At 72.2% G+C, this 112815-nt stretch carries 103 protein-coding genes and 1 riboswitch (1 of these 104 only partly in view); of the genes, 42 read left to right on the plus strand and 61 right to left on the minus strand.

Annotation, left to right across the window (positions count from 1 at the left end):
- Positions 1–166: 166 nt before the first annotated feature.
- The 6 genes from ACBJ59_RS40330 to ACBJ59_RS40355 form a co-directional block, all read right to left on the minus strand.
- Positions 167–2407, minus strand: coding sequence for a DUF5682 family protein (locus ACBJ59_RS40330; protein WP_375115390.1), 2241 nt, complete (start codon positions 2405–2407; stop codon positions 167–169).
- Positions 2404–3468 (minus strand): AAA family ATPase, encoded by a 1065-nt coding sequence (locus tag ACBJ59_RS40335; protein ID WP_375115391.1) that lies wholly within the window; start codon positions 3466–3468, stop codon positions 2404–2406. Before ACBJ59_RS40335 ends, ACBJ59_RS40330 begins: the two co-directional genes overlap by 4 nt.
- Complete coding sequence (locus tag ACBJ59_RS40340) at positions 3465–4868, minus strand: DUF5691 domain-containing protein (protein ID WP_375115392.1); 1404 nt, start codon at positions 4866–4868, stop codon at positions 3465–3467. The genes ACBJ59_RS40335 and ACBJ59_RS40340 overlap by 4 nt, the downstream gene beginning before the upstream one ends.
- The gene (locus tag ACBJ59_RS40345) at positions 4865–6697 is read right to left on the minus strand and encodes an SWIM zinc finger family protein (protein WP_375115393.1); all 1833 of its coding nucleotides are present in this window, start codon (positions 6695–6697) and stop codon (positions 4865–4867) included. Before ACBJ59_RS40345 ends, ACBJ59_RS40340 begins: the two co-directional genes overlap by 4 nt.
- An 87-nt stretch (positions 6698–6784) precedes the next feature.
- Positions 6785–8422, minus strand: coding sequence for a discoidin domain-containing protein (locus ACBJ59_RS40350; RefSeq protein WP_375115394.1), 1638 nt, complete (start codon positions 8420–8422; stop codon positions 6785–6787).
- Positions 8422–9999 carry an alkaline phosphatase D family protein gene (locus ACBJ59_RS40355; protein WP_375115395.1) on the minus strand — a complete coding sequence of 526 codons (1578 nt, stop codon included), beginning with the start codon at positions 9997–9999 and terminating at the stop codon, positions 8422–8424. Before ACBJ59_RS40355 ends, ACBJ59_RS40350 begins: the two co-directional genes overlap by 1 nt.
- Before the next feature lie 133 nt (positions 10000–10132).
- Between ACBJ59_RS40355 and ACBJ59_RS40360 the strand changes: the two genes are divergently transcribed.
- The 5 genes from ACBJ59_RS40360 (at position 10133) to ACBJ59_RS40380 (ending at position 14955) form a co-directional block, all read left to right on the plus strand.
- Complete coding sequence (locus ACBJ59_RS40360; protein WP_375115396.1) at positions 10133–10678, plus strand: cupin domain-containing protein; 546 nt, start codon at positions 10133–10135, stop codon at positions 10676–10678.
- 39 nt (positions 10679–10717) lie between these two features.
- Positions 10718–11374: a dsRBD fold-containing protein gene (locus ACBJ59_RS40365; protein ID WP_375115397.1), complete on the plus strand. Its 657-nt coding sequence runs from the start codon at positions 10718–10720 to the stop codon at positions 11372–11374.
- A gap of 72 nt (positions 11375–11446) precedes the next feature.
- Positions 11447–12355 carry an alpha/beta fold hydrolase gene (locus tag ACBJ59_RS40370; protein WP_375115398.1) on the plus strand — a complete coding sequence of 303 codons (909 nt, stop codon included), beginning with the start codon at positions 11447–11449 and terminating at the stop codon, positions 12353–12355.
- A gap of 155 nt (positions 12356–12510) precedes the next feature.
- On the plus strand, positions 12511–13383 hold the full coding sequence (locus ACBJ59_RS40375; protein WP_375115399.1) for a UTP--glucose-1-phosphate uridylyltransferase: 873 nt from the start codon (positions 12511–12513) through the stop codon (positions 13381–13383).
- Positions 13384–13416: 33 nt separating this feature from the next.
- Positions 13417–14955 carry an aldehyde dehydrogenase family protein gene (locus ACBJ59_RS40380; RefSeq protein ID WP_375115400.1) on the plus strand — a complete coding sequence of 513 codons (1539 nt, stop codon included), beginning with the start codon at positions 13417–13419 and terminating at the stop codon, positions 14953–14955.
- A 45-nt stretch (positions 14956–15000) separates the two neighbouring features.
- Here the strand turns inward: ACBJ59_RS40380 and glnII are convergent, their stop codons facing one another.
- Both glnII and ACBJ59_RS40390 read right to left on the minus strand, forming a co-directional pair.
- Positions 15001–16020 (minus strand): glutamine synthetase, encoded by a 1020-nt coding sequence (glnII, locus tag ACBJ59_RS40385; protein ID WP_375115401.1) that lies wholly within the window; start codon positions 16018–16020, stop codon positions 15001–15003.
- 88 nt (positions 16021–16108) lie between these two features.
- A complete protein-coding gene (locus ACBJ59_RS40390) occupies positions 16109–16585 on the minus strand; it encodes a hypothetical protein (RefSeq protein ID WP_375115402.1) in 477 nt (158 codons plus the stop codon).
- A gap of 70 nt (positions 16586–16655) precedes the next feature.
- Here ACBJ59_RS40390 and ACBJ59_RS40395 point away from each other — a divergent pair, with 70 nt between their 5' ends.
- Entirely contained in the window at positions 16656–18131 is a 1476-nt protein-coding gene (locus ACBJ59_RS40395) for an LLM class flavin-dependent oxidoreductase (protein WP_375115403.1), read from the plus strand.
- 173 nt (positions 18132–18304) lie between these two features.
- The gene (locus ACBJ59_RS40400) at positions 18305–19477 is read left to right on the plus strand and encodes a TerC family protein (RefSeq protein ID WP_375115404.1); all 1173 of its coding nucleotides are present in this window, start codon (positions 18305–18307) and stop codon (positions 19475–19477) included.
- A gap of 123 nt (positions 19478–19600) precedes the next feature.
- On the opposite strand, the gene ACBJ59_RS40405 is transcribed toward ACBJ59_RS40400, so the two are convergent.
- Together ACBJ59_RS40405 and ACBJ59_RS40410 are read right to left on the minus strand one after the other, a co-directional pair.
- Complete coding sequence (locus tag ACBJ59_RS40405) at positions 19601–22747, minus strand: AAA family ATPase (protein ID WP_375115405.1); 3147 nt, start codon at positions 22745–22747, stop codon at positions 19601–19603.
- Between the two features lie 10 nt (positions 22748–22757).
- Positions 22758–23435: a hypothetical protein gene (locus ACBJ59_RS40410; RefSeq protein ID WP_364117442.1), complete on the minus strand. Its 678-nt coding sequence runs from the start codon at positions 23433–23435 to the stop codon at positions 22758–22760.
- Between the two features lie 247 nt (positions 23436–23682).
- Between ACBJ59_RS40410 and ACBJ59_RS40415 the strand changes: the two genes are divergently transcribed.
- Positions 23683–24018, plus strand: coding sequence for a carboxymuconolactone decarboxylase family protein (locus tag ACBJ59_RS40415; RefSeq protein WP_375115406.1), 336 nt, complete (start codon positions 23683–23685; stop codon positions 24016–24018).
- On the opposite strand, the gene ACBJ59_RS40420 is transcribed toward ACBJ59_RS40415, so the two are convergent.
- On the minus strand, positions 23978–25162 hold the full coding sequence (locus ACBJ59_RS40420; protein WP_375115407.1) for a PQQ-dependent sugar dehydrogenase: 1185 nt from the start codon (positions 25160–25162) through the stop codon (positions 23978–23980). The genes ACBJ59_RS40415 and ACBJ59_RS40420 overlap by 41 nt on opposite strands.
- A gap of 26 nt (positions 25163–25188) precedes the next feature.
- On the opposite strand from ACBJ59_RS40420, the gene ACBJ59_RS40425 reads away from it, so the two are divergent.
- Positions 25189–25947 carry an SDR family NAD(P)-dependent oxidoreductase gene (locus tag ACBJ59_RS40425; RefSeq protein ID WP_375115408.1) on the plus strand — a complete coding sequence of 253 codons (759 nt, stop codon included), beginning with the start codon at positions 25189–25191 and terminating at the stop codon, positions 25945–25947.
- Positions 25948–26052: 105 nt separating this feature from the next.
- Here the strand turns inward: ACBJ59_RS40425 and ACBJ59_RS40430 are convergent, their stop codons facing one another.
- Positions 26053–27264: an ABC transporter ATP-binding protein gene (locus tag ACBJ59_RS40430; RefSeq protein WP_375115409.1), complete on the minus strand. Its 1212-nt coding sequence runs from the start codon at positions 27262–27264 to the stop codon at positions 26053–26055.
- A gap of 178 nt (positions 27265–27442) precedes the next feature.
- On the opposite strand from ACBJ59_RS40430, the gene ACBJ59_RS40435 reads away from it, so the two are divergent.
- Positions 27443–28504, plus strand: a complete 1062-nt coding sequence (locus tag ACBJ59_RS40435; RefSeq protein WP_375115410.1) for a LacI family DNA-binding transcriptional regulator — start codon at positions 27443–27445, stop codon at positions 28502–28504.
- A 152-nt stretch (positions 28505–28656) separates the two neighbouring features.
- Here ACBJ59_RS40435 and ACBJ59_RS40440 read toward each other — a convergent pair whose 3' ends face one another.
- Complete coding sequence (locus ACBJ59_RS40440) at positions 28657–29229, minus strand: TetR/AcrR family transcriptional regulator (protein WP_375115411.1); 573 nt, start codon at positions 29227–29229, stop codon at positions 28657–28659.
- 135 nt (positions 29230–29364) lie between these two features.
- Between ACBJ59_RS40440 and ACBJ59_RS40445 the strand changes: the two genes are divergently transcribed.
- Positions 29365–30546 (plus strand): serine hydrolase domain-containing protein, encoded by a 1182-nt coding sequence (locus tag ACBJ59_RS40445; protein WP_375115412.1) that lies wholly within the window; start codon positions 29365–29367, stop codon positions 30544–30546.
- On the opposite strand, the gene ACBJ59_RS40450 is transcribed toward ACBJ59_RS40445, so the two are convergent.
- Positions 30528–31655 carry a hypothetical protein gene (locus ACBJ59_RS40450; protein ID WP_375115413.1) on the minus strand — a complete coding sequence of 376 codons (1128 nt, stop codon included), beginning with the start codon at positions 31653–31655 and terminating at the stop codon, positions 30528–30530. The genes ACBJ59_RS40445 and ACBJ59_RS40450 overlap by 19 nt on opposite strands.
- Positions 31656–31789: 134 nt before the next feature.
- Here ACBJ59_RS40450 and ACBJ59_RS40455 point away from each other — a divergent pair, with 134 nt between their 5' ends.
- Positions 31790–34483, plus strand: a complete 2694-nt coding sequence (locus ACBJ59_RS40455) for a LuxR C-terminal-related transcriptional regulator (RefSeq protein ID WP_375115414.1) — start codon at positions 31790–31792, stop codon at positions 34481–34483.
- A gap of 3 nt (positions 34484–34486) precedes the next feature.
- A complete protein-coding gene (locus ACBJ59_RS40460) occupies positions 34487–35362 on the plus strand; it encodes an alpha/beta fold hydrolase (RefSeq protein WP_375115415.1) in 876 nt (291 codons plus the stop codon).
- A 5-nt stretch (positions 35363–35367) separates the two neighbouring features.
- Here the strand turns inward: ACBJ59_RS40460 and ACBJ59_RS40465 are convergent, their stop codons facing one another.
- The gene (locus ACBJ59_RS40465) at positions 35368–35853 is read right to left on the minus strand and encodes a glutathione peroxidase (protein ID WP_364117422.1); all 486 of its coding nucleotides are present in this window, start codon (positions 35851–35853) and stop codon (positions 35368–35370) included.
- Between the two features lie 187 nt (positions 35854–36040).
- Here ACBJ59_RS40465 and ACBJ59_RS40470 point away from each other — a divergent pair, with 187 nt between their 5' ends.
- On the plus strand, positions 36041–36436 hold the full coding sequence (locus ACBJ59_RS40470) for a transglycosylase SLT domain-containing protein (RefSeq protein WP_375115416.1): 396 nt from the start codon (positions 36041–36043) through the stop codon (positions 36434–36436).
- Between the two features lie 334 nt (positions 36437–36770).
- On the plus strand, positions 36771–37238 hold the full coding sequence (locus tag ACBJ59_RS40475; RefSeq protein ID WP_375115417.1) for a transglycosylase SLT domain-containing protein: 468 nt from the start codon (positions 36771–36773) through the stop codon (positions 37236–37238).
- Between the two features lie 27 nt (positions 37239–37265).
- Here the strand turns inward: ACBJ59_RS40475 and ACBJ59_RS40480 are convergent, their stop codons facing one another.
- Entirely contained in the window at positions 37266–37913 is a 648-nt protein-coding gene (locus tag ACBJ59_RS40480) for a TetR/AcrR family transcriptional regulator C-terminal domain-containing protein (RefSeq protein WP_364117416.1), read from the minus strand.
- 84 nt (positions 37914–37997) lie between these two features.
- Between ACBJ59_RS40480 and ACBJ59_RS40485 the strand changes: the two genes are divergently transcribed.
- On the plus strand, positions 37998–39113 hold the full coding sequence (locus ACBJ59_RS40485) for a ferritin-like domain-containing protein (RefSeq protein WP_375115418.1): 1116 nt from the start codon (positions 37998–38000) through the stop codon (positions 39111–39113).
- Positions 39114–39147: 34 nt separating this feature from the next.
- Positions 39148–42231: an NACHT domain-containing protein gene (locus ACBJ59_RS40490; RefSeq protein ID WP_375115419.1), complete on the plus strand. Its 3084-nt coding sequence runs from the start codon at positions 39148–39150 to the stop codon at positions 42229–42231.
- Here the strand turns inward: ACBJ59_RS40490 and ACBJ59_RS40495 are convergent.
- Entirely contained in the window at positions 42127–43440 is a 1314-nt protein-coding gene (locus ACBJ59_RS40495) for a sensor histidine kinase (RefSeq protein ID WP_375115420.1), read from the minus strand. The two genes, ACBJ59_RS40490 and ACBJ59_RS40495, sit on opposite strands and share 105 nt — an antisense overlap.
- Positions 43441–43493: 53 nt before the next feature.
- The gene (locus ACBJ59_RS40500; RefSeq protein ID WP_375115421.1) at positions 43494–43967 is read right to left on the minus strand and encodes a nucleoside deaminase; all 474 of its coding nucleotides are present in this window, start codon (positions 43965–43967) and stop codon (positions 43494–43496) included.
- 135 nt (positions 43968–44102) lie between these two features.
- Between ACBJ59_RS40500 and ACBJ59_RS40505 the strand changes: the two genes are divergently transcribed.
- Together ACBJ59_RS40505 and ACBJ59_RS40510 are read left to right on the plus strand one after the other, a co-directional pair.
- Complete coding sequence (locus ACBJ59_RS40505) at positions 44103–45887, plus strand: ABC transporter ATP-binding protein (RefSeq protein WP_375115422.1); 1785 nt, start codon at positions 44103–44105, stop codon at positions 45885–45887.
- Entirely contained in the window at positions 45884–47734 is a 1851-nt protein-coding gene (locus ACBJ59_RS40510; protein WP_375115423.1) for an ABC transporter ATP-binding protein, read from the plus strand. The genes ACBJ59_RS40505 and ACBJ59_RS40510 overlap by 4 nt, the downstream gene beginning before the upstream one ends.
- On the opposite strand, the gene ACBJ59_RS40515 is transcribed toward ACBJ59_RS40510, so the two are convergent.
- The 6 genes from ACBJ59_RS40515 to ACBJ59_RS40540 form a co-directional block, all read right to left on the minus strand.
- Positions 47731–48168 carry a hypothetical protein gene (locus ACBJ59_RS40515; RefSeq protein ID WP_375115424.1) on the minus strand — a complete coding sequence of 146 codons (438 nt, stop codon included), beginning with the start codon at positions 48166–48168 and terminating at the stop codon, positions 47731–47733. The genes ACBJ59_RS40510 and ACBJ59_RS40515 overlap by 4 nt on opposite strands.
- A 126-nt stretch (positions 48169–48294) precedes the next feature.
- Positions 48295–48597 carry a hypothetical protein gene (locus ACBJ59_RS40520; RefSeq protein ID WP_375115425.1) on the minus strand — a complete coding sequence of 101 codons (303 nt, stop codon included), beginning with the start codon at positions 48595–48597 and terminating at the stop codon, positions 48295–48297.
- Between the two features lie 56 nt (positions 48598–48653).
- Positions 48654–48989 carry a DUF202 domain-containing protein gene (locus ACBJ59_RS40525; RefSeq protein ID WP_375115426.1) on the minus strand — a complete coding sequence of 112 codons (336 nt, stop codon included), beginning with the start codon at positions 48987–48989 and terminating at the stop codon, positions 48654–48656.
- 14 nt (positions 48990–49003) lie between these two features.
- On the minus strand, positions 49004–49330 hold the full coding sequence (locus ACBJ59_RS40530; protein WP_364138601.1) for a DUF202 domain-containing protein: 327 nt from the start codon (positions 49328–49330) through the stop codon (positions 49004–49006).
- Between the two features lie 59 nt (positions 49331–49389).
- Positions 49390–49776 (minus strand): hypothetical protein, encoded by a 387-nt coding sequence (locus ACBJ59_RS40535; protein WP_364138598.1) that lies wholly within the window; start codon positions 49774–49776, stop codon positions 49390–49392.
- 38 nt (positions 49777–49814) lie between these two features.
- Entirely contained in the window at positions 49815–50774 is a 960-nt protein-coding gene (locus ACBJ59_RS40540) for an alpha/beta fold hydrolase (RefSeq protein ID WP_375115427.1), read from the minus strand.
- A 141-nt stretch (positions 50775–50915) separates the two neighbouring features.
- On the opposite strand from ACBJ59_RS40540, the gene ACBJ59_RS40545 reads away from it, so the two are divergent.
- From ACBJ59_RS40545 to ACBJ59_RS40560, 4 genes are all read left to right on the plus strand, one after another.
- On the plus strand, positions 50916–51503 hold the full coding sequence (locus ACBJ59_RS40545) for a winged helix-turn-helix domain-containing protein (protein ID WP_375115428.1): 588 nt from the start codon (positions 50916–50918) through the stop codon (positions 51501–51503).
- Positions 51504–51613: 110 nt separating this feature from the next.
- Positions 51614–52807: an MFS transporter gene (locus ACBJ59_RS40550; RefSeq protein WP_375115429.1), complete on the plus strand. Its 1194-nt coding sequence runs from the start codon at positions 51614–51616 to the stop codon at positions 52805–52807.
- A gap of 120 nt (positions 52808–52927) precedes the next feature.
- The gene (gene bla / locus ACBJ59_RS40555) at positions 52928–53911 is read left to right on the plus strand and encodes a class A beta-lactamase (protein WP_375115430.1); all 984 of its coding nucleotides are present in this window, start codon (positions 52928–52930) and stop codon (positions 53909–53911) included.
- Positions 53911–56049, plus strand: a complete 2139-nt coding sequence (locus tag ACBJ59_RS40560; protein WP_375115431.1) for a transglycosylase domain-containing protein — start codon at positions 53911–53913, stop codon at positions 56047–56049. The genes bla and ACBJ59_RS40560 overlap by 1 nt, the downstream gene beginning before the upstream one ends.
- A gap of 41 nt (positions 56050–56090) precedes the next feature.
- On the opposite strand, the gene ACBJ59_RS40565 is transcribed toward ACBJ59_RS40560, so the two are convergent.
- The 6 genes from ACBJ59_RS40565 to ACBJ59_RS40590 form a co-directional block, all read right to left on the minus strand.
- Complete coding sequence (locus ACBJ59_RS40565) at positions 56091–56558, minus strand: Ohr family peroxiredoxin (protein ID WP_375115432.1); 468 nt, start codon at positions 56556–56558, stop codon at positions 56091–56093.
- Positions 56559–56696: 138 nt separating this feature from the next.
- On the minus strand, positions 56697–59432 hold the full coding sequence (locus ACBJ59_RS40570) for a cation-translocating P-type ATPase (RefSeq protein ID WP_375115433.1): 2736 nt from the start codon (positions 59430–59432) through the stop codon (positions 56697–56699).
- Positions 59433–59649: 217 nt separating this feature from the next.
- The gene (locus tag ACBJ59_RS40575; RefSeq protein ID WP_375115434.1) at positions 59650–59808 is read right to left on the minus strand and encodes a hypothetical protein; all 159 of its coding nucleotides are present in this window, start codon (positions 59806–59808) and stop codon (positions 59650–59652) included.
- Entirely contained in the window at positions 59783–59935 is a 153-nt protein-coding gene (locus tag ACBJ59_RS40580; protein ID WP_375115435.1) for a hypothetical protein, read from the minus strand. The genes ACBJ59_RS40575 and ACBJ59_RS40580 overlap by 26 nt, the downstream gene beginning before the upstream one ends.
- Positions 59920–60108 carry a hypothetical protein gene (locus ACBJ59_RS40585; RefSeq protein ID WP_375115436.1) on the minus strand — a complete coding sequence of 63 codons (189 nt, stop codon included), beginning with the start codon at positions 60106–60108 and terminating at the stop codon, positions 59920–59922. The genes ACBJ59_RS40580 and ACBJ59_RS40585 overlap by 16 nt, the downstream gene beginning before the upstream one ends.
- Before the next feature lie 25 nt (positions 60109–60133).
- On the minus strand, positions 60134–61126 hold the full coding sequence (locus ACBJ59_RS40590) for a zinc-binding alcohol dehydrogenase family protein (protein WP_375115437.1): 993 nt from the start codon (positions 61124–61126) through the stop codon (positions 60134–60136).
- 127 nt (positions 61127–61253) lie between these two features.
- Here ACBJ59_RS40590 and ACBJ59_RS40595 point away from each other — a divergent pair, with 127 nt between their 5' ends.
- Entirely contained in the window at positions 61254–61838 is a 585-nt protein-coding gene (locus ACBJ59_RS40595) for a short chain dehydrogenase (RefSeq protein ID WP_375115438.1), read from the plus strand.
- A gap of 80 nt (positions 61839–61918) precedes the next feature.
- On the opposite strand, the gene ACBJ59_RS40600 is transcribed toward ACBJ59_RS40595, so the two are convergent.
- From ACBJ59_RS40600 to ACBJ59_RS40630, 7 genes are all read right to left on the minus strand, one after another.
- Positions 61919–64690, minus strand: coding sequence for an AAA family ATPase (locus ACBJ59_RS40600; RefSeq protein WP_375115439.1), 2772 nt, complete (start codon positions 64688–64690; stop codon positions 61919–61921).
- 341 nt (positions 64691–65031) lie between these two features.
- Positions 65032–66324, minus strand: a complete 1293-nt coding sequence (locus ACBJ59_RS40605; protein ID WP_375115440.1) for an ABC transporter substrate-binding protein — start codon at positions 66322–66324, stop codon at positions 65032–65034.
- A gap of 10 nt (positions 66325–66334) precedes the next feature.
- A complete protein-coding gene (locus ACBJ59_RS40610) occupies positions 66335–67501 on the minus strand; it encodes a branched-chain amino acid ABC transporter permease (protein ID WP_375115441.1) in 1167 nt (388 codons plus the stop codon).
- Positions 67498–68385 (minus strand): branched-chain amino acid ABC transporter permease, encoded by an 888-nt coding sequence (locus tag ACBJ59_RS40615; RefSeq protein WP_364132415.1) that lies wholly within the window; start codon positions 68383–68385, stop codon positions 67498–67500. Before ACBJ59_RS40615 ends, ACBJ59_RS40610 begins: the two co-directional genes overlap by 4 nt.
- Positions 68382–70232 (minus strand): AMP-dependent synthetase/ligase, encoded by a 1851-nt coding sequence (locus ACBJ59_RS40620; RefSeq protein WP_375115442.1) that lies wholly within the window; start codon positions 70230–70232, stop codon positions 68382–68384. Before ACBJ59_RS40620 ends, ACBJ59_RS40615 begins: the two co-directional genes overlap by 4 nt.
- Complete coding sequence (locus ACBJ59_RS40625) at positions 70229–70969, minus strand: ABC transporter ATP-binding protein (protein WP_375115443.1); 741 nt, start codon at positions 70967–70969, stop codon at positions 70229–70231. The genes ACBJ59_RS40620 and ACBJ59_RS40625 overlap by 4 nt, the downstream gene beginning before the upstream one ends.
- Before the next feature lie 11 nt (positions 70970–70980).
- Positions 70981–71700 (minus strand): ABC transporter ATP-binding protein, encoded by a 720-nt coding sequence (locus ACBJ59_RS40630; RefSeq protein WP_375115667.1) that lies wholly within the window; start codon positions 71698–71700, stop codon positions 70981–70983.
- 168 nt (positions 71701–71868) lie between these two features.
- Here ACBJ59_RS40630 and ACBJ59_RS40635 point away from each other — a divergent pair, with 168 nt between their 5' ends.
- The gene (locus ACBJ59_RS40635) at positions 71869–72126 is read left to right on the plus strand and encodes a UBP-type zinc finger domain-containing protein (protein WP_375115444.1); all 258 of its coding nucleotides are present in this window, start codon (positions 71869–71871) and stop codon (positions 72124–72126) included.
- A 31-nt stretch (positions 72127–72157) separates the two neighbouring features.
- Here the strand turns inward: ACBJ59_RS40635 and ACBJ59_RS40640 are convergent, their stop codons facing one another.
- Both ACBJ59_RS40640 and ACBJ59_RS40645 read right to left on the minus strand, forming a co-directional pair.
- A complete protein-coding gene (locus ACBJ59_RS40640) occupies positions 72158–73738 on the minus strand; it encodes a Na+/H+ antiporter (RefSeq protein ID WP_375115445.1) in 1581 nt (526 codons plus the stop codon).
- A 100-nt stretch (positions 73739–73838) separates the two neighbouring features.
- Positions 73839–74906 (minus strand): hypothetical protein, encoded by a 1068-nt coding sequence (locus tag ACBJ59_RS40645; RefSeq protein ID WP_375115446.1) that lies wholly within the window; start codon positions 74904–74906, stop codon positions 73839–73841.
- 364 nt (positions 74907–75270) lie between these two features.
- Between ACBJ59_RS40645 and ACBJ59_RS40650 the strand changes: the two genes are divergently transcribed.
- Positions 75271–77265, plus strand: coding sequence for an ATP-dependent DNA helicase (locus tag ACBJ59_RS40650; protein ID WP_375115447.1), 1995 nt, complete (start codon positions 75271–75273; stop codon positions 77263–77265).
- 353 nt (positions 77266–77618) lie between these two features.
- On the opposite strand, the gene ACBJ59_RS40655 is transcribed toward ACBJ59_RS40650, so the two are convergent.
- Genes ACBJ59_RS40655 through ACBJ59_RS40680 form a run of 6 tightly spaced genes read right to left on the minus strand, consistent with a single transcriptional unit; the run spans position 77619 to position 82172 of the window.
- Positions 77619–78374, minus strand: a complete 756-nt coding sequence (locus ACBJ59_RS40655) for an SGNH/GDSL hydrolase family protein (RefSeq protein ID WP_375115448.1) — start codon at positions 78372–78374, stop codon at positions 77619–77621.
- Positions 78371–78805, minus strand: coding sequence for a type II 3-dehydroquinate dehydratase (gene aroQ / locus ACBJ59_RS40660; protein ID WP_375115449.1), 435 nt, complete (start codon positions 78803–78805; stop codon positions 78371–78373). Before aroQ ends, ACBJ59_RS40655 begins: the two co-directional genes overlap by 4 nt.
- Positions 78802–79872, minus strand: coding sequence for a 3-dehydroquinate synthase (gene aroB, locus ACBJ59_RS40665; RefSeq protein ID WP_375115450.1), 1071 nt, complete (start codon positions 79870–79872; stop codon positions 78802–78804). Before aroB ends, aroQ begins: the two co-directional genes overlap by 4 nt.
- A complete protein-coding gene (locus tag ACBJ59_RS40670; protein ID WP_364132435.1) occupies positions 79869–80372 on the minus strand; it encodes a shikimate kinase in 504 nt (167 codons plus the stop codon). Before ACBJ59_RS40670 ends, aroB begins: the two co-directional genes overlap by 4 nt.
- On the minus strand, positions 80369–81550 hold the full coding sequence (gene aroC / locus ACBJ59_RS40675) for a chorismate synthase (protein ID WP_375115451.1): 1182 nt from the start codon (positions 81548–81550) through the stop codon (positions 80369–80371). Before aroC ends, ACBJ59_RS40670 begins: the two co-directional genes overlap by 4 nt.
- A gap of 43 nt (positions 81551–81593) precedes the next feature.
- Positions 81594–82172: a prepilin peptidase gene (locus ACBJ59_RS40680; RefSeq protein ID WP_375115452.1), complete on the minus strand. Its 579-nt coding sequence runs from the start codon at positions 82170–82172 to the stop codon at positions 81594–81596.
- Positions 82173–82283: 111 nt separating this feature from the next.
- Here ACBJ59_RS40680 and ACBJ59_RS40685 point away from each other — a divergent pair, with 111 nt between their 5' ends.
- Positions 82284–83273 carry a hypothetical protein gene (locus ACBJ59_RS40685; RefSeq protein WP_375115453.1) on the plus strand — a complete coding sequence of 330 codons (990 nt, stop codon included), beginning with the start codon at positions 82284–82286 and terminating at the stop codon, positions 83271–83273.
- A 32-nt stretch (positions 83274–83305) separates the two neighbouring features.
- On the opposite strand, the gene ACBJ59_RS40690 is transcribed toward ACBJ59_RS40685, so the two are convergent.
- Positions 83306–83851: an SseB family protein gene (locus ACBJ59_RS40690; protein WP_375115454.1), complete on the minus strand. Its 546-nt coding sequence runs from the start codon at positions 83849–83851 to the stop codon at positions 83306–83308.
- Between the two features lie 96 nt (positions 83852–83947).
- Here ACBJ59_RS40690 and ACBJ59_RS40695 point away from each other — a divergent pair, with 96 nt between their 5' ends.
- Positions 83948–84559: a nucleotidyltransferase family protein gene (locus ACBJ59_RS40695; RefSeq protein WP_375115455.1), complete on the plus strand. Its 612-nt coding sequence runs from the start codon at positions 83948–83950 to the stop codon at positions 84557–84559.
- Positions 84560–84590: 31 nt separating this feature from the next.
- On the opposite strand, the gene ACBJ59_RS40700 is transcribed toward ACBJ59_RS40695, so the two are convergent.
- On the minus strand, positions 84591–85682 hold the full coding sequence (locus tag ACBJ59_RS40700; protein ID WP_375115456.1) for a ring-opening amidohydrolase: 1092 nt from the start codon (positions 85680–85682) through the stop codon (positions 84591–84593).
- A 97-nt stretch (positions 85683–85779) separates the two neighbouring features.
- On the minus strand, positions 85780–85905 hold the full coding sequence (locus ACBJ59_RS40705; protein ID WP_375115457.1) for a hypothetical protein: 126 nt from the start codon (positions 85903–85905) through the stop codon (positions 85780–85782).
- A gap of 43 nt (positions 85906–85948) precedes the next feature.
- Here ACBJ59_RS40705 and ACBJ59_RS40710 point away from each other — a divergent pair, with 43 nt between their 5' ends.
- From ACBJ59_RS40710 to ACBJ59_RS40720, 3 genes are all read left to right on the plus strand, one after another.
- On the plus strand, positions 85949–86617 hold the full coding sequence (locus ACBJ59_RS40710; RefSeq protein WP_375115458.1) for an alpha/beta fold hydrolase: 669 nt from the start codon (positions 85949–85951) through the stop codon (positions 86615–86617).
- A 346-nt stretch (positions 86618–86963) separates the two neighbouring features.
- On the plus strand, positions 86964–88070 hold the full coding sequence (locus ACBJ59_RS40715) for an aromatic acid exporter family protein (protein WP_375115459.1): 1107 nt from the start codon (positions 86964–86966) through the stop codon (positions 88068–88070).
- A gap of 212 nt (positions 88071–88282) precedes the next feature.
- Positions 88283–88678 carry an Atu4866 domain-containing protein gene (locus tag ACBJ59_RS40720; RefSeq protein ID WP_375115460.1) on the plus strand — a complete coding sequence of 132 codons (396 nt, stop codon included), beginning with the start codon at positions 88283–88285 and terminating at the stop codon, positions 88676–88678.
- 30 nt (positions 88679–88708) lie between these two features.
- Here the strand turns inward: ACBJ59_RS40720 and ACBJ59_RS40725 are convergent, their stop codons facing one another.
- Both ACBJ59_RS40725 and ACBJ59_RS40730 read right to left on the minus strand, forming a co-directional pair.
- A complete protein-coding gene (locus tag ACBJ59_RS40725; protein WP_375115461.1) occupies positions 88709–89485 on the minus strand; it encodes a DUF899 family protein in 777 nt (258 codons plus the stop codon).
- 48 nt (positions 89486–89533) lie between these two features.
- The gene (locus ACBJ59_RS40730; protein WP_375115462.1) at positions 89534–90769 is read right to left on the minus strand and encodes an MFS transporter; all 1236 of its coding nucleotides are present in this window, start codon (positions 90767–90769) and stop codon (positions 89534–89536) included.
- Between the two features lie 116 nt (positions 90770–90885).
- Between ACBJ59_RS40730 and ACBJ59_RS40735 the strand changes: the two genes are divergently transcribed.
- The gene (locus tag ACBJ59_RS40735) at positions 90886–91473 is read left to right on the plus strand and encodes a TetR/AcrR family transcriptional regulator (protein ID WP_375115463.1); all 588 of its coding nucleotides are present in this window, start codon (positions 90886–90888) and stop codon (positions 91471–91473) included.
- Between the two features lie 268 nt (positions 91474–91741).
- Here ACBJ59_RS40735 and ACBJ59_RS40740 read toward each other — a convergent pair whose 3' ends face one another.
- On the minus strand, positions 91742–91987 hold the full coding sequence (locus ACBJ59_RS40740; RefSeq protein WP_375115464.1) for an aldo/keto reductase: 246 nt from the start codon (positions 91985–91987) through the stop codon (positions 91742–91744).
- On the opposite strand from ACBJ59_RS40740, the gene ACBJ59_RS40745 reads away from it, so the two are divergent.
- Positions 91986–92378, plus strand: coding sequence for a hypothetical protein (locus tag ACBJ59_RS40745; protein WP_375115465.1), 393 nt, complete (start codon positions 91986–91988; stop codon positions 92376–92378). The genes ACBJ59_RS40740 and ACBJ59_RS40745 overlap by 2 nt on opposite strands.
- Here the strand turns inward: ACBJ59_RS40745 and ACBJ59_RS40750 are convergent.
- The gene (locus ACBJ59_RS40750) at positions 92350–93516 is read right to left on the minus strand and encodes a pyridoxal phosphate-dependent aminotransferase (protein WP_375115466.1); all 1167 of its coding nucleotides are present in this window, start codon (positions 93514–93516) and stop codon (positions 92350–92352) included. The two genes, ACBJ59_RS40745 and ACBJ59_RS40750, sit on opposite strands and share 29 nt — an antisense overlap.
- Positions 93517–93542: 26 nt before the next feature.
- Between ACBJ59_RS40750 and ACBJ59_RS40755 the strand changes: the two genes are divergently transcribed.
- The 7 genes from ACBJ59_RS40755 to ACBJ59_RS40785 are packed head-to-tail and all read left to right on the plus strand — an operon-like array spanning position 93543 to position 100270.
- Entirely contained in the window at positions 93543–95264 is a 1722-nt protein-coding gene (locus ACBJ59_RS40755) for an alpha/beta hydrolase (protein ID WP_375115467.1), read from the plus strand.
- The gene (locus tag ACBJ59_RS40760) at positions 95261–96187 is read left to right on the plus strand and encodes a DUF418 domain-containing protein (protein WP_375115468.1); all 927 of its coding nucleotides are present in this window, start codon (positions 95261–95263) and stop codon (positions 96185–96187) included. The genes ACBJ59_RS40755 and ACBJ59_RS40760 overlap by 4 nt, the downstream gene beginning before the upstream one ends.
- Entirely contained in the window at positions 96147–96923 is a 777-nt protein-coding gene (locus ACBJ59_RS40765; protein ID WP_375115469.1) for a carbon-nitrogen hydrolase family protein, read from the plus strand. Before ACBJ59_RS40760 ends, ACBJ59_RS40765 begins: the two co-directional genes overlap by 41 nt.
- A gap of 45 nt (positions 96924–96968) precedes the next feature.
- Positions 96969–97415: a hypothetical protein gene (locus tag ACBJ59_RS40770; RefSeq protein ID WP_364132465.1), complete on the plus strand. Its 447-nt coding sequence runs from the start codon at positions 96969–96971 to the stop codon at positions 97413–97415.
- On the plus strand, positions 97412–97807 hold the full coding sequence (locus ACBJ59_RS40775) for a hypothetical protein (RefSeq protein WP_375115470.1): 396 nt from the start codon (positions 97412–97414) through the stop codon (positions 97805–97807). The genes ACBJ59_RS40770 and ACBJ59_RS40775 overlap by 4 nt, the downstream gene beginning before the upstream one ends.
- Positions 97808–97841: 34 nt before the next feature.
- Positions 97842–98339 (plus strand): sigma-70 family RNA polymerase sigma factor, encoded by a 498-nt coding sequence (locus ACBJ59_RS40780; RefSeq protein ID WP_375115471.1) that lies wholly within the window; start codon positions 97842–97844, stop codon positions 98337–98339.
- Positions 98336–100270, plus strand: coding sequence for a hypothetical protein (locus tag ACBJ59_RS40785; RefSeq protein ID WP_375115472.1), 1935 nt, complete (start codon positions 98336–98338; stop codon positions 100268–100270). Before ACBJ59_RS40780 ends, ACBJ59_RS40785 begins: the two co-directional genes overlap by 4 nt.
- Here the strand turns inward: ACBJ59_RS40785 and ACBJ59_RS40790 are convergent.
- Positions 100254–101753 carry a carboxyl transferase domain-containing protein gene (locus ACBJ59_RS40790; protein ID WP_375115473.1) on the minus strand — a complete coding sequence of 500 codons (1500 nt, stop codon included), beginning with the start codon at positions 101751–101753 and terminating at the stop codon, positions 100254–100256. The genes ACBJ59_RS40785 and ACBJ59_RS40790 overlap by 17 nt on opposite strands.
- A gap of 74 nt (positions 101754–101827) precedes the next feature.
- Positions 101828–102985 (minus strand): CaiB/BaiF CoA transferase family protein, encoded by a 1158-nt coding sequence (locus ACBJ59_RS40795; protein ID WP_375115474.1) that lies wholly within the window; start codon positions 102983–102985, stop codon positions 101828–101830.
- Positions 102986–103063: 78 nt separating this feature from the next.
- Between ACBJ59_RS40795 and ACBJ59_RS40800 the strand changes: the two genes are divergently transcribed.
- Positions 103064–103594 carry a uridine kinase gene (locus ACBJ59_RS40800; RefSeq protein ID WP_375115475.1) on the plus strand — a complete coding sequence of 177 codons (531 nt, stop codon included), beginning with the start codon at positions 103064–103066 and terminating at the stop codon, positions 103592–103594.
- Here ACBJ59_RS40800 and ACBJ59_RS40805 read toward each other — a convergent pair.
- The 5 genes from ACBJ59_RS40805 to ACBJ59_RS40825 are packed head-to-tail and all read right to left on the minus strand — an operon-like array spanning position 103584 to position 108216.
- Positions 103584–104261: a histidine phosphatase family protein gene (locus ACBJ59_RS40805; protein ID WP_375115476.1), complete on the minus strand. Its 678-nt coding sequence runs from the start codon at positions 104259–104261 to the stop codon at positions 103584–103586. The genes ACBJ59_RS40800 and ACBJ59_RS40805 overlap by 11 nt on opposite strands.
- Before the next feature lie 10 nt (positions 104262–104271).
- Positions 104272–105027 (minus strand): ABC transporter ATP-binding protein, encoded by a 756-nt coding sequence (locus tag ACBJ59_RS40810; protein ID WP_375115477.1) that lies wholly within the window; start codon positions 105025–105027, stop codon positions 104272–104274.
- Positions 105024–106088 (minus strand): ABC transporter permease, encoded by a 1065-nt coding sequence (locus ACBJ59_RS40815; RefSeq protein ID WP_375115478.1) that lies wholly within the window; start codon positions 106086–106088, stop codon positions 105024–105026. Before ACBJ59_RS40815 ends, ACBJ59_RS40810 begins: the two co-directional genes overlap by 4 nt.
- On the minus strand, positions 106085–107080 hold the full coding sequence (locus tag ACBJ59_RS40820; protein ID WP_375115479.1) for an ABC transporter substrate-binding protein: 996 nt from the start codon (positions 107078–107080) through the stop codon (positions 106085–106087). Before ACBJ59_RS40820 ends, ACBJ59_RS40815 begins: the two co-directional genes overlap by 4 nt.
- Positions 107077–108216: an agmatinase family protein gene (locus ACBJ59_RS40825; protein ID WP_375115480.1), complete on the minus strand. Its 1140-nt coding sequence runs from the start codon at positions 108214–108216 to the stop codon at positions 107077–107079. Before ACBJ59_RS40825 ends, ACBJ59_RS40820 begins: the two co-directional genes overlap by 4 nt.
- 51 nt (positions 108217–108267) lie before the next feature.
- Positions 108268–108377: riboswitch (guanidine-I (ykkC/yxkD leader) on the minus strand.
- A 116-nt stretch (positions 108378–108493) separates the two neighbouring features.
- Between ACBJ59_RS40825 and ACBJ59_RS40830 the strand changes: the two genes are divergently transcribed.
- Entirely contained in the window at positions 108494–109354 is an 861-nt protein-coding gene (locus ACBJ59_RS40830) for an NAD(P)-dependent oxidoreductase (RefSeq protein WP_375115481.1), read from the plus strand.
- On the opposite strand, the gene ACBJ59_RS40835 is transcribed toward ACBJ59_RS40830, so the two are convergent.
- The gene (locus tag ACBJ59_RS40835; protein WP_375115482.1) at positions 109351–111159 is read right to left on the minus strand and encodes a hydantoinase B/oxoprolinase family protein; all 1809 of its coding nucleotides are present in this window, start codon (positions 111157–111159) and stop codon (positions 109351–109353) included. The two genes, ACBJ59_RS40830 and ACBJ59_RS40835, sit on opposite strands and share 4 nt — an antisense overlap.
- Positions 111152–112815 carry the 3' portion of a hydantoinase/oxoprolinase family protein gene (locus ACBJ59_RS40840; protein WP_375115483.1) on the minus strand. 337 nt of this gene lie beyond the right edge of the window, so 1664 of the gene's 2001 nt are visible here — the last part of the coding sequence; its start codon lies beyond the right edge, outside the window; its stop codon occupies positions 111152–111154. The genes ACBJ59_RS40835 and ACBJ59_RS40840 overlap by 8 nt, the downstream gene beginning before the upstream one ends.

The raw sequence follows: 112815 nt of genomic DNA on the forward strand, positions 1-112815 counted from the left end.
CCCTCCCGCCCCCCGCTCCGCGTGCCGTCTGGCCCGCCCTGGTCGTAGACGGCGGCCAGCGCCGCGTCCATCTGCGCGTCCACTCCCTCCAGCCCGCACCCGGTGCCGTCGGCGGACCCGCCGCCGAGCACCAGCCGCCAGCGCCGCATCCGCTCGTCCGCCACGCTCATCCGCCCGCCCTTCCGATGATCGACAGGACCGTCGCGACGGCCGCCGCCGCGCGCCGCTCGTCCACGTCCGGCTCCGCTGCCCCGTCGTCGTGGCCGGCCGAGCGCAGCCGCTCGCCGACGGCCCGGCGCTCCGGCGCGGCGAACGCCCCGAACGTACGGCGCAGCAGCGGGAGCACGTCGGTGAACTGCTCGCCGGACAGCCCGGTCAGCCACCCGTCGACCAGGCCCAGCAGGCGCGGGTCGTGCACCAGCAGCAGCCCGCCCCCGGCCAGGAACCCCTCCACCCACGCCGCCGCCCGCGCCGGCGCCTGCCCCCGGGACATGGCCCTGGACATGCGGTCACCGGCGTCGTCGAGCTCGCCGGAGTCCAGCAGGATCCTGGTGAACCGGCCCTCGATCAGCCCGTGCAGGTCCCGCCGGTCGCTGATGCCGCGCAACGTGCCCAGCCACCGGCTGCGCGGCGACGCCTCCTCCCGCACGCCGTCGGACAGCAGGGCGACGGCGGAGTGCACCGCGTCGACGTGCTTGAGCAGGTCGGCCGCCGCGTCGTCGTCCAGCCCCGTCACCGCCACCGGCAGGCCGACGCGGATCCGCTCCAGCATCGAGCGCACGATCACCGCCAGCCCCTCCGCCGGCGTGCCGCGCACGTCGCCGTACCGGTGGGCGCGCACCATCGCGGGCAGCGCCGCCATCAGGTGCGTGACGTCGGTGTCGAGCGCGGCCTTGGCCGACAGCGCCGCCAGCACCTCGGGCAGCGCCAGCGGCAGCTCGGCCAGCAGGCACTGCTCCACCAGCGACGTCAGGTCCGCCAGCGCCGCGGACTCGGCCGCCGCCAGGTCCCCGGCCCGCTGCGCGGCCGCGGCGGCCACGGTGGTGCCGAGCGCGGCGTGCTCGATGAGCGCCAGGTCGTGCTCGGGCCGCCACCGCAGCGTCCACGTCTCCCTGAACGTGCCCTTCCCCCGGGCCTGCCCCGGCGTGCCCCAGCCCACCCCGAGCAGCCGCAGCCGGTGCAGCAGGTGGCTGCGGTCGAGGTCGAGGGGCTTGCGCAGGTCGAGGTCGATCTCCCGGTCGAGCGCCTCGGGCTTGAGCTTCAGCCGCCGCTGCTGCTCGCGCAGGTCCCGCTGGAGCGGCACCATCGGGGTGCCGTCGGAGACGTGGCCGAGCCGGTCGCCGACGACCATGCGCCGCTGGATCAGCTCCACCGCCAGGTCGTCGCCCTCGCACAATACGGCTCTGGCCGCCTCGGTGACCTCGCCCAGACCGGCCAGCGGCCGGCCGCGCAGGGTGGCCAGGCTCTCGGCCAGGCGTACGGACTCGATGACGTGCGCGGACGACACGGGCAACCCCTCGTCGCGCAGCACCGCGGCGGCCCCGGCCAGCCAGCGCTCCACGGGCCGGTCGGGGGCGTCGAACAGGTGGTGGTACCAGCCGGGCGAGGTGATCCCCGCGCCGTACCCGCTCCACGAGGCCAGCCGCCCGTACGTCCACGGCACCCACGTCAGCTCCGCCTTCACCTTCGGCAGGCCGCGCAGGAGGGCGTTGTCGGCCGTGACGGGCGGCAGCGGCCCGGCCAGCGCGGGCACGTGCCAGGCGCCGCAGATCACCGCGATCCGCCCGAAGCCCTGCTTGAGCGCCGCGCGCAGGGTCTTACGCATGTACGCCTCGCGCCTGGCCTCCCGGCCGTCCGGCTCGTGACCCTCGCGCACGGCGGCCATGGCCTCGGCGATCACCTCGAACGGCGTGTCACCGCCCCGGTGCTCGACGACGTCCTCCCACCAGCGCTCCGGATCGTCGTACCCGGCCGCGCCGGCGAGCGCCCCGATGGGATCGACCCGCAGCCCGGAAGGCTCTTCACCGTCCTCGGCACGCCCGCCGGCAGCGTCGTCGCCGTCCTCGGCCCGCGGGCCGGCGGCATCGTCGCCGTCATCGGCCAGGGAATGGGCGGCGGGCAGGTCGCAGAAGCGCACGGGGACGCCGGCCGACGTGGCGTACATGATCGCCTGCCACTCCGGCGAGAACGCGGCGAACGGCCAGAACGCGGCCTTGGTCGGCTCCCCCGGCACGTGCGCGAGCAGCGCGACCGGCGGCTCCAGCTCGGGCGCGAGCCAGACCAGGCCGTCGGCCTCGGGCGGGCCCTCGATGAGGATCACGTCGGGGCGCAGGCGTTCGAGCTCCCGGCGCACCGCCCGCGCCGAGCCGGGGCCGTGGTGGCGTACGCCCAGGACGGAGACGCTCATGACTCTTCGCGGCAGGCGCGGTAGAAGTCGCGCCAGTCGGAGCGCTCGCGGACCACGGTCTCCAGGTATTCGCGCCACACCACCCGGTCCGACACCGGCTCCTGCACCACCGCGCCGACGATCCCGGCGGCCACGTCGGAGGGCCGCAGCACGCCGTCGCCGAAGTGCGCGGCCAGCGCGATGCCGCTGGTCAGGACCGAGATGGCCTCGGCCGTGGACAGGGTGCCGCTGGGCGACTTGACCTTGGTGCGGCCGTCCTCGGTGACGCCGGTGCGCAGCTCTCTGAACACCGTCACCACGCGCCGGATCTCCGCCATCCCCGTCGTCGTCTCCGGCAGCGCCAGCGCGCGGCCCAGCTGGGCGACCCGGCGCGCGACGATGTCCACCTCCTCCTCGGCGGTGGCCGGGACCGGCAGCACGACGGTGTTGAAGCGGCGGCGCAGCGCGCTGGACAGCTCGTTGACGCCCCGGTCGCGGTCGTTGGCCGTGGCGATCACGTTGAACCCGCGCTCGGCCTGGACCTCGCGGTTGAGCTCGGGGATCGGCAGCGTCTTCTCCGACAGCACGGTGATCAGGGCGTCCTGTACGTCGGACGGCATGCGGGTGAGCTCCTCGACCCGGGCTATGCGGCCCTCGGCCATGGCCCGCATCACCGGCGACGGGGTCAGCGCCTCGATCGAGGGGCCCTCGGCCAGGAGCCTGGCGTAGTTCCAGCCGTACCGGATGGCCTCCTCGGCGGTGCCGGCCGTGCCCTGCACGAGCAGCGTCGAGTCGCCGCTGATGGCGGCGGCCAGGTGCTCCGACAGCCACGTCTTCGCGGTGCCGGGCACGCCGAGCAGCAGCAGCGCGCGGTCGGTGGCCAGGGTGGCGACGGCGACCTCGACGATGCGCCGCGCGCCCACGTATTTGGGGGTGATGCGCTCGCCGTCGCCCAGGATGTACGTGGTCACGGCCCACGGCGACAACTTCCAGCCCGGCGGCCTGGGCCGGTCGTCGTCCTTGGCCAGGAGTGCCAGCTCCTCGGCGTACTGGTCTTCCGCGTGCGGGCGCAGAACGGTCATAGGGAAAGCTCCTTGTACATGTCAGCACGAAAACGCAGCAGGGCGGCGACCTGCTGGATGGGCTCGACCGGCGAGTAGCTCTCGGCCAGCGGGAACAGGGCGGGGTCGATGTGCTCGCCCGCCAGCTTGACCAGCTCGCCGAGGTTCCACGGCTGCGTGGTGGCCACCTTCACGATCTTGCGGAGGACGGCCGTGGCCAGGCCCTCACGCCAGTGGGACGACACGCCGCCGAGCACCATGATCAACTGGCTGTCCAGGTCGTGGTTCCGCACGAACCTCGCGGCCAGCTCCTGCTGCTCCTCCGGGGGCAACGACTCGAGCAGGTCGGCGATCGGGTCCCAGTCGAACATCGCCCGCGCCCACTCGGGGTCCTTCTGCAGCACGGCGGCGCGTACCCAGGCCGCCTTCACCTCGGCGTCCCAGTCGGGGATCTTCAGCTTGAGCAGCAGGGCGGGCGGTCGGTCCCACACCGACAGCGGGGCGCGGGCGATGATCTGCTGCAGCCACCAGGCGCGCTCGCCGATGCCCCGGGGCGGCTTCGGGCGCACGCCGTCGCGTTCCATCGCCTTGTCACAGGCCGTGGGGGCCTCGACGGCGATGACGTCACCGGTGCCCTCCCGCCGGATCGTCACGCAGGCGCGTACCCGCTCGGCCATGCGTTGCGACATGCGCGACCCGGGCAGGCGGGTGAGGAGGTTGGCGGCGGTCTGGCGTACTTCCCTGCGGCGGTCGTCGAGCGCCTCCTCCAGGAACGGCTCGTCCGCCATGCTGAGCCCCTCGGCCAGCACCTCCGCGAACTCGGCCCGGTCGTCGGGCGTCTCGCGCTCCCACGTGCTCTCCAGCAGCCGCCGGGCCTGGGCCGGGTCGGCCGCCCTGAGCGCGCGCAGGTGCGCCCGCCGGTCGGCGGCACCGCCCAGCTCCCACGTCTCGCCCGTGGGCTCCTCCAGCAGGTAGTCCCAGGCGGGGTTGAGCCCGGCCAGCCAGCGGCCGCGCTGCCCGGCCAGGACGCCGAGATGCACCCTGATCGAACGGTCGCGCCGGCCGCGTTCGAGCAGCTCGGGCAGCACGAAGGCGGGCACCCTGCGGCCGGTGGCGGCAGCCGCGGCCAGCCATTCGGGGAGCAGCCGCTCGTGCTCGCCGCCCAGGATCCGGCCGAGCCGCTCGGCCGCCCGCCGCCCCACCGCCGCCCGCTCCTCGGCGGGCGCGCTCCCCTGCCCTCCAGCCCCGGCCTCGACCTCCTCGGCGGACGCGCTCCGCTGCGCCCCCGTCCCGGCCACGCGCCGTCCCGCCCGCCGCCTCGCCACCTCGACGGCGGCCGCCTCCAGCAGGTCACCTCCCTGGTACGGCCGCCGGTCGGTGCCGACGAGCGCCGTGGACGCCAGCTCGTCCCAGCCGGTCACAGAATCACCGCCGTTCCTTCGTCGTCCCAGGTGGTCAGGGGTCGCACGCCTTGGGGGGTCCATTCGACCGCCACGGTGACCGGGTGCCCTCCGGAGACGGCGATCAGCCGCCAGGGGTCCTGGCAGCGGGGATGCAGCGGCAGGCCACCGACGGAGGTCCGGTCGGGGACCACGCCGGCCAGCACGAGCGGCCAGGACTCGGTCCACGGATCCTCGGCCAGCGCCCGCGCCACCTCGTCAAGCCCTTCCTCCGGCGACACCCCGGGCGGCACGGCACGCGGTACGGCGGGGGCCCGTACGCCGGAAGGCAGCCCGGCGGCGACTCGCCCCTCGGGCGATGACGCGACGGGAGCCGACCCCGCGCCGGCGCCTCGCCCCTCGGAGGCCGACGCGGCGGGAGACGGGACTCCGCCCGGCGTCGCCGGGACCTGCGCGGTAGGAGGCAGCGCGGAGGTGGGAGGCAGTCCGGTGGCGGCTTGTCCCTCGGGAGGCGCCGCACCCGGAGACGGCGCACCCTGGGACCCCACTGCCCGTGACGGCGCGGCCGGGGACGGCGCGGCTGGGGGGCCCGTTGGCGGGGACGGGTCGGGGGTGGGTGGGGGCCAGGGGGCGGTGCCGTGGCGGGTTGCGACCAGGGCGCGCAAGGGGGCGGCGCCCGGGTAGAACGTGAGGTCGGCGTCGATCGTGGTGCCCGTCACCAGCGAGGCGTCCAGCGGCTGCCCCTGTGGTGCGAACGACAGGATGAGGGCGGGCCTGCCGGTGCGGCGGCCCCGCAGCCAGACGCGGCGCGCCGTCAGCCGGTCCTGCGCCTCGTCGCGCCTGCCCAGGACGTCCCAGTGGTCGCGCACCGGCGGCCCGGCCAGCACCTCTTCCCTGGTGACGGGGAACCCGGCGCGGATGAGGACGGTCTGTGCGAGGGGCTTCGGCAGCTCGGCCCGCCGCCGGTAGGCGATGGCAAGCAGGTTGATCAGGGCGTATTCCTCCAGCAGCCGCCCCGGCCAGCCCTCCTCGGCCCGCACCCGGGACAGCCGGGACACGACGCCCGCCACTCCCGGGGCCTGGGCGTCGATGAGGCGCTTGGCCAGGCCGTCCCAGTCGTGCTCGGCCGCTCCCGCCAGCCCTTGGCGCACCTGGTCGGCCAGCCACCGCTCCAGCTCGGCCAGCCCGGCGGCGACCCGCGAGTGACGTACGGACTCGCCCCGACCGCCTGCCGAGGTCCCGTTCGCCCCGATCGCGGTCCCGGGCCCAACGCCTCGTCCCGGCACACCCGGGCCCGGCACTTCCGCGCCGAGCGCGCCCAGGTCCGACGGGTCGGTGCCCGAGGTGTCCGGGCCCGGCGCGCCCGTCTCGCCGAGGGTGGCCCGGCCGGCCGCGTCGCCGGGCCCGGCGTCCCCAGCTTCGGCTCCCCCTGCCCGGGCGGCGTCTCCGGCTTCGAGGGCGGCGGCCTCGGTGGCCTTGACGCGCGCGGCTTCGAGGCGGGCGGCCGACTTCTCGGCGCGCTCGGCCCGCCCTTCCAGCCACTCCGTCACCCACTGCGGCGCCGCCTCCTGGACCGGGACCGCGTCGGCGGACCACAGGAGCAGCAGCCCGAGCGCATGCTTGCACGGGAACTTCCGGCTCGGGCAGCTGCACCGGTATGCGGGCTCGGTCAGGTCGACGCACGCCAGGTAGGGCTTGGCGCCGCTGCCCTTGCACTCGCCGTACAGCACCGTGCCTGTCGTGCCGCGTAACGACCACTTCCCTGGCGCTGCCACCCCCTGCGCCGCCTTCTGGGACGGCGCGTCGGGGGCGAGGGCGAGGACCTGGTCGCGGCTCCACCGTTCCGTCACCTGCCGCAGACTAGCCAGCCCGACCGACAGTTCGCGGCCGGTCAGGGGAGATCGGCCGGCTGTTCCGACGCGACTGGTTCCGACGGGTCAGCCGGCGGTCACCTCCGCCGCCGACAGGTACGAGCCGCCGCTGGCCCTGGTGCCCTCCAGCCGCACGTAACGGGCGTCCACGGCGGGGAACGTGGCCGTCTTCAGCCGGGCGTCGCCCGCCCACGTGCCGCCCGCGACCTCCGTGAAGGTCTGGCCGTCCGTGCTGACGTAGACCTTGTAGTCCAGGATCGTGCCGTTCAGGTTGCCGTCGAAGCGCGGCTGGTAGCCGACGTTGCCGACCTGCTTGACCTCCCCCAGGTTGAGGGTGATCGACTGTGGGAGCGGGGTGGGCGGCGAGTACTCCGAGTGCCAGAACGTGGCGATGTCCCCGTCCACGGCGCGCTCGGGGCCGAAGCCGGCGTGGAAGCTGCTGGCGTACACCTTCGGCTCCGTGCACGTCTCCGTGACCGTGACCGGCACCTCCGTGCTCTCGTCCCCGACGCGCACGGTGATCACGTGCTCCCCGGGCGGGGTGTCCCTGGGGGTGGTGATCTTGATGGTGGCGGTGGTGGCCTGACCGGCGGGCGCGTCGAGGGACGCGGTGGCGGGGGTCGCGGTGAGCGGCTTGGCGGCCGTCACCGTGAGCGGCCTGGAGAGCGCGTCGCCGGTGTTGTTGACGATCCTCGCCGCCACCTCCGCCTGGCGTACGGCCAGCTCGCAGTGGTCCAGCGCGATCCGGCTCGGCGTCACCGTCTGCTGGACCGGCTGCCCGGCGGCCAGCAGCGCCCAGCCGAACGGGACGTCGGCGTAGTACGCCGAGCGGCAGTCCGGCGGCGCCGAGCGGGGCTGGCCGGCGTCGAAGTGCGGCTTGCACGAGGCGCGGTCGGGCAGGTCGGCGTCGTACGCCGTGTCCAGCCCGGCCGCGAGCACCTGCCCGCGGGCGAACAGGTAGCCGCTGTGGCTGCGGCTCTGCGCGTCGGCCTTGTCGAACAGCGCGTCACTGTACGCCTTCGGCCCGGTGAGATCCGCCCAGAACGCCTGGGGCGCGCACCCGACGGTCTGGTCGGTGCTCGGCACGGCGCAGCGGGCCGCGCGGAAGTCGCCCCCCAGCACCGTGACCTGCGCCTGGGGGAACTTGGCGGCCGCCAGGGCCGTGTACGCGGCCGTCGCCGTGGCCGGGTCGCCACCCGGGTGGACGGCGAGCAGCGGCACCTGGAGGCTGCCGTCGCGCTTGGCCGCCCCCGTGTACGCCTGGTCCTCGTCCTGCACGCGCTCGTACCCGGTGGGCCGGGCCGCGGTCATGGTGTCGGCGTTCAGGATGATCGCGGTCTCGCGTACGGAGCCGTCCGCCTGGAACGCCGAGCGCTCCCCCGCCACCTCGACCCGGTAGCGGTACCCCAGGGCCCTGCTCAGGCTGGTGGCCAGGCGGCGGGCGCCGGGGCCGAGGAGCTCGTTGAGCACCAGGGCGTCTGGGGCGGCGGGCAGCCTGGCGGCCAGCCGGGCGGCGAAGTTGTCCAGGTCGGTGGTGTCGGCGGCGTCGGCGGGGCGTACCGAGTCCTGGAGATCGGCCTGCACCACGAGCACCTGACCGGCGGGGGTCCTGGGCAGCTCGGGGGCGGTGGTGGAGCCGGCCGCGGGCACGGCGCCCAGGGGGATGAGGGCGAAGGCGGCGGCGAAGTGGAGAGATTTCTTCATCACGCGTCCTGGAGGGCGGGCCGGCCCGACTCGACGACGAACGACTTGCGTACGGAGGCGGTGCCGTCGGGCGTGGTGACCTTGTCCACGACCACGTAGTCGGCCCGCATGGTGTCCTTGGCGACGCGGCAGCGGATGTAGCCGCGCTGGTTGTTGAAGAACTTCAGGTGCGGGTTGGCCGCCAGCCACTCGGCCCCGCCGGCGGTCGTGTCGGAGCCGTTGCCGCCGGAGGTGATCGAGGTGCCGAGGAACTCGACGCCCACGGTCGGGGAGCCGGGGTCGGCGAAGTCGGCCTTGAGCTCGGCGGCGCAGTTGACGTGCGCGTCGCCGGTGATCACGACCGGGTTGGCGACCTTCCGCTGGGTGATGCCGGCCCACAGGCGGTCGCGCTCGGCCGCGTACCCGTCCCAGGTGTCGGGGTTGAGCTGCTGCAGCCCGGGGTCGGTGAGCCGGTCGAGCTGGAACATCATCACCTGGTTGGCCAGCACGTTCCACGTGCTGCGGGAGCGGCCCAGGCCGTCCAGCAGCCAGGCGGCCTGCTGCTCGCCGAGCATGGTGCGGCTCGGGTCGAGGCGGGCGGTGACGTCGGCGGGGCTGCGGAACTGCCGCTCGTCCAGGACGTGGAACGTGGCCAGCCGGCCGTACCGGATGCGCTGGTACATCGGCATGTCCGGCCCCACGGGCAGGGCCGAGGGGCGCATCGGCTGGTTCTCGAAGCAGGCGCGGAAGGCGGCGGCGCGGCGGCGCAGGAAGTTCTCCGGGGTGCCGCCGGTGGGCGACAGGTCGGCGCCCCAGTTGTCCTCGACGTCGTGGTCGTCCAGCGCGAAGAACCAGGGCGCGACCGCGCGGGCGGCCTGCAGGTCCGGGTCGGAGTTGACCAGGGCGTAACGCAGGCGGTACTGCGAGAGGGTCATGGTGGGCGCGTTGTGCGCGGCCGACAGCGACGTCTTGCGCTGGCCGCCCGTGGCGCCGATCGCCAGCTCGTAGATGTAGTCGCCCAGATGGCCGATCAGGTCGAGGTCCTGGGCCGCCATGTCGCGGTAGGCGGTGTAGAACCCGCTCTCCCACTGCTGGCAGGAGGCGTACGCGAAGGAGACCTCGGTGTTCCAGCGGGGGTCGGGCGCGGTCTTCGTACGGCCGGTGTGGCTGGTCTCGTCGCCCACCGTGAAGCGGTACCAGTACTCGCGGCCGGGACGCAGCCCGTTCACCTCGACGTGGACGGCGTGGGCGAGCTCGGGACGGGCGGTGGCCACGCCCTTGCGCACCACGCGGCGCATGCCGTCGTCCTCGGCGATCTCCCACCGGACCGGCACGGGGACGCGCGGCATGCCGCCCATCCCGTCGTCGGCCAGCGGTTGCGTGGCGAGCCTGGTCCACAGCACGACGCCGTCGGGGCGGGGGTCGCCGGAGGAGACGCCTAACGTGAACGGGTTCGCGGACAGCGCGGGCGCCGGGTCGCTCACGCCGCCGGGCACCTGGCCCAGGGCGATGAGCCCGGCCACGCCGGTGGCGTACGTGAGCATCTGGCGCCGGGATGCCCTGCTGTCGAGCAGCGAACGCCATTGATCGGGTTTCACCTGGTCTTGCCTCATTCGTCGGTCTGGTTGCCGGTGAAAAAATATTAAAATATGAGAAATCGTCCGGCAGGTGAACGCGCGGGGTCATCGGCGGAAGCAGGACCTGTCCGAAATATCCACATAGACTCACCTCGTGGAGTTGCGGATCTACCCTGACGGCCCGTCCATCCAGGTGGCCGACGAGGCGGCGGCCCTGGCCGGCCCGCTCGACGGCCAGCTCGTCCTCGACGGCAACCGCTTCCTGCGCCGGGACGTCAAGGGCGCACCGGTCGCGTTCGTGGAGCGACCGCCGATCGCCGAGGCACTCGACCTGCTCCCCCACCCCGAGGGCGGCTGGTTCCGGGAGACGTGGCGGTCGCCGGTGACGTTCACGCCCGACGGGTACCCGGGCGCGCGGGCCAGCGCCACCGCCATCTACTTCCTGCTGCACCCTGGCGAGGAGTCGGTGCCGCACATGGTCAGGTCGGCGGAGATCTGGCTGTGGCACCGCGGCGGACCGCTCGACCTGACGATCGGGGACGAGACGGTCGTCCTGGGGCCGGACGTGGAGCACGGGCAGGTGCCGCAGGCCGTCGTGCCGGGCGGCGCGTGGCAGTCGGCGCGCCCCGCGGGCGACGAGGCGGTGCTGGTGAGCTGCCTGGTCTCGCCGGGCTTCGACTTCGCCGACTTCACCGCCTAGCGTCCGGGTTCACCTGCTCCACCACCTGGCGTTCGAGGCATGACGCGGCCGGCCCTCTTCGACCTCGATCGGACACTGCTCGACCTGGACGCGGCGTTCGTTTTGTGGGCGGGCGAGTTCGCCGAGCGGCACCGGCTGACGGAGGGGGCGGTGGAGCGGCTGGAGGGCTTCCACGCGCGGATGCCGCACCTCGCGGAGCTCTACGCCGGGGTGCCGGAGGCGCTGACCTGGTTGCGCGCGGCGGGATGGCGGGTGGGCGTCGTCACCAACGGCCCGGCGCGGCGGCAGCTCGCGAAGATCCGGCGGACCGGGCTGGACGACCGGACCGCGAGATCCCCGCAGGCCCGCCCCCTGAGCCCCAATCGGTGGAAGGTTTACCGGCGCCCGGCCGGGCAGCCCGCTAGGGGTGGAGGAGGTGTGGTCATGGAGGCCAAGGAATGGACCGTGCGGATCTCTCTCGCCGAGGACGGCGACGACACCGCCGCCCGGGCGACGCTGACGATGGGGAACGGCGACCGCGTGACCGGGACCGGCCGGGCGCGCCGCAATCCCGCCGATCCGGCGGTGCCGGAGATCGGGGACGAGCTGGCCGCCTCCCGCGCGCTGGCGGACCTGGCGGAGCGGCTGGCGGTCATCACAAAACACGATATTTCGGAAACAACCGCCGAATCCCCAGCCCCCACCCGCTCGTGGTAACGCCATTATACCACGAAATGCGAATTAACGCATTTCGCCGCTAAATGGCAAGATTTCGCTATATTGATGGCCATGGGTGCCGCAGAAGAGAAATTCATCAAGTCCGGGAAACTGCGCCTGTGGACCGAACGGTTCGGCGACCGGAGAGACCCCGTGGTGCTGCTCGTCATGGGCACCTCCACCTCCGGCCTCGGCTGGCCGGACGACCTCGTGGACACCCTCGTGGCCGGCGGCCGGCAGGTGATCCGCTTCGACCACCGCGACACCGGCCGCTCCGACTGCGTCGACTTCACCACCGACCCGTACACGCTCGCGGACCTGGCCGCCGACTCCCTCGCCGTGCTCGACGCGTACGACACCCCCTCCGCCCACGTCGCCGGCGCCTCCCTCGGCGGCGCGGTCGGCCAGTGGCTGGCCGCGCACCGCCCCGAGCGGGTCACCACGCTGACCGCGATCATGGCCAGCCCGATGGGCACCGACGCGGGCCCCATCTGGGTACGCGCCATGTCCGGCCAGGCCCCGGACCCGGACGACCTGCCACCGCCCGCGCCCGGCTTCCTGGAGCACCTCATGCGCGCGGCGGCCGTGCCGAGGACCACCCGCGAGGAGAACGTCGCGGCGAACATGGAGACGTGGCGGGTGCTGAACGGCGAGGTCCTGCCCTTCGACGAGGCGGCGGCCCGGCGGCTGGTCGAGGAGTCCTACGACCGTGCCGGCAACCCCGCCGCCGCGACCAACCACGACCTGGCCGGGCGCGCGATGACCGCGGACCGGCGAGCCCCGCTGTCCTCGATCAAGGCCCCCACGCTGGTGATCCACGGCACGGCGGACCCGCTGCTCCCGACGCCGCACGGCGCGGCGCTGGCGGCCCGGATTCCCGGCGCGCGACTGGAGACTATCGAGGGCATGGGCCATTCTTTCCTGTCTCCGGGGCTGCCCCGCCGGGTCGCCGAGCTCATTCTCCGGCACACGGCACAATAACGTTCCGAGCCTGCCCAGATATCGCCCGGACCATGAAAGAGGGAACGTCTCTCTGGCAATTGCCGCAATGCGGTCGTAGGGCCGGACGACGCCTGGGGTAACGTCGGCTCTCTCCGGTCGGTCACCCGACTCGCCGCACGCACGAGGAGAGACGCATGGTCCGCAAAGCCGTGATCCCGGTGGCCGGCCTGGGCACCCGGCTGCTCCCCCTGACGAAGGCGCTGCCGAAGGAGATGCTGCCGATCGGCGACAAGCCCGTGATCGAGCACACCATCAGGGAGCTCGTGGACTCCGGGATCGACGAGATCACCATCGTGACCTCGGCCCGCAAGGAGCTCGTGCAGCGGCACTTCGCCCCGGACGCCGACCTGGAGCAGCAGTTGCGCGACGCCGGCAAGGACGACCTCGCCGACGCGGTGGCCGAGCTGTCGTCCCTGGCGCACATCACGTACCTGTACCAGAACGGCCCGTACGGCAACGGCACGCCCGTGCTGAACGCCGCCCGCGTCATCGGCGACGAGCCGTTCATGGTGCTGTGGGGCGATGACGTGTTCGTGGCCGAGGTGCCCCGCGCCAGGCAGCTCAAGGCCGCCTACGAGGCGACGGGCGCGCCCGTGCTCGCCCTGCTGCCGATGGCGGTCGAGGACGCCTCCCGCTACGGCGTGCCGATCGTCGAGGAGGACCTCGGCGGGGGCCGCCTGCGCATCTCGGGCCTGATCGAGAAGCCGCGCCCGGAGGAGGCCCCCTCCCGGTACGCCGCCATCGGCGGCTACGTCGTCACTCCGGGAGTCGTCGCCGAGCTGGAGGCCGCCACCCGCCGCTGGCAGGCCGACCCCGAGGGCGAGATCTACCTCACCGACGCCCTGCACCGCCACGCCGCCGCCGGGAACCCGGTGTACGGCCAGGTCATCGACGGCACCTGGTGGGACACCGGCTCGCCGCTCAACTACCTCAAGGCGCAGTTCGCCGCGGCGCTGGCCGATCCGGTCCACGGCCCGGAGCTGCGCAAACTGGCCCTGGAGAGCTAGCGTCTACCGCAGAAGCACATGAGGAGGGCACCGGTGAGCCGACAGATCGTTTCCATCGTGGGTGGCAAGGACGCGGAGTCCGCGGCCACGTACGAATCAGTCAACCCCGCCCGCACGGGCGAGGTCGTGGCGCAGGTGGGCCTGGCCGACGCCGGCACGTTCGCCGCCGCCTGCCGCACCGCCAAGGAGGCGCAGCGCGAGTGGGCCAAGGTGCCGGCGCCGGTGCGCGGCCGGGTGATCGCCTCCATCGGGCGGCTGGTCGAGGCCAACGCCGAGCGGCTGGCCCGGCTGGTGACCGAGGAGATCGGCAAGCCGTACGCCGAGTCGCTCGGCGAGGTGCGGGAGATCGTGGACACGTGCGACTTCTTCCTGGGCGAGGGCCGCAGGCTCTACGGGCAGACGGTCCCGTCGGAGATGCCGGACAAGAACCTGTTCACGTTCCGGAACCCGATCGGCGTGGCGGCGGTCATCACCGCGGGCAACTTCCCGGTGGCCGTCCCGTCGTGGTACCTGGTCCCCGCCCTGCTGTGCGGCAACGCCGTCGTCTGGAAGCCCGCCGAGTACGCCGCCGCCTCCGCGCACGCGATGTTCCGGCTGTTCACGGCGGCGGGCCTGCCCGACGGCATGCTGAACATCGTCTTCGCCGACGGCGCGGAGACGTTCGCGGGCCTGGAGCTGGCCCTGGGCGAGGGCAGCGTGCAGAAGGTCGGCTTCACCGGCTCCAGCGAGGTGGGCCGGAAGGTCGGTGAGCTGACCGGCCGCCACCTGCAGTCGGCCTGCCTGGAGCTGGGCGGCAAGAACCCGATGGTGATCATGCCGGACGCCGATCTCGACCTGGCCGTCGAGGGCGCGCTGTTCTCCGGCTTCGGCACGGCCGGCCAGCGCTGTACGAGCCTGGGCACGGTCATCGTGCACGAGAGCGTCCACGACGCCTTCGTGGAGCGGTTCGCGCGCGCCGTGGGCGACGCCCGGATCGGCGACCCCGAGCAGGACGTGCTGGCCGGGCCGCTGCTCGACCGGAAGTTCGCCGACCGCTACGAGGAATACCTGACCTGGATCCAGCCCCACCACAAGGTCGTCACGGGCGGCCGGGGCCGGATCACGAAGGACAACCCGCGCGGCGACTTCGACGGCGGCGAGGGCCTCTACTACCACCCGGTCGTGGTGGACGGCGTCCGTCCCGGCGACCGGCTGTTCATGGAGGAGACGTTTGGCCCATTGGTGGGCGTGACCGCGTTCCGCACCCTGGACGAGGCCATCGAGCTGGCCAACCTGCCCGGTTACGGCCTGTCGAGCTCCATCTACACCACCGACCCCAAGCACGCCTTCCGCTTCCGCGAGGGCATCTCGGCCGGCATGGTCAGCGTCAACAACTCCACCTCCGGCGCCGAGGCCCACCTGCCGTTCGGCGGGAACGGCAAGTCGGGCAACGGCAGCCGGCAGTCCGGGATGTGGGTGCTCGACCAGTTCACCCGCTGGCAGGCGATGAACTGGGACCACTCCGGGCGCCTGCAGAAGGCGCAGATGGACGTGGCGGAAATCACCCCCGATCTGGACTTCCGCCTCGCATGAGAAAACGGGGCTCCTTCGCGCGAAGGGGCCCCGTCCTCCGGAGGATCAGACCTGGCCGGCCTTCTCCAGGGCCGAGCAGCAGGTGTTCACCAGCAGGCGGGTGACCACGTACGGGTCGACGTTGGCGTTCGGGCGGCGGTCCTCGATGTAGCCCTTCTTGTCCACCTCGACCTGCCACGGGATGCGCACGGAGGCGCCGCGGTCGGACACGCCGTAGCTGTACTTGTTCCACGGGGCGGTCTCGTGGGCGCCGGTCAGGCGGCTCTCGATGTCGGCGCCGTACTGGGAGACGTGCTCCATCGGCTTGTCGCCCTCGCCGAGCGCCTCGCAGGCGGTGATGATGGCCTCGTAGCCCTCACGCATGGCCTTGGTGGAGAAGTTGGTGTGCGCGCCGGCGCCGTTCCAGTCGCCGCGGGCGGGCTTGGCGTCGAGGGTGGCCTCGACACCGAACTCCTCGGCGGTCCGGTAGAGGAGGTAGCGGGCGAGCCACAGGTGGTCGGCGACCTCGATCGGGCCGGCCGGGCCGACCTGGAACTCCCACTGGCCGGGCATGACCTCGGCGTTGATGCCGGAGATCGCCAGACCGGCGGCGAGGCAGCGGTCGAGGTGCAGCTCGACGATCTCGCGGCCGAACACGGCCTCGGCGCCCACGCCGCAGTAGTAGTGACCCTGCGGGGCGGGGAAGCCGCCCTCGGGGAAGCCGAGCGGGCGGCTGCCCTTGAAGAAGGTGTACTCCTGCTCGATGCCGAACCAGGACTCCTGGGCGGCGTACTGCTCGGCGATCGGGCGCAGCAGGGCGCGGGTGTTGCTGACGTGCGGGTCGCCGTTGATCTCCTCGACCTCGCACAGGACCAGCTTGTTGTCACCACCGCGGATCGGGTCGGGACACGTGAGCACCGGACGGAGCACCCGGTCCGACGAGTGGCCCTCGGCCTGGTTGGTGCTGGACCCGTCGAAGCCCCAGACCGGAGGCTCGGCCCCGTCGGCAAGGATCTTGGTCTTCGAGCGCAGCAGAGCCGTGGGCTCGGTGCCGTCGATCCAGATGTACTCAGCCTTGTAGCTCACGGCGGTCCTTTCGGGGTTCTTCTCAGCCACGCCGAGTCTTACGGACGGCCGTTTCCCGGTTTTTGCCCGAATGTGAACGCCGTGTTAATCAGGAGGTTTCTCGCACAGTGCCGTCACCCTCAATGGTGAGCTCGGCGTTGGGGCCGCCCTCCCCGCATTCGGGGCCGTTGGGGTAGCGGCCCTTCGGGGTGACGCTGACCGTACGCTCCAGCACCGGGTCGTCTCCGCCGCCCCGTAGCGTAAGACGTACCTCGACGGGCCGGTCGGGCAGCCCCTCCACATCGCCGAACCCGTGCTTCTCCCCGGTCGGCACGCCCGTCACCGCGCAGGTGTCGCCCGAGCAGGTCTCCCGGCCCGCCCGCGAGGACGGATAGAGCTCGGCACGCGCCTGCTTGCAGGCGCCGTCCCAGCACACCTCCAGCTCGACGGAGCCCGACCGGGCCGCGAGCGGCCCCTTGACGTGCACCCCCACGCCCACCGGGGTGCCGATCAACGTGCACGGCACGCTCGGCGAGCAGCCGGTGAGGAGCAGGAGGGCGGGGACGAGCCAGACGAGTCGGCGCACAACCGGTAAGACGCGGGGCAGGCGCCGCCGGTTCGGAGGGCCGTGCGAACATCGAGTCAGGGGGATTCTCATGCACGATCTGTGGTTCGGCGCGTTCCTGTCACCTGAGGCCGCCGGGCGCGACCGGCTGCTGCGCCACGTCACGCTGGCCGACCGGCTCGGGCTCGATCTGATCGGGGTCCAGGACCATCCGTACCAGGCGGACTTCCTGGACACCTGGACGCTGCTGTCGGCCGTGGCACAGCGCACCGAGCGGATCCGGCTGGTCCCCGACGTGGTCAACCTGCCGCTGCGGCCGCCCGCCGTGCTGGCCCGCGCCGCCGCCTCCCTCGACCTGCTCAGCGGCGGTCGGGTGGAGCTGGGGCTGGGCGCGGGGGCGTTCTGGGACGCGATCGCCGCGATGGGCGGGCGCCGGCTGTCGCCGCCGGAGTCGATCGAGGCGCTGGCCGAGGCCATCACCGTGCTGCGGGCGCTGTGGACGCCGGGTGAGCCCGTGGTGTTCGAGGGCACGCACTACCGGCTCGGCGGCGCCCGGCCCGGGCCGTTCCCCGCCCACCCGATCGGCATCTGGATCGGCGCGATCAAGCGCAGGATGCTGGAGCTGACCGGTCGGATGGGCGACGGCTGGCTGCCCTCCTCCTTCTACAGCCCGCCCGAGGCGGTGGCCGCCCAGGTGAAGGTGCTGGACGCGGCGGCCGCGGACGCGGGGCGCGATCCGGCCACGATTCGCAAGGTGTACAACATCGGCGGCTCGTTCTCGCCGCTGCCGGGGCCCGGGTTCCTCGACGGGCCCGCCTCGCTGTGGGCCGAGCAGCTCACGGAGCTGGTGTTCGAGGTGGGGATGACCGGCTTCGTGCTGGCGCCGGGGCCGCAGGCGGAGCGCGATCTGCGCACGTTCGCCGAGGAGGTGGCGCCGGCCGTGCGCGCGGCCGTGGCCGATCAGCTGGGCCGGCCCGCACCCGAGCCGGTCGAGCGGCCCGTCACCATCGCCGAGCTGCTCGACCTGGACGAGGAGGGGCGGCCGCACGCGCCCAAGCAGGACCCGGCCGCGCTCACACCCGAGCAGCGGCGGCTCGGCAAGCACCTGGTGGACGTGCACGACGGCTACCGGCAGGAGCTGCGGCAGGTCCAGGACGCGGTGGAGGAGGTGGCGGCGGGCCGGCTGGACGCGGAGGAGCTGCGCTCGACGATCAACCGGCTGAGCGTGCGGCAGAACCACTGGACGCTGGCCACGTACTGCGCGACCTTCTGCCGGCTGCTGACCGTGCACCACACGGTCGAGGACGAGGCCATGTTCCCGGCCATCCTGGAGCGCGACTCGACGCTGGCGCCGGTGATCAAGAAGCTGGAGCAGGAGCACGAGGTGATCGCCGAGCTGCTCACCCGGCTGGACGAGGCGTGCGTGGACCTGCTGCGGCGCGGCCCGGCCGGGCTCGACGGGGTCAGGGCCCGCGTGGACCGGCTGGCCGAGGTGCTGTCCTCGCACTTCGCGTACGAGGAGGAGGAGCTGGTCGAGCCGATCGCCCGCCTGGGCATCCAGGTCTAGGCCCGGTCCGGGCCGGCGCGAAGGCGGCGCCGGCGATCACCCGGCGGGCCCTCTCCCTCCGGTACGCATGCCGGGTGAGATCCGGTAAGACCGGGTACCACTTGCGAGGATACGAGTTCGCGCCCGCCTGAAGTCGCCACCCCCCACGACGGCCCGCACACATGGAGCCTCGAGTGGACGTATCCGCCGCGGTGTGGTGGCTGACGATCCTGGGGATCGTCGGGCTGCTGCTGTTCGACTTCTTCTTCCACGTCCGCAAGTCGCACATCCCCACGCTGCGCGAGGCGTCTGTCTGGTCCGCCCTGTACGTGGGCATCGCCCTGCTGTTCGGCATCGGCGTCTGGCTGCTCGGCGGGCCCGAGCCGGGGGCCGAGTATTTCGCCGGTTACGTGACGGAGAAGGCGCTGTCGGTCGACAACCTGTTCGTGTTCCTCGTCATCATGTCGAGCTTCAAGGTGCCGCGCGCCGACCAGCAGAAGGCGCTGCTGTTCGGCATCGTCTTCTCGCTGCTGGCCAGGACCGGGTTCATCCTGGTGGGCGCGGCGCTGATCAACATGTTCGCGTGGGTGTTCTACCTCTTCGGCCTGATCCTGCTGATCACGGCGGGCAACCTGCTCAAGCCGGAGGGCGAGGAGAGCCACTCCCCCGACAACCTCATGGTCCGCGTGGCCCGCCGGCTGCTGCGTACCACCGACACCTATGACGGCGACCGGCTGTTCACCGTCGAGGACGGGCGGCGGGTCATGACGCCGATGTTGCTGGTCATGATCGCCATCGGCGGGACCGACATCCTGTTCGCCCTCGACTCGATCCCGGCCATCTTCGGCCTGACCCAGAACGTCTACCTCGTCTTCACCGCCACCGCGTTCTCCCTGCTGGGCCTGCGCCAGCTCTACTTCCTCATCGACGGGCTGCTGGACCGGCTGATCTACCTGGCCTACGGCCTGGCCGTCATCCTCGCCTTCATCGGGGTCAAGCTGGTCCTGCACGCGCTGCACGAGAACAACGTCCCGTTCATCAACGACGGCGATCCGGTGCCGGTCGTCGAGATCAGCACGGGCCTGTCCCTGTCGGTGATCATCGGGGTGCTGCTGGTCACGGTGGTGGCCTCGCTGGCCAGCGCCAAGGGCCGCGCGCAGAACACGGTGTCGGTGGTCCGGCGGCACGCGCAGCAGTACCTGGACGTCGAGCAGGACCCGGAGGTGCGCGAGGAGATCTTCCGGCGGCTGCTCGCCGAGGAGGCGCAGCTCAGGAAGCTGCCGGAGAAGTACCGGCGGCAGATCCGCGACGAGGACCGCCTGATGGCCCTCCTGCGCCGCGCCCACGAGGAACACGACCGCCCCTGACCGCGCACCGCCCCCGAGCACGTACGCGCCGGACACGCACCGGGCCCGGGCGTCGTACCCGGACACGCATCGGGCCCGGGCGTCGTGCCCGGGCCCGATGGGCCGATCCCGTGGACGGTGCGGCTACGCGCGCCAGTCGGTGCCGTTGCCGTTCCCGTCGTAGCCGAGCAGCCGCATGGCCTTGTCCGGCTCCATCGCCGCGGCCAGGAGCTGGGCTCGGGCGTTGGCCGTGTCGCGCTCCTGCTCGGCCCTGGCCTGCGCCGCGCGTACGCCCTTGATCGCGACGAACGCCAGCCCGCCGCCGACGATCGCCGCGACGATCACGACGAACAGCAGGAGCAGCAGCCCCGGCGAGGCCACCGGAGACGAGCCGGCCACGTTGGCGCCGTTGCCGCCCGCCAGCGTGCCCGTCACCGCCAGGGCGGCGATGATGGACAGCACGACCAGCCCCAGCAGGCTGGCGACGACCAGCCAGATCCGGCCGACAACCCTGCGCCGCGCCGGCGCGGCGGCCGGCGCGGGTGTGCCCACCACCACGGGCACCGGCGTGGCAGCCGCCGGAGCCACCCCGGAGACGGGCGCGGGAGCGGCGGCCGCCCACGGCACGAACTCGGGCCGGTCGGCAGGCTCAGCCGGCCTGTCGTGCGCGACCGACCCGTCATGCACGACCGGCCCGTCATGCGCAACCGACCCGTCATGCGCGACCGGCGACGACCCGCCCGTCGCGGGCGGCCCCGCCGCCGTGGGCGACGCCGGGGAGCCCGCCGGCAACGGCGGCCCGTAGGGGGCGGGTGGCTGGATCACCGGATGGCCCTGGATGACCGCCGGCGGGCCAGGCGGCATCGCGCGGGCGGCCTTGAGGCCCGATCCGCCGAAGCCGACCGGCACCGCCTCGACCCGCTCCCCCGCGTTCCCCGGCAGGTCGCGCTCGATGTGGCTGTGCTCCTTGTGCGCCCTGGCCGCGTCGCGGTGGTAGTCCTCCAGCTCCCGGTAGAGCTCGTCGGAGGCGTAGACGGTGCCGTCGATGAGCGGCCCGGGCTCGCGCCGGATGATGGCGACCACGTCGTCGCCGTTGAGCGTCTTGTGCGTCTCCAGCGCGTGCGCCAGGCAGAGCACCTCCCTGCGGTGCTCCTGCAGCAGCGCCTCGGTCTTCTCCAGCAGCCGGACGAGGTTGAACTCGATGCGCTCGCCGAGCACGTCGGGCGTCAGGTCGGGCTGGTTCCGGGCCGGCTCCCTATCGGTGATGCCGATGGAGCCGCCCGGGCCGCGCTTGCGCATGGCCTTGCCGCCCATGATCTCCAGCTCCTGGAGCGCGGGCAGCGAGGTGACGCCGGAGCCCATGCCCCAGTACGACTCCATCATGGCGGTCAGGTAGGTGGCCGAGTAGAGGTCGCCGGAGACGCCCGAGGAGTTGTCCTCACCGAAGAACATGCGCTCGCCGGCCAGCGAGGCCAGGGAGACCATGATGTCGGCCTCGTGCTCGGACTTCCACCGGGTGAACTGGTCCTCGGGCTTGATCGAGGCGACCATGCCCAGGTAGTCGGCGCCCTTCTCGATGGTGGCGATGTCGATCTCGAGGTGGAAGCGGGTCACGTACGCCACGACGGCGTGGCAGGCCTCGTGCACGGCCACGGCGTGCCGCTCGCGCTCGATGTACTCGACGTCCTCGGGCGGGCCGAGCTGCTTGAGCCGCTTGGCGCGCAGCACGTCCGACCAGGTGATGATCTCCCGCCCGTCCCTGATGGCGGTGATGAGCGACTCGTTGACCAGGTCCTTGATCGTGGCGCCGGTCGCGTACGGGGTGATCGTGGCCAGCTTGTCGATCTGCTCCGGCGTGAGCTCGTGCCACACCTTGTCGAAATAGCCCTGGTACGTCCGCACCCGCCCCGCCTTGGACGGGTAGCCGACCTTGTAGATGCGGTCGATGCGGCCCGGCCGCAGCAGCGCCTCGTCCAGCGCGTCCGGCCGGTTGGTGGCCATCATGACGAGGATGCGGTATTTGGGCGGCGGCTTCGGCCGCATCCCGAGCAGCCGCCGCACGAGGCGGTTGAAGAACCCGCGCGGCTTCTTGAGCCCGGACAGCTCGGTGAGCAGCGCCTGCAGCGTGCCGGGGTCGCCGCTGCCGTTCATGCCGCCGCCCATGAAGAAGCGGTTGCGCCTGCCGGGCTCCTCCTCGGCCGGATGCCCGCCGCGGAAGGCCAGCACCTGGCGGGTCTCCTCGGTCAGGTAGCTCAGGCCGTGGCAGCCGTGGTGGCCGGAGAACTCGGAGAAGCCGCCGCCCTGGCCGGGCGGGCCCTGCTGGGCGAGGCGGCCGCGCTTGCCGAGGGAGTCGGCCTCGTCGAAGAAGACGATCACGCCGCCGTACCGGAGGGCCAGCTTGCGCAGCTTCCTGAACAGCCCCTTGACCTTGAGGATGCCGACGCCCATGAACATGTTCGTGAACGCGCCCGGATCCACGAACACGTACGGCTTGCCGGTCTCGCCGGCCACGGCCTCGGCCATGAGGGTCTTGCCGGTGCCCGGCGGGCCCCACAGCAGCAGGCCGCTGGGGACGTACCCGCCGCGTCGCTCGATCTCGTCGGGCCGCTCCAGGAAGACGATGTTCTCCTGGACCCGCTCGACCACGTGGTCCTGCCCCCACACGTCGCGGAAGCGGGTCTTGATGTCGTCGGGGAAGTACGTCTCGACGCCGCCCCTGGACAGGAACCAGAACAGGCCCACGAACTGGATGATGACGAAGAAGAACAGGAAGACGATCTGCAGGAAGAACGGCAGCGCCTGCCAGATGAGCGCCGGCGCCTGCAGCAGCGCGGCGAACGGGCTGACGTCCAGCACCGCACCCAGCACCAGCGCGGTCAGCGTGATGAAGAAGGCGATCTTCAGCGCCCGTGCGAGGCGGAAGCGCGTCCAGTCGTCGAAGCGGCGGTGCGTCCAGCGCTCGAAGCCGCCGAAGACCTTCTGGCTCCAGAAGCGGTGGTAGGCCGACCAGTGCTCGCTGACGAAGAAGTGCAGCTGCCGCAGCACCTCCGCGCCGAGCAGCCAGAAGATCCACTGGTAGGCGTACGCGATCTGCTGCGCCGCCTCGGGAAAGGTGACGACGCCCTCGAAGTCCGCCATCACCTTCCACGTGAGGATGAGGTAGGCCAGGACGAGGACGATGAGGAACTTGCTCCGATCCCAGAACTGCATCTTCTTCCTGGTCACGGATTCGGGATCGGAGGGCCCGCTGCCGGGGGCACGCAGCCCTTCATGCTGATTGGTCGTGGTCAATGATGCTCCCTCATCCGGGCAGCCGGAGCAGCTTGAACGAACTCGCGATCTTCTCGAACTCGGCGGCGCGCTTCCGGAAACAGACCGACTGGCAGCCGATGAGCATGACGGAGACCGTCCCGCCCTTCTCGTCGAGGATGGCGGTGTGGTCGAAGGTCTGGACGTCGTTGCCGATCTGGTAGTTGAAGCGGACGTGCACGCCCCTGGCGCCCTGGTCCAGGAGCAGGACCTCGTCGCTGATGGGCTCGAAACCGTTGAACATCGGCGCCTGCCCGCCCGCCGCGGCCTGCTGCGCGTAGAGCATGCGCATCTGCTCGGTCACCGGCAGGATGAAGTCGCGCAGCCGGTTCAGGGAGATCGAGTCGCGTTGCTCCTCGGTGAGCTGGTGCACGGTGGCGTAGACGAACGGTTCCGGCGAGCCGAGCAGGTGGTTGACCGACGGATCCGTCGACTGGTCGAAGGCCGTCGACCAGACCCGCTGGGCGCGCAGCAGCGCCGCCTGCGAGTTGGGGTGGTCACCCGACAGATACAGCTCGATGGGATAGGCGTCGAGTTGGGTGAACGAAGCGGGCACCTTGAAGTAGGTCGTGCCACCCTTGTCACGTACGTAGGTGAACTCCGGCTGTCCGCACGCGGACAGCATCAGGACCGCGCCCATGAGCGCGATCAAAGCCCGTGCCTTTTTCACCAGGGCTTACCTCCGCTTTACGGACCAACGGAGTGGTTGTGCCCGCTTTCAGGAGGAATGAGCCCGATGGGCGGCGAAAAATCTTGACCAAATCTTGGCCGTCCATTGGCTTTACTTGTTACAGATCAAAAAGCCGTCCGCGCCGGGTCTGTGGCGCGCCGCTACAACGTTCATGCAACCTCCATTGGTTCAACTCAGGAAGTAGCGAAAGATATGAGGATCCCTACCGCCACCCCCGGAGCGAACAATGACAGAACCCGCGATGGAGACCGTGGACTCCTTCGGCATGACGGCTGAGCGCCAGTTCGCCGATGTCTGGTCACGGTCTGTCCTGTCGATCAGGGAGCGCCGCCTGCTCCTCATCGGGCTGCTCGTCGGCCAGGGACTGCACGAGATGACGGACGTCCAGCTCGACGCCGGCCTGCGCGCCGGGGACCTGAGCGAGAACGAGCTGCGGGAGGTGGTGGTCTTCCTGACCCACTACGCGGGCTGGGCCCGGGGCGCGAAGCTGAACGACCAGGTGGAGGACCTGATCGAGCGGATCAGGCAGCCTCGATCCGATAGAGCGGACCCTGCAGGCTGAGCGCGTAGAGCTCGCCGTCGGGGCCCTCGCCGAACGACGAGAGCTGATCCACCTTGCCCACCTCGGCCGCGGCCTTGAGATCGTCCACGGGCGCGGCCCTGACCCATCCGGCGCAGAAGTCGCCGTACAGGAACTGCCCCTGCAACCAGGGGATCTTCTGGCCGCGGTAGACGTGGCCGGCGATCACCGAGCAGTTGCCGCCCTCGTGCAGGGGATAGACGATCACCGGGTCGACCAGGTCACCGGCCTTGCCGTCGCGGAAGGGCTGCTTGCCCTCGCGCAGGTTCCAGCCGTAGTTCTCGCCGCCCTCCGAACCGGCCGGCTGGTAGTCGACCTCCTCCCAGGCGTTCTGCCCGACGTCGCCGATCCACAGGTCGCCGGTGGAGCGGTCGAAGCTGAAGCGCCAGGGGTTGCGCAGGCCGTAGGCCCAGATCTCCGGACGTGCCCCCTCCTTGCCGACGAACGGGTTGTCCTCCGGCACGGTGTACGGCTTCCCGCGCGGGTCGATGCGCAGGATCTTGCCCAGCAGCGTGCCCAGGTCCTGGCCGTTGCCCTCCGGGTCGCCCGCGCTGCCGCCGTCGCCGAGCGCGATGTAGAGGTGGCCGTCGGGGCCGAAGGCGAGCTGGCCGCCGTTGTGGTTGGCGTACGGCTGGTCCTGGGTGAGCACGTCGCGCCTGGCGGTGGCCCGGGTGCCGTCGTAGGCCCACTCGGTGACGTGGGTGTGGCCGTTGGCGTCGGTCCAGTCGAGGTAGACCCAGCGGCCCGAGGGGTGGAACGCGACGCCGAGCAGTCCCTGCTCGTTGCCCGTGCTCACCTCGCCGGACAGGTCGATCACCGTGTCGCCGCCGGAGGTGCGCAGCCGGCCGGTCTGCTCGGCGACGTAGAGCCGGTCGTCGCCCTTGCGCACGGCGAAGGCCACCGGCTGCTCCAGCTTGGCGATCTCCGTGAAGCGCAGCTCACCCCGCTCGGGCGGCGGGGTCACGCCGGGAGAGGGGGTGGCGTCGGGAGACGGCGCGGGAGACGGGGACACCGCGGAAGCGGTCGAGACCGCCTCGGCGGGTGGCCGGGCGGTCGAGCAGGCGGTGAGTGCCACGAGGAGCGACACGATAAGCGACACGGCCACGACGAGGCGCACACCGTTCATCCTGCCATGAACGTTATGGTTCAGGCATGCCTACCGCACTGATCACTGGAGCGACCGCCGGCCTCGGCGCCGCCTTCGCCCGGCGCCTGGCCGCCGACGCGTTTTCGCTCGTCCTCGTGGCGCGGGACGAGCTCCGCCTCGCCCAGGCCGCCGACCAGCTCAAGCTCAGGTACGGCGTGGACGTCGAGGTGCTGCCCGCCGACCTGGCCACCGAGGAGGGCCTGGCCAGGGTCGAGGCGCGGCTCCGTGACCCGGCTCGCGGCGTCGACCTGCTGGTGAACAACGCCGGGTTCGGCAACGCGGGCCACTTCCCGAACGTGCCGGTCGCGAACGAGGTGCGCATGCTCAAGGTGCACTGCGAGGCAGTGCTGCGGCTGACGCTGGCGGCACTGCCCGGCATGCGGGAGCGCGACCGGGGCGCGATCGTGAACGTGGCGTCGGTGGCCGCGTTCTTCACCCGGGGCACCTACAGCGCGTCCAAGGCGTGGGTGGTGAACTTCAGCGAGTCCGCCGCGCACGAGGTGGGCAACCCGCGCATCAGGATCATGGCGCTGTGCCCCGGTTTCGTGCGGACCGAGTTCCACCGGCGGGCCTCGATGGACACCTCGGGCATCCCCGGGTTCCTGTGGCTGAAGGCCGAGGACGTGGTCCGCGAGGCCATGCGCGACCTGGCGCTGGGCAAGCGCGTGTCGGTGCCGGACTTCCGTTACAAGGCCATCGTGGCGGTCGGCCGCCTCGTGCCGCGCGGCCTGCAGTCCATGGTGTCGTCGCGGATCGGCCGCTGACCTTCCGCGGCAAAGGAACGGGCCCCCGCCGCGGGAGGGGGTCGCGGTGGGGGCCCGAGCGGCCGTGAGCTGGGCTCACGGCCGGGAATCAGGAGTCAGGGGTGCTCAGCGGTTGGCCTCGTGGCCGATCGCCAGGCCGGAGGACGGGTCGAAGAAGTGCAGGTTGTGCGTGTCGAGGACCAGGTCGATGTTCTGGCCGGGACGCACGTGGCTGCGGGCGTTGACGCGGGCGGTCCACAGGGACTTGTCGCCCACGAGCGGCAGCGCGGCCTCCTCGTCGTCACCGGTGTCGGCGGCGGCGACGGTGTCCTTGTGCTCGACCGGCGGGGCGTCGATCAGGAACAGGACGTTGATCTCGGAGCCCAGCTCCTCGGTGACCTCCGCCTTGACGGGCAGCGTGGCCCAGCCGTTGGCGTGGGTGCCGGCCGAGGTGGCGTCCTCGAAGTCGGAGGGGCGGATGCCGAGGATGATCTTCTTGCCGACGTACTGGTCGAGGCCCGGCTTGTCGGTGAACGTCGAGTCGGGGATCGGCAGCTTGATGTCGGCGAAGGTCACGGCGGCGCCGCCGTCGCGGACGAGCTCGGCGGTGACGAAGTTCATCGACGGGGAGCCCATGAAGCCGGCCACGAACAGGTTGACGGGCTTGTCGAACAGGTTCTGCGGGGTGTCGACCTGCTGGAGCAGACCGTCGCGCAGGACGCAGACGCGGTCGCCCAGGGTCATGGCCTCGACCTGGTCGTGGGTGACGTACACGGTGGTGACGCCGAGGCGCTCGTGCAGCGTGTTGAGGGAGGCGCGCATGGAGACGCGGAGCTTGGCGTCCAGGTTGGACAGCGGCTCGTCCATGAGGAAGGCCTGCGGCTCACGCACGATGGCGCGGCCCATGGCGACACGCTGGCGCTGACCACCGGAGAGGGCGGCCGGCTTGCGCTTGAGGTAGGTGTCCAGACCGAGCATCTTGGCGGCTTCGCCGACGCGCTTCTGGATCTCCGCCTTCGGCATCTTGCGGAGCTTGAGGCCGAAGGCGAGGTTCTCCTCGACCGTCATGTGCGGGTAGAGCGCGTAGTTCTGGAAGACCATCGCGATGTCGCGGTCTTTGGGCGGGAGGTGGTTGACGACCTTGTCGCCGATCGAGATCTCGCCGCCGCTGATGTCCTCAAGGCCGGCGATCATCCGGAGCGCGGTCGACTTACCGCAACCGGACGGGCCGACCAGCACCATGAACTCGCCATCCTTGATCTCAAGGTTGAGCCCGTTCACGGCCTTTACGCCACCGGCGTAGATCTTGTCGACGTTCGTCAGAACGATGGATGCCATGACATTCCTTCGCGCTCCAGGGCTGTGGCCCGGACGTTGGTACAGAGTCCCACTCACGTGGATACGTTTTCAAGCATCTCACCCGAAACGGACATCGGTGTCAAGGGTTACCGCGTGACCAGCCGTTGTCAGCGCGCCCGTCTTCCGATTTTCCTGGAACCATGATGGAATCGTTTCCATGGAGCGGCGGGCGACGATCAAGGATGTGGCCGAGGCGGCCGGCGTGGGCGTCGCGACCGTGTCCCGGGTGCTGTCGGGCGGCTCGGCCAGCCCGCAGACGCGGGAGCGCGTCCTGGCCGTCGCCGCCCAGCTCGACTACCGCCCCAGCGCCCTGGGCCGCAACCTGCGCCAGCGCCGCACGGGCGGCATGGGCCTGCTCGTCCCCGACCTGACCGACACCTTCCACGCCCAGCTCGCCGAGGGCGTGCTCGCCTGTGCCCGCTCGGCCGGCGAGCCGGTCGTGCTCGGCTCCACGGGCGGCGACCCCGAGCAGGAGTCCGAGCTGATCGGCATGCTCCTGGAGCAGAGCGTCGACCGCCTCATCGCCGTCCCGTCCGGCGACGTGGAGACCTGGGCCCCGGCGATCCGCGCGGGCATGACGGTGGTCTTCGCCGACCACCTGCCGCCCGGCCCGGCCGTCGGCGACGATCCGGCCGCGACGGCGATGACCGACCTCATGCGCCTGGACGGCCTGCCCTCCGCCCCGCAGCCGCGCCCGCTGGACGTGCCGTCCGTGGTGGCCGACGACCGGGCGGGCATCCGTACGGCGGTCCGCTACCTGCGCGGCCTGGGCCACAAGCGCATCGCCTTCATCGGCGGCCCCGGCCAGGACCGGCGGGTGGCGGCGTTCCGGGAGGCGGTGGGCTCGCCGGTGGACGAGGAGCTGGTCGTGTTCGGCACGGGCAGCCGCGACTCGGCCTACGCCGCCGCCTCCGGCCTGTTCCAGAGCCGTCCCGACCTGACGGCGGTGCTCGCCGGGGGCAACGTGCTCGGGGAGGCGGCGGTGCTGGCGGCCAGGGAGCTGGACCTGCGGGTGCCCCGGGACGTGTCGCTGGTGATGTACGACGACGTGCCCTGGGCCGAGCTCTGCTCCCCGCCCCTGACGGTGATCGCCCAGCCGGGCCGCGACATGGGCTACCGAGCGGCCGAGCTGGTCCTGCGCTCCGGCGGCCGCCGCCCGCGCGGCGTCGTCCTGCCCACGGAGCTCATCATCCGCGGCAGCTGCGCCCCCCGCCGCTGAGCCCCGTCACCCCTCGTTCCCTCCCTCCCGGAGGATCCACGCCGAAGTGCGCGCGGAGGTCCGCCCCTGTCATCCCTCGTTCCTTCCGTCCCGGATGACCCACGCCGAAGTGCGAAGGGACGGGAGGGTGCGGGTAAGGGGTGGCGGAAAGGCTAGGGGCCGGTGGTGAGGACGGCGGCGGCGCCGCGCAGGAGCTCGGCGCGCAGGTCGGCGGCGGGCACGTCGGGGAGCTGGGTGATCGGATCCGTGACGGCGGCCAGCGCCTGCGCCGCGCGCACCCGCCGCCGCCAGTCCGGGTCCGGGCCCGCCAGCAGGTCGACGGCGCGGTTCATGAGACCGACCACCCGGGACATCGTCTCGGTCGTCTCGTCCCCGTAGACGGAGGCGTCGCGCAGGAGCAGGACCATGGTCTCCCGGTGGGCCAGCATGACGTCGAGGCAGCCCTCCAGCACCCGCCGCCGCACCTCCGCCGGCCCGATGCCCGCGGACGCCTGCTCGCTCGCCGCCTCGATCGCCGCTTCCAGCTCGTCGATCGGCGGCCCCACCAGGCTGGCCAGCAGCTCGCTCTTGCTGCGGAAGTGGTGGTAGAGCGACGGCTTGGTGATGCCGACGCGGGCGGCGATGTCGCGCATGGAGGCCGCGCGGTAGGTCTGCGCGGTGAACAGCTCCCGCGCCGTCTCGATGATCCGAGACCTCGTGTCGCCACCCGGCTCGTCCCTGGTCAACGTCGCCTCCTCCTCATCATTACCGCGCCAGCCTAACATCCCTACCTACCGGTCGGTTGCCAACCTTCCGGTCGGTAGGCTAGCGTCGAAGCTCCCTACCGACCGGAAGGTCGGGAAGATCGAAAGGAGTGCCCGATGACGTTGGCAGAGGGTGTGGTGGCACCGGGGTTCGAGCCGGTGCGGGAGGCGTTCGAGCGGAACTTCGCGGACGGCGGGGAGGTGGGCGCCGGGCTCACCGTCTACCGGCACGGCGAGCCGGTGGTCGACCTCTGGGGCGGCTGGGCCGACCCCGCGTCGCGCCGCCCCTGGCGCCGCGACACGATCGCTCCCCTCGCCTCCACCTGCAAGACCTTCGCCTCCGGCGCGCTCCTGCTGCTCGCCGAGCGGGGCCGGGTCGATCTGGAGGCGCCGGTGGCGCGCTACTGGCCGGAGTTCGCGGGGCAAGGCAAGGACGGGATCACCGTACGCACGCTGCTCGGCCACCGAGCGGGGCTGCCGAGCCTGCACATGCGCCCGATCACCTGGGAGGACCTGCGGGACTGGACACCGATCACCGAGGCCCTCGCGGCGGCGGCCCCCGAATGGCCGCCGGGCACCGCGCACGGCTACCACGGCGTGACCATCGGCCATCTCGCCGGCGAGATCGTCCGCCGGGTCTCCGGGCTCACCCTGAGCGAGTTCCTGGCCAGGGAGATCACCGGGCCGCTCGGGCTGGACTGCTACGTCCGCGTGCCGGACGCGGCGATGCCGCGGCTGGCCACGATGGTGGTCCCCGACGCGGAGGCGGTGCGCCTGGGCATGGAGGTGCCGGAGCTGGCCGAGTTCGTCGAGGCGTTGCACGACCCCGGCACCCTGACGTACCGGGCCCTGTACGGCAGCGTCGCCATCGGCTGGGACACGACCAACGAGCGGCGCACGTACGAGGTCGAGAGCCCGTCCATGGACGGCGTCGCCTCGGCCCACTCCCTGGCGCGCTACTTCGCCGCCCTGATCGGCGAGGTCGGCGGCGTCCGGCTGCTGAGCCGGGACCTCCTCGACCGGGTGCGCACCCCGCAGGCCGACGGGATCGACCGGATCCTGCGGGTGCGCACCGCCTGGGGCATCGGGTTCGCGGTGCCGGGCGGCCCGTTCTGGCCCGCTCCCGAGCACCTCACCGGACTGTTCGGCCAGAGCGGCGCCACCGGCTCCTTCGCCTTCGCCGACCCGGACCGCGGCCTGGCCTTCGGCTACGTGCCCAACCGCGGCTCCGAGCTGCTGGAAGGCGGCGACTTCCGGGTCCGTACGCTGATCGAGGCCCTCTACCGGGCCCCGCTGTAGCGGCGCGGCAGGATCATCACAGGGTTGTCGTCGAGGATCACGTCCGGCGGGCCGAACTGCGCCGCGACCTCCCTGATCTCCGGCTCGTCGAGCATCAGCAGCCGCCCCTGCTCCACGAACAGCTCCCCGTCCACGACCACGGTCGGCCGGTCCACCTGGCAGTCGCAGTGGGCGAAGCCGGGCCCCGACTTGACCGGCACGCCGTCGGTCAGGCCGTCGAGGCCGCAGTAGAACGCCCCGGCGTGCTTCTCCCGCTCGAACTGCGTGCCGCCGGACAGGCGCACCTTCGGGTTCAGCCCGAACAGGCCGTGCCGCATGTAGAAGCCGCCGGGACAGTAGCGGCGCAGCTGCTCGGCGGCGACCCCGCCCTCGACCTTGCGGACCAGGTTGCCTTCGAGCGTGATGCGCAGGGGCTCCTCCGGCACGCCGGTGACCGTGGAGTCCTCGACGACGAGCACGCCCTCGGTGTCGGTCGGCCAGAAGTTGGCGCCCCCGTACGGGAAGGGCCGCCAGTCGCCGGGCCGCAGCGCGCCCGGGTCGGGGTCGAAGGTCAGTCCGGAGAACGTCACGTCGGTCCCGCGCCCGGACGTCACCCGGATCGACGTCGCCGCGGACAGCTGCCGCAGCGCCCGCCGCAGCAGCGCGTAGAAGACCTCGGCGGGCAGCCGGCCGCCGGTCAGCAGCGCGCCGGCCGTGGCGGTCATGTGCAGGGACAGGAAGCGGGAGGAGCGGGACTTGATCTGGTCGAAGAACAGCGGCGCCGTGTGCACCTCGCCCCACCAGGTGCCGCTGATCACGACGTCGGCCTCGTGGAAGGCGGCCGTCTCGATCCCCAGCGGTGCCTCCCGGTCCCACCCGCCGGCGCTGAACGGCGGCACCGACAGGATGCGCACGTCCGCGTCCCGCAGGGCCGCCGCCGCGGCGATGGCCTGGACGACGACCGGATCCACGGTGTGCTCCATCAGCAGCAGGACACGCTCACCGGGTGCGAGCCGCACGTATTCGCACAGATTGCGCACGCCGGGCATCAACTCGACGATCGAGTACGGGGCCGCGGCCGGCTCGGCGACGTAGGTGAAGGGCGATCCGGCGTACGGGTTGATCGTCATGCGCGCTCCCTGCGTGACGTGCGGCGAGTGTCCCGGCCGGCGGCGGGCCGGCCGACAACGTAGAGCGGTACCCAGCGCGCGCTGCGGCACCGCCCGCCTTTCCCATCCCCTGACCTGCCAATACAGTCCCCTTTGTGCTTTTCGGCAGATCGGCGGAGACCGCCGCCATCGACGACGTGATCTCCCGGGCCCGCGACGGAGCCGGCGCGGCCCTCGTGCTGCGCGGCGAGGCGGGCGTGGGCAAGACGGCCCTGCTCGACCTGGCCGCCTCCCGGGGCGGCTCCATGCGGGTGCTCAGGACGACCGGCGTCGAGCCCGAGTCCGACCTGGCCTTCGCCGCCCTGCACCAGCTGCTGCGGCCGGTGGCCGGGCTGCTGGACCCGCTGCCGGAGCCGCAGCGCGAGGCCGTGCGCGGGGCGCTCGGTCTGGCCGGGTCCGCGTCCGGGGACCGGTTCCTGCTGGCGGCGGGGGTGCTGTCGCTGCTGGCCGAGGCCGCCGCGCCGGACGGGCTGATCTGCGTGGTGGACGACTTCCAGTGGGTGGACCGGGCCTCGGCGGACGCGCTGCTGTTCGCCGCCCGTCGGCTGGGCACGGAGCGGATCGCGATGCTCCTGGCCGTACGGGGGGACGCGCCGGTGAAGGGGGTGCCCTCGGTGGATCTCGGCGGCCTGCCGGAACCGGCGGCGACCGAACTGCTGGAGGCGGGCGCCGGCGAGCGGCCCGGGCCCACGGCGGGCGCGTCGGGCGCCGGGGTCGCGGCGGGGGTCAAGCGGGAGCTCGTGGCGCTGACCAGGGGAAACCCGCTGGCCCTGCGCGAGACCGTACGGCTGCTGAGTCCCGGGCAGCTCGCCGGCCGTGAGCCGCTGCCGGACCCGCTGCCCGGCGGCAGCCGGCTCTTCGGCGACCAGGTCGCCGCGCTGCCGGAGCCGGCCCGGCTGGTCGCCCTGCTCGCGGCCGTCGAAGGCGACCTCGACCTGGTGCTGCGCGCCGCGGCCCGGATGGGCGCGGACCGGGCGGCGCTGCACGAGCTGGAGGCGGCCGGGCTCGCGCACATCGCCGGCCCGGCCGTGCGCTTCCGCCACCCCCTCATCCGCTCGGCCGTCCACGAGGCCGCGACCCCGGCGGCCCGCCGCGAGGCGCACGCCGTGCTGGCGGAACTCGCCGACGGCGACCGCCGCGCCTGGCACCTGGCGGCCGCCGCACTCGGCCAGGACGAGGGCGTCGCCGCCGCGCTGGCCGAGACCGCCGCCCGGGCCCGCGACCGGGGCGGGTACGGCGACGCCGCCACCGCCCTGGTCAGGGCCGCCGAGCTCACCCCGGAGCCGCCGCTCAGGGCGGCCCGCTTGAAGGACGCCGCGGTCGCCGCCTGGCTCGGCGGCCGTCCCGGCCAGGCGGAGTCCCTGCTGGCCGAGGCCCGCGAGCGCGCGGGGGCGGACGCCGCGCTGGGCATGGAGATCGCCCAGCTGCGCGGCCGGTTCGAGCTGAACTCGGGCAGCGCCGCCGAGGCCGTGCGGATCCTGGCCGCCGGCGAGAGCCTGGGCATGCTGGCCGACGCCTCGGAGGCGGCCTCGTACGCGGGCGACACGGCGGCCATCGTGGAGATCGGGCGGCGGGCGCAGGCCTACCCCGAGGGGTTCCTGCGCGACGTGCTGGCGGGCATCGGCGCCATGCTCTCCGGGGCGGCCGGCGGGCACGACCTGCTCAGGCGGGCGCTCGGGCGGACGGACGAGCTGACGGAGGCGGCCGAGTTCCTGTGGGCGTCGGCGGCGGCCAGCTACCTGGGCGAGGCCGACCTGTCGGGCGAGCTGGCCGGGCGGGCCGGCCGGGTGGCCAGGGTGTCGGGGATGGTCGGGCAGCTCCCCGTGGTGCTGGAGTTCGTGGCCACCGGCGAGCGGTTCGCCGGGCGGCTGGCGGAGAGCCGGGCCCTCTCGGAGGAGGGGCTGGAGCTGGCCCGCGAGGCCGGGTACGCCAACACGGTGGCCGCGCACCTGGCCAACCTGGCGGTCCTGGCGGCGCTGCGGGGCGCGGAGGAGGAGTGCCGCCGGCACGCCCGGGAGGCGCTGGCCATCGCCGTCCCCCACCGGGTGGGGCTGCGGGTGGGCGTGGCCGCGTACGCGCTGGCCATGCTGGACCTGGGGCTGGGCCGGTTCGCCGCGGCGCACGACCGGTTCGCCGCGATCGTGGCGGCGGGTCCCGGAGCCGGCCATCCGACCGTGGTGTGGCGCTCGACGCCCGACCGGATCGAGGCCGCCCTGGGCGCGGGCGACGTGGCGGCCGCCGGGGCGGCGCTGGAGGCGTACGAGCGGTGGTCGGCGCACGCGGGCACCGCGGAGTCGCGCGCCCTCCTGGCCCGGTGCCGCGCGATGGTCGCACCCGGCGAGGGCGACTTCGAGGAGGCGCTGCGGCTGCACGCGAACCCGTTCGAGGCGGCCAGGACCGGCCTGCTGCTGGGCGAGCGGCTGCGCCGCGCGCACCGGCCGGGCGAGGCGCGCCCGCACCTGAGGGCGGCCCTGGAGACGTTCCGGCAGGCCGGCGCGGAGCCGTGGGCCCGCCGCGCGCACGGCGAGCTGCGCGCGGCGGGCGAGAGCGCGCAGGACCCGGGCGGCTCGGTGCTGGACGCGCTGACCCCGCAGGAGCGGCGCATCGCCGGGCTGGTCGCCGACGGGCTGTCCAGCAAGGAGATCGCCGCGCAGCTCTTCCTGAGCCCCCGGACGGTCGAGTACCACCTGTACAAGATCTATCCGAAGCTCGGCATCGGTACCCGTACCGAGCTGGCGCGGCTAGTAGTTCTACGGAAGGCGCCCGTGGCCGGACGGGACATGCTCTGAAGCATGCAACCGAACATCTGGAGCGAGGAGTTCGGCGCCGCCACCGACGCGCCGATCGTGTTGATCATGGGTTCGATGTCGCAGGGGATCCTGTGGCCGGACGAGTTCGTCGGCAGGCTGACCGCCGGGGGCCGCCGGGTGATCCGGTACGACCACCGCGACACCGGCAGGTCCGGCACCGTCGATTTCGCGAAGGAGCCGTACACGTGGGACGACATCAAGGACGACGTGCTGCGGGTGATGGACGCGCACGGGCTGGAGAGCGCGCATCTGGTCGGCCACTCGGCGGGCGGGCTGCTCGGGCAGCTGATCGCGGTCGAGCGGCCGGAGCGCGTGCGGACCCTCACCGTCATCGGCTCCTCGCCGCTCGGCGGCGGTGAGGGCCAAGTGATCATGCGGGCGCTGATGGGGCAGCCGCAGCCGGAGGGCAGCCTGCCGGAGCCGGCGCCGGAGTTCGTGGACTTCTTCCGGGCGATGATCGCCGCCCCGCCGCCGGCCGACCGGCGGGAGCGGATCGACGGCATGATCGCCGAGCAGCGCGTGCTGCACGGGACCGCGCTGCCGTTCGACGAGGACGCGGCCCGCCGCCTGCAGGAGCGGATCTACGACCGGGCCCGCGACCTGGACGCCGTGGCCAACCACCGCCTGGCCGCGATGGCGCGGCCCGACTTCGAGCCGGTGGGCGTGCTGCACCTGGTCAAGGCACCCACCCTGGTCATCGAGGGCACCCACGAGCCGGCCAAGCCCGGCCACGGCGCGCTCATCGCGGAGGCGATCCCGGGAGCGCGGCTGATGATGGTCGAGGGCATGGGGCACACGCTGCCGCCGGAGGTGCACGAGGAGCTGGCCGCGGCCGTCCTCGCGCACACCGCCGGCTGACGCCCTTAGAGCAGCTTCTCGATCGCCGAGACGACCGCGGGGTCGTCGGGGGTGGTGCGGGGGCGGAAGCGGGCCACGACCCGGCCCTCGCCGTCCACGAGGAACTTCTCGAAGTTCCACTGGACGTCGCCGGCCGCCCCCTCCCCGTCCGGGGCCTGCGTGAGCTCCGCGTAGAGCGGGTGGCGGCCGGGGCCGTTGACGTCGGCCTTCTCCAGCAGCGGGAAGTCCACGCCGTACGTGGCGGCGCAGAACTGCTGGATCTCCTCGGCCGTGCCGGGCTCCTGGCCGGCGAACTGGTTGCAGGGCATGCCGATCACCGTGAAGCCGCGCGGGCCGTACTGCCGGTGCAGCTCGACCAGCGCGGTGTACTGCGGCGTGAGGCCGCACCGGGAGGCCACGTTGACGATGAGGGCGGGCTTGCCGGCCGCCAGCTCGCCCAGGGTCGTGGGGGCGTCCGTGAGGGTGCGAAGCGGGATGTCGCTGAGGCTCATGTTCCGACCCTACAGAACGAGTCAGGCCAGAATTGTGACGCACCCCTCATTTTTCCGACATATCCCCAGAAGAAGGTATATATCGAGATCTTTACTGACGATCTACCTTTTCATGGTCAATTCGCTGTAAAGGGAACCCATCGGGCAGGGTGGCGCGGTCCACGAACCCCCTCGAAAGGGAACCCGCATGCCCATGCTCCGCCGTACCGGCGTCCTGGTCCTGACCGCCACACTCGTGGCGGCGGGCGGCGCCCCGGCCGCACAGGCGCAGAGCTCCCAGACCAGCGGCAGGAACAAGTCCATCGCCAAGGCCATGGTGGCCCAGCGAGGCTGGGACAAAGCCCACTTCAGGTGCCTGGTCCTGCTCTGGTCAAGAGAGAGCGGCTGGAACCACCGCGCCGGCAACCGCTCGGGCGCCTACGGAATCCCGCAGGCGCTCCCGGGGCACAAGATGGCCTCGTCGGGCCGCGACTGGCGGACCAACCCCCGCACCCAGATCAGGTGGGGCCTCGGCTACATCAAGCAGCGGTACAAGACGCCGTGTCGCGCCTGGGCGCACTTCCAATCCCACCATTGGTACTGAGCCAAACCCCAGGCTTGTCCGCGTTTTCCGGCAAGGCCCGCCCATTTGGGTGGCGGACCGCGCAATACCGGTCCAGCGAACGGACCCTTTATCCGCAACGATCACACAAACACCTGTCCTTCGCGTGTCTTGGTGTATGACCCGCGGTGACCGCGCGTAATAGGAATCGTGCTAGAGGACACGTCGCGGCGCCCTCCGGGCCGCCCAGCACGACCGGGCGGACGCAGGATCCCGGAGGGCCGCGCGGACCCTCCACGTCCGAGCCACGGACGCGGACCGGCAGGGCGCCCGTCGAGGGCGCCCGTCCGCACGCGACCCGACAGCGAGGATCACATTGGACGGCAAACGCGCGATAAGCGGCACCATTATCTCTTTCACCGCGGTCACCGCCTTCGGCGCCACCGCACCGGCCAGAGCCGAGAGCGTCGAGAGCGGGCCACCGATCAAGACCCGGATCTGGACCACGTCAGCGCAACCCAAGATGTCGGCCGTGCGGCCGGCCAGCAGGAACAAGAAGATCGCCCTTGACCACGTCGTCCAGCGGGCCTGGAACTACCGGGAATTCCGCTGCCTGGACGCCCTGTGGACCCGGGAGAGCAACTGGAACCACCGGGCCCTCAACCACTCGTCGGGCGCGTACGGCATCCCGCAGGCCCTTCCGGCCGGCAAGATGCGCGGCGCGGGCCACGACTGGAAGTCCAATCCGGAGACGCAGATCCGGTGGGGCCTGGCCTACATCAAGGGGAGGTACGGCAGGCCGTGCGGCGCCTGGGGGCACTGGAGATCGCACAACTGGTACTAGCCGGCTCCGGAGGGCACCCGGGGCAGCTCACCGGGTGCCCTCCCGACGCCCCGCATGGGCCTCGATCGCCGTGATCAGCAACTCCAGCCCGAAGTCGAACTCGGCCTCGTGGTCGCACTCGGCGAGCAGGTCCGCCAGCGAGCTCACTTCGGGGAACAGCGCCGGATCGACCCCGTCGGCCTTGATCGTCCGGGTCTGGACCGGCGCGAACGTGGGCGTCACACCGACCTCGCGCAGCAGCGAGCCCACGATGTAGGCGATGAACATGCGCAACATCCGCACCGCGTCCGCGCCGTCGAACCCGGCGCTGCGCAGCGTGGCCAGCGCCCGCTCGACGGGCAGCAGGCCGGCGGCCGAGTGGAGCTGGCGGCTGACCACGAGCATCGTGGAGCGCGGGTGGTGGTGGGCGATCTGCCGGAAGGCCCGCGCCTGCATGCGCACCCGGTCGGTCCAGTGCGCGTCGGGGTCGTCGGTGAACTCGATCTTGCTCAGCACCGCCTCGGCCACCCCGTTGAGCAGGGCGTCCTTGTTGGGCACGTGGTTGTAGAGCGACATCACGCCCACCCCGAGCTCGGCCGCGATGCGCCGCATGGAGACCGCGTCGGCGCCCTCCCGCTCGATCAGGTCGATGGCCGTGGCGACGATGCGTCCTCGGGAGAGAGGCTCGGATGGCATAGCTCATTCTATTGACTGACGTACGGCGTACCTGCAAGCTCGAAACACGGACGTACGGTGTACGTAACCCCCCTCGGAGGTCCCATGTCGACCCACGATCTCTACACCATCCCCCCGGAGCTCTCCACCTGGGACGTCGAGATGTCCGGAAGCAGCCGGTTCACCTGGGAGTACGACGACGGCCGGGACCGGATGCTGGCCTTGTACCAGAAGGGCAAGGACAAGCAGTGGGACTCCACCAAGCGCATTGACTGGGACCTGGAGGTGGACCCGTACAACGTGCTCGGGATCCCCGACCAGACCATCGCCATCTACGGCACCCCGCTCTGGGACCGGATGGACGACAAGATGCGCAGGGACGTGCGGCTGCACGGCGCGGCCTGGCAGTTCTCCCAGTTCCTGCACGGAGAGCAGGGCGCGATGATCTGCTCGGCCAAGATCGTGGAGTCGGTGCCCGACCTGGACTCGAAGTTCTACGCGGCCACGCAGACCATGGACGAGGCCCGCCACGCCGAGACCTACGCCCGGTTCCTGCAGGAGAAGGTGGGCCTGGCGTACCCGATCAACGAGCACCTGAAGGCGCTGCTCGACAGCACGCTGAGCGACTCGCGCTGGGACATGCCGTACCTGGGGATGCAGGTCCTCATCGAGGGGCTGGCGCTGGCGGCGTTCGGGGTCATGCGCGACATCACCACCAAGCCGCTGCCCAAGCAGATCCTCGCGTACGTGATGCAGGACGAGGCCAGGCACGTCGCGTTCGGGCGCATGGCGCTGCGCGACTACTACGGGAACCTGTCGGGGAGCGAGCTGCGCGAGCGCGAGGACTTCGTCATCGAGGGCTGCTACCTCATGCGCGACCGCCTGCGCGGCCGGGAGACCTGGGAGCACCTGGGCCTGTCGAAGGCCGAGGTCGCGGAGGCCATGGAGGCTACGGACAGGTCCGAGTACCTGCGGCTGTTCAGGTCGCTGCTGTTCAGCCGGATCGTGCCGTGCGTCAAGGACATCGGGCTGTGGAGCCCGCGGCTGCAGGCGGCGTACGCGGAGATGGGCGTGCTGGAGATGGCCGGGCAGTCGCTGGAGGCGCTGATGCGCCAGGACGAGGACATCGCCGAGCAGCTGGACGCGGCCCGCTTCGCCCAGGAGGAGGCCGAGCGGCACGCGGAGGTGGCCGAGACGATCGCGCTCGGCACCGAATCCTGAACGCGTCGCCGCGATCTTCGGCAGACTGGGTGGGATGCGGCAGATCCTCACCTATCGCGACGCCGTGGTGCTCCTCGGCGGCCCGAGCCGGCTCACGAACGTGCTGGACAAGGCGTCATCCATAGCGCTGTTCGGCACGGGCGGCATCGACCTGTTCGACGCCCGCGCCGAGGCGGTCCGGCTGGGCGACGCCTTCCTCCGCGGGCTGCGCGACAAGGTGAAGGGCCTGAGCCGCCACGACACGACGCAACGGCTGGCGGCGGCGCACACGGTCATCGTGATCGCCGCCTACCTCGAGGTGCTCGCCGAGGTGGACGTGCTGCGCGAGCTCACCCCCGAGGACCAGCGCAGGATCACCGGGATCGACGGTTTCGGGCAACTCCTGACCGTGACCACCATGCCGATGCCCACCCCCGCGGTCCCGCACGAGAAGGTGCTGGACGAGCTCCTGCGCTCATACAGCGCACTGACCGGTTCGCTGGTCCGTTTCCTGTCCGGGCTCGCCCGCTGGGACGCCTGGGACGAGACCACGCGGGCCCGGCTGTCCGAGGACATACCCCCTCGGGCGGTGCGCCGTTACGAGGAGTTCTTCCGCCGGCTCGTCGCCGAGTTCCCCGAGGTGGCCTGCTGGTCCGACCTCGTCGGTCACCAGGCCACCCGGGAGGAGGTCAGGAACCTGGCGCGGGGGCTGGCGGGAATCCAGGAGCAGCTGGCCAGGATCCCCCCGACCCGCGGCCCGTCCGACCGGCTGGCGGCGCTGATCCGGTCGAACCGGGCCGCCCTCCGGCGCCCGATCGTCACCTCGGCCAGGACCCCGGCCGGGATGACGATCCCCGTCCTGGACCAGGGCTACGTCAACCCGGGCTTCCGCCTGCTCGAACCTTTCTGGAACCGCCTGGTCACCTCGGAGGAGACCTGGGCGGCACTCCCCCGCCGCCACGACCTGGACGCCTTCCTGGCCGGGCATCTCACGCTCCCGCAGGCCACCGAGGCGCCGCTCCTGGTGCTCGGCCAGCCGGGCGCGGGCAAGTCCGTGCTGACACGCGTGCTCGCGGCCCGGCTGCCCGCGGAGGAGTTCCTCCCGCTCAGGGTCGAGCTGCGCGGCGTCCCCGCCGACGGCGACGTGCTGGCGCAGATCGAGCACGGCATCAGGGCCGCCCTGGACGAGGCGATGTCCTGGCCCGACTTCGTGCACGCGGCCGGGGGCGCGCTGCCGGTGGTCATGCTGGACGGGTTCGACGAGCTCCTCCAGGCGACCGGGGTCAACCAGACCGACTACCTGGAGCGGGTCGCCCAGTTCCAGCACGCCCAGGCGGAGCGGGGGCGGGCTCTGGCGGTCGTCGTCACGTCCAGGACCGTGGTCGCGGACCGGGCGCGGCTGCCCGAGGGCTCGTACGTGGTGCGGCTGGAGCCCTTCGACGACGACCAGGTCCACCTGTGGGTCACCACCTGGAACCACGCCAACTCCGGCTATTTCCGGGAACGCGGCCTGGAGCCGCTGCCGGTGGACCGGGTGCTGGCCGTCCCGGCGCTCGCCGAGCAGCCCCTGCTCCTGCTCATGCTGGCCCTGTACGACGCCGACGCGAACGCGCTGCGGCTCATGCGCGAGGATCTCCACGAGGCGGAACTGTACGAGCGGCTGCTGACCGGGTTCGCCGCCCGCCAGGTCCGCAAGTCCGACGAGCACCTCGCGGACGCGGAGCTGGAGCGCGCGGTGGAGGACGAGCTGCTGCGCCTGTCGATCACCGCGTTCGCGATGTTCAACCGCGGCCGGCAGTGGGTCATGGAGGACGACCTCGAGGCCGACCTCCGCGCGTTGCTGCCCGCGGCGCAGGAGGCCACGCCGCAGGCCCACGGTTTCCGCCGCCCGCTGACCAGGGCGGAAGGCGTCATCGGCGGCTTCTTCTTCGTCCACACGACCCAGGCCCTGCGGGATCAGCAGCGGCTCAAGACCTACGAGTTCCTGCACGCCACGTTCGGCGAGTACCTGGTCGCCCGCCTGGTCGTCAGGGAGCTGGCCGACCTGGCCGAGGAGCTGGCGGCCGCCGAGTCGCGCCGCCGCCCCACCAGGCCGGACGACGCCTACCTGCACGCGCTGCTGTCCTTCGCCGGCCTGACCGTCCGCGCCCCCACCGTGGACTTCCTCGAGTACGGCATCGAGCGCCTCATCCCCGCCGACCGCCGCGCGCTGCTGACGCGGCACCTGTGCGAGCTGTTCTCGCAGTCCCTCATGGCCCGTCCCGGGTCCGCCTACGACGCCTACCAGCCGGCGCGGATCGAGGTGACCGCCCGGTGCGCCGTCCACAGCGCCAACCTGCTGCTGCTGGCCCTGCTGTCGTCGGGCGAGCCGATCCCGGGGACCGAGCTGTTCCGCGTCGAGCAGCCGGAGCCGGCGAACGAGTTGTGGCGCCGGATCGCCCGGCTGTGGCACTCGCAGCTCGTGCGCGCGGAGTGGGACTCGCTCACCCGCGCGGTCAGGGTCCGTCATTTCCTGCGCGACGGGACGCGGATGATGATGATCGAGTTCACCCGGACCCCGGTCATCGACTCGGATGACCTGGTCTTCCACACCTGGCCCTTCGACGCCGCGCCGGAGCAGTTCTACCGCCTGGAATCGGCGAACTCCACCTGGATGCGCGAGATCTCCTTCCGTGACGACACCGCGCTGGGGCATCTCCACGCCGACCTGCTTCCGTACGTGGTGGAGATCGACCACGGACTGGCGGCATACCCGCACAGCCCGGTCGCCGACCTGCTGGCGGTCCTGCTGAGCCCGGCCCCGGCCTACCTCCGATACGAACGGGCTCTGCTCCATGGGCCGAGCTGGGCTTACGTGGACCGGGTGCTGCGGCAGCTGGAGCTGGACGCGCGAGAAATGCCGGGCGAGGACGTGCTGAAGCTGCTGCGCATCGCCTGCCATCGCTGGACCGGGCCGGATCGTCTGATGCGCGTCGTGCGCGTCCTGGAGGACCGCCGGGACCTCGACCCCAGGGTCTCCCAGCAGGCCGCCGAGCTAGTCCTGTGGAAGTCGAAGGATCAGCCGAGTTTCCGGCCCCTCTCCGATGCTGAGATCGCCGCCATGGGAGCGGGCGATGTCGCGGGCGATCGGGAGCCCTAGACCGCTTCCTCCGGCGTCCCTGGAACGGGTCCGGTTGAGCCGGGTGAACCGCTCGAACACGCACTCCCGCAACTCCTCGGGGATCCCCGGCCCGTCGTCCACCACCTCCAGCACCGCGTCGTCCCCGCGGGCCAGCACGCTGACCCTGATGAAGGAGTCCCCGTACCGGTCGGCGTTGGACAGCAGGTTCCCGAACAGGCGGGCCAGCTGCAGCCGGTTGCCCTGGACGAACACGCGGGGCTCGGCCTCCACCGTCACCGGCAGCCGGCAGGTCCGCCGGGCGACCTCCTCCTCCACCAGCCGCCCCAGGTCGACCCGCTCCGCCGCCACCGGCGCCCCGGCGTCCAGCCGGGCCATCATCAGCAGGTCGTGCACGATGTCGGACAGCCGGCGCGCGTCGTCCAGCGCCGCCCGCCAGTCGGCCTCGGTACGATCCTCCAGCCCCGCCTCCAGCCGTACCATCAGGCCCGTGATCGGGGCGCGCAGCTCGTGGGAGGCGTCGGAGACGAAGCGCCGGTGCCGCTCGACGGCGTCCTCCAGCCGGGACAGCGTGTCGTTGACGGTGGTGGCGAGCTCGGCGACCTCGTCGCGGGTGGCGGGCACCTCGACGCGCCGGCTGAGGTCCTCGGCGCTGATCCGTTCGAGCCCCTGGCGGATGCGCTCCACGGGGGCCAGCACGCGGCCGACGCCGTACCAGGTGCCCCAGGCCATCAGCGCCAGGAGCAGCACCGCCGGGCCGAACAGGAGCGCCGGCAGGAAGGACGACCGCAGCAGGAACGGCTCCCGCACCGCCGCGTAGGCGACGATCGGACCGTACACGGTGGCGCGGTTGCTGGTGCCGACCACGAGCATGCACCCTTCGGGCTGGCAGACCCGGGCGTCGACCCGTGATTCGCCGCCGGTCGGCCGGGCCCTGGTGAGCGGTGGGCTGCCGGTGAGCCCGCGGCTGGCCGCCACGACGTTGCCGCTCGCGTCCACGATCTGCAGGAGCCCGATGCCCTGCTGCGGTGGGATCGGGCCGGGGAAGCGGTAGGTGTCGACGATCGTCGTGAGGCGCCGGCTGGCGGCGGCCGCCTGGTCCAGGAGGTCGGCGCGGGCTCGTGCGGGGTACACCGCCATGGTGATCGCCACTCCGGTCATGAGCAGGACCCCGAACAACGCCACCGTGGCGATCGTCATCCGGGCCCTGATGGAGCGGCAGTGCACCATGGATCGACTTTGCCACGCAGCGTACAAACCGCAGGTCAAACGGGTGTCGGTCGTCAGCCGTGGTAGCGGCGGTGCAGCTCGCGGACCTCCCCGACCAGCTCGGGCACCGGGCCCTCCACGACCACGCCGGGCGCGACCTCGTTGACCGGCAGCGTGCGCACGGGCGGCGCGGGCACGCCCAGCTCGGCCAGCCAGGCGGACAGCTGGGCCGAGGAGGCGACGTAGACGATCCGCCCCAGTCCCACCCACGCGTGCGCGGCCGCGCACATGGGGCAGTGCTCGCCGGAGGTGTAGACGGTGGCCGCTGCCCGCTCCTCGGGCGTCATGTGCTCGGCGGCCCAGCGGGCGAGCGCGAACTCCGGATGTTGCGTGCGGTCCCCGGCCGCGACCCGGTTGTGGTCCTCGGCCAGGACGGCGCCGTCGCCGGAGACCAGCACCGAGCCGAACGGCTCGTCGCCCACCTCCAGGGCCCGCGTGGCGAGCTCGACGCAACGCCGCAGGTGCGGAAGCTCTGCTTGGTCGATCACGGATTCCTCTTCGTCGCAAGGCCGGTTATGGTCTGCCAGAAATGCACGATCTTTCACGTTTCCCCATGTCACGTACAGGAAACCGACCCTGAGGCCACAGAAAATCGGTTGATCCCACGTATTAGCCTAGAAGGGATGCCTCCCGATACGCACACACCTCGCCGTCCCCTGCTGTCCTCCAACTCCTTGTGGCGGATGAAGTCCTACCTCCGCCCGTACGTCGTCAGATTGGTCATCATCTGGCTGTCCGCGATCGTCGGCATTGGCGTCGGCATCGCCCTGCCGCTCATCAGCGGTGAGATCATCGACGGCCCCGTGGCACACGGCGACTCCGACGCGCTGCTCCCGCTCGGGCTGCTCGCGATCGGCGTCGGCGTCCTCGAGGCCCTGCTGATCTTCTTCCGGCGGTGGCTCCAGGTCAAACCGGTGCTCGGCCTGGAGACCGCCATCCGCGACGACCTGTACGAGCACCTGCAGCGCCTGCCCATGGGCTTCCACGGAGACTGGCAGTCCGGGCAGCTGTTATCACGGGCCACGACGGACCTGTCGACGATCCGTCGTTTCCTCGGCTTCGGCATGCTCTTCCTGGTCATGAACATCCTTCAGCTCATCACGGTCACCGTGCTGCTGCTGAACATGTACTGGCCGCTCGGGCTGCTGGTGCTGGCCTCGTCCGTGCCGATCGTGTGGACGTCGCTGCGCTTCGAGAAGCGCTACATCAGGATCTCCCGCCAGGTCCAGGACCAGCAGGGCGACCTCGCCACGCTCGTCGAGGAGTCCGCGCTCGGGATCCGCACGATCAAGGCGTTCGGCCGCCGCCACCACGTCTACGACCGCTACGACGACGCCGCGCTCAAGGTGTACGGCACGTCGATGGACAAGGTGCGGCTGTCCGCCAAGTTCTTCTCCTTCCTGGAGTTCATCCCGAACATCACGCTGGCCCTGGTCCTGCTGCTCGGCGCGCTGGCGGTCGGCTCCGGCGCGCTGACGCTGGGCACCCTGGTGGCCTTCACCACGCTGATGCTGCAGCTCGTCTGGCCCATCGCGAGCCTCGGCTACATCCTGGCCATGGCCCAGGAGGCGATGACCTCCGCCGACCGCCTGATGGAGGTCATGGACACCGTCCCGGCCATCGAGGGCGGCAGCGACACCATCGAGCGGCCGCGCGGCCACCTGCGCTTCGAAGGCGTCGGCTTCGGCTTCGCCGACTCCGAGGAGCCGGTGCTGCGCGACGTCTGGCTGGAGGTCCGGCCGGGCGAGACGGTGGCCATCGTGGGCGCGACCGGGGCGGGCAAGACCACCCTGACCGCGCTGGTGCCCCGGCTGATCGACCCCACCTCGGGCCGGGTCACGATCGACGGGCACGACGTACGCGACCTCGACCTCAAGACGCTGCGCTCGGTGGTGGCGACGGCGTTCGAGGAGCCCACGCTGTTCTCGATGAGCGTGCGCGAGAACCTCACCCTCGGCCGGCTCGACGCCACCGAGGAGGAGCTGGCCGAGGCCATCCAGACGGCGCAGGCCATGTTCGTCTACGACCTGCCGTGGGGCCTCGACACCCGGATCGGCGAGCAGGGCCTGTCCCTGTCGGGCGGCCAGCGGCAGCGCCTCGCCCTGGCCAGGGCCGTGCTGAGCAAGCCGCGGATCCTGGTGCTCGACGACACGCTGTCCGCGCTCGACGTCGAGACCGAGGCCCTGGTGGAAGAGGCGCTGCGGCACGTGCTGCGCGAGGCGACCGGCATCGTGGTCGCCCACCGCGCCTCCACCGTGCTGCTGGCCGACAAGGTGGCGCTGCTGCGCGGCGGCACGATCACCCACGTCGGGCAGCACCAGGAGCTGCTGGCCCAGGTCCCCGAATACCGGGAGCTGCTGGCCCAGGACGCCGACTTCGACGACGCGTCGGAAGGGGCTCTGCGATGACGACCACGGCTCCGGAGACCAAGCCGGACGCGAGGTCCTGGCTCGGCGTCGCCTCCGAGGACCAGGACGAGCTGCCGGCCAAGGTGTCCGTGCTGCTGCGGGCTCGCTCGCGGCAACTGCTCGGCGCGCTGCTGCGCCCGTACCGCAAGAAGATCACGCTGCTCATCCTGATCATCGTGGTCTCCAACGCGGCGGGCCTGTCGATCCCCTTCCTGGTCTCGGTGGGCATCGACGATGGCATCCCGCCGATCACCCGCGGGTCGGGCGCCGGCGTCCTGCTCACCGTGGTCGGGGTGATCCTGGCCGCGGCGGTCACGCAGGCGCTGACCCGGCAGGCGTTCCTGCGGCTGTCGGGCACGATCGGCCAGAGCATCCTGCTGGAGCTGCGCAGGAGGGTGTTCGACCACTTCCAGCGGCTGTCGCTGAACTTCCACGAGAAGTACACCTCCGGGCGCGTCATCTCGCGGCTGACCTCGGACATCGAGGCCATCGCCGAGCTGCTCCAGTCGGGGTTCGACGCGCTGGTCAAGGCCGTGCTGACCATGGTCGGCACGGCGGTGCTGCTGCTGATCCTCGACGTGCACCTGGGCCTGGTGGCGCTGGTCCCGCTGCCCCTGCTGCTGCTGTTCACCAAGTGGTTCCGCCGGCAGTCGGCCATCGTCTACCGGCGTACCCGCGAGACGGTGGCCCTGGTGATCGTGCACTTCGTGGAGTCGATGACCGGCATCCGCGCGGTGCAGGCCTTCCGCAGGGAGCCGCGCAACCAGGAGATCTTCGAGCAGCTCAACGACGACTACCGGGACGCGAACGCGCGCGGCATGCAGCTCGGCGCCACGTTCATGACCGGCATCAAGCTGATCGGCAACCTGACGATCGGCGGGGTGCTGCTCTACGGCGGCTGGCTGGCCCTGCACGGTGACGTCAAGGTCGGCGTGCTGACGGCTTTCCTGCTGTATCTCCGGCAGTTCTACGAGCCGATGCAGGAGGTCAGCCAGTTCTACAACACGCTGCAGTCGGCCGGCGCGGCGCTGGAGAAGCTGTCGGGCGTGCTGGAGGAGGAGCCCGGCGTCCCCGAGCCGCGCGAGCCGGCGGCGCTGCCCGGCGGCCGGGCGCGCGGCAAGGTGCGCTTCGAGGCCGTCGAGTTCTCCTACGTCAAGGAGATGCCGATCCTGCCCCGCCTGGATCTGACGATCCCGGCGGGACAGAGCGTGGCGCTGGTCGGCGCGACGGGTGCGGGCAAGACGACGCTGGCCAAGCTCATCTCCCGCTTCTACGACCCGACCGAGGGCCGCGTGCTGCTCGACGGCGTCGATCTGCGCACGCTCGACGAGCCGACGCTGCGCCAGGCCGTGGTCATGGTGACGCAGGAGAACTTCCTGTTCAGCGGAACGGTCGCGGACAACATCCGGTTCGGCCGGCCCGACGCCACCGACCGGCAGGTACGCGAGGCGGCCAAGGCCATCGGCGCCCACGAGTTCATCGCGGGCCTGCCCGACGGCTACGAGACCGAGGTGGGCAAGCGCGGCGGGCGCATGTCCGCCGGGCAGCGGCAGCTCGTGGCGTTCGCCCGGGCGTTCCTCGCCGACCCGGCCGTGCTGATCCTGGACGAGGCCACCTCCAGCCTCGACGTGCCCAGCGAGCGGCTGGTGCAGCGCGCGCTGCGGACGATCCTCGCGGAGCGGACGGCTCTGATCATCGCGCACCGGTTGTCGACCGTCGAGATCGCCGACCGGGTGCTGGTCATGGAGCGCGGCCGGATCGTCGAGGACGGCCCGCCGGCCCAGCTCATCGCGGCCTCGGGCCGGTTCGCCGGGCTGCACCAGGCCTGGCTGGACAGCCTGAGCTAGTGGAGCGGGCGGGCCGCGGCCACGATGTTCGTGTACAGCTCATATCCCACGAACACGGCCAGCGGCACGCCCAGCGCCACCAGTAACCGGCCGGGCAGGTGTGCCCGCGCGGGAGCGGGCACACCTCTCCGCACCGGCACCGGCGCCGGTCCAGTGGCCGGGACCGGTGCCGGATCCGGCTCGGGCCCGGGAACGAGCTCGGGGTGGCGGGTCAGATACCCGGAGGGGAACCAGGTCACGTCGTATGCGCCGCAGTCGGGGCAACCGGTGCCCGACCAGGGCGGCGGCACGGGAACTCCCGAGCTGAGCCAGATGTCGACCCCGTTGCCGTACGCGTCGGAGAGATGTCTGACGACGAATTCCTCTTCCCACACGTGCAGGCAGCGAAGGCATTCGTAGGGCCACATCTCGCGGGTGTCGAACCCGTCGGTCATCAGGACCACCCCCGGCTGTTCGATCGCCGTTGCGTCCCGAGTGTCCGCCCGGCTCCGATCTCCCTGCAAGACGGGCTTTCTGCCACCGACCGCTACGAATTCCTTACCCACTGTCAGGGTTTGGAGTCAGTAAAGCGGCCTCGGCACCGGGCTGAGCAACGGCGTCGCGTCCGGGACGCCCGGCTCGACCGGTGGGATCAGCTCCGGATGGCGTGACAGGTAGCCGTCCGGGAACGTGGTGGCCTGCTGACAGCCGCACCGCGGGCAGATGGCGCCCGGCGAGGGCGGCGGGACGGGCAGCCCGGCGCGCAGCCAGATCTCGCCCGCGTTGCCGTGGTCGTCTTCGATCCGTCTGACGACGTAGTCTTCCTCCCATACGTGCCAGCAGCGCCGGCACTCGAAGGGCACTTTCCTGTGTTCCTCCTCCATGAGGTCACCCCCTTGGTTCGAGTCTCCGCCTCCTTCCCGAATTCCCGCAACCAGGCTCACCGAACGGTGAACACAAAGGTCAAAGCGCCCGCGACCACGCTCAACGTGCCAAGCCAGGCGAAAAACGCGTCGAGCCCGGCGTCCAGGGGCAGGCCGGCGTGCAGCGCCGCCTGCACCCGCCGGAACCGCAGCCTCGTCCTGATCAGCAGCACCCCGCCGCAGAGCGCGGCCATCGCGAAACCGGCGATCGCGATGGCGGGCAGGCCGCTCCTGGCGGCCACCCCGGCCGCGCCGAGCCCGCCGGTGGACAGCGCCACGGCCGTGCGCACCCAGGCCAGCCGGGTGCGCTCGCTCTGCAGGCCCCGGTCCCAGATCTCCTCTTCCCCCGTCATCTGTCAGGCGCCTGTCAGGCCGACAGGATGATGAGCACGAGGGCGACCACGGCCACGGCGGCGACGCCGTACCCGAAGACGGCCGCGAGGGCGGGCGGCGGCAGCGGCGCCTGCTGACGCAGCGCCCGCTGGATGTTGCGCCAGCGGGGGTAGGCCATGCCCGCCGCCAGCGCGGAGAGGGTGACCAGCACGACGGCCAGCGTCGTACGGATCCACGGCACGAACACGTCCGCGGGCACGGCCGCCATGGCGACCCCACCCGCGCTGAGCGCCAGCGCCGTGCTCAGCCACGTGAGGAAGGTGCGTTCGTTGGCCAAGGTGAAACGCGGGTCGGGTTCCATGGGAAAAACGGTAGTTCGTCCCTATTTCCCCTAGAGAAGCCGGGATTCTCCCTGGCTACTCAGCTGCAGGCCTGCGCGATCTTCTCCACGTAGGCGGCTCCGTCGGCGGTGACCTTCTGTGCCGCGTCCACGGCGTCGTTGACGTCGTTGACGGTGATGCCGGTCAGCGTGGCGGCCAGATCGTCGGAGGCCTCCTTGATCGTGGTGTTGGCGGCCTTGTCGGCCACACCGTTGAGTTTCGCGGCGGCGTCGTCGAGGGCCTTGTCCATGGCCTGCGGGTCGTTGGTCAGCTGGCTGATCTGCGCGCCCAGGTCGGCGATGATCTTCGGCGCCTCCAGGCAGGCCTGGGCCTTGTCGATGGTGCTGTTGACCTCGCTGCAACCGGCGACGAGGACACACGAGGCGAACAGGGCCAGGGGCACGAACCGGCTCTTGAAGTGAGGCATGTCTCGACCCTACCCAAGGGCCCGGCCACGTGCCGTGATCACGCGGCTCGCGGGAGCGATCTCAGCCAGCCGGCCAGCAGGTCGTTGACCTCGTCCGGGCGTTCCTGCTGCACCCAGTGCCCGCAGCCGTCCAGGATGTGGGCGCCGGCCAGGCCGGGCATGGTCTGCGGGAACGCCTCGATGGCGCCGGCCATCCAGGTCGTGCTGGCGTCGAGCGCGCCGCCCACGAACAGCGCCGGCTGCGTGATCGGCGCGCCGTCCCAGGCGGCCAGGTCCGCCCAGTCCCGGTCGACGTTGCGGTAGCGGTTGAGCGCCCCCGTCAGGCCGGTCCGCTCGAACTCGCCCGCGTAGACGTCCAGGTCGGCCTCGGTGAGCCAGGAGGGCAGGACGTCCTTGGGGAAACGGTCGCGCAGCCGGCCGCCCTCGGGCACGAAGTAGGCGCCCTCCCCCTCCGCGGACAGGGCGGCGTAGAAGCCGGCCAGCCAGCCGCGCACGTCGGGCTCGATCTCCGCCTCGGCCCGGCCGGGCTCCTGGAAGTAGCTGACGTAGAACTCCTCCTCCCCGCCGACCGCGGCGAAGCCGTCGGTGGGGCGGTGGGGGCCGCGCGGCGCGTACGGGACGCTCAGCAGGCCGGCCGCCCGGAAGAGGTCGGGCCTGAGCAGGGCGGAGTGGGCCGCGATCGACGAGCCCCAGTCGTGGCCGACGATCACCGCCGACCGCTCGCCGAGGGCCCGCACGACGGCCGCGTTGTCGGCGACGTGCGCCAGCATCCGGTAGTCCGCCGTGCGGGCGGGCTTGGACGAGCGGCCGTAGCCGCGTACGTCGATGGCCGCCGCCCGGAACCCGGCCGCGGCGATCGCCGGGAGCTGGTGGCGCCACGAATACCACGACTCGGGAAAGCCGTGCACCAGCAGCACCAGCGGGCCGCTGCCCTGCTCCGCCACGTGGATCCGGCCCCCGGGCACCTCGACCAGCCGATGCGTGACACCTTCCGCCATGTCGGCCCCCCTCTTCTCGCTCTCCGGGGACTATGCGCCCCTGGCGTGCCGGAACGCGAACCACGTTGCCGTTCCGGCAAAGTGCGTGCATTCCAAAGGAATCCTTGACATCCTCGGGCAGTTCGCCCGAAGATTCCAAGCATGTCTTTGGAATCGACGCCGGGGCGCCCCCGGCGGGTGCTGGACGACCCGGCGGCGATGCGGGCGTTCGCCCATCCGGTCCGGCTGGCGCTGCACGAGCTGCTGCTGCGCGCCGGCGCGGCGACCGCCGCCGACGCCGCCCGCGAGGTCGGCATCAGCCAGGCGCTGGCCTCCTACCACCTGCGGCAACTCGCCAAATACGGCTTCGTCGAGCAGGCCGAGGCGCGGGACGAGCGGGAGCGGCCGTGGAAGGTGACCGAAACCGTCCAGGACTGGGCCGACGGCGACACCACGGCCGCCCGGGGGCTGCTGGAGCAGGTCCTCGCCGAGCGGGCGCTGTCGCGGCTGGTCGAGTGGCAGCAGCACCGCGCCGACGAGACCGGGGCGTGGCGGGCGGTCGGCGGAGTGGGGAACACCTACCTGTACGCGACGCCGGAGGAGATCGAGGCGGTCACTGCCGGCCTGGCGAGCCTGCTGGAGCCGCTGATGGCCCGCGTCGCCGATCCGGCCGCCCGGCCCGAGGGGTCGCGCCCGGTCCTGCTGACCCAGATGCTGGTCCCCCTCCCCCCGACCGACTCCGGTGACTGAGGTGCGGAGGTCTCCCTCACCGGGTCCGGCGGCTGAAGTGTGGGGATCTTTCTCGCGGGGTCCGGCGGCCGAGGCGCGGGGGGCTTTCTCGCCGGTTCGGGGTGGCGCCGGTGAGTGAGGCAGGGGGCGGGATCCGGGGGTTGCTGGGCGGGAGCCGGGACTTCCGGCGGCTGCTGGCGGCCGGCCTGGTCTCCCAGACCGGCGACTGGGCGATCGGCACCGGCCTGGCCTTCCACGTCTACCAGCTGACCGGCTCCACGCTGTCCACCGCGATCATGCTGCTGGTCTCGCGGCTGCCCGACGTCGTGCTGGGCCCGCCGGCCGGGATGCTGGCCGACCGCTGGGACCGCCGCCGCCTGCTGGTGACCACGGACCTACTCCTCGCCGCCGGGCTGCTGCCCCTGCTGGCGGTACGCGAGCCGGCCCAGGTGTGGATCGTCTACGCCGTCGCGCTGTGGACGGGCGTGCTCAGCACGCTGCTCGCCCCCGCCCAGAAGGCGCTCCTCCCCCAGCTCGTGGCCGAGTCGCAGCTCGTCCGGGCCAACGCCCTGCACGGGCAGAGCGGCCAGGCCGCCCGCCTGCTGGGGGCGATGGCCGGCGGGGTCGCGGTCGGCGCGGGCGGGCTGGCGGCCGTCGTGTGGATCGACGTGGCCTGCTTCGTGCTCTCGGCCCTGCTGCTGGCCGGCCTGCGGGCGCCGGGCCGGGCCGCCCCGACGTCGCGCCGGGCCGGCGGGCCGCCTGCGCCGGTGCGGGACGCGGGGGTCCGGCTGCTGGTGGCGTACATGGCGATCACGGGGCTGGGCGAGGGGATCTTCGCGACGCTGGCGGCGCCGTTCGTGGCGGACGTGCTGGGCGGTCGCGGAGAGGCGTACGGGCTGTTCCTGTCGGTGCAGGCCGTCGGCGGGATCGCCGGGGGGCTGGCCGTGGCGGCGTACCCGGGGAACGCCTCGCCCCGGGCGCTGCTGGGCTGGGGGACGGTCGTGTTCGGGGCGGTGGACCTGGCGCTGTTCGCGTACCCGCTGGCGTTACCCGCGCTGTGGCCCGCGCTCGTGCTGATCGTCGTGGCCGGCGTCCCTTCGGCGGCCGCGATGGCGGGATTCACCACCCTGGCCCAGACGGTCACCGGCGATGACCGCCGGGGTGCCGTCTTCGGCCTGCTCGGCAGCGCTCATGCGGCCACGGGGCTGCTGGGCATGGCGCTCGCGGGCGCGCTCGGCGACCGGATCGGCATCGTGGCGACGCTGTGCCTGCATGCCGGCGGGCTGGTCGCCGCGGGGGTGCTGGTCCTTCTACGGCGGCGCTGACCTGCTGTCATATGGAATTCGATATCGCACTTTTCCCGATATCGCTATTAGACATCGGCTGATCGCATCTGCTTTGCTCCTGCCCTCTGACCTGATGACGGACGACAGCAAGGACATGGCATGCGACACCTCCGCGCCCGCCGCTACCCGGCCGCGCTGCGGGCGACCGCTCTGACGATCTCCCTCCTGGCGGGCGGCACGCTGACATCGGGGACGGCCACGGCCGCCCCGGCGGCGAGCGCCGAGCGGTCGGCGCCCGTGGGATTCGCGACCGTCCAGCCCACACCGGTGGCCGCGGCCCGGGTCAAGAAGGAACTGCGCGCTCTGGAGGCGTCCTTCAAGGGCCGCATCGGCGCGTACGCCATCGACACCGCCACCGGCAGGACGGTCGCGTACCGGTCGGGCGAGCGGTTCGCGCTGCTGTCCACGTTCAAGGCGATGGCCTGCGCGGCGGCGCTGGACAGGGCCCGCACCTCCGAGCCTGGCCTGATGGACAAGGTCGTCAAGTGGACGGCCGCCGACCTGAAGCCCAACTCGCCGACCACCGAGAAGCACGTCAAGGACGGCCTGACGGTCGCGCAGCTCTGCCAGGCGACCATCACCCTGAGCGACAACACCGCGGGCAACATGGTGCTCAAGCAGATCGGCGGCCCGGCCGGGCTGACCAGGTACTTCCGCACGCTCAAGGACCCGGTCTCCCGCCTGGACCGCTGGGAGACCGAGCTGAACGACTGGACCCCCAAGGACAAGCGCGACACCACCACGCCCGCGGCCATCGCCCGTGACCTGCGCCTGGTCACGGCCGGCAACGCGCTTGACGCCAAAGACCGGGAGCGGCTCAACGCCTGGCTGGTGGCCACCGAGACCGGCGACGCGCGCATCCGCGCCGGCCTGCCCAAGACCTGGACGATCGGCGACAAGACGGGCACGAACTCGGAGATCGGCGCGGCCAACGACATCGCCGTGGCCTGGCCGTCCGGCAGGTCGGGTGCCCCGATCATCCTGGCCGTCTACACCAACCGCGAGGTCGCCGGCCTGCCCGCCGACGACACGGTCATCGCCCGGGCCGCCACGATCCTGGCCCGCGGGCTCGGCAGGCTCTGATGTCACGTCGGGGGACGAAGATCATACGCCTGGGCGCCGCGGGTGCGGCGGCGGGCGTGCTCGTGGCCGCCATCGCGATCCCGGCCGTCGGGGGCGCCGGGTTCGGGTTCGTGACGGCCGCCGGTGAGGTGAACCTCAAGCCCGCCGACCTCGCCGAGCCGCCGCCGGCCGAGGTCACGATCGTGCGGGACGCCAAGGGCGGCGAGATCGCCCGCTTCTACGAGGAGTACCGAGAGGTCGTCGGCTTCGACGAGATCTCCGAGACGATGAAGACGGCCATCGTGTCGATCGAGGACTTCCGGTTCTACGAGCACGGGGCGATCGACATCGAGGGCACGCTGCGGGCGTTCGCGACGAACCTGCAGTCGGGCCGGGTGAGCCAGGGCGGGTCGAGCATCACCCAGCAGTACGTCAAGCAGGTGCTGCTCAACTCGGCCGACACCGAGGCGGAGCGGAACGCGGCCCTGGAGGCGAGCTACGCGCGCAAGCTCAACGAGCTGCGGTACGCGATGGGGATCGAGGAGAAGTACACCAAGGACCAGATTCTCGAGAAATATCTGAACATCGCGTATTTCGGCGCCGGCGCGTACGGGGTGGAGGCGGCGGCCAAGCGCTTCTTCGGCGGGTCCGCGGCCAAGCTGACCCTGCCGCAGGCGGCCACGCTCGCGGGGGCCGTCCAGGACCCGAACGCCACCGACCCCAACCTGGGCAAGCAGCATCGCGAGCGCCTGCTGAAGCGCCGCAACGTGGTCCTGGACCGGATGGCCGAGCTCGGCAAGATCACCACCGCCGAGGCGGCCAAGGCGAAGGCCACCAAGCTCGGGTACAAGGGCACGCAGATCCCCGGCGGCTGCGAGTCCAGCAAATATCCGTACTTCTGCCTGTATGTCCGACACGAGATCCTCAGCAACCCCGACTTCGGCCGCACCGCCAAGGCCAGGCTGACGATGCTCAACCGCGGCGGCCTGACGATCAGGACGACGATCGACCCGGCCATGCAGGCCGCCGCCGACCGGGCCATCAAGCGGTACGTGCACGCCTCCGACGAGCCGGTCGCCTCCGAGGCCCTGGTGGAGCCCGGCACGGGGGCGATCAGGGCGATGGCCGCCAGCAGGCGGTACGGGAGGAGCGCGGCCCGGAACGAGATCTCGTACAACGTGGTCGCCGACGCCGCGCACGGGGGCGGCATCGGCTTCCAGCCCGGCTCCACGTTCAAGACGTTCACCCTGATCACGGCGCTGGAGGAGGGCATGAAGCTGGACGACGGCCTCACCGCCGGCGCCGGCTACCGGGCCCCGGCGTACTCGACGTTCAAGAACTGCGCGGACCAGAGCGTCGGCGACCCGACGCACACCGTCACCAACGACGAGGGCTCCCCCGGCTGGAAGACGCTGCGGAGCGGGACGTGGGACTCGGTGAACACGTTCTTCATGGAGCTGGAGGAGCGGGTCGGGCTCTGCGACACGGTCAAGACGGCCAAGTCGCTGGGCATCCGGCGGGCGGACGGGAAGAAGCTGCAGGAGTTCGAGACGTTCACGCTCGGCATCAACGAGGCGGACCCGGTGACGGTGGCGAGCGCGTACGCGGCGATCGCGGCGCGCGGCACGTACTGCGCCCCGATGGTGATCACCCACATCACGGACAGGAACGGCAAGACCACCCGCTACCGCCCGAAGTGCCGCGAGGCCCTGGAACCGGCGATCGCCGACGCGACCGCCGAGGTCCTGTCCGGGGTGTTCACGAAGGGCACGATGAGCGGAGTCGGGGGCATCGGCCGGGACGCCGCCGGCAAGACGGGCACCACGGACGACTACGCGTCGGCCTGGTTCGCCGGCTTCACCCCGGACCTGGCGGCCGCAGTCAGCCTCGGCGACCCCCGGGGATCCCAGCGTCACAAGCTGACGGGCGTGACGATCGGCGGCCGGTACTACGGGGCCGTCCAGGGGGCCAGCATCCCGGGTCCGATCTGGAAGGACACGATGATGTCGGCACTGAGGGGGGTGGAGCCGACGGCCTTCACACCGATCGACGCCGCGCGCTTCGAAGGGTGCGGCGAGGGCTGCCGCCAGGAGAAGCCGGAGGAGTCCGGCGAAGCGACCCCGGAGGTGACCCTCGGCCCGGACGACATCCTGGAATAGGTCTGCCGTCTGGGCGGCGCTCCACCGCCGGAGGCGCGAGCTCAGGCGGCGAAGCTGATGGTGGCGGGCACGCTTCGGCGGGTCATCTTCGCGTACGGGCACAGCGCGCTCGCCTGCGCGAGCAACGGGGCCGCCGTCTCGCGTTCGACTCCGGGCCAGGTCACGACGAGGTCGGCGCTCAGCTCGTAGTCGCCGTCGGCAGGGTCGCGGGCGAAGGCGACGGCTGCTTCCACGCTGATCGTCTCGGGGTCGAGGAGGTGCCGGCGGGCCAGCAGGGCGAGGACGCCGTGGAAGCAGGCGGCGTATCCGGCGGCGAAGAGCTGTTCGGGGTCCGGGCCGAGGTTGTCGTCACCCATCTCCTCGGGCATCCGCAGCTCCAGGGTGAGGCCGCGGTCGGCGGAGTCGGCCCGGGCGGAAGCTCCGGCGGTCACGGTGACACGCGTGGTGTAGAGCGGTCTGAACGTCGAGCCGCTGTAGTCGTGCTCCGGGGACAATGTCGGGTTGTTCATCGGTACACCTTTCAGTGGCACTCTGTTCTTGGGTTCCAGCAAATTAAGACCGGATGGCGCGGCGTGTTGTGACAGGCCGATCCGGCTTTCCGCCTGCGTGAGCGTTCGAACGGGTTGACGATCCCCATGAGGTCGCGCTCACGTGCCGTGAGTGCGACGACGGCGGTCGCGTACGCGTAGCAGGGCCTTGACGACCTCGCCGGTCCACAGGATGGCCGAGCCGACGGCCAAGCAGGTCATCCACTGCCCGAAGGTGAGATCGGTGGTGGTGAAGAAGCCGTGCAGGGCGTCCAGTTCGACGATGAGCAGCAGCAAGGCGACCACCGCCAGGGTGGCGAGCAGCGGGTTGACGTTGTGCAGGGTCTCGCGGTGGAACAGGCTGCGGGTGGGGTGGCGGACGGTGAGCAGGTTGAACGCCTGGAAGAAGACGAACGTGACGAGCGCCATCGTGCCCGCGACACTGGCCTGGCCCACGGCAGGGGCGGGCCCCGGGGCCCAGACGAGCACGGCGGCGGTGCCGGTCGCCATGATGGCGCTGGTCAGCAGGATGCGGATGAGACGCTCACGGGTGAGGATGGCTTCGCGCGCGGGGCGGGGTGGCCGCCTCATCGCGTCCGGGCTGACCGGGTCCACGCCGAGGGACATCGCGGGCGGGCCGTCCATGACGAGGTTGACGAAGAGGATCTGCAGGGCGGTGAACGGGGCGCCGCCGGCGATGCCGGTCAGCGAGGTGATCAGGAACGTCAGGACGAAGCCGAGCGCGGTGGAGAGCTGGAAACGGGTGAACTTGACGATGTTGTCGTAGACGCCGCGCCCCTCGCGTACGGCGCCCACGATGGTGGCGAAGTTGTCGTCGGTCAGGACCATGGTCGCCGCCTCCTTGGTCACCTCCGTCCCGGTCAGGCCCATGGCGACACCGATGTCCGCCTTGCGTAGCGCGGGGGCGTCGTTGACTCCGTCGCCGGTCATCGCGACCACGTCGCCGCGGGCCTGCAGGGCACCGACGATGCGCAGCTTGTGCTCGGGTGAGACCCGGGCGATCACGCCGATGTCGTCCAGGCGGCGGGCCAGCTCGGTGTCGTCGGAGATCTGGTCGAGCTCGGCGCCGGTGACGGCTTGCCCGGGGATGTCCAGGTCGCGGGCGATGGCCGCGGCCGTCACCGCGTGATCACCGGTGATCATGCGGACCCGGATGCCCGCTTCGTGGCACTGCTCGATGGCCTGCCGTGCCTCCGGGCGGGGCGGGTCGACGATGCCGACCAGGGCGATCAGGACGATGCGGTCCAGCAACTCCTTCGCGTCGTCGCCGGTGTCGAACCCGTCGGCGGGGAAGTCCTGGCGGCCCACGGCCAGCACCCGGCGGCCCTGTTCGGCGAGGGTCGCGTTCTCCTCGTCGTGGCGTCGCCGGGCCTGCGGGTCGAGCTCGGCGACGCCGTCCGGGCCCAGCTGGTGGGTGGCACGTGCGGCCAGGACGTCCGGCGCGCCTTTGACGAAGCAGCGCACGACCGGCCGGCCGTCGTCGTCCGTCCAGTGGTGGAACGTGGCCATGAACTTGTGGTCGGCGTCGAAGGGGATCTCCGCCAGGCGCGGGTGCCGCCGGCGCAGGGCCGTGACGTCGATGTCGCCCTTCTCGGCGAGCACCACCAGGGCGGCTTCGGTGGGGTCGCCGACCACCTCTTCCTCGTCGCGGAGCACGGCGTCGGTACAGAGCGCCATCGCGAGTAACGCCTGGTCCAGGGTGGGAGGTGGCGGGAGGCCGTCCGTGGAGCGGATCCGCCCGTCGACGGCGTAGCCGTGACCGGAGACGGTGAAGCGCCGCTGCGCGAGGACGAGCTCGCGGGCGGTCATCTGGTTGAGGGTCAGCGTGCCGGTCTTGTCGGTGCAGATCTGCGAGGTGCTGCCGAGGGTCTCCACCGAGGACAGCCGCTTGACGATGGCTCCGCGGCGGGCGAGCCGGTCGGTGCCCATGGCCAGCGTGAACGCCACGACCGCCGGCAGCCCCTCGGGGATGGCGGCCACCGCCAGCGAGACCGCGGTGACGAACAGCACGCCGAGCTCCTGTCCGCGCACCAGTCCGAGCACGACCACGATGACGACCACGACGGCGGAGATGAGGGCCAGGGTCCGGCTGAGCACGCTGATCTGCCGTTGGAGCGGGGTCGGGACCGGCTTGGCCGTGGCGAGCAGGCCAGCGATCCGGCCGGTCTCGGTCGCCATGCCGGTGGCGGTGACCAGCATCTCGCCCCGCCCGCGGGTGACCGAGGTGTTCATGAACAACGCGTTCGTCCGGTCACCCAGCGGCGCCCCCTCCTCGACCTGGCCGGCGGCGGACTTGGCGACCGGCTGGGCCTCCCCGGTCAGCGCCGCCTCCCGTACCTCCAGCGCGGACGACGACAACAGCCGCCCGTCCGCCGGCACCCGGTCTCCGGCCTCGACGACCACCACGTCACCGGGAACCAGCTCCTTGGCGTCCAGCCGGGCGAGCCGGCCGTCGCGCCGCACGGTGGCGGTGGTGGAGGTCATCCTCCGCAGCGCCTCCAGCGAGGCTTCGGCGCGGGACTCCTGAACGAAGCCGATGGTGGCGTTCAGCAGCACGACCACGGCGATCGCGAGCGGGGTCTCCCAGTCCCGCGAGATCACCAGGCTGACCGCGGCGGCGACCAGCAGGATCAGGATCATCAGGTCCTGGAATTGGCGCAGGAACGCCCGCCAGCGCGGCTCGCGGGCCGCCTCCCGCAGTTGGTTGGGGCCGTACCGCTCGAGCCGGTGTGCCGCTTCGCCGGTCGACAGACCGTCCTCCGGCGCCGCCTGAAGCCGCAAGGCGACATCGCCCGCCGGCAGCGCGTGCCACGGCACCTGATCCGGTTCGATCATGCGGTCATCCTCCGTTGCTGCGTGACCGTCTCCCGGCCGGCACCGCGTCTCCACCCTGGTGAAGTGCCGGAACAGCTGATGGGAACCCGACGACCATCGGCCGTCCCGCGCACCCGCCGGGATGGGGGGAACTCCGCCCCCTGCTATGACCGAACGACCGAGCCGGTTGTGACAGACAGATCCTTCCGTCCGAGTGACGTGCAGGCGCCGGCCGACGCTAGCCGGTCTCCGGGAAGTCGCCCGGCGGCGGCATGTAGATGTGACGGTGCGTGTAGAGCAGCCCGTCATCCGCCTCCCCGGCCACCGCGAACGGATCCACCGGGCAGTTGTGGTACTCGACCGGCATCGCCTCACCGACCTCCAGGAACCAGATCATCCCCGTGATCCCGCACCTCGTCCTCGCCCGCGTCGGGCTCGATCGAACGGTACGCCCGCCGTCCCGCCGCGATGATCTCGTCGAAGTCGTCGACCAGGTAGTCGGTGCGGGTCAGGATCGAGAGCACACCACCGGCATCACCACCGGCATCACCACCGGCACTGTCCTCTTCGACGTCCGAAACATCCGCAGAAGCGGACGTGAGTTCTCGCCGGTGAGGGCGGCGTGAGCCTCGTCGTAGGCGCGCAACGCCTCCTTCAGGGCGTCGCCATCGGCCTCCTCGCCTGAGGTCCCCGTCATCGCGGCACCATCCGATGCGCACCCGTCACTCACGTACGGCCAGGACCGTCTTCGGGGGCGCCGTGCGGGACTCCAGGGCCGCGTGGACGTCGGCGACCTGGCTCAACGGCACCACCGCCGGCACCGGTTCGTTCAGCACGCCGCGGTGGAGGAGGCCGATGACCGCCGCGCTCGCCGTGGCCACCGACCGCGGGACGAGATGGGCCACCCCGCCGACGCTCAGGCCGATGACCTGGCGGGAGTTCAGCCAGGCGCCGTCGCCGGGCAGTGCCGTGTCGTCGCCGCTGGCGTCGCCGACGATCAGCAGGCGGCCGAACGGTGCCAGGTGCTCGAACGCCCGGCGCCGCAGGTCCCCGCCCACCGGGTCGACCACCACGTCCACGCCGCGCCCGCCGCTCAGCCGCCTGAGGGCGTCGTCGAGGTCGGCGGCGAGGACGACGTCGGTGCACTCCGCGGGGGCCGCCGGGCGTTTGGCCTCGCTGCCGACGACGCCGATCACCTTGCGGGCCGGGTGGGCCGCGGCCATGCGGCACATGGTGCCTCCCAGGCCGCCGCCGGCGCCCAGCACCACGACGTCCTCGTCCGCCCGCAGGCGTGCCAGGTCGTGCAGCGCCATCCAGGCGGTGACGCCGTTCACCAGGGCGCCCGCGACGCGGGCCCGGTCGGCGGCCTCCGGGAGCGGCACGGCCATGGTGGCGTGCGCGACGGCGACCTCCGCGTACCCGCCGGCACGGGCGGCCCTGCCGAAGTCGTTCAGGCAGGCGCCCACGGGCCGGCCGGGCTCGAAACCGGTCACGCCGGGGCCGACCGAGCGTACGCGGCCGGTGACCTCGATGCCCGGCGTGAACGGGACCGGGAAGTCGAAGGCGCCGGCGCGGAACAGGGTGTCGACGAAGCCGACGCCGGCGTACTCCACGTCGATGGCGATCTCGCCCTCGCCCGGCGTGGGCTCCTGGACCTCCACGATCTCCAGAGCCTCGACAGGGCCGGGTTGCTTGACGACGACGGCGCGCATCATGCCCTCCGTTATCGGGATCGACATTACATTCCGACCCGCCTCAACGTACCAGCAGGAGTGATCTTGAAAGGTGGCGGGCCGCCCGGCCACCTCCCCGCCGCGGCGCCCCTGTCGGCATGATCGAGGCATGAAAGTGATCGTGATCGGAGCGACGGGGACCCTGGGCCGGGCCGTCGTCGGCGCGTTGCGACCGGCCCATCTCGTGGTGCCGGCCTCGCGGCGCGGTGAGGTGCGGGTGGATCTGGAGGACCCCGCCTCGCTCGACGCCCTCTTCGCCGCGGTACCCGACGCCGACGCGGTGGTGTGCTGCGCTGCCGGCGGGCCGCTGATCGACCTGGGTACGGCCAAGGACGCGGAGTTCGCGGCCGGGCTGCGCGGCAAGCTGCTGGGGCAAGTCGCCTTGGCCATGCGTGCCGCGCACCACCTGCGGGACGGTGGCTCGATCACGCTCACCGCGGGGACGTTCGCCGCCCCGCTGGCCGGTGGCTCGCTGGGTGCGCTGGTCAACTCGGGCCTGGAGGGCTTCGTCCGCAACGCGGCCGCCGAGCTTCCGCGCGGGCTGCGGATCAACGTGATCAGCCCGGGTTGGGTTCGGGAGACGCTGGAGGCCATGGGCACGGACGGCTCCGCCGGAACGCCTGCCGCCGAGGTCGCGCGGGCGTATGTCGAAGCCGTCGAAGGCTCCGCGCGAGGACAGACGATCATTCCCTGACGGGGGTACGGGACGCCACCGCCCCGGCTCAGTCAGCGGCGATGCGGGCGAGAGCCTGCCGGATCTCGCCCGCGGAGCGGTCAGGCCGTGGCCGCCGCGCCGCCGAGCACCGTGCGGATCTGCTTGCGGGAGGAGATGCCGAGCTTGGCGAAGACCTTGCGCAGGTGCCATTCGACGGTGTGCGGGCTGATGAAGAGCTGCGCGCCGATCTCGGGGTTCGTCAGCCCGTCACCGGCCAGGCGCGCTATCTGCGTTTCCTGGGCGGTGAGCGCGGAGGAGCGCACCTCGGCGGCGCGCTTGCGGACGGTCTCGCCGGTGGCCTGCAGCTCGCGCCGGGCGCGTTCGGCGAACGCCTCGGCGCCCATCTGGCCGAGCATCTCGTAGGCGACGCCGAGTTGCTCGCGCGCGTCGACGCGGCGGTTCTCCCGGCGCAGCCACTCCCCGTAGAGCAGCCGGGTACGGGCGAGCGTCACCCGGACCTCGGTGCTGCCGAGCCGCTCGATCGCCTCGCGGTACAGAGCCTCGGCGGCCGGTCCGGTGCTCGCCTGGGCACGCGCGCTCGCCGACGTGCCGAGGGCCCAGTCGGTGCCACTGGCCTGTGCCAGCTCGTCGATCCGCACGGCGGCCTCGGCCGCCCGGGCCGCCCGACCGCTCCGGGCGGCGGCCTCGACGAGCTCGATCAGCGACCTGATGAACGGGCCTCCGAGTTCCTGCGGGTGCTCGCAGCCTCGCTCCGCCGCGACGTACGCCTCCTCGTAGCGAGCCAGGCCGTTGTACAGCACCGCGCTCGCCCACTGGGTGGCGGCCACCACCATGCCTTCCCGCTGCAGGACCGTGTCCTGCGTGAGCGCTTCGATCGCCTGGCGCGTCGCGGCCTCCCGGCCCTTCCAGGGCTCGAGCACCAGAGCGGCGTACTGGGCGAGGAAGCGGCTGCCCGTCGCCTCACCGATCGCCTCTGCCTCGGCGACCAGCGCGTCGGCGGCGGCGAGCTCGCCGGCGAGGGCCCGGTTCGACACGCGCATGTGGAGGGCCAGCGGCAGCACCGACAGCGTCCCCGTCTCGCGGGCCAGGTCCACCAGCCTCGCCGAGAGCACCGACCAGCTGTCGAAGTCCCAGACGTTGTGGGCCACGCGGCAGGCGAACGGGAGCCAGCCCAGTCCCTCGTCCCTGGAGACCCCTCCGTCGCGGAAGTCCTCCAGGGCCCGCAGGATCATCGGCACGCCCGCCGGGAACCCCTCGGTGGCCACCACGGCCGCGCCGTCCAGGAGCAGATCGTTGCGCCCTGGTGGCGGACCCGGCGGTGCGGCCAGCACCGCCTTGGCGACGTCCACGACCTGAGCGCCGCTCGGCAGGTGGCCGGCCGTCATGGCCGCGTTCAGCGCGTCGCGGTAGGTCTCGCGGGCCAGACCGGTGTCCAGCGGCTCCAGGCGCTTGCCGGCTTTGAGCAGCAGCGGCAGGGCGGCGCCGGCACTGGTGGAGGCGCACACGATCTGACCGCGCAGCAGGTCGGCCTGGGCCCGTTCGCGCTCGTCCAGGGGGCTGAGCTCGGCCGCGTCCAGCAACTCGAGCGCGGCGTCGTACCCGCCGGCCTGATACTTGGCCCGCGCCGCCGCCAGCGCCCTGGCCCCGCGGCGGGCGGAATCGGGGGTCAGCTCGGCCGCCCGCTCCAGGAACGCGGCCGCCGCCGCGACCCCGCCGCGCGCCTGCGCCCGATCGGCCGAGCGCTCCAGCTCGGCGGCAACCGTCTCATCCGGGCCGGTCATCGAGTTGGCCAGATGCCACGCGCGGCGGTCGGGATCGGTCTGCGGATCGGTCGCGTCGGCCAGCGCGCGGTGCACGTGCTGCCGGTCCTGCGGGGCCGCCACCCGGTAGGCCGCCGAGCGTACGAGGGGATGGCGGAACCGGACGCGGGTCCCGATGGTGATCAGCCCCGCCGCCTCGGCCGGCGACGCGGCGGAGGCGTCGATGCCCAGCGACTCGGCCGCGCGGGTCAGCAGGGTCACATCGCCTATCGGTTCGGCCGCCGCGATGAGCAGCAACTGCTGCGTCTCGGCCGACAGCGACTCGACGCGGCGCAGGAAGCTCTGCTCGATCTGGCCGGCCAGCGGCCGCGCGTCCGGACGCCCGAACCCGCCGGCCAGCTCCGCCGGCGTCAGTCCCCGGGGCAGCTCCAGCAGGGCCAGCGGGTTGCCCTGCGTCTCGGCGACGATCCGGTCCCGGACCCGCTCGTCCAGCCGCCCGGGCGTCACGGAGTCCAGCAGCGCGCGGGCGTCGATGTCGCTCAACCGGCCCACCGCCAGCTGCGGCAGCCCCACCAGCTCGGTCTCGAGGCTGGAGTCGCGCACGGCGAGCACCAGCCCGATCGGCTCGGCGAGCAGCCGCCGCGCGACGAAGGCGAGCGTCTGCGCGGAGACCCGGTCCAGCCACTGGGCGTCGTCGATCAGACAGACCAGCGGCTCCTTCTCCGACACCTCGGCGAGCAGGCTGAGCACGGCCAGCCCGACCAGGAAGCGGTCCGGCGGATGTCCCGCGCTCAGGCCGAACGCGGTTTGGAGCGCGTCGCGCTGCGGGCCGGGCAGGCGAGCGAGATGGTCCAGGAACGGGGCGCACAGCTGGTGCAGCCCGCCGAAGGCCAGCTCCATCTCCGACTCGACGCCGGCCGCCCGGGCGATGCGGCAGCCGGACGCGCTGCCGCGCGCGAATTCCAGCAGCGCCGTCTTGCCGATGCCGACCTCGCCGCGTACGACCATGACCGCGCTGCGGCCGGCCTGCACGGTCCCCACCAGCCGGTCCAGCGTCTCGCACTCGATCAGCCGGCCACGCAGCTGCGGCCTGGGATCCCTGCCGATCACCAGGACCGCCCGACCGGCACGCCGGCCGCGACAGGGGCGCTGTCGCGGCTCATGTGTTCATCCGTCCCGGTGTATCGCCGCTCGGCCGAGGACTCGGAGGAGATCATGGGCTTCCACATCTGTCAGGGTTCGACAAATCGACGCAGCGCACAGGTCGGTGCGCGAGTGGGAGCCGTGCCGACGACCGGGTCAGGCATCGTTCCCTCGAAAAGGTGCGCACGACAAATGGAAGCAGGCGCGGTGAGCTGCGGTCGAGGCAGAACCACAGGCAGAAGTACGCAACGGCTCCACCCCTCGCCCGGGGACGAGGGAGCGGCGAGGGGTCCGGAGCTATCGGCGGGCTACAGCTTGGTGTAGCAGGGCCCGTCGAACGTGTGCGCCTGCGCCGTGGGCCCCACGAAGAAGTCCTTCACCGTGGTGACCCCCGTGGTCGCCTTGTCGTCCACCTTGTTGATCAGGGTCTGCCGGAACACCGAGGCGCCCGTGGCGTCCGCGTAGTTGCCGGCCTCCGGGGGCAGCATGCCCTCGTAGTCGACCGTCTTCAGCGTCTTGACCGCCGCCAGCAGACCCTTCCGGCTGACGTCCCCGCCGGCCACCATCTGGTCCAGGGCCGCCTTCAGCGGGTACGCCCACGCCCAGCCCGACGTGTAGCCGTCGTTGGGGGTGACGCCGGGCAGCGCGTCGCGCATCGCCTTGTGGCCGGGCGTGTCGGCGTCCCAGGGACGGCCGGGGGCCGACTGCTCGTACAGGGCCTTCAGCGCCGGTGCCGCCGGCGACTGCAGGAGGGCGGGGTTCCAGGTGGGGCCGGTGCCGATGAAGCGGCCCTTGTAGCCGGCCGCGGCCGTCTGGCCGACGATCGTGGCGGCGTCCGCGGGGCCCGTCGTCAGGATGACCAGGTCCGGCTTGTTCTTGGTGATCTCCGTGATGGCCCGGCCCTGCTCGGTCGCGCCCGTCGGGGTCTCGACGCTGGTGAACTTCAGGCCGTTGCGCTCGGCGGCGAACTTGGCGCCGGCCGCGGCGTCGGCGCCGTAGTCGCCCGCCAGGTGGACGGCCATGACCGACTTCGGCTTGTACGTGTCCATCGCGTAGTCCACCGAGTTCATGGCCTCCACGCAGTAGTTGGAGCCGGTCTCGATGATGACGTCCTCGAACTCCCAGGCCGAGGTCCAGGAGGCGGGGGCCGCGACGATGTTGTTGGCCTTGAGGTCGCCGATGATGGCCGCCGTCGTCGGCGAGCCGAGCGTCTGGGCCAGCCCGAGCACCTGGTCCTTGATCTCGTTGTAGACCTGCCGGTGCACCTCCGGGTTGTACTTGTTGTCCTTGACGTACCTGGTGACGTCCACCTCGTACTTGCCGCCGATGCCGCCCGCCTTGTTGACGCGGGCCCAGAACGCCTTCTGGGCGTCGGTGATCGGTACGGCCAGCGCGGCGAAGGGGCCGGAGGTCAGGTCGGAGACCGTGCCGAGGTAGATGCAGCCCTTCTTGGTGTCGACGGCTGAGGGGCAGGGTTCGGCGGTGACGCCTGGAGCCTGCGCGGCGGCGCCCTCACCGCCCTGATCGTCCCCCCGGAAGACACCGCATGCGGACAGCAGGGCCATTATGGCGATAAATCCGGTTGCGGAGCGACTCTTCATCGCAACCCTCCTAGTACGAGAACGGCCAGGACTTCCAGTAGTTGCGAACCCGGATCCACAGGCCGAACAGGCCCCGTGGCTCGAAGATGAGGAACAGCACGATCAGCAGCCCGTACAGGACGGTCTCGACCTGGAACACGTTCGGCGTCTGCGTCGTGTCCCCGCTGATGAACGGCACCAGCGCGGGCAGCGACCGGGTCACCGGCTGCAGCAGCGAGATGAACAGCGCGCCCGCGATCGCCCCGGACACCGTCGCCACCCCGCCGATCAGCACCATCGCGATGAACTGCACCGACAGCAGCAGGTTGAACGACCCGGGCTCCACGTAGCCGGAGATCGTGTACAGCAGGCCGCCCGCGCACCCCGCGTAGAACGACGAGATGCCGAACGCCAGGACCTTGTAGCGCGTCAGCGGCACCCCGATCACCGCGGCCGCGATGTCCCGGTCGCGGATGGCGGCGAAGGCGCGGCCGATGCGGGAGCGGGCCAGGTTGCGGGCGGCCACGGCGAAGACGATGAGCAGCGCCAGCATGAGCGTGTAGAGCAGCTGCTCCTTGGTGCCGAGCGGGCCGTCCTGGTCCAGGCGCACGCCGAACAGCTGCGGGACCGCCGCCTCCCGGCCGACCCCGGGGCCGCCGGTGAGCTCCTGCCACTCCTTGAAGATGTGCTCGCCCAGGAAGACCAGGCCGAGCGTGACGACGGCCAGGTAGAGGCCGCGCAGCCGGGTGGCCAGCGGCGCGACCAGCACCCCGGCCGCCGCCGCGACGAGTCCGGCGGCGGGCAGCCAGATCCACAGCTCGGCGATGCCGTAGCCGAGGTTCTCGCCGTCCACGGGGCCGGACAGCGCGGCGGCCGTGTACGCGCCGATGGCGACGAAGAAGGCGTGCCCGAGCGAGACCTGCCCGGCGTACCCGGTGACGATGTTCAGCCCGATCGCGCCGATGGCCAGCACGTACGCCCCCGCCAGCACCTCCAGCGACCGGTCCTGCAGCAGCACCGACAGCCCGAACGCCAGCACCACGAGGACCAGCGTCGACACCCGCTTGGCCCGGGTGTCGAGCAGCGCCATGTCCTGGGCGTAGGAGGTGTAGAGCAGCGGCCGCCCGCGCACCTTTCGTGACCGGCCGGCCGGTATGTCGGGCGCGGCGGACGCCGCCGCGGAGCGCGTCTCGGTCATACCCGCTCGACCTCCCGGGTCCCGAACAGCCCGTACGGCCTGACCAGCAGGACGATCAGCATCACCACGTACGGCGACACGACCGCGAAGTTCTGCCCCAGCCACGGCGCGAACTCCCCCTGGTACGACTGGAACAGCGACTCCACCACCCCGACGACCAGCCCGCCCACCACGGCACCCCCGAGCGAGTCGAGCCCGCCCACGATGATCGCCGGCAGCGCCTTCAACGCGATCACCCAGGTCATCTGCTCGATCCCCTGCCCGGTGCCGACGAACATCCCGGCGATCGCCGCCAGGAACCCGGCCAGCCCCCACGACAGCGCGAACACCGCGCCCACCGAGACCCCCTGCGCGAGCGCGATCTCCTGGTCGAAGGCCGCCGCCCGCATGGCCAGGCCGTAGCGGGTGTAGCGGAAGAACGCGAACAGCAGCGCCACCAGCACGGCGGTGACCAGCATCATGGCCAGCCAGCGCGACTGCACGACCAGCGGCCCGAGCGAGACCTGCGTGAACCCCCACGGGTCACCGACCTGGCGCACGTCGCGGCCGATGAAGCCGTTCACCACCACCCGCACGACCACGTCGATGCCGAGCGTGATGATCGCCACGACGAAGACCGGCCGGCCCACCATCGGCCTGATCGCCACCCGCTCGACGACCAGCGCCACGCCGGCGATGAGCAGCGCCGACAGCAGGACGGCCGGGTAGAAGCCGGTCACCGCGGCCAGGTAGCTGACGGCGACCCCGCCGGCCAGCATGAGGGCGGGCTGCGCGAAGCTGATCACCCTTGTGGCCTTGTAGATGATCACGAAGCCGAGCGCGAGCAGCGCGTACACCGAGCCGTTGCCCAGGCCCCTGATCACCGACTCGAGCAGCCCCTTCACCGGCTGTACATCCCTTCGACCAGGTCCTCGAAGAGCTTGGCGATGGCCGAGCGCTTGACCTTCTGGGTGGCGGTCAGCTCGCCGTCCTCGTGGTCGAGCTCCTTCGGCAGGAACGCGAACCGCTTGACCTGCTCGACCCGGGCGAACCGCTCGTTCACCCCGGTCACGATCCCCTGGACGAGCTCCCGCACCTCCGGTTTCTCCGACAGGTCCCGGTAGGTGGTGTACGGCAGGCCGCGCCGCCGCGCCCAGTCCCCCACCGTGTCCAGCTCGATCCCGATCAGCGCCACCAGGTACGGCCGCTGGTCCCCGATCACCACGGCCTCCTTGACGTACGGCGAGGCCTTCAGCGCGTTCTCGATCTCGCTGGGCGCCAGGTTCTTGCCGCCGGCCGTGATGATGATGTCCTTCATCCGGTCGGTGATCCGCACGTGCGTGCCCTCGACGAACTCGCCCACGTCGCCGGTGTGCAGCCAGCCGTCCTCGTCCAGGACGTCCTTCGTGGCGCGGGGGTTGCGCCAGTAGCCGGCGAAGTTCCCGGGGTGCCTGGTCATGATCTCGCCGGTGGCCTCGTCGATCTTCAGCTCGATGCCGGGGTGCGGCTCGCCGACCGTGCCCAGGCGGATCCGGCCAGGGCGGTTGGCGGTGGCGATCGCGGTGTTCTCGCTCATGCCGTACACCTCGTGCATGGGCACCCCGATGCCCATGTAGAACTTGAGCACGTCGGGCGCGATCGGCGCGGCCCCGGAGGCGGCGTAGCGCACCCGCCGCATGCCGAGCCGCTCGCGCAGCGAGCGGTAGCAGAACACCCAGCCCAGCGCGTACGCCATCCGCGTGCCGGACGTGTGCCGCCCGCCCGTGCGCACCAGCGTGTCGCCGATCCGGTCGGCCGCCCGCAGCCAGAACCTGGTGACCGCCCGCTTGACCGGCGACGCCGACTCCAGCCTGATGTTGACCTGGGCCAGGACCTTCTCCCAGATCCGCGGCACCCCGAACAGGATCGTCGGCTGCACCTCCCGCAGGTTGGCCTGGACGGTGTCGATGGACTCGGCGAAGTTCACCTGCACCCCGGCCGCCGCGTTGAACCACACCGTGAACGCGCGCTCGGCCACGTGGCACAGCGGCAGGTAGGACAGGGCGAGGTCGCGTTCGGCGGGCGGCGGCGAGGTGAAGCCGCCGCCTTCGACGAGCGTGCGCACGGCGAACTCGACGTTCCCGACGGTGAGCATCACGCCCTTGGGCGGCCCGGTGGTGCCGGAGGTGTAGATGAGCGTCATCACGTCGCCGGGCTCGACCTCGGCCATGCGGCGCTCCACGGTGCCGGGGTGCGCGGCGCGGTGCTCGGCACCCAGGGCGAGCAGCTCGGGCCAGGACATCAGGACGTCGTCGTCGTAGCGGCCGCGGATGCCGCGCGGCTCCAGGTAGACGATATGCCGCAGGTCGGGGCACTCGTCGAGGACGGCCAGGGCTTTGTCCACCTGCTCCTGGTCCTCGGCGATAAGGATCTTTGCGCCGGAGTCGCCCAGCAGGTAGGCGACCTCGGCGGGCGGGTTGGTGGGGTAGAGGCCGACCGTGATGCCGCGCACGGCGACCGTGCCGAGGTCGGCGTAGAGCCATTCGGGCCGGTTCTCCGAGTGCACGGCCACCCGGTCGCCGGGCTCGACGCCGAGCGCGAGCAGGGCGTGCGCGACCAGCTCGACCTGCGTCCAGTACGCGGCCCAGGTGACCTCCTGCCAGATCCCGAGGTCCTTGTGCCGCATCGCGACGGCCTCGGGGGCGGTCCTGGCCCGCTCACGCACCCTCGTGACGATCGTCGCCGTCGTCACGCCCTCGGTCCGCACGCTCATGCCGTCCCTCCCAGGTACGCCTCGATGACCGCCGGATCGCGCTGGACCTCGGCCGGGCTGCCGAGCGCGACCGGGCGTCCGAAGTCGAGCACGAGCACCCGGTCGGCCAGGTCCATGACCAGCGCCATGTCGTGGTCCACGAGCACGACGGGGATGCCCAGCTCGTCGCGGATGTCCATGACGAACCTGGCCATGTCCTCGGTCTCCTCCAGGTTCATGCCGGCCACGGGCTCGTCCAGCAGGAGCAGCCGGGGCTCCATGGCCAGCGCGCGGCCGAGCTCGACCCGCTTCTGCACCCCGTACGGCAGCAGCCGCACGGGATGGCGGCGCCACGCCTCCAGCTCCAGGAAGTCGATGATGTCCTCGACCTTCGCGCGGGCGGCCAGCTCGGCCCGCCTGGCGCGGCCGTACCAGAGCAGCGCGGACAGCGCGCCGTAGCGGAAGTGGTGGTGGCGGCCGAGCATCAGGTTGTCCAGCACCGTCAGGTTGTGGAACAGCTCCACGTTCTGGAACGTCCTGGCCAGGCCCATGGCGGCGATCTCGTGCGGGCGCCTGGTCAGCAGGTCCGCGCCGAGGAACGTGACCCGGCCGCTCTGGGGCCGGTAGACGCCGGACAGGACGTTGAAGATCGAGGTCTTGCCGGCGCCGTTCGGTCCGATGACGGCCAGCAGCTCCGCCTGGCGCACCTCGAAGGAGACTCCGTCGATGGCCTTCACCCCGGCGAAGCTCAAGTGCACGTCGTCAAATGTCAGGAGAGCCATCGTTTTCTCCGCTTGTAGTGCTTGACCTCGCGGAACGAGCGGACGGCCCCCAGGTAGAACTCCTTGATGTCCTCGTCGGCGAGCAGCTCGCGCGCCGGCTTGTCCATCACGATCTTTCCGGTCTCCATGACGTAGCCGTGGGAGGCGATGGACAGGGCCATCGTGGCGTTCTGCTCGACCAGCAGGACCGTGGTGCCCTGCCGGTTGATCTCGACGATGAGGTCGCGGACCTGGCCGACCAGCGACGGCGCCAGGCCCAGGCTGGGCTCGTCCAGCAGCAGGTATTTCGGGTCCGCCATGAGGGCGCGGCCGACGGCCAGCATCTGCTGCTCGCCGCCCGACAGGTAGCCGGACACGCTCCTGCGCCGCTCGCGCAGCACCGGGAACAGGTCGTAGACGCGCTGCAGCTGCGAGTCGCCCGCGGTGTGGCCGCCGACCCTGAGGTTCTCCTCGACGGTCAGCTCCGACAGGATGCGGCGGCCCTCCATCACCTGGCTCACCCCGCGCCGGACGATCTGGGCCGGCCTGAGGTGGTGGATGGGCTTGCCCTCCAGCGTGACGCCGCCCTTGGTGACCTCTCCGTCGTGCACGTCGAGTAGCCCCGACAGCGCCCGCAGCAGGGTCGTCTTGCCCGCGCCGTTCGCACCGAGCAGCGCCACGATCGACCCGGGCGGGACGCTGAGGCTGACGCCGCGCAGCACGAGCATCACGTCGTCGTAGACGACCTCGAGGTTGCGTACCTCAAGCACGCGCGGCTCCTCGGGATGGTGTGGCCTATGTCACTCCCCCGATGAGGCCAATGTCCACGCTTGCCCGGCGCGCCACAAGAGGCCCGGCCGAAATTCGAACGAGACTCTGGTCCTAGGATTTCTGGTATGGCAATTTGTGAGCATCTTTCCACGTCCGACGACCCGACCGCGAAGACTCCGGCCGGCTGCGAGGAGTGCCTGGCCTCTGGCGGCCGCTGGGTCCACCTGCGGCGCTGCCTGGAGTGCGGCCACATCGGCTGCTGCGACTCCTCGCCGTCCAAGCACGCCACCGGCCACTTCCACGCGACGGGCCACCCGGTCGTCCAGTCCTTCGAGCCCGGCGAGAGCTGGCGGTGGTGCTTCGTGGACAGCCAGATGGCCTGACGCCGGCGGATCGCCTCATTGGACGAAGGGCCTAACGCTCGAGGATCGCTTCCTCGAAGTCGAGCTGGGCCATCACCTCGCGCAGCACCTCGTCCTCGAGCCGGCGCTCGTCGCGCAGCCGGACGAACACCTGACGCTCGGCCTGCAGCATGTCGCGGCGCAGGCGGCGGTAGAGCGAGCTGGGGGTCTCCGCGCCGCCGGCGCCGGTGCCGCCGCCCAGGCGCTCCCACGCGCTCAGGGAGCGCCGCCACGACTTCTCCTTGAGCTGGTCGACGACCTGTTTCTGGATCTCGTCGGGCTCGCTCCCGAGCTGGGCGACCAGCCGGTCCAGCTCCGCCAGCCCCGCCTCCAGCGCCGCCTGCTGGGCCGCCGCCTCGGCCAGGCGGTCTTCGTACCGCTCCTGCTCGCTCGACACGCGCAACCGCCTGATCAGCGCGGGGAACGTGGTGCCCTGGATGAGCAGCGTGCCGATCACGGTGGTGAACGTCAGGAACAGCAGCATCGCCCGATCGCGCTCGGGCACCTCCGGCGGGATGGCGAACGCGGCGGCCAGCGACACCACGCCCCGCATGCCCGCCCACCCCAGGATCACCGTCTGCGGCACCGTCGGCCGCCGGTCGCCCTTACCCAGCACCTTGATCAGGTAGGTCACCGAGAACACCCACACGAACCTGCTGACGATCGTCACCCCCAGCACCGCCGCCGCGTAGCCGGCGACGTGCCAGGGGCTGTAGCCGGTGATGCCCTCGACCACGGTCACGAGCTGCAGCCCGATCAGCGCGAACACGATCGCTTCGAGGAAGAAGTCGGTGACCCTCCACACCGCGTCGGACACCAGCCGCGTGCCGAACCCCCGCAGGTGCATGCGGTTGCCCAGGTAGAGGCCGACGATCACGACCGAGATGACGCCGGAGGCGTGCACGGACTCCGCCGTGAGGTAGGCGGCGAACGGGATCAGCAGCATCAGCGTGTTCTCGACCAGCGAGTCGCGGGTGCGCTGGAACAGCCAGGCGAAGACGAACGCCAGCGCCAGCCCGATCGCCACCCCGCCGGCGGCGGCGAGCACGAACTCGCCCAGCCCCTCCCACAGGCTCACGGCCCCGCCCACGGCCGCCCCGATGGCCACCCGGTAGAGCGTCAGCGCGGTGGCGTCGTTGAACAGGCTCTCGCCGATCAGAATGGTCAGCGACGTGCGCGGCAGGCCCAGCCGCCGCCCGACCGCCACGGCGGCCACCGCGTCGGGCGGGGCGATGATGGCGCCGAGCGCGAACGCGAGCGCGAGCGGCAGGTCGGGCAGCAGCAGGTGGACGACCAGCCCGACGACGGCCGTGGTGAACACCACCAGCCCGACCGACAGCAGCCCGACGGCCCGCTTGACGTCACGCAGGCGCAGGTAGGAGCTGTCGAGCGCGGCGGAGTAGAGCAGCGGCGGCAGGAAGACGTAGAGCACCAGCTCCGGGTCCAGCGGCACGGCCGGCACCAGCGGCGAGACCAGCAGCCCCGCCGCCACCAGCAGGAGCGGGGCCGGCCAGCCCTTGCGCCGTGCGACGGCCGTCACGCCGATCGCCCCACCGGCCATCAACAGCAGTTGCAGGCCCATGGTCGGATTCACCCACGCTCCTCCCGCCCGAGCCCCGTCCTGTCAGGGGCGATCGATCAGGTCCGGATCGATCGTCCCGCGGTGAGCGTACCGTCCGGGCGGAAGCGCGTGGTCACCACTCCCTGCGGTCGCTTCTCTCGTGGTAGTCGGGCTGCTCGGGGCGCAGGCGCTCGCCCGTGGAGAACATGGGGTCCCCGGCGTACGAACGCGGCAGGTTCGGGTCGGGCTGCTGTTGCTGGTACTGCTCCTGCCGGCCGAGGGCCAGCAGCGGGTCCACCGGGTTGGGCGGGGTCTGGTAGGGGCCGTAGTCGTCGTGGACGGGCTGCGGCGGCTGCTGGGGGGCCGAGCGGCGGCGGCCCGCACCCGGGATGCCGTGCATGGGCGTGCCCAGGCCCGCCGCGCTCGCCTGCGGCTGGGGCTGGGGCTGGGGCTGAGGCTGGGGTTGCGACTGCGGCTGCGGCTGGTAGGCGTCGGGGCGCCGGCCGCCGTACGGGTCCGAGGGGTAGGGGTCGGGCGGGTACTGGTCGGGCCGCTGCTGGTACGGGTCGGCGGCCTGGGACGGGAAGCCGAGCGGGTCGGTGCTCAGCGGCGCCTGGCGGCGCTGGTCGCCGGGCATCTGGTAGACGGGCTCGCTGTCGACGTACTGGGGGCCGGTGAACGGCTCGGGCGGGGGCGGCTGGGTGTAGTGGGGGCCGCTGAGCGGGTCGGCGGTGTACTGCGGGCCGCTGAAGGGATCGCCGGTGTACTGGGGACCGCTGAAGGGGTCGCCGGTGTACTTCGGCTGGGGGCCGGTCGCGTCCACGTACTGGGGGCCGGTGAAGGGGGTCCGGGGCTCGCCGTACGCGGGGGTGGTGTCCCGGGGGGCCGCGGTCTCACCGTACGCGGGGGCTGGGTCCCTGGGGGCAGTGGTCTCGCCGTACGAGGCCACCAGCTTGTCCTGGTGGGCGGGGGCGCCCCGGGCCACGAGGACGTCGCTGGGCGACAGGGCCGCCGTGGGCCGCTCGTCCAGCTGCGGCGGGGGCGGTTGCTGGGAGTGCTGGGCCGGCCGGTGATATTGGCCGGTGCCCGGGATGACCTCGGTGCCGGGATCGTGCGCGGGCACGGCGGGCTGCTCGCCCGTGGCCTCCGCGAACCCCTCGTCGAGCGTGTCGAGCAGCCGGCCGACGTCTTCCATCGGCATGCGGAAGCTCGCTGTGCACATCTCGCCGCGCCACAGGCTGAGGACCAGCGTTCCCTCATGCCACGTGACGCGGAGGCACCGCTCCTGACCTCGTGCATCGAAGAAGACTTCGCCGAACGACGGCAACGGGACAACTTCCGACATGGCAGACATACTGCTTTAACCAGCCTTTATTCGTCCACTCAACCCCGGAAAACCCTACTGAACCGGCCTTCCCATTCACACCGGGAACCCCTGCGGTCACGCCCGGTGAGGACAGGTTGGAGTTCCGATCGCCCAGTGTGCCACGCAACCCGCCGAGAGGGTCCGGGAACGCCGGGATGCGTCTGGCCGATCACACCGCGTTCGGCACGACGACCCTGGAATGCGGGTAGCGTTTACTGCCGTGCCGGACTCCCATCTCCCGCCAGTGGACGAACTGCTCAGCATCGCGGTCAACGCTCTCGGAGGGAGCGAACGGCAGGGCCAGGTCACCATGGTCCAGGCCGTGCAGAAGGCCATCGACGACGAGGAGCATCTGGCCGTCCAGGCGGGCACGGGGACCGGCAAGTCGCTGGCGTACCTCGTGCCCTCCATCCGCCACGCGATGGACAGCGACACCCCCGTCGTGATCTCCACGGCCACCATCGCGCTGCAGCGCCAGCTCGTCGACCGCGACCTGCCCCGGCTGTCCGAGGCGCTGGCCAAGGAGCTGCCGCACGAGCCGACGTTCGCGATACTCAAGGGCCGCCGCAACTACCTGTGCCGCTACAAGGCGACGGCGGGCTGGCCCGAGGAGGACGAGCAGGACCAGCTGTTCGACCCGCGCGAGGTGAGCGCGACCGGGCGCATGGTGCAGCGCATCCAGGAGTGGGCCGAGGAGACCGAGACCGGCGACCGCGACGAGCTGGTGCCCGGGGTGAGCGAGCAGGCGTGGCGGCAGTTCTCGGTGAGCGCCCAGGAGTGCCTGGGCGCCACGCGCTGCCCCAGCGGCGCCGAGTGCTTCGCCGAGCTGGCCAGGGCGCGGGCGGGCGAGGTCGACGTGGTGGTGACCAACCACGCGCTGCTGGCCATCGACGCCATGGGCGACCTGCCGGTGCTGCCCGAGCACGAGGTCGTGGTGGTCGACGAGGCCCACGAGCTGGTCGACCGGGTGACGTCGGTGGTGACCAGCGAGCTGTCGGAGGCGTCGGTCATGCTGGCCGTACGCCGGGTCGGCCGGCTGATCGACCAGCCCGTCGCCGACCAGCTCATGGAGGCCGGCGAGGACCTCAAGGCGCTGCTGGCCGCCGCGCCGCCCGGCCGCATCGACGAGCTGCCCCAGGTGCTCGGCCTGACCCTCCAGCTCATCCGCGACACGGCCTGGCGCTGCATCACGGCCATGGGCCCGCGCAACGCCGACAAGGACGACCCGGACAAGGCGGGGCAGCGCAAGGCGGCGTTCACGGCGCTGGACGAGGTGCACGACACGGCGGTGCGCATGCTCGACGCCTACGGGCACGCCTCCGAGGCCGACCGGGCCGAGGTGGTCTGGCTCGACGCGGGCACCGACCGGCGCCCGCCGATGTTGCGGGTGGCGCCGCTGAGCGTGAGCGGCATGCTGCGCGACAAGCTGTTCGGCGAGCGCACGGTGGTGCTCACCTCGGCCACGCTGGCGCTCGGCGGCACGTTCGACGCGCTGGCGGCGCAGTGGGGGCTCGGCGACGGCAAGTGGCAGGGCATCGACGTCGGCTCGCCGTTCGACCACCCGCGCGCCGGCATCCTCTACGTCGCCAAGCACCTGCCCCAGCCGGGGCGCGACGGGCTGCCGCAGCAGTACCTCGACGAGATCGCCGAGCTGATCGAGGCGGCCGGCGGGCGCACGCTGGGGCTGTTCTCCTCGATGCGCGCGGCCAAGGCGGCCACCGAGGCGCTGCGCGACCGGCTCGACGTGCCGCTGCTGTGCCAGGGTGACGACTCCACGATGCTGCTGGTCAAGCAGTTCGCCGAGGACGAGCCGACGTGCCTGTTCGGGACGCTGTCGCTGTGGCAGGGCGTGGACGTGCCAGGGCCGTCACTGCGGCTGGTCATCATCGACCGGGTGCCGTTCCCGCGCCCGGACGACCCGCTGACCTCGGCCCGGCAACGGCATGTGGCGGCCAAGGGCGGCAACGGGTTCATGGCGATCGCGGCCAACCACGCCGCCCTGCTGCTGGCGCAGGGGGTCGGCCGGTTGCTGCGGTCCCAGGACGACAAGGGCGTGATCGCGGTCCTGGACCCCCGGCTGGCCACGGCCCGCTACAGCGGGTTCCTGCTGGGCTCGCTCCCGCCGTTCTGGCGCACCACGGACCCGGCCGTCCCGCGAGCCGCCCTGAAGCGCCTCGCCACCGACCCCACCTGACCCGCCCCACCGCCTCGACCCGACCGCCCGGGAATCCGCGGATCGGCCTCGCCACCCCGGTTCGACCGGGCACGCGGGCGCCTCCGGCCTGCCCACCGCACACGCGGCAGGCCCGTGCCGCGTCGGCGGCGCCGCGCCTCGCTCCCGCCGGACGGTCACGCCGGGCCCATGCGGGGGCCGGTGCAGCGAATGCGGGAACGGCGCAGCTCGGCGAACGCGTGCGGCGGCACTGTGTCACGGCAAGCGGCGCAACCGGCAGCGCGGCATGGCGCGAGCGTGCGAGACGGGTTGGGCGGACGCCGGTGACCGGGGAAAGCCCGAGAGCTGGCGCAAGCCCCGTAAGCGGAAAAGCCCTAAGACCAGGGAGCCAGGTCCGGGCGTTTCGGGGACACCCCGTCGCCCGACGACACCCCGCGCAGGCGGCGGGAGACCCAGGGCACCAGGTATTCGCGCATCCACTGCGCGTCCTCGCGCCGCCGGGCGCGCGGGTCCACCGACCGGTCCGGCCAGTCCTTGCGCCAGTCCTCGAACGGCACCCCCAGCACGTCCAGCACCCGGGCCGCGACCAGCCGGTGGCCGTCCTCGTTCATGTGCAGCCGGTCCGCGCTCCACGCCCGCCAGTCGCGCAGCCCCTGCATGGACCACTGGTCGACGAGGCGGCAGCCGTACAGGTCGGCGATGGAGCGCAGGTGCAGGTAGAAGATGGCGAAGCGGCCGCGCAGGCGGCGCATGAGCGGCGTGTCACGCGGGTCCACCCCCGTGAACAGCAGCACGTCGGCCCCGCCCGCCCGCAGGTCGCGTACGCCCCGCGCGAGCTGCTTGGCCATCACGTCCGGATCGCTGCCCGGCCGCAGCAGGTCGTTGCCTCCGGCGCAGAGGCTGACCAGGTCGGGGGCCATCTCGACGGCCACCGGCACCTGCTCGGCCACGATCTGGTCGAGCAGTTTGCCGCGGACGGCCAGGTTGGCGTAGCGGAAGGCGGGGTCGTCGGCGGCGAGCCGTTCGGCCACCCGGTCGGCCCATCCACGGTAGTGCCCGTCCGGACCGGGATCGTTCAGCCCTTCCGTGAAACTGTCGCCGAGGGCGACGAAGGACTTGTAGTGCCTCATGAGGTGGTGTTCATCTCCGCGATAGCTTGCAGCGCAAGGACGTATGACTGTAGCCCGAAGCCCGCGATGGTTCCCGTCGCCACCCCGGACACGACAGAGGTATGGCGAAACTCTTCCCTGGCCACGGGATTGGAGATGTGCACCTCTACGAGCGGGGCGGTGCGCTGGGCGATGGCGTCGCGCAGGGCGTAGGAGTAATGAGTGAAGGCGGCCGGGTTGAGCACGACCGGGATGCGGCCGTCGCACGCCTCGTGGATCCAGCCGAGCATCTCGGCCTCGTCGTCGGTCTGGCGCACCTCGACGTGGTGGCCGAGCTCTCTGCCGGTGTCGCGGCAGAGGTCGGCGAGGTCCTCGAACGTCTCGGCGCCGTAGACGTCGGGCTCGCGCGTGCCGAGCCGGCGCAGGTTGGGCCCGTTGAGCACGAGGATCATGCGGAGATCTCCTTGTAGGCGGCTTCGAGCAGCTCTTCCGTGGGGGCTTCGAGACGGCCCGGCTTCGCCAAATCGTCGAGGACGACGAAGCGCTGCTTGGCGCCGCGGTTCTTCTTGTCCAGGCGCATGTGGTCGCGCAGGTGCGGCCAGGCGTCGGCGCGGTAGGAGACGGGCAGGCCGACGCCGGTGAGGATGGCGCGGGTGCGGTCGACGACGTCGGCGCGGCCGGAGAGCCTGGACAGCTCGGCGGCGTAGACCATGCCGATGGCGACAGCCTCGCCGTGGCGGATGCCGTAGTGCTCCTCGCGCTCGATGGCGTGGGCGAGCGTGTGGCCGTAGTTGAGGATCTCGCGCAGGCCCGCCTCGCGCAGGTCGGCGCCCACGACGTCGGCCTTCACCCGGATCTTGCGCTCGATGAGCTCGCGGGTGTGGGGCCCGTCGGGACGGGTCGCCGCCTCGGGGTCGGCCTCGATGAGCCTGAGGATCTCCGGGTCGGCGATGAAGCCGCCCTTGATGATCTCGGCCAGGCCCGCCACGTAGTCGGCCCTGGGCATGCCGGCCAGCGTGGACAGCTCGCACAGCACGCCCGCGGGCGGCAGGAAGGTGCCCACGAGGTTTTTGCCCTCGGGGGTGTCGATGCCGTTCTTGCCGCCGACCGCCGCGTCCACCATGGCCAGCAGCGTCGTGGGCACGAGCACGACCTGTACGCCGCGCAGCCACGTGGCCGCCACGAACCCGGCCAGGTCGGTGGTCGCGCCCCCGCCCACGCCGACCACGGCGTCGGAGCGGGTCACGCCGTGGCGGCCGAGCGCGGACCACAGGCCCGCGGCCACCTCGACGGTCTTGGCCCGCTCGCCGTCGGGCACGGGCAGCTCGACCACCTCGTGGCCGGCGGCGGACAGCGCCTCGCGGACCGGCCAGGCGATCTCCGGCAGGGTCTCGGGGCAGATGACCGCGACGGTGCGCACGCCGGGCTTGAGCAGCGTGGTCAGCTCGGCCAGCACGCCGGTGCCGACCACCACGTCGTACGGGCTGTCCCCGCGTACGGTGATCCTCGTCGCCGTCATGCGGGCAGCCCCTTCACGATCTCGTCGGCGAGCTCCTCCGGCTCGCGCTTGTCGGTCACCACCGTCATCACGGCCAGCCGCTCGTAGACCGGCCGCCGCTCCTCCATGAGCTTCTTGAGCCGGCTGCGCGGGTTGAGCACCAGCAGCGGCCTGGCCGAGGCGAGCCCGACCCGCTGGACCGCGTCGGCCAGCCCGACCTCCAGGTAGACGACGTGGTGACCGGCGAGCAGGGCCTGCGTCTCCTCGTGCAGGACGGCGCCGCCGCCCAGGGACAGGATGCCCTCGTGCTCGGCCAGCGCGCGGCGCACGGCCTCGTGCTCCAGCTCGCGGAAGCGGGCCTCGCCGTCCTCGACGAAGATGTCGGCGACGGGCTTGCCCGCCACGGCCTCGATGTCGGCGTCCGTGTCGCGGAACCCGACGCCGAGCCGCTCGGCGAGCAGCCGCCCGAGCGTCGTCTTGCCGGACCCGGGCGGCCCGATGAGCACGGCCTTCGCTGTCATTTGATCACCATGGAAGAGAGGTAGCCGGACAGGTTGCGGGCGACTTCCTCCACGGAGTCGCCGCCGAACTTCTCGATCGCCGCGTCGGCCAGCACCAGCGCGACCATCGCCTCGGCCACGATGCCGGCCGCGGGCACGGCGCACACGTCGGAGCGCTCGTGGTGGGCCTTGGCCGCCTCACCGGTCTTGACGTCGATCGTGGCCAGCGCCCTGGGCACCGTGGAGATCGGCTTCATCGCGGCGCTGACCCGCAGGATCTCGCCGTTGGTCATGCCGCCCTCGACCCCGCCGGCGCGGTTGGTGATGCGGCGCACGCCGTCTTCGGTGGTGTATTCGATCTCGTCGTGGGCGCGGGACCCCGGGCGCCTGGCGGTCTCGAAGCCGTCGCCGACCGCCACGCCCTTGATCGCCTGGATGCCCATCAGCGCCGCGGCGAGCCTGGAGTCGAGCCTGCGGTCCCAGTGCGTGTAGCTGCCCAGGCCCGGCGGCAGGCCGTAGGCGAGGACCTCGACGACGCCGCCGAGCGTGTCGCCGTCCTTGTGGGCCTTGTCGATCACGGCGACCATGGCGGCGCTGCCCTCGGCGTCGGAGCACCGGACCAGGTCATCGTCGATCCTGGCCAGGTCGTTCGGGCCGGGCAGGATCTCGGACGGGGTGCGGGCGCCGCCGATCTCGGTCACGTGGCTGAGGATGTCGACGCCGAGCGCCTGCTTGAGGAAGCGCCTGGCGACCTCGCCCAGCGCCACCCGGGCGGCGGTCTCGCGGGCGCTGGCCCGGTCGAGCACGTTGCGGGCGTCGTCGAAGCCGTATTTCTGCATGCCCGCCAGGTCTGCGTGGCCGGGGCGGGGCCGGGACCTGGGCGAGTTGCGGGCCAGGCCCTCCAGCTCGGCCGGGTCGACCGGGTCGGCCGACATGACCTTCTCCCACTTGGGCCACTCGGTGTTGCCCACGCGGATCGCGACCGGGCTGCCCATCGTGCGCCCGTGGCGGACGCCTCCGACGATCGTCACCTGGTCCTGCTCGAACTTCATCCGCGCGCCCCGGCCGTAGCCGAGCCTGCGGCGGCGCAGGGCCTCGTCGATGGCGGCCGTGCTCACCTCCACCCCGGCCGGCAGGCCTTCCAGGATGGCGACGAGTTCGGGCCCGTGGGACTCTCCAGCGGTCAACCAGCGCAACATGCGTACAAGTCTTCCATGTGCGGCCTAGTGAGATGTCCCTCGCTCACCAGGCGAGACAGAGTGTCGTGAGCGCGCCCAGGAGCATGAAGGGGCCGAAGGGGAACTGCGTGTGCCGGTTCCCGCGGCCGGTCAGCAGCAGGGCCACGCCGTAGACGGCGCCGAGGAGCTGGCCGCAGAAGGCCGCCGCCACCAGGGCCGGCCAGCCCAGGGCGGCGCTGGCCATGCCGATGAGCCCGGCCAGCTTGACGTCGCCGAACCCCAGCGCGTCCGGCCTGGCGAACCAGAGCAGGCCGTACACCCCCGCCAGCGCCGCCCCGCCGGCCAGCGCCCTGGGCAGCTCTCCCGTCGGCAGCAGCGCCAGCGCCGCGATCGGGTACGCGGGCAGCGTGATCGCGTCGGGCAGCGTACTGGTACGCCAGTCGATGACGGCCAGGGCGACCCCGATCACGGCGAGGCACACGTACGGCGGCCCCACCCGCCAGGCGACCAGCGCGGCCACGGCGGCGGTCGCCAGTTCGACGGCCGCCGGGGGCAGTCCGCCGTCGTGGGAGTGGTAGGAGTCCGCCAGCGCCCTGATGCGGTTCCCGCAGATCAGCCCGATCAGCGCCATGAGTGCGACCACGCCGCAGACCATAGGCCCGCCGTCGCGGGAAGGGAGCTCGAACGCCGGATCCGGTATGGCTGCCCGCCGGCGGCTATTGCGGACAAGGGCTCGATCACGGAAACTGCCCGCGTGGACAGGGACCGGTTCGCCAGGGTCGCGGTGGTCATTGCGACGTTCGTCCTTGCCCCTGTGTTGCTCGAGATGCTCGCCTGGTACATCGAGGGCGAGGACTACAACGTCTCCCGCGCCGTCACCGTGCTGGCCGTGGTCGCCGCGCTCGCGCTGATCGCCGCCGTGGCGGGCCGGGTGCGCGGCAGGCTGCCCGTCATGCTGGTCACCGCCATGACGGTGGCCGCGGCAGGCGGGCTGGTGCTGGGGTTCGCGGCCGGGTTCGGGCCGGTGTTGTGGAACCGCGGCGTGCCCGGCGAGTTGCTCGGCCTGTCCATGATCGGGATCGCCGCGTTCACCGCGCTGACCGGCGGCTACCTGCTGTTCCTCTACCGCCGTGGCCTGTACGTGCCCCATCTGGAGACCACCGCGGGCCCCTCCCCGACCACCACGAAGCGCAAGGTGATCGGCGAGTCGGAGATCCTGATCCGCACCCTCCCGGAGATCAGCCACGCCCTGGAGAAGGCCCTGGGGAGCTGCGTGTCCGTGATCGACCAGGAGGACCTGCACTTCGTGGCGTTCTTCGGCCCGTCCGGCTGCGCCTTCTACACCGACGTGCTCGACGACGCCGATTTGCAGCACTTCTTCCACGAGACGACCCCCGAGGAGCGCCGGATCACCTATCTCAGGCTCGGCAGCCAGCTCCACTGGATCGGCGGCCGCCTGGACACGCACCTGCGCTCGATGGAGAGCGGCACGGTGATCAGGACCGTGCTGGACGTCGAGCGCGGCGCCCTGTTCCACTACTGGGTCGACCACGGCCGCTACATCATCGGCGTCACCCTCGACCAGCGCCGGGTCGGCGTGGCCGACGACAAGATGGCCCGGCTCGTGGACATGATCCGCGGCCACTTCACGCTGCCGCCGATCAACCAGCGGGTCAGGCAGCAGCCGGGCGCCAACGTACGCCCGATCAAGAAGGAGGACGCGTGGCCGGAATCGGGCTCCTGACCGCGGGCTTGGGCGTCCGGGGAGGCCGCCGCTCAGCCGTTGCCTGACCGGCCCCTGGAGAACCAGCGGCGCCTGCGCGGCGCGGGCTCCACCCGGGCCACGGTCACGCCGGTCAGCTCGTTCACAGTGCCGGACTCGACGGCGGCCAGCGCCTCCAGCACCTCCCCCTCGATCACGAACTGCACCGGCCCGGCCACGTCCACCACGACCGCCGCGGCCCGCTCCTGCACGGCGGCCCGGCACACCTGGAGCGCGGTGGCCTGGATCGGCCGGGCGTCGGGCCGCCACCGGGCCAGCGACTGCGTGCCGGTGAACGCGAGCACCGCCTGCCTGCCGTCCTGCCCGACGAGCTTGGGCAGGGCCATCTCGCTCTCCTTCTCCTGCCGCAGCCCGTGCGCGCCGACCTCGGTCTCGGTCAGCAGGGCCACCACGGGGACGAGCAGCCGGGCGCCGGAGAGGGCGTTGAGCACCTCGGCGGGGCCGGCCGTACCCGCCTCGTAGGAGGCCAGGGCGGCGGCCACGGCGGGGGCGGCGGAGCCGTCGTCGTGGGGGTCGAGGGGCTGCGGAATGCTGGGCACAGCCTCCGAGACTACCCGCGCCCCGAGCCCGCCCCCGCCTCCTGCCTCACCCACGCGGCCCGCGCCTTTGTCGGTCCCGGTTGATAGACAGGCCCGGTGAGACCCGCCGACCCTCCACCCGACGACCCTCCGCCCGCCGAGCAGCTCGCCGCCGTGCGGGCCGTGCTCGCCGCCAGCCCCGTCGTCACCTCCGTGCTGCACGGCGCCCGCGCGCTCGATCCGCCCGGCTGGTGGGTCGCGGCCGGCGCGGTCGCCCAGACGATCTGGAACCACGTGACCGGCCGCCACCCCGACCACGGCATCCGGGACTACGACCTGATCTACCACGACCCGTCGGACCTGTCCTGGGAGGCCGAGGACGCAGTGATCAGGGCGGGCCGGGAGGTGTTCGGCGACGTGCCGGTGGAGATCCGCAACGAGGCGCGCGTGCACCTCTGGTACGCGGAGCGCTTCGGCATCCCCTGCCCGCCCTACCGCAGCGCCGAGGACGCGATCGACTCCTTCCCGTCCACGACCTGCGGCCTCGGCGTGCGGATCGAGCCGTCGGGCGAGTGGCGGCTGTACGCCCCCTACGGCGTGTCGGACGCGTTCGACCTGGTCGTGCGGCCCAATCCGCGGCTGGCGCCCCGCCACGTCTACGAGGCCAAGGTGGCCCGCTGGACCGCCACGTGGCCCGAGCTGACCGCGCTTCCCTGGCCGGACGCGTGACGCCCACCGGCGGCGCCCTGCCCGGTGGCGGCTATCCGAGGTCGGCGATCGCCGCCACCGGACCGCCGCCGGAGGGGCCCTGGTGCACGGCGGCGACCGAGACGAACACCGCGGGATCGCCCGTGACCGAGGCCGCCACCCCGCCCACCGCGGCCTTGATCTGCCGGTGCCAATGCACGTCGGAGTCGTCGAGCATGATGTTGCGCCGCCCGCGCACCCGCCCGGACGGGTCGGCCTCGCACTTCATGAACACGTTGACCAGCCGCCCCCCGAGGTCCGACGGGTGCGGGCGGTCGGGCAGGGCGAGCCCGGAGTCCCTGATGGCCTCCCAGATGCCGTCGGCGTCGAGGGCGTCCTTCATGACGCTGTGGCCGATGCGATAGCGCCCGCCGATCCCGCGCACGTTGCCCACCAGCACGATCTGCGCCCGGTCCAGCTCCACGCCCGACGAGCAGGAGGCCACCGACGAGTACAACGACAGGTCCTTGTGGATCTGGTCGGCGCTGGGCATCTCGATCTCGCCGAGCGCGACGGCGATGCCGAGCGCGGTGGTGGAGTTGGACAGGTCCATGGAGGGACCGGTCTCCTCGATGGCGGTGTCCTGGCCGCGGCTCTTGGCCTCGGTGATCGTGGCCAGGGTGAGCAGCGGCGTCTTGGTCTGTACGTAGTGCACGTCGCGCGGGTCGTCGATGCCGGCGATCTTCATGGCCTCCCGCACCCCGGCGGCGACCTTCTCCACCATGGCCGGGCGGCCGATGTCCTCGGGCAGGATGACCTCGCTCATCGCCACGCCGACCGACAGGCGCGGCTCCTCGGTGGCGGGGGCGTCGGCCGTGGTGGCGAAGATGGTGGCGTGCGGGCTGAGGATCCCGTCGGTGCCACCCGACCACACCAGCGGCACGCTCTCCGGCGCCGGATGCCCGTGCTCGGCCAGGACCTCGCGGAAGGCGCGGTCGGCGAGGATGCGGGTGTAGTCGTTCACGCCGCCGTTGCCCTCGGTCTTGCCGACGACGGCGAGCACCCGCTCCGCCTCGATCACCCCGTCGGCGATGAGCCGTGACAGCCCGGAGGCGTCGGTGACGCTCTCGATCGGCACCTTGCGCACTTCGATCGGGTCCGGCATGCGTTACCCCTCCTCCTGGCGTCATTCCCCGATGACGCTACCGAGCCGGTCAGCGGGGTTCATGGTCAATGTGTGCCCATGAACCCCGCGGGTGATGTCAAGGTGCGCTCAGCACCGCCGCGGGCGACAGCCGGGCGGCGCGTGCCGCCGCGGGCGACAGCCGGGCGGCGCGTGCCGCCGGACAGAGCCCGGCCGCCGCCCGGACGAGCAGCATGGCGCTCAACGCGGGATAAGCGTCGTGCCCCGAGGGGGCTAGGGTCGCGAGTGTGATTCGCGAAGCACACGTCAACGGGATCAAGCTCGTCTACCGGGAGGAAGGCGATCCTTCCGCTCCCCCGCTCCTGCTGCTGCACGGCCGTACGGCGAACCACAACGACTGGAACGGCGTCACCCAGCACTTCGCGGCCCGCCACCACGTGTTCGCCCTCGACCTGCGCGGCCACGGGGCCAGCGGGTGGCCGGGCGAGTACCCGGTGCCCGCGATGGCCGAGGACGTCGTCGCGCTGCTCGACCACCTGGGCATCGAACGGGCCACGCTGGTGGGGCACTCGCTCGGCGGCGTGGTCGCCTATCACGCGGCCATGAACCATCCGGATCGGGTGGCGCGCCTGGTGCTGGAGGACCCGCCGCCACCGGTGCCGCTCACCGGCCGATCGCCGATCGTGGAGGACGGGTCCACCGGGTTCGACTGGCGGATGATGCACGACACGGAGCGGCAGATGCTCGACCCGGATCCTGCATGGGCGGAGGGTCTGGGGAAGATCACGGCGCCCACGCTGGTGTTGTCGGGAGGGGCGCAGAGCCCCTTCGACGCCGGGGAGGTGGCGGCCCGGATCCCGGGGGCGAAGCTGGTCACGATCGAGGCCGGGCACCTGATCCACGTCAGCGCCCGCGGGGAGTTCGTGCGGACGGTCGACGCGTTCCTCGACTCCTGACCGCAGCGGGTGGCCGACTCACCGGCAGGACCATCTGATGGCGGGGCCCCATCCGGCGGCCCCATCCGACCGTGCCCGGCCACAGCCGCCGTCCTTCGCGCCCATCGCGGTGGTGGTGGCGTGCATCCGCGTCGGGCTCGGGCAGCGGCCTGCGGCGGGTCGTCGAGCCGGTCGGCGGCGGCGCGGGCCGCGGTGGCGACCCTGGCAGCGGCCTCGCGGCGCGGGTCCGAGCGGCGGGGGCCCGAACGGTGAGGAGTTCTCGGGGCATGGGCACAACACCTGACGAAAAGGACTTAGCTGGGGCAAACGTGACCCCAATGTCATAAAGATCCGCCATCGTGGAAAGGTGCGAACCAGGCTCAGCGATCTCATGAAGGAACGGCTGAGCACGTTCGGCCTGATGGCGCCCTCCATCGCGCAGTGCGCGGTCGGTGCCGCGCTGGCCTGGGTCATCGCCATCGAGCTGCTCGGCCACCCACGCCCCTTCTTCGCCCCCATCTCCGTGCTGATCTGCGTGGGCGTCGGGCTCGGGCAGCGGCTGCGGCGGGTCGTCGAGCTGGTCGTCGGGGTCAGCCTGGGCGTCGGCGTGGGCGACCTGCTGGTGTACCGGATCGGCTCGGGCGCCTGGCAGCTCGCGCTGGTGGTCGGGCTGGCCATGGCGGTGGCGGTGCTGCTGAACAGCGGGGCGCTGTTCGTCGCGCAGGCGGGGTCGTCGGCCGTGCTGGTCGCCACGCTGGTGCCGGGTGAGGGGGCCGGGGGCCTGGATCGGATGGCCGACGCGCTGACGGGAGGCATCGTCGGGATCGCCGCGGTGGCGTTACTGCCCGCGAGCCCGTTCACGATCGCGGCCAAGCACCTGTCCGGGGTGCTCGACGCGCTGTCCACGGTGCTGGAACGGGCGGCGGAGGCGATCGAGAAGCGCGACGTGGACCTGGCGGCCGAGGCCCTGGAGGAGGCGCGTACGACGCAGGCGGCGGTGGAGGAGTTCGAGGCGGCGCTGGAGACCAGCAAGGAGATCACCATGATCTCGCCCCTGCACTGGCACCGGCGCGCCCGCCTGGCCCGCTACGAGACCGCCGCCGTGCCGGTGGACCTGGCGCTGCGCAACGCGCGGGTGCTGAGCAGGCGCACGCTGGCCTCGCTCGGAGAGGCCAGCCCTCCCCCGGCGGCCCTGGCCGAGGCGATGCGCGAGGTCTCGGAGGCGGCGCTGCTGCTGCAGTTGGAGCTCGGGGCCGGCCGGGAGCCGACCCTGGCCCGGCAGGCACTGCTGGCGGTGGCGGCCCGGGAGCGGCCCCAGGGGCTGGGGTTCTCGGCGCACGTCATCATCGCGCAACTGCGTTCCGTGGTCGTCGATCTGCTGCAGGCCACGGGGATGGAGCACGAGGACGCCACGTCGGCGCTCACCCCGCTGGACGAACCGGCCACCAAGGACGAGCCCACCCGACGGACCTGAGCACCCGCACCGCCAGCCGATCGGCCTACCCCCACCCGGACGGCCACGTGACCGGCCTCCGCCAGCTCGAGCTTCCGGCGACACCTGCCTGGGTGTGGTGCTCCTAGGAAATCCTCGCCGCTTCTCCCCCGCCCGCGACCTGGTCAGACTCGGGAGCACCGCCAGCCGGACGGGGCACGGCCCGCCGGCGTGACCATGGAGGTTCAGCGAACATGATCGGAAGAGTGCTGCTCATCGTCGGCTTCCTCACCACGATGGCCGCCTGCGCCGACGGACGCGGCGGCCGTACGGCGGCGGCCGCCCCGTCGGCCGCACCGTCGGCCTCAGCCTCGACGTCCCCGTCGGCAGCGGCATCGGGGCGCGGGAGTGCCGATCCGCATCCGTACGTCGGCATGTGGGTGACCGCGGACGGGCGTATCCGGCAGGAGCTGCGGGCCGACGGCCGGTACGAGGAGGAGCGCGACGGCCGCCCCCGCGCCTACACCGGCCGGTACACCGTGACGGGCAACCACCTCGACTACTTCGACGACGCCGGGTTCACCGCCACCGGCGACGTCCGTGACGGCGTCCTCTACCACGAGCACCTCGTGCTGTATCGGGAGCGATGACCGCCGCCCCGCCCCACCCTCACGGCGCGCTCAGGGCTCGGCGGTGAGGTCGTCAGAGCGTCCGGCCTCCAGTCGCGACCACTGAGGGATGGGACGTCCGTCGGTGCGGAGCCGTTCGGCGGAGCCTGTCCACCCTTGGGGCCGGCCCGGGGGCGCTTCCTGCCACGGCTCCTGGCGTCCGTACACGGTGAGGTCCATGAGCGCGTAGCTGTAGTCCATGGCCTCCACACCGCGGCGCGTCGTCCAGTACGTCTCGAAGACGCGGTCGCCGTCGCGCAGGTAGCACACCAGGTGCATCATGCCGATGTGCCGCCCGACGAGGAGCTCGCCGAGCGAGGCGGCCGCCGAGTACCACGGCATGTCCCAGCCCATGAAGTCGTGGTAGCGGCGGCTCTCGTCGTAGGGCCCCTGGCAGAAGACCGCGTAGGTGATGTCGCGGGAATGGAGGTAGGACAGCTCCGCCACCGAGGTGGCGCACCACGTGCACCCTTCGCACTGCTCGGCCGCGGGCTGCCCGGGATACCACATGAAGTAGTACGCGATGAGCTGCCGGCGCCCTTCGAACGCGTCGAGCAGGGTGAGCGGTCCGCCGGGCCCGATCAGGGTGAGGCCGGCGTCCATCTCGACCATCGGCAGGCGCCGCCGGGCCGTGGCGATGGCGTCGCCCTCGCGGGTGTGCGCCTTCTCCCGTACCCGCAGCCGGTCCAGCTCGGCCTGGAAGGTGCTCCGGTCCACGGCCTCGGGCAGGCCGGTCGCGCCGGCGGCCCCGCCCGCCGGCCCGCCGAGGTTCGCTGGTTCATCGGTCATGGCTGTCTCCTCTTCCCTGTTGCGGCGGCTCTTCTCGTCGTGGTCGCGTCAGACGGACCCGAGGACCCGGTCCCCCTCCTGCCCGCCCGTCCGCGTGACGGCCGATCCGGCCGCCGGCGGCCTGAGGAAGCCGGTGGCCCAGGCGACCACGGCCGCGACGACGGCGATGGCCAGGCCGGTGACCACCGTGGCGGAGGCGGTGAAGGCGCCGATCGCCATGCCGCCGGCGGCCGAGCCGAACGCGATGCCGAGGTTGGCCGCCGAGACGGGCAGTGACTGCGCCAGCTGGCCGCCCGGCCCGGCCAGGCTGACCACGCGGTACTGCAGCGACGGCACCATCCCCATGCCGAACATGCCCAGCGCGAGCAGGACCGATGCCACGAGGAACGGCACCGCGCCGACCAGGTACAGCACCAGCAGGGAGACCACCACGCCGCTGGTCGCGACGATCAGGGTGCGCGTGGCGTTCCGGTCGGCGAACCGGCCGCCACCGAACGAGCCCACCGCCGTGGCCACGCCGTACGCCAGGAGGAACACGCTGATCAGCGCCCCCGAGACGCCCGTGACGCTCTCCAGGAACGGCACGATGTACGTCACCACGGCGAACAGCGAGGCGAACACCAGGAAGTTCAGGGCGAGCACGGCGAGCACCCGGGGAGCGAACGCGTGCCGGGCCTGGTCGCCGAAGCCGCCGCCGCCGGCGGGCACGGAGGGGATCAGCACCAGGACGGCGACGAGCGCGATCACGGTGAGCACCACGACCGCGGTGAACGACCCCCGCCAGCTCACCGCCTGGCCGGCCAGCGTGCCCACCGGCACACCCAGCGCGGCCGAAACCGTGACGCCGGAGATGACCACCGAGATCGCCCGCCCCATGCGCTCCGGCGGGACGAGCGAGATGCCGGCCGTGAATCCGGCGGCGATGAACAGCCCCTGCGCCGCGCCGGCGAGCGCACGCGCCGCGACGAACAGGCCGTAGTCGGCGGCCAGCACCAGGACCAGGTTGGCGAGGACGAACAGGACGAGTGTGGCGATCAGGACGGCCCGCTTGTTCAGCCTGATCGTCAGCGCGGTCAGGATCGGGCCGCCGATGGCCAGGCCCAGCGCGTTCGCGGTCACCAGCGCGCCGGCTGCCGGGACCGGGACGTCCAGGTCGGCGGCGATCAGGTTCAGCACGCCGACCACCATCAGCTCGGCGGTGCCCGTCACGAACGCCCCGAGGAACAACGCGGCCAGGGCGAGATTGGCCCTGCCCTGGCTCAGCACGGCTCGGTGGATGCTCACGGGTGGAACCCTCCTTGTCGTCGCAAGTGCGGCCCGTCCCGTTAGGGAACGATCCCTAACACTCACTCCGGCTATCGTAGGGAACGACCCCTAACATGGCAATGGCGAGGACAGAGATGGCACGAACCGCTGCGGAGACCCGGGCCCAGCTGCTGCAGGTGGCCGGCGAGCTGTTCTACTGGAAGGGCGTCCGGGCCACCGGGGTCGACCTGGTGGCGGCCCAGGCCGGCGTCGCCCCGACCACCCTCTACCGCCTGTTCGGCTCCAAGGACGATCTGGTGGCCGCCTACGTCGAGCACGCCGACCAGGAAGGCCGGGAGCGGTGGGCCACCGCGATCGACGCCGCCGGCCCCGACCCGCGCGACCAGATCCTGGCCCTGTTCGACGCGGGCTTCGCCTACGTCGACTCCGAGCAGTTCCGCGGCTGCCCGATGATGATGACGCTGGCCGAGTTCCCCGACCCGGACCTGCCCGCGCACCGGATGGCCGTCGAGGGCAAGTCCGGGTTCCGCGAGCTCGTCGGCGAGCTCACCGGCCGGCTCGGCGTCGACGATCCGGCCGGCCTGGCCGACCAGCTCATGCTGGTCATGGAGGGCCTGTTCGCCTCCGGCCAGTCACTCGGCCCGGACGGCCCCGCCAAGCAGGCACGGCACCTGGTCGAGATGATCCTGTCGACGGTCACCGCCCGGCGGCGAAGCTCCTGATCGTCGCGCACCGTCACGGCAGCGACCGTGCGCAGCCCTCGCGACCGCCGGCAGCGGGGCGCCTCCCTGCCCACTTGACGGTGACCGGCCGGATCGGCTCCCGCCTGGCGGCGGGGGACGAGGTGGAAGAAGGAGCCGTCCATGGGGCCGAGGTCGACGCGGGAGATCTCGTCCAGCCGGGCCATGGCCCGCTCCGGCAGGTCCAGCTCGAAGGCCACCAGGTTCTCCCGAAACCGCGCCACCGTACGCGGCCCGAGCAGGATCGACGTCACCCCGTCCGCCGCGCCACCCACGCCAGCGCCACCTCCGACGGCGTGGCGCCGAGTTCGGCGGCGACCTTGACGAGCTCCTCGGCGATGCCCAGGTTGTGCTCGTTGAGCAGCGACTCGGCCCACCGGTTCGCGCGGGGCATCGCGTGGCCGAGCAGCCTCCCCATCCGGCTGTCCGGGTCGGGGGCCGCGCCGGGCCGGTAGCGACCGGTCAGGATGCCGCCGCCGAGGGTGCCGAAGTTCATGGTGCCCAGGCGCCTGGCGGACAGGGCCGGCGAGCTGGCCTCGGCCGCCGACCCGGGGGCCGCCTTCTTCGCGTACTTCACCACGATCGTGGAGGACTCGACGGTCAAGAAGGTGCTGGTGGACGCGCCGGCGACGGCCGGCATCGATGCCAAGGCGGGCACTCCCGACATCAGGGGCGCGATCGAGGCGCTGCTGGTGCGGGCCCAGGAGGCGGGGGCGGTCCGGGCGGACGTGGGCATGGAGGAGCTGCTGGCGCTGCTCAGTGGCACCTGCCTGGCGGCACAGCAGAACAACTGGGACGAAGGACTGCGTACGCGGACCCTGGGGGTCGTCTTCGACGGCCTCCGCCCCAGCGGCCCCGTCAGGAGGACAGGCGCTTCAGGCGCGTGACGGCCTCGTCGATGACCTCTTCCTTCTTGCAGAAGGCGAACCGCACGAAATGCCGCCCCCGCTCGGCGTGGTCGTAGAAGACCTGGGTCGGGATGGCCACCACCCCGGCCAGCTCCGGGAGGCGGCGCGTGAGCTCGAGCCCGTCGGAGAACCCCAGCGGCCGGATGTCCGTCTGCACGAAGTACGTCCCCGAAGGCCGCAGCACCGAGAAGCCGGCCGCCGCCAGCCCCTCCATCAGCCGGTCCCGCTTGTCCTGCAGCCCGGCCCCGAGCGCCGCCACCCACTCCAGCTCGTGCCGCAGCCCGTAGGCCACCGCGAGCTGCCACGGCGCGCTCGCCGTGAACGTGAGGAACTGCTTGACCGTCTGCACCGCCGTGACCAGCGCCGGAGGGGCGCACACCCAGCCGGTCTTCCACCCGGTGACCGAGAAGGTCTTGCCCGCGGACGAGATCATCACGGTCCGCTCCCGCATCCCGGGCAGCGTGGCCAGCGGGATGTGCTCGACCCCGTCGAACGTCAGGTGCTCGTACACCTCGTCCGTGACGGCGGTCAGCCCGCGCTCCTGGCAGAGCTCCGCGATGACGGTCAGCTCGTCGCGGGTGAACACGGTGCCGGTCGGGTTGTGCGGCGAGTTGACCAGGATGGCCCGGGTGCGCGGGGTGACGGCGGCGCGCAGCTCGTCGGGGTCGAACGTGAAGCGGCCCTCGACCGGCCGCATCGTCACGGCCACCAGCCTGGCCTGGGCCAGAGCGATGGAGGCGGCGTAGGAGTCGTAGTAGGGCTCGAACGCGATCACCTCGTCGCCCGGTTCGCACAGCGCGAGCACGGCGGCCGTCACGGCCTCGGTGGCGCCCACCGTGACCAGGATCTCGCCCACCGGATCGTACGAGAGCCCGTAGCGCGCGGCCCGGTGCTCCGACACCGCCTGCCGCAGCTCCAGCACCCCCGGCCCCGGCGGGTACTGGTTAGCGCCGGTGCCGATGGCCTGGACGGCGCGGTCGAGCATGGCCGCCGGCCCGTCCGTGTCAGGGAAGCCCTGGCCGAGGTTGATCGATCCGGTCTGCACGGCGAGCGCGCTCATCTCCGCGAAAATCGTCGTGCCGAAGGCGCGCATCCTGGTAACAAGTGGTTCGGTCACGGCTCCACACTATTAGTCTCGTCCCCGTGATCATTCGGGTCGTGCTCGCCCTCGCCCTGTCCGCGCCCCCCGTCATGACCCCGAGCCAGGCCGCTCCCGGGCCCTGCCCGGTCCCCATGCCCGCCCGTACGAGCTGCGGTTTCCTCGAGGTTCCCGAGCGCAGGGACGCCCCGGAGCGGAAGATCAGGGTCGGGTACGCCGTGCGCCTCTCGACCGCCGCCAACCGCAAGCCGGACCCGGTCGTGTACATGAGCGGCGGCCCCGCCTCCGCCTCGATGCAGCTCACCGCGTTCCTGAGCCGGATGTTCCCCGACCGGGACGTGGTGACCGTCGAGCAGCGCGGGAGCAGGTACTCCCAGCCGGCGCTGGCCTGCCCCGAGACCGCCCAGGCCATGCTGGGCCGGTTGCGGCCGCGGCCCGCGGCCCCGGCCGACGGCCTGGCCGCCGCCGCCAACCGGTGCCGCGACCGGCTCCGGGAACAGGGCATCGACCTGCGGGGGTACAACACGAAGGAGATCGCGGCCGACGTGGTCGCCTTACGCGAGAAGCTCGGGTACGCGAAGTGGAACCTGTTCGGCGTCAGCTACTCCACCAGGGTCATGGTGGACGTGGCCGCGGCCGACCCGGAGGGGGTCCGGTCGGTGGTGCTGGACTCCTACCTGCCCGAGAGCGTGAGCTGGTACGACGACTTCGACCGGAACCTGGCCGACGCCATGGCTCGGCTGGGCGTGCGCGAGCCTTTCGAGGTCATGGTCGCGCGGCTGAACCGGACGCCCGCGCGTGTCGCCGTGCTGGATCCGCTGCTCGGCCGGGAGTTCACGGCCCGGATGAGCGGTGACGACGTGGCCACGATCCTGGCGGAGGCGCTGCAGGACGCGGAGGTGACCGCGGTGGCGCCCGCGCTGGTGAGCGCGCTGGCCAGGGGGAACGACGAGCTGCTGCGGCCGCTGGCGGACGCCGCGGGCGAGGGGCTGGCGTCGCACGAGTTCGGGCTGTATCACGCGGTGCAGTGCCAGGACGAGGTCCCGTTCAACACCTTCACCACCAAATCCCGACTTTTCACCATAAATGGGGATAAGGAGGTGTGTGACGCCTGGCAGCTCCCCAAGGCGAAGCCCGTGAACGCCACCACCAAGGCCCCCGTCTACGTGCTCGGCGGCCGGTACGACCCCACCACCCCCCTCAGAACCGCCGAACCGGCCGCCAAGGCCCTCCCGAGTGCCCGCTTCGACCAGTTCCGCACCTCCCACGCCGTCTTCCTGGCCAGTGACTGCGCCCGGCAGAAGATCGCCGCGTTCGTCGCCGATCCCGCCGCCACGTTCATCACCCCCTGCTCGACGAGCACCCTCCCCTCCCCCTTCCGCGCGGCCGACCTGCACGTGACGGCGGCGCCGTACGCGATCTCCCGGTCCCCGTGGCTGGCCGCGCCCTTCGCCCTGTTCGCGCTCGCCTCCCTGGCCCAGCTCGTCACGGCCGCGCTGAGGGGCCGCGCCCTGGCCGCGTACGGCGGGCTGGCCGGCGTGGCGTTCGCCGGCCTGATCGCCGAGTCCGTCAACACGATGGCGAGCCGGAACGAGACCGCCCTGGCCGTCGGCCTCCCGGGCACGACCGGGCTCTACACCTGGCTCGCGGTGGCCTCGGCCGTACTGACCGCCGCGGCGCTCTTCCACGAACGCAGATGGCCGCACATCGCGGCGGCCATCATCAGCGGCGGATTCCTCGTATGGTGGTTCACCTGGCTCCTTTGACACGCATCCGTGAGCTCGACGCCCTACGCGGCTTCGCGGTGGGCGGCATCATGCTGGTCAACACCTGGCAGCACACCGACAAGGAGCCGCCGGTCGCGCTGGACCTGCCGATCGAGACGCTGTTCCAGAGCCGGTTCTATCCGATCTTCTCGATGCTGTTCGGCATCAGCTTCCTGCTGTTCCTGCGCGGCAACAGCCGCTGGGCGCTGCTGAGCAGGCTGTTCTGGCTGTTCTGCATCGGGAAGGTCCAGCACTCGTTCTACGAGGGCGAGGTGCTGACCGACTACGCCTTCTGGGGGGCGGTGGCGCTGCTGCCCGCCTCGTTCCTGCCCGGGGGCCTGCCGGTGCTGCTGCTGGGCCTGGTGGCGACGGCCTGGGCGCTGCTGCCGCAGGTGGGCGGCGGGGTGATGCTGATCCCCGGGCTGCTCCTCATCGGCATGGGGGTGTGGCGGTTGCGGCCGCCCAGGTCGCTGCTGCTGCCCGGGTTCGCGGTCGCCGCGCTGGCCACCGCGCTGCTGAGCGCCGCCTCGGCCAGCACGGGCAACTGGACCGTCTACAGTGTGGCCGCCCTGGCGGGCGCGGCGGCGTACTCGCTGGGCCTGGTGCTCCTCCTGCGGCCGGGCCTGTCGGCGGTGCTGGAGCCGCTGGGCAAGACGGCGCTGACCAACTACGTCTCCGGCACCGCGGTGATCGTCCTGGTCACGCCGCTGCTGAACGCCGACCCGACCCGGTGGTCCGTGGTCGCGGTGGCGGCGCTCACCCTGCTCGTGCAGTACCTGTTCAGCCGGTGGTGGCTGACGAGATACCGCTACGGTCCCCTTGAGTGGATCTGGCGGTGCCTGACCCGGTTTCGAGCGGTGCCCAACCGGCTAGAGTCGGTCCGTGACCAGAATCGCCCTCTGCCAGATCCCGGTGTCCCCTGACCCCTCGGTGAACCTCAAGAGGGTCAGGGAGGCGCTCGCCGCCTCCTCGGGAGCCGATCTGGCGATCTTCCCGGAGGCCACGCTCACCCGCTACGGCAGGCGCATCACGGGCCTGGCCGAGCCGCTGGACGGGCCGTTCGTGTCCGGGCTGGCCGAGGCCGCCCGCGAGCACGGGACGGCGGTGATCGCCGGGGTGTTCGAGCCCGGCGAGGATCGGGTGCACAACACCGCCGTGGCCATCGACGGTGAGGGCGCGCTGAAGGCGGCGTACCGGAAGATCCACCTGTTCGACTCGTTCGGCGCGAAGGAGTCCGACCTGGTCGCGCCCGGCGCGGAGCCCACGGTGGTGGAGCTGGCCGGCGTCCGGGTCGGGCTGGTCACCTGCTACGACATCCGCTTCCCCGAGCTGACGAGGGCGCTGGTCGACAAGGGGGCGGAGCTGTTCGCGGTGATCGCCGCCTGGGGCTCGGGGCCGCTCAAGGAGGACCACTGGGTGACCCTGGTCAGGGCGCGGGCGCTGGAGAACACGATGTGGACCGCCGCCGTGGGCCAGGCGCCCAACCCGGCCGAGTCGTCGGACGGGTTCGGGGTGGGCCGCAGCATGCTGGTCGATCCGCTGGGCGTGGTCCGCAGCGACCTGGGCACCGGCCCCGGCGTGCGGGTCGTGGAGGTCGACGACGAGTGGACCGCCACGGCCAGGGCCACCCTGCCGTGCCTCGAACATCGCGTCCTGTAGTCTCGCACGGTCCATGCCGGGGTCAAGCGATCGTAAAGTAGAACCGTGAGCGGAACGCAGATGCAGAAGGTGGTCCCGCCGCGTCTGCTCGTGCCATACCTGTCGGGCAAGCGCACGGTCATCTCGGGCTACGTCTACCGGGTGCAGGACTGCGTCCGGTTGACCACGCCGGAGGCGCTCTACTACGGGCTCGACCTGTCCTTCGACGGGTCGGAGCTGTTCGCCGAGGTGCCCGAGGTCTACATGATGCGCTGGTATGCCCGTGACGTCGACACCTACGCGGTGCCGTACGGACCCCACATGGGGGGCGACTGGAGCGACGCGCCACCGTTCGCCGGCAACGGGTTCACCACGTCGTCGGAGCACGTCGTGCCGCAGTTCCACACCGTCCCGATGCCCATCCCGGCGGGGGCGGAGATCATCCACGTCACGGCCGACGGCGAGCGGTCCTTCGCCGACTACGACGGGCTGACCTGGCGGCCCGCCGCATGAACGACGAGATCGCGCCGGTCGCCTCCGGCTTCGTCGCCCGCTTCGGCGAGCACACCCTGCCCGCCGCCCTCGGCCCGGACAACGACCAGGTGGTGCTGTTCAGCGAGACGGAGCTGGAGGGGTTCGAGGCCGCCGCCGGCTACTGGCGGCGGATCGTGCCCAGGTCGCAGGTGGAGTGGCTGGTGCTGGTCCGCACGGTGGGCGCGTTCGGCGGCGAGCCGTGCATCGTGCTCGACGAGGACGACGACGGGCTGCACATCGCCTACACCGGCCACAGCGGGATGAAGGCCGAGGCGCTGGGCTACTGGATGGTCGACCACGGCGCCTACGAGGTCGTGGTGCCCCGCGAGGAGGTCTTCTCGATCCGCGTCGAACGGATTCCGGTTCCCTAGTCAACCGCGGGCGCCTCCGCGTGTCTCTAGGGACGTGACCGAAACAGCGACCATGGCGCAGCCGTCGTTCGCCGAGCTGTTCGCGGCCCAGTACCACTCCCTGGTACGCCTGGCCGGACTGCTCGGCGCGGACGACCCCGAGGACATCGCCCAGGAGGCGTTCGCCCGGCTGCACACCAGACGGTTGCGCGACGACGGGTCGGCGCTGGCCTACCTGCGCGCGACCGTCTGCAACCTCACCCGCAACCGCCTGCGCCACCTCAGGCTCGTACGACTGCGCCGCCCCGACCCCCCTGAGCCCGCCCGCAGCAGCGAGCACGCCGTCCTCGTCTCCGAGGAGCACCGCGAGCTGCTGGCGGCCGTGGACCGCCTGCCGCGCCGCCAGCGCGAGGCCCTCGTCCTGCGCTACTGGCTGGACCTGTCGGAACGCGAGATAGCCGAGGCCATGGGCGTCTCGCCCGGCTCGGTGAAGACCCACGCCAGCCGGGCCCTGGCGGCCCTGGGCAAGGCGCTGCAGGAGGAGGACCGGTGAACGACCTGGAAGAGCGCCTGCGGGCCGCGTTCGACGCCCGCGCGAGCACGTTCGAGGCGAGCCCGCACGCCTGGGCCCGCGTACGCGACCGCAGGCCGCGTGGCCGGACGGCCGCCCGCCTGGTGCTGGCCGCGCTGCCGGTGGCGCTGCTGGCCGTGTTCGTTCCCGTCCTGCTCGACGGGGGCCTGGGCCGGAACACCGCGAACGACCCCGACACGATCTACCAGGGGCTCATGCGGGACAGGACCGCCGCCGGCGAGCAGCTGACCGTGGACAACCCGACCGAGGGCAGGCCGCTGCGCCTCTGGTTCGCCAGGGCGCGGCTGGGCTATCCCGAGCTGTGCTTCGTGATGGAGCGGGCGGACGCGGAGTCGTACGGGGGGTGCACTCCCGTCCCGAACGAGCCGAACACCGATGCCTGGTTCACCGGCAGCACGCTGCGGGACGGGGCGGAGACCGCGATGGACTGGGGCGTGGCGGTGCAGGGCATCGGCGGGGTCACCGGCGTCGCGGCCGACGGGCGGACGTTCTCCGGCACGGTGCTGCGGCCGTCCGGGGCCCCGTACCGGATCTGGACCGTGACCTATCCGGCCCGGCACGCCATGTCCAGGATCGAGATCGCGGACGACCGGGGCAGGTCCCTCGGCCGGCGGTCGCGCGACCCGCTGATGCCGCCGGAGCGCAGCAAGGCCGCCGGCGCGGCCCTGGACCTGCCTGCGGGGGTCACCGCGCGACCGCACGCGACGAAGGAGGGCATGGAGGTGTCCTGGACCCGGCACGGCGCGGAGCTCAGCTCGACGCCGGCGGGCGCGCTGCGAGAGCCGGTGGATCTGCGCATGGAGGAGAACGTGATCATGGGGCTCGCCCGGGCGGACGTCGCCAGGATCGAGGTGGCCTTCGACGGCGGGGTCACGGCCGGCATCGAGACGCGGCCCGATCCGTGGGGCCTGGGCGTCGCGCTGTTCGCGGCCGAGCACCCGACCGGCGACCGGCAGGCCCGCCACGACATCGTCGCCTACGACGCCGCGGGCACGCAGGTCTGGCGCCAGGACGACGCGAACCGGGACCGGCTGGAGGACACCCCGCCGATCGGGGAGACGATGACGCTGCCGGGCACCGAGGGCCCCGGCGGCCCGGTGCGGGTCTGGTTCACCAGCTTCGGCGAGGACATGCTCACGCTCTGCCAGAGCGGGGGCGTGACGCCCTGGGGCGGCACGAGCTGCCAGGGCACCTCGGGAGGCTCGCTCTTCCCCCTCAAGGCGATCAGATACCTGCCGGAGCCCGGCTCCGTCACCTACGTCGGGGCGGTCCACGAGAGCTGGGAGTCGGTCGAGGCCGTCCTGTCGGACCGGCGCCGGATCCGGGCCGAGATCCTGCGCGGGACGGGCACCCCGGCCCCGATCTGGCACGTCACGATCCAGACCGGCGACGTGGTGCTCGGGGGCTTCTCCGTGCGGAAGGAGGACGGGCGGATCGAGCGGTTCCCGGAGACGGACAAGGGCTGCGGGCGCAAGGCCGTGACGACCGAGACCGGCCGCCAGGCCCTGCCCGCGGGCGTGACCGCCCTCGTGGTCGAGCCGAGCTGCATGGCCTTCTTCGAGAACGGCGAGCCGTCCGCGTCGCTCCCCGGGCCGCTGCCCGGCGAGCGGCTGAGCGACCTGCTCGGCCCCGACCGGCCGTTGTACTGGGCCCACGGCGCCGGCACCTGGTACGGCTACGCCAGGGCCGGCACGGCCACGATCAAGCTGGTCACGGCGAACGGCCTCACCACGACCGCCGAGGCCGTGCCCGACCAGTGGGGACAGGGCGTGGTGCTGTTCGCGGCCCCGGCGCCCAAGGGCGGCGACTTCTCGGCCGGAATGGTCACCACGGGGTACGGCGCCGACGGCGAGGAGCTGTGGCAGGACGGCCCCGTCACGAGGAGGAAATAGACCCGAGGTTGCGGTAGCGGGCCTGGCGGGCCGCGAAACGGTCCGCCGGGCTCACCTCCAGCAGGTTGGCGATCTCGTGCTCCAGCGCGCGCCCCACCCGCTCGCAGAACTGCCTCGGCTCGTAGGCGGCGTCGGGCAGCTCGGGGATGACGCGGTCGACGATGCCGTCGCGCCGCAGGTCGGTGGCGCGGATGCGCTGCGCCTGGGCGATCTCGGGCGCGAAGTCGACCGACCGGTAGAGGATCGCGGAGGCGCCCTCCGGCGGCAGGGGCGACAACCAGGCGTGCTGCGCGCACAACACCCGGTCGGCGGGCAGCAGCGCCAGCGCCGCGCCGCCCGCGCCCTCGCCGAGCAGCAGGCAGACGGTCGGCGCGTCGAGCATGACCAGCTCGGCCAGGCAGCGGGCGATCTCGGCGGCCAGCCCGCCCTCCTCGGCCGCCTTCGACAGGTCCGCCCCGGCCGTGTCGACCACGGTGATCAGGGGCAGGCCGAGCTCGGCGGCCAGCCGCATGCCGCGCCTGGCCACCCGCAGCCCGGCCGGGCCGAGCGGGGAGTTGGTGCGCTGGAGCCGCCGGTCCTGGCCCAGCACCACGGCCGGCGCGGTGCCGAACCTGGCCAGCGCGAGCAGCAGCCCCGGCTCGTTCTCGCCCTCGCCGGTGCCGCTCAGCGGGGTCACGTCGGAGGCGGCGAGCTTGAGCAGCGTGCGTACGCCGGGCCGGTCGTCACGGCGCGAGCGGGTGATCGCCTCCCACGCCTCCACGGGCCGCAGGTCCTCCACGGGCGGCTCCCCGGCCACGATGCCGGACCGGTCGGCGGCCAGCACGGACAGCGCCCTGATCGCGACCTCCCGCGCCTGCTCGGCCGAGACCACCGCGTCGAGCAGGCCCTTGCGGTGCAGGTTCTCCGAGACCTGCACGCCTTCGGGGAAGGCGTAGCCGTGCAGCGACTCGAACACCCGCGGCCCCAGGAACCCGATGAGCGCCTCGGGCTCGGCCGCCGTGACGTGGCCGAGCGACCCCCACGACGCGAACACCCCGCCCGTCGTCGGATGCCGCAGGTAGACCAGGTAGGGCAGGCCGACCGCCCGGTGCGCCTGGATCGCGGCGGTGATCTTCACCATCTGGACGAACGCCAGCGCCCCCTCCTGCATCCGCGTCCCGCCCGACGCCGGCGCGGCCAGCAGCGGCAGCCGCTCGCGGGTGGCCCGCTCGACCGCGGCCACGAACCGCTCGGCCGCCGCGACCCCGATCGAGCCCGCCATGAACGAGAACTCGCACGCCGCGATGGCCACCCTGCGGCCGTCGAGCAGCCCCTCACCGGTGATCACGGCCTCGTCGTAGCCGGACTTGACGCGGGCCGCGGCCAGCTCGTCGGCGTAGGAGGAGCCGGGCTCGGCCGGATCCGCGGGCGGCGCGTCCCACGATTTCCACGACCCCCGGTCGAGGACCGTTTCGATCAGTGTGCGCGCGTCCGGACGGCTCACTATCGCTCCCTAGATGTCTGCCGACGATGCAATGTTGACGCACGAGCGCCCCGGCCGGTGCCACCTGTGAGCGATCATCGTTCGCGCTCCTCCAGCCAGGCGAGCACATCGTCGCCGTCCTGGCCGAGTGCGGGCGGCGCGGTGTGCTCGACCTCGGTGAGGCCGTCGAACCGCAGCGGCGGCCCGGGCAGCTCGATCTTCCCGAGCACCGGGTGCTCCACCTCGACGACCAGGCCCTGCGAGCGGGTCTGGTCCCAGGCGTAGACCTCGTCGAGCGATCTGATCGCGCCCGCGGGCACGCCGGCCTCGCCCAGCCGGGCCAGCCAGTGGGCGCGGTCGTGGGCGCCCAGGGCCTTCTCCATGTCGGCGATCAGCTCGTCGCGGTGGGCGAACCTGTCCCGGTTCGTGGCGTAGCGCGGCTGGCCGGGGTCGATGTCGAGGAGCGCGGCGACCTTGCGCCACTGGCCCTCGTTCGCGGCGGCGATCTGCAGCATGCCGTCGGCGCAGTGGAAGGCGCCGTAGGGGGCGATGGAGGCGTGGTGGTTGCCGCCCGCGGCGGGCACCTTGCCACCGACCGTCCAGGCGGTGCCGTGGTAGGAGTGCACGCCGGTGATCGCGGCCAGCAGCGAGGTGCGCACGACCCGGCCGCGGCCCGTGCGCTCGCGCTCGTAGAGGGCGCCGGCCACGCCGTAGGCGCCGTGGATGCCGGCCAGCAGGTCGGCGATGGAGGCGCCGACGCGGTAGGGCTCGTCGGAGGATGGGCCGGTCAGCGACATCAGGCCGCCCTCGCCCTGGGCGATCTGGTCGTAGCCCGGGCGGCCGCCTTCGGGCCCGTCGTGGCCGAAGCCGGTGATCGACAGGATGACCAGGCGGGGGTTGAGCTCGTGCAGGCGCTCGACGGAGAAGCCCAGGCGGTCGAGCACGCCGGTGCGGAAGTTCTCGATGAGGACGTCGCTCTGGCGTACGAGACGCTCGATGAGCTGCTTGCCCTCGCCGGACTTCAGGTCGACGGCGATGGACTGCTTGTTGCGGTTGGCCGCCAGGAAGTAAGTCGAAATATCGTGATCCGGCCCGACGAACGGCGGTCCCCAGCCGCGCGACTCGTCACCCCCGTCCGGATGCTCGACCTTGATCACCCGAGCACCCAGGTCACCGAGCATCTGAGCGGCGTGCGGCCCCGCCAGGGCCCTGGACAGATCGAGCACGACGATGTCACCGAGGGGTCCGAGCAAGATCCAACCTCCTGCTTGCGTTCGGGGCGAAAGGACATTCTCTCAGGCGTCCACCCTCCGTCATCTACCCTGGGTCCGGTGAATGACCTGCCCGTCCGCATCCGGGATCTGCCGCCGTCGTGCGGCCCGGTGCGGCTGGTGGCCGTGGACGGGCCCGCCGGGTCGGGCAAGACGACGTTCGCGCGGCGGCTGGCGGCCGAGCTGGGCTGCCAGGTGATCCACAGCGACGACTTCCCCGTGCCGTGGGAGGAGGGCCCGGGCGGCTGGTTCCACGCGCTGGAGTCGCAGGTGCTGCGGCCTCTCCAGGCGGGGCGGCCCGGAGGTTTCCGCAGGTACGACTGGGTGCGCGGGACGTACGCCGAGCAGGTGGCCGTGCCGCCGGCGCCGGTCCTGGTCATCGAGGGCGTCGGCACGGCGCGGGCCTCGGCGGCGGGGCTGCTGGCGTACACCGTGTGGGTGGAGGCCGCCGAGCCGGTGCGCCTGCGGCGCGTGCTGGAGCGCGACGGGCCCGAGCTGGCGCCCCGGTGGCGGGAGTGGTTCGCGGCGGAGCGGGCGTGGTTCGCGGCGGACCGCACGCGCGACCGGGCCGACCTGGTCATCACGACGTGAGGTGCGCGACGTCGTTGAACCGTACGAGCTCGAACCCCGCGCCGCCGGTGCGCCAGACGGACACCGAGGCGTTGAGCACGGGCGCGAAGTCCAGCACGGCGGCCAGCTCCGCGTCCGGGCCGCCGGCGATGACGTGGCGCAGCCCGAGCACCACCGAGTCGTGGGCGACGATCAGCACCCGCCGCCCGTCCGCCCGCCCGTCCAGGTCGCGCAGGAAGTCGCGCAGGCGGGCCACGACGTCCGCGAGCGACTCGCCGCGCGGCGGCCGGTAGGCGTAGGCACCCTCGGCCTCCCGGCGGGCCAGCTCCTCGGGGAAGCGCTCCGCGATCGCCGCCAGGTTGTGGCGGGCGAACTCGCCCGCCTCCTGGTCCCGCAGGCGCTCGTCCACGGTGACGGGCAGCGGGTCCACGCCCCACGTCTCGTGGGCGAGCTTCCACGTGTCGAGCGCGCGCAGGTAGGGCGAGCACCACACCAGCTCCGGCGCCTCGTCCCGGGGCAGGGCGGCCAGCAGCCGGCCGAGCGCCGCCGCCTGTGTCCTGCCCAGCTCCGTCAGCGTCACCTCGTCGTCGCCGCGCTCGTAGACGAGCGGGGTCGCGCCGGCCTCCCGGTAGGCGAGGTTGGACTCGCTCTCCCCGTGCCGTACCGCCATGATCCACGCAGGTCCCATGCGCCCATCCTCACACGCGCCCGGCCGCGTGCCCCCTGACGAGATCCTCGACGCGGGCGCGCAGGGCGAGGAACTCCGGGGTCCGCTTGAGCGCGAGCTCCCGGCGGCCGGGCAGCGGCACCGGCAGCTCGGCCGCCACCCGGCCCGGGTGCGAGGCCAGCACGATCACGCGGCGGCCGAGCAGGACCGCCTCCTCCACGTCGTGGGTGACCATGAGCACGGTGGCTCCGGTGTCCTGCCAGACCTGGTGCAGGAACACCTGCATGTCCTCCTTGGTCTGCACGTCGAGGGCGCCGAACGGCTCGTCGAGCAGCAGTACGGACGGCTCGCAGGCCAGGGCGCGGGCGATCGCCACCCGCTGCCGCTGCCCGCCCGACAGCTCCTTGGGCAGGGCGTTCGCGAGCGGCAGCAGGCCCACCTCCGACAGGTACCACTCGACGCGGCGGCGCCGCTCGGCGGCGGGCAGGGGCAGCAGGCGCAGCCCGAACCCGACGTTCTCGGCGACGGAGAGGAACGGGAACAGCGCCCCCGACTGGAACACCAGCCCCCGCTCCGGGCCCGGCCCCGTCACCGGGTCGCCGTCGAGCTCGATCGCCCCGCCGGTGCCCGGCTCCAGGCCGGCGATCAGGTTGAGCAGCGTCGACTTGCCCGAGCCGCTGGCCCCGACGATGCACAGGAAGTCGCCGCGGCCGACCTCCAGGCCGATGCCGTCGAGGACCCGGCGGCCCGCGTACTCCTTGACCACGTCACGCAGCACGAGCGTCACGCCGCCCACCTCCCGACCCTGGCCCTGGCCAGGCGCAGCCCGACGTCGATGGCCAGGCCGATGAGGCCGATCAGGACGAGCACGGCGAAGATGCGGTCGGTCTGGAGGAAGCGCTGGGCGCGGACGATCCGGTAGCCGAGCCCGGACTCGGCGGCGATGAGCTCGGCGACGACCACGAAGTTCCACGCGGCGGCGGCGTTGACGCGCATCGCGTCCAGCATGCCGGGCAGCGCGTACGGCCACACGACCTTCCGCAGCACCTCCCCGCCCGTCGCCCCGAGCGTGGCGGCGGCCTTGCGCAGCTCGCCCGGCACCGCGCGGACGGCGTCGGCGGTCATGAGCGTGTTGAAGAACACGACCCCGATGACCAGAATCGCGATCTTGGACGGCTCGCCGAGGCCCAGCCAGATGATGAGCAACGGGATGAACGCGGACGCCGGAAGGTATCTCAGCATCCCGATCACGGGTTCGAGCAGCGCCAGGGCGACCTGGGACGTGCCCATGGCCATCCCCAGCGGCACCGAGATCGCCACCGCCAGGCCGAACCCGGCAGCCACCCGGCCCAGGCTGGCGGCGGCGTCGGACAGGAGCTGCCCGCTCGCGGCCATCTCGGCGAACGCCCCGGCGACGGCCGCCGGGGACGGCAGGAACGTCGGATCGACGACGCCCAGGGAGCTGACCACCGCCCAGACGGCCAGGGGCACGACGACCGCCACCGCCCGCAACGCCCACCGAGCCCTCCCCGGCAAGTCCTTCCCCCGCCACCGCCCCGGCGCGGCGCCCGCCGAGCGGCGGCGCAGCAGGCGGGCCACCTGGACGGCCGCCTCCAGACGTCCCGGCAGCAGCCCGCCGCCGGAGCCGCCCCTGGAGCCGCCCCCGGAGCCGCCCCCGGAGCCGCCGCCGGCGCTTCCGCCGCGAGGAGCGCGCTTGGGCAGCGGCGGCCACGCCGCGCGCTCCCCGGACGCACCGCCGGGAACCCCGGCCGCAGCCGCGGGCCAGGGCGTGCCCTCCGGCAGGCCGGTCGCCGGTGCCGGGGTGGTGCGCGGGGGTGGGCCCGTCACGAGGACACTCCCTGGACGAAGCGCGGGTCGAGGAGCCCGTCCAGGGACGGCGCCGTGTCCGCCAGGCCCGACTCCGTGAGGAAGGCGGCGATCTCCTTGGCCTGCCGTTCCAGGCTGCCCGAGCCGAACGCCTCCCGGTTGTCCGCCAGCGAGAAGATCGTGGTCCCGGCGTCGTACTCGGCGTAGTCCTGCTCGCTCACCCCCGCCCGCCTGGCCATGATCGTACGAGCCTCGGCCTTGTTCGCGCCGATCCAGGCCACCGTGTCGAACCAGGTCTTCACCAGCCCCTGCACCACCTCGGGTCGCGAGGAGGCGAGCGCGCGCGACACCACGAGGTGGTCGGGGATGGCCCCGGGGAAGTCCTTGGAGGTGGCGATCGCCGCGGACCCCGGCAGCTCCAGCGCGGTGGTCGTGAACGGCGCGAACACCCCGACCGCGTCCACCTGCCCCGCCTTGAAGGCGGCCGCCGCCGCGTCCGTGGGCAGCGGCTTGAACGTGACGTCGGCCGGCGTGAGCCCCGCCTCGCGCAGGGCGAGCAGCAGCAGATAGTGGTCCACGGTGCCCTGCTCGGCCGCGACCGTCCGGCCCTTCAGCTGGGCCACCGACGTGATGCCGGGCCGGGCGATGATCTGGTCGTTTCCGGTGGAGTTGTCGTTCACCAGCACCACGGTCTGCCGCGCGCCACCGGAGACGGAGGCCAGCGTGTCGTTCAGGGTCTGGCTGTTGGCGTCGATGTTGCCGGTGGCCAGGGCGGTGAGGCTGTCGGTGTAGCTGTCGAAGTATTTCAGCTCGACCTGCACCCCGTTCCGGGCGAACAGCCCCTTCTCCTGGGCCACCTGCCACGGGAACCAGCCGGGCCAGGCGGAGAAGCCCAGGGTGACGGCCTTGTCCGAGGGGGCGGCGGAAGGCGTGGACGGCGCTCCGCCGCACGCTGCCGAACAGGTCAGCAGCAGGGCGGCGAGCACGGCGGCGAGCAGGGGCCGGCGGGTCATGAGGTGGCCTCCTTTCCCTTCTTCGGCAGGTGCCCGGAGCGGACCAGGCAGCCGAGCGTGTCGCAGATGACGCGGGTGGCGATGAGCGAGGTGATCTCGGCGTTGTCGTACGGCGGGCTGCACTCGACCACCTCGATCCCGGCCAGCGGCGCGGCGTCGGCGATGAGCTGGATGAACTTGAGCACCTCCCGCGGCAGGAACCCGCCCGGCTCCGGCCACCCCGTGCCCGGCACGAACGCGGCGTCCAGGCAGTCCACGTCGAACGACAGCCACACCGCCTCCGCACCGCGCCAGGCCACCTCCAGGGCCCGCTCGGCGGCGGCCTCGATGCCCATCTCGACGCAGTCGGTGACGGTCATGATCGTGGTGCCGCGCTCGCGCCCTACCTTCACGCCCGGCCTGGGGGCCTGCCAGCCGCCGATGCCGATCTGCACGAGGTTGGCCGGCGGCACGTTCGGCAGGTCGGTGGCGTGGAACCAGGGCGTGGTGTGCATGCGCTCGTCCAGGTCGGTCTCCTGGGTGTCCACGTGCCGGTCGAAGTGGATGATCCCCAGGTTGCCCGACAGGTGCTCGGCGACCCCGCGTACGGTCGGGTAGCCGATCGAGTGGTCGCCGCCGAGCACGACGGGGAAGGCGCCGCTGGCGTACACGTGGGAGACGGCCTTGGAGATCTGGTCGAAGGTCTTCTCGATGTTGGCCGGGATGGTGAAGACGTCGCCGAGGTCGGCGATGGTGATCGACTCGCGCAGGTCCACGCCGAGCTCGAAGCTGTAGGGGCCGTACAGGGCGGAGATGCGGCGGATGCCCTGCGGCCCGAACCGGGTGCCCGGGCGGTAGGTGGTGCCGCCGTCGAACGGCGCCCCCAGCACGGCCACGTCGTAGTCGCCGCACGTGCGGACGTCCTCGACGTACGGGGCCTTGAGGAAGGTGTTGATCCCGGCGAAGTGCGGCAGCTCCCCGCGCGAGAAGGTGGGGATGCGCCGGTCCACGATGGAGTCGGCGCCGGGCAGGCCCAGCTCCAGACCCCGGGCCACTTCCCGGTCCCAGCCGGCGGTGGGCAGCTCGGCCTCGCGTTCGACGGCGAAGCGGGCCTCGGGTCCGTAGTCGTCGTGCGGCTTGCGGGGGTGCCAGTGCATTCGAGCTCCGAATGATCCAGGCCCGGCCGGAAGGCAGCCAGGCTGTGGCTGACCTCCCGGGCTTTTGTCCCGCCGTGGAGCGGCCCCGGGGTGGGTGCGGTGGGGCCGCCTGCACCTCTCGGACCAGACCCGTGACCGGCGGAACCCTAGGTGCGCCTCACGCTCTCGGTGAGTCCCCCTCAGTGGACTCCCGCGGTGTTTCCCCGGGGTTAACAGCCTGTTCCAGTCCGCTTACCCCGGCCGCCGCGCCCCGGTCCGGCGCACGTAGGGTCGTCTCATGAGTGCTGTCGCAGTTCTCGGAACCGGGCTCATGGGCGCGCCGATGGCGCGCAACCTCGTCAGGTCCGGCATGCAGGTCAAGGTGTGGAACCGCAGCAGGGACAAGGCCCAGCCCCTGGAGGCGGACGGCGCGGTGGTCGCGGGCTCCCCGGCCGAGGCGGTCGAGGGCGCGGACGTGATCGTCACGATGCTCAGCGACGGCGACGCCGTGCACGACGCGGTCTCCGGCGCCGCCGCCGGGCTACGGCCCGGCCAGGTGTGGGCGCAGATGAGCACGGTCGGCATCGAGGCGGTCGGGCGGCTGGCCGCGCTGGCGGACGATCACGGGCTGACGTTCGTGGACGCCCCGGTGCAGGGCACTCGCCAGCCCGCCGAGCAGGGCAAGCTGGTCATCCTCGCGGCCGGCCCGCAGGCGGCCAGGCAAGCGCTGGAGCCGGTCTTCGGCGCGCTCGGCCAGCGTACGCTCTGGCTCGGCGAGGACGGCGCGGACGGCGCCAGCACCAAGCTCAAGATGGCCACGGTGAGCCTCGGCATCTCGCTGACCGCCGTCGTGGCCGAGGCGCTCTCCCTGGCCCGGGGCCTCGGGCTGGACCCCGACCTGGTGCGGCAGGTGGTCACCGGCGGGCCGATGGACAACGCCTACTTCCAGGCCAAGTCGAAGGCCATCCTGGAGGGCGACTTCACGCCCAGCTTCACCGTGCGCAACGCCGAGAAGGACACCCGGCTGATCACGGCGGCGGCCGAGTCGGCCGGGGTCAGCCTGGACCTGGTGGCCGCCGCGGGTGAGCGCTTCCGCCGCGCCGAGGCCAAGGGCCACGGCGACGAGGACATGGCGGCCACCTATTTCGCGAGCTTCTAGAGCTGGTCGACCTCCGCGAAGGAGCGCCCGCCCGACAGCTTGGCGTAGCCGGGCCCCCGGTCGAAGAAGCGGTCGGCCGGGGGCCGCAGGCGGGCGCGCAGCTCGGCCGTGCCCCGCTCGTCGATGCGGTCCCCGTCGAGGACCACGCCATAGTCGCCCAGCGCGCCGGCGATCGACACCTTCCCGTCGCGTACGTCGGCCGCCACCGCCCGGGGGTCGCGGTCGTACGGGGAGCCCCAGCCGCCGCCCCCGGTCGTGCGAATCCTGATCACCTCGCCGGCCTGCACCGGGTGGTCGTCCACCAGCCCTTCCATCTCCTTGCCCGCGATCTCGACGCGGAAGGGCCGCCCGGCCAGGCCGCCGTTGACGCCCCAGCAGGACAGGATCGAGCGGTCGGCGATCGACATGTACGACGCGTCGCGCAACATCCGGATGTGCTTGTCGTAGCCGAGCCCGCCCCGGTACATCCCCGGCCCGCCCGAGTCGCAGGCCAGCGCCAGCCGCTCCACCCGGAACGGCCAGCGCGCCTCGGCGAACTCCACCGGGATGTTGCGCGAGTCGGGCACCACGTGGATGGTGTCCTCGCCGTCGGCGTACCAGCGCCCGCCGGAGCCGCCGCCCAGGACCTCGCGCATCAGGTACGGCATCCCGTCGGCGTCGGTGCCGTGGACCCCGGTGTAGCGGATGGTCTCCTGGTCGGCGGGCATGCGGCCGCCGGTGGCCTTGGCCAGGACGCCCGCCAGGACGCCGAGCAGGCGCAGGATGACGAACGTGCGGGCGTTGGTGGGCGCGGGGAAGACCGGGGTGAGCAGGGTGCCCTTCTCCGGGAAGATCATCTTGATCAGCGGCACGACGCCCTCGTTGACGTCCAGCTCCGCCATGCGCTCCGGCGTGTCGGCCAGGTTGCGCAGCACCGGGGCCAGCCACTTCTTCAGGAACACCCCGTCGGAGTAGTCGCCCGCGTGGTTGATCGGCCCCTTGGCCTGCGGCGACGTGCCGGTGAAGTCGATCGTCAGCGGCATGTCCAGGGCGTGGTCCACGGTGAGCGTGATGCGCTGGGCGTGCAACCGGGGCTCGTCCACGCCGTCGTGCTCGGCGTAGTCCTCCCACACGTACGTCCCCTCGGGGATCTTCGCCAGCAGCTCCCTGCGGAACGTCTCGGTCGTCTTGTCGATGATCGCGTCGAAGCACTCCTCGACGGCCTGCTTGCCGTACCGCTCGAACAGCTCGCCCAGCCGCCGCGCCCCCATCAGGCAGGCCGAGCACTCGGCGTCGAGGTCGCCGGCCAGCGAGTCGGGCATGCGGGAGTTGCGGGTCATGATGCGCAGCGCGGCCTCGTTGGGCACGCCCTCGTCCCACAGCTTGATCGGCGGCACCATCAGGCCCTCCTCGAACACCGAGCGGGCGTGCGAGGGCATGGAGCCGGGAACGGCCCCGCCGATGTCGTCGTGGTGGCCGAACGCCTGGACGAAGGCCACCACGGAGCCCTCGTGGAAGACGGGCACGGTGACGCACAGGTCGGGCAGGTGGCCGATGCCGCCCTCCGACAGGTAGACGTCGTTGTGGAAGTAGACGTCGCCGGGCTTCATCGTCTCGACCGGGAAGTCGCGCACGACCGGCTGGACGAGCGCGCTGTAGGAGCGGCCGGTGAGCTTGCGCAGGCGTACGTCGTGGATGCCCGCGCGGAAGTCGTGCGCGTCGCGGATCATCGGCGAGCGGGCCGTGCGGGCGATGGCCGTCTCGACCTCCTTCTCGACGGAGGCCAGCGTCCCTTCGACGATCTCCACCAGGATGGGATCAGTCACGACTTATCTCCACATTTCCGTATTCGTCGACCTTGGCGGTGAAGCCGGGGTGGATGGGGATCGTCGAGCCGTACTCCTCGATCACCGCCGGGCCCTTCACCGTGGCTCCGGGGCCGAGCGCGGCCCGCTGGTGGACCGGCGTGTCGCGGGTCTCGTCGAAGTGCACGGGACGGACCGAGGTGGCGCCCTCCCCCGCCTTCTCCAGCCGCCGGATGGTGGGGCGCTTGATGGGTCCGATGCCGGAGACGCGCAGGTTCACCCATTCGACGCCGTGGCGGGGGTCGTCGCGGTAGGCGTAGCCGTACAGCTTCTCGTGGGCGTCGTGGAAGCGCGAGACCACCTCCGCCTGCCAGTCCTCGTCGATCTCGCCGGCGGGGGCGGAGACGCGGACCTCGTACGCCTGGCCGTAGTAACGCAGGTCGGCGCTGCGCTGGTAGACCGGGTCGTCGAAGCCCTCCCGGTCGAGGGCCTCGCCCGCCTGATGCTCCAGGTCGTGGAAGATCTCGACGGCCTTGCCCAGCGAGAGGTCGCGGGTGACGTACGTACGCACGTAGTCGTTCTTGACGTCCACCGTGAGCAGCCCGAACGCCGAGACGTTGCCCGGGTCGCGCGGGACGACGACGGCCGGCAGGCCGAGGATGTCGATCAGCCGGCACGCCAGCAGCGGCCCCGACCCGCCGAACGTCACCAGCGGGAAGTCCCGCACGTCGAGCCCTCGCTTGACGGTGAGCTGCCGGATCGCGTTGCTCTGGTTGAACGCGCTGATCTCCAGGATCCCGGTCGCCGTGCGCTCCGGGGTGAGGCCGAGCTTGTCGGCCAGCGCCTGGATGCCGGTGCGGGCCGCGTCGGCGTCCAGCGGGATCTCCCCGCCGAGCAGGTGCGGCGGGATCCGGCCGAGGAACACGTGCGCGTCCGTCACCGTCACCTCGGTGCCGCCCTTGCCGTAGCAGAGGGGGCCGGGGTCGGCTCCGGCGGACCTGGGCCCGACCTTGAGCGTGCCCTCCGGCGAGATCCACGCGACGGAGCCGCCGCCCGCGCCGACCGTGATGATGTCGATCATCGGGATCTTGCAGGGGTAGCGGCCGATCTCGCCCTCGGTGGTGATGGAGGGCTCGCCCTCCATCACCACCGCCACGTCGGTCGAGGTGCCGCCGCCGTCCAGGGTGATCACCGACCGGTGGCCGGCCGTCGAGGCGATGAGCGCCGCGCCGAGCGCCCCCGCCGCCGGGCCGGACAGGACGGTGGTGATGGGCTGGTTGACCACCTCGCGGGCCGACAGGACGCCGCCGTTGGACTTCATGACGGAGAACGGCATGCCGAGCCGGTTGGTCAGGTTGGCGATGTAGCTGCGCATGGCGGGCTTGACGGCGGCGTCGACCAGGGTGGTGACCGAGCGCTCGTACTCGCGGTATTCGCGCAGCACGTCGCTCGACAGCGAGATCACCGCCTCCGGGTGCTCGCGCCACAGCACCTCGCGCATGCGGCGCTCGTGCTCCGGGTTGGCGTAGGAGTGCAGGAAGCAGACCCCGATCGCGGTGATCCCCTTGGCCCGGAACCAGCGGGCCACCTCCACCGCCTGCTCCTCCGAGAACGGCCGCACCTCCGCGCCCAGGTGGTCGAGCCGCCCTCCGACGGTCTTCACCTGGTGCACGGGCA

The sequence above is a fragment of the Nonomuraea sp. MTCD27 genome, assembly GCF_041950495.1.
Lineage (GTDB): Bacteria > Actinomycetota > Actinomycetes > Streptosporangiales > Streptosporangiaceae > Nonomuraea.

Coding starts and splice junctions, on each gene's coding strand:
- ACBJ59_RS40510 (WP_375115423.1), top strand. CDS start 45,884: ATGACGACCACGGCTCCGGAGACCAAGCCGGACGCGAGGTCCTGGCTC.
- ACBJ59_RS40575 (WP_375115434.1), bottom strand. CDS start 59,808: ATGATCTGGTTCCTGGAGGTCGGTGAGGCGATGCCGGTCGAGTACCAC.
- ACBJ59_RS40545 (WP_375115428.1), top strand. CDS start 50,916: ATGTCTTTGGAATCGACGCCGGGGCGCCCCCGGCGGGTGCTGGACGAC.
- ACBJ59_RS40745 (WP_375115465.1), top strand. CDS start 91,986: ATGGTGCCCAGGCGCCTGGCGGACAGGGCCGGCGAGCTGGCCTCGGCC.
- ACBJ59_RS40495 (WP_375115420.1), bottom strand. CDS start 43,440: ATGGTGCACTGCCGCTCCATCAGGGCCCGGATGACGATCGCCACGGTG.
- ACBJ59_RS40620 (WP_375115442.1), bottom strand. CDS start 70,232: ATGAGCGTGCGGACCGAGGGCGTGACGACGGCGACGATCGTCACGAGG.
- ACBJ59_RS40740 (WP_375115464.1), bottom strand. CDS start 91,987: ATGAACTTCGGCACCCTCGGCGGCGGCATCCTGACCGGTCGCTACCGG.
- ACBJ59_RS40415 (WP_375115406.1), top strand. CDS start 23,683: ATGACAGAACCCGCGATGGAGACCGTGGACTCCTTCGGCATGACGGCT.
- ACBJ59_RS40515 (WP_375115424.1), bottom strand. CDS start 48,168: ATGACCGACGGGTTCGACACCCGCGAGATGTGGCCCTACGAATGCCTT.
- ACBJ59_RS40480 (WP_364117416.1), bottom strand. CDS start 37,913: ATGCCATCCGAGCCTCTCTCCCGAGGACGCATCGTCGCCACGGCCATC.
- ACBJ59_RS40375 (WP_375115399.1), top strand. CDS start 12,511: ATGGTCCGCAAAGCCGTGATCCCGGTGGCCGGCCTGGGCACCCGGCTG.
- ACBJ59_RS40530 (WP_364138601.1), bottom strand. CDS start 49,330: ATGGAACCCGACCCGCGTTTCACCTTGGCCAACGAACGCACCTTCCTC.
- ACBJ59_RS40655 (WP_375115448.1), bottom strand. CDS start 78,374: ATGAGGCACTACAAGTCCTTCGTCGCCCTCGGCGACAGTTTCACGGAA.
- ACBJ59_RS40470 (WP_375115416.1), top strand. CDS start 36,041: ATGCCCATGCTCCGCCGTACCGGCGTCCTGGTCCTGACCGCCACACTC.
- ACBJ59_RS40570 (WP_375115433.1), bottom strand. CDS start 59,432: ATGATCGAACCGGATCAGGTGCCGTGGCACGCGCTGCCGGCGGGCGAT.
- ACBJ59_RS40430 (WP_375115409.1), bottom strand. CDS start 27,264: ATGGCATCCATCGTTCTGACGAACGTCGACAAGATCTACGCCGGTGGC.
- ACBJ59_RS40590 (WP_375115437.1), bottom strand. CDS start 61,126: ATGATGCGCGCCGTCGTCGTCAAGCAACCCGGCCCTGTCGAGGCTCTG.
- ACBJ59_RS40820 (WP_375115479.1), bottom strand. CDS start 107,080: ATGACCCGCCGGCCCCTGCTCGCCGCCGTGCTCGCCGCCCTGCTGCTG.
- ACBJ59_RS40775 (WP_375115470.1), top strand. CDS start 97,412: ATGAACGACGAGATCGCGCCGGTCGCCTCCGGCTTCGTCGCCCGCTTC.
- ACBJ59_RS40435 (WP_375115410.1), top strand. CDS start 27,443: ATGGAGCGGCGGGCGACGATCAAGGATGTGGCCGAGGCGGCCGGCGTG.
- ACBJ59_RS40425 (WP_375115408.1), top strand. CDS start 25,189: ATGCCTACCGCACTGATCACTGGAGCGACCGCCGGCCTCGGCGCCGCC.
- ACBJ59_RS40350 (WP_375115394.1), bottom strand. CDS start 8,422: ATGAAGAAATCTCTCCACTTCGCCGCCGCCTTCGCCCTCATCCCCCTG.
- aroB (WP_375115450.1), bottom strand. CDS start 79,872: ATGACGGCGACGAGGATCACCGTACGCGGGGACAGCCCGTACGACGTG.
- ACBJ59_RS40395 (WP_375115403.1), top strand. CDS start 16,656: ATGCACGATCTGTGGTTCGGCGCGTTCCTGTCACCTGAGGCCGCCGGG.
- ACBJ59_RS40445 (WP_375115412.1), top strand. CDS start 29,365: ATGACGTTGGCAGAGGGTGTGGTGGCACCGGGGTTCGAGCCGGTGCGG.
- ACBJ59_RS40670 (WP_364132435.1), bottom strand. CDS start 80,372: ATGACAGCGAAGGCCGTGCTCATCGGGCCGCCCGGGTCCGGCAAGACG.
- ACBJ59_RS40585 (WP_375115436.1), bottom strand. CDS start 60,108: ATGACGGGGACCTCAGGCGAGGAGGCCGATGGCGACGCCCTGAAGGAG.
- ACBJ59_RS40630 (WP_375115667.1), bottom strand. CDS start 71,700: ATGCTCGTGCTGCGCGGCGTCAGCCTCAGCGTCCCGCCCGGGTCGATC.
- ACBJ59_RS40465 (WP_364117422.1), bottom strand. CDS start 35,853: ATGAGCCTCAGCGACATCCCGCTTCGCACCCTCACGGACGCCCCCACG.
- ACBJ59_RS40330 (WP_375115390.1), bottom strand. CDS start 2,407: ATGAGCGTCTCCGTCCTGGGCGTACGCCACCACGGCCCCGGCTCGGCG.
- ACBJ59_RS40650 (WP_375115447.1), top strand. CDS start 75,271: ATGCGGGTAGCGTTTACTGCCGTGCCGGACTCCCATCTCCCGCCAGTG.
- ACBJ59_RS40490 (WP_375115419.1), top strand. CDS start 39,148: ATGCGGCAGATCCTCACCTATCGCGACGCCGTGGTGCTCCTCGGCGGC.
- ACBJ59_RS40610 (WP_375115441.1), bottom strand. CDS start 67,501: ATGACCGAGACGCGCTCCGCGGCGGCGTCCGCCGCGCCCGACATACCG.
- ACBJ59_RS40525 (WP_375115426.1), bottom strand. CDS start 48,989: ATGACGGGGGAAGAGGAGATCTGGGACCGGGGCCTGCAGAGCGAGCGC.
- aroC (WP_375115451.1), bottom strand. CDS start 81,550: ATGTTGCGCTGGTTGACCGCTGGAGAGTCCCACGGGCCCGAACTCGTC.
- ACBJ59_RS40565 (WP_375115432.1), bottom strand. CDS start 56,558: ATGAACAACCCGACATTGTCCCCGGAGCACGACTACAGCGGCTCGACG.
- ACBJ59_RS40605 (WP_375115440.1), bottom strand. CDS start 66,324: ATGAAGAGTCGCTCCGCAACCGGATTTATCGCCATAATGGCCCTGCTG.
- ACBJ59_RS40805 (WP_375115476.1), bottom strand. CDS start 104,261: ATGGGACCTGCGTGGATCATGGCGGTACGGCACGGGGAGAGCGAGTCC.
- ACBJ59_RS40505 (WP_375115422.1), top strand. CDS start 44,103: ATGCCTCCCGATACGCACACACCTCGCCGTCCCCTGCTGTCCTCCAAC.
- ACBJ59_RS40540 (WP_375115427.1), bottom strand. CDS start 50,774: ATGGCGGAAGGTGTCACGCATCGGCTGGTCGAGGTGCCCGGGGGCCGG.
- ACBJ59_RS40560 (WP_375115431.1), top strand. CDS start 53,911: ATGTCACGTCGGGGGACGAAGATCATACGCCTGGGCGCCGCGGGTGCG.
- ACBJ59_RS40535 (WP_364138598.1), bottom strand. CDS start 49,776: ATGCCTCACTTCAAGAGCCGGTTCGTGCCCCTGGCCCTGTTCGCCTCG.
- ACBJ59_RS40595 (WP_375115438.1), top strand. CDS start 61,254: ATGAAAGTGATCGTGATCGGAGCGACGGGGACCCTGGGCCGGGCCGTC.
- ACBJ59_RS40370 (WP_375115398.1), top strand. CDS start 11,447: ATGGGTGCCGCAGAAGAGAAATTCATCAAGTCCGGGAAACTGCGCCTG.
- ACBJ59_RS40720 (WP_375115460.1), top strand. CDS start 88,283: ATGATCGGAAGAGTGCTGCTCATCGTCGGCTTCCTCACCACGATGGCC.
- ACBJ59_RS40635 (WP_375115444.1), top strand. CDS start 71,869: ATGGCAATTTGTGAGCATCTTTCCACGTCCGACGACCCGACCGCGAAG.
- ACBJ59_RS40335 (WP_375115391.1), bottom strand. CDS start 3,468: ATGACCGTTCTGCGCCCGCACGCGGAAGACCAGTACGCCGAGGAGCTG.
- ACBJ59_RS40700 (WP_375115456.1), bottom strand. CDS start 85,682: ATGCCGGACCCGATCGAAGTGCGCAAGGTGCCGATCGAGAGCGTCACC.
- ACBJ59_RS40725 (WP_375115461.1), bottom strand. CDS start 89,485: ATGACCGATGAACCAGCGAACCTCGGCGGGCCGGCGGGCGGGGCCGCC.
- ACBJ59_RS40365 (WP_375115397.1), top strand. CDS start 10,718: ATGACGCGGCCGGCCCTCTTCGACCTCGATCGGACACTGCTCGACCTG.
- ACBJ59_RS40735 (WP_375115463.1), top strand. CDS start 90,886: ATGGCACGAACCGCTGCGGAGACCCGGGCCCAGCTGCTGCAGGTGGCC.
- ACBJ59_RS40520 (WP_375115425.1), bottom strand. CDS start 48,597: ATGGAGGAGGAACACAGGAAAGTGCCCTTCGAGTGCCGGCGCTGCTGG.
- aroQ (WP_375115449.1), bottom strand. CDS start 78,805: ATGATCCTCGTGCTCAACGGGCCCAACCTGCGCCGGCTCGGCACGCGC.
- bla (WP_375115430.1), top strand. CDS start 52,928: ATGCGACACCTCCGCGCCCGCCGCTACCCGGCCGCGCTGCGGGCGACC.
- ACBJ59_RS40485 (WP_375115418.1), top strand. CDS start 37,998: ATGTCGACCCACGATCTCTACACCATCCCCCCGGAGCTCTCCACCTGG.
- ACBJ59_RS40645 (WP_375115446.1), bottom strand. CDS start 74,906: ATGCCGATGGAAGACGTCGGCCGGCTGCTCGACACGCTCGACGAGGGG.
- ACBJ59_RS40420 (WP_375115407.1), bottom strand. CDS start 25,162: ATGAACGGTGTGCGCCTCGTCGTGGCCGTGTCGCTTATCGTGTCGCTC.
- ACBJ59_RS40825 (WP_375115480.1), bottom strand. CDS start 108,216: ATGCACTGGCACCCCCGCAAGCCGCACGACGACTACGGACCCGAGGCC.
- ACBJ59_RS40450 (WP_375115413.1), bottom strand. CDS start 31,655: ATGACGATCAACCCGTACGCCGGATCGCCCTTCACCTACGTCGCCGAG.
- ACBJ59_RS40460 (WP_375115415.1), top strand. CDS start 34,487: ATGCAACCGAACATCTGGAGCGAGGAGTTCGGCGCCGCCACCGACGCG.
- ACBJ59_RS40830 (WP_375115481.1), top strand. CDS start 108,494: ATGAGTGCTGTCGCAGTTCTCGGAACCGGGCTCATGGGCGCGCCGATG.